The 97,021-nt window shown below is 67.5% G+C and carries 86 protein-coding genes and 1 tRNA gene (1 of these 87 running past the window's edge); 45 read left to right on the top strand and 42 right to left on the bottom strand.

What is annotated here, in order from left to right:
- Positions 1 to 351: integrase core domain-containing protein (locus ACFPOB_RS13945; protein WP_377799066.1), on the top strand; the 351-nt coding region annotated here is incomplete at its 5' end.
- 289 nt (positions 352 to 640) lie between these two features.
- Here the strand turns inward: ACFPOB_RS13945 and ACFPOB_RS13940 are convergent.
- The gene (locus ACFPOB_RS13940) at positions 641 to 1,525 is read right to left on the bottom strand and encodes a glycosyltransferase (protein ID WP_377799065.1); all 885 of its coding nucleotides are present in this window, start codon (positions 1,523 to 1,525) and stop codon (positions 641 to 643) included.
- Positions 1,526 to 1,923: 398 nt separating this feature from the next.
- Between ACFPOB_RS13940 and ACFPOB_RS13935 the strand changes: the two genes are divergently transcribed.
- From ACFPOB_RS13935 to ACFPOB_RS13925, 3 genes are all read left to right on the top strand, one after another.
- Positions 1,924 to 2,826 carry a cell wall hydrolase gene (locus ACFPOB_RS13935; RefSeq protein ID WP_377799064.1) on the top strand — a complete coding sequence of 301 codons (903 nt, stop codon included), beginning with the start codon at positions 1,924 to 1,926 and terminating at the stop codon, positions 2,824 to 2,826.
- Positions 2,827 to 2,932: 106 nt separating this feature from the next.
- Positions 2,933 to 3,109 carry a hypothetical protein gene (locus ACFPOB_RS13930; RefSeq protein ID WP_377799063.1) on the top strand — a complete coding sequence of 59 codons (177 nt, stop codon included), beginning with the start codon at positions 2,933 to 2,935 and terminating at the stop codon, positions 3,107 to 3,109.
- A 31-nt stretch (positions 3,110 to 3,140) separates the two neighbouring features.
- Positions 3,141 to 3,734, top strand: coding sequence for an SCO family protein (locus tag ACFPOB_RS13925; RefSeq protein WP_377799062.1), 594 nt, complete (start codon positions 3,141 to 3,143; stop codon positions 3,732 to 3,734).
- Here the strand turns inward: ACFPOB_RS13925 and ACFPOB_RS13920 are convergent.
- A complete protein-coding gene (locus tag ACFPOB_RS13920) occupies positions 3,679 to 5,616 on the bottom strand; it encodes a glycosyltransferase (protein WP_377799061.1) in 1,938 nt (645 codons plus the stop codon). The two genes, ACFPOB_RS13925 and ACFPOB_RS13920, sit on opposite strands and share 56 nt — an antisense overlap.
- Before the next feature lie 550 nt (positions 5,617 to 6,166).
- Between ACFPOB_RS13920 and ACFPOB_RS13915 the strand changes: the two genes are divergently transcribed.
- The 5 genes from ACFPOB_RS13915 (at position 6,167) to ACFPOB_RS13895 (ending at position 9,871) form a co-directional block, all read left to right on the top strand.
- Positions 6,167 to 7,156, top strand: coding sequence for an ABC transporter substrate-binding protein (locus ACFPOB_RS13915; RefSeq protein ID WP_377799060.1), 990 nt, complete (start codon positions 6,167 to 6,169; stop codon positions 7,154 to 7,156).
- Complete coding sequence (locus ACFPOB_RS13910) at positions 7,153 to 7,995, top strand: ABC transporter ATP-binding protein (protein WP_377799059.1); 843 nt, start codon at positions 7,153 to 7,155, stop codon at positions 7,993 to 7,995. Before ACFPOB_RS13915 ends, ACFPOB_RS13910 begins: the two co-directional genes overlap by 4 nt.
- A 3-nt stretch (positions 7,996 to 7,998) precedes the next feature.
- Complete coding sequence (locus ACFPOB_RS13905; protein ID WP_377799058.1) at positions 7,999 to 8,745, top strand: ABC transporter permease; 747 nt, start codon at positions 7,999 to 8,001, stop codon at positions 8,743 to 8,745.
- 29 nt (positions 8,746 to 8,774) lie between these two features.
- Positions 8,775 to 9,506, top strand: coding sequence for an ABC transporter permease (locus ACFPOB_RS13900; RefSeq protein WP_377799057.1), 732 nt, complete (start codon positions 8,775 to 8,777; stop codon positions 9,504 to 9,506).
- Positions 9,507 to 9,601: 95 nt separating this feature from the next.
- Complete coding sequence (locus ACFPOB_RS13895) at positions 9,602 to 9,871, top strand: hypothetical protein (protein WP_092157931.1); 270 nt, start codon at positions 9,602 to 9,604, stop codon at positions 9,869 to 9,871.
- A gap of 160 nt (positions 9,872 to 10,031) precedes the next feature.
- On the opposite strand, the gene gyrB is transcribed toward ACFPOB_RS13895, so the two are convergent.
- Positions 10,032 to 12,464, bottom strand: a complete 2,433-nt coding sequence (gene gyrB / locus ACFPOB_RS13890) for a DNA topoisomerase (ATP-hydrolyzing) subunit B (RefSeq protein WP_377799056.1) — start codon at positions 12,462 to 12,464, stop codon at positions 10,032 to 10,034.
- A 122-nt stretch (positions 12,465 to 12,586) separates the two neighbouring features.
- On the bottom strand, positions 12,587 to 14,425 hold the full coding sequence (recQ, locus tag ACFPOB_RS13885; RefSeq protein WP_377799055.1) for a DNA helicase RecQ: 1,839 nt from the start codon (positions 14,423 to 14,425) through the stop codon (positions 12,587 to 12,589).
- Between the two features lie 129 nt (positions 14,426 to 14,554).
- On the opposite strand from recQ, the gene ACFPOB_RS13880 reads away from it, so the two are divergent.
- A complete protein-coding gene (locus tag ACFPOB_RS13880) occupies positions 14,555 to 15,070 on the top strand; it encodes a hypothetical protein (protein ID WP_377799054.1) in 516 nt (171 codons plus the stop codon).
- A gap of 106 nt (positions 15,071 to 15,176) precedes the next feature.
- Here ACFPOB_RS13880 and ACFPOB_RS13875 read toward each other — a convergent pair whose 3' ends face one another.
- From ACFPOB_RS13875 to ACFPOB_RS13865, 3 genes are all read right to left on the bottom strand, one after another.
- Entirely contained in the window at positions 15,177 to 15,737 is a 561-nt protein-coding gene (locus tag ACFPOB_RS13875; protein ID WP_377799053.1) for an NADPH-dependent FMN reductase, read from the bottom strand.
- An 86-nt stretch (positions 15,738 to 15,823) separates the two neighbouring features.
- The gene (locus tag ACFPOB_RS13870; protein WP_377799052.1) at positions 15,824 to 16,624 is read right to left on the bottom strand and encodes a class I SAM-dependent methyltransferase; all 801 of its coding nucleotides are present in this window, start codon (positions 16,622 to 16,624) and stop codon (positions 15,824 to 15,826) included.
- A gap of 135 nt (positions 16,625 to 16,759) precedes the next feature.
- Entirely contained in the window at positions 16,760 to 17,521 is a 762-nt protein-coding gene (locus ACFPOB_RS13865) for a Crp/Fnr family transcriptional regulator (protein WP_377799051.1), read from the bottom strand.
- 121 nt (positions 17,522 to 17,642) lie between these two features.
- On the opposite strand from ACFPOB_RS13865, the gene ACFPOB_RS13860 reads away from it, so the two are divergent.
- The 3 genes from ACFPOB_RS13860 to ACFPOB_RS13850 all read left to right on the top strand — a co-directional run bounded on the left by ACFPOB_RS13860 (position 17,643) and on the right by ACFPOB_RS13850 (position 20,831).
- Positions 17,643 to 19,454 carry an ABC transporter ATP-binding protein/permease gene (locus ACFPOB_RS13860; protein WP_377799050.1) on the top strand — a complete coding sequence of 604 codons (1,812 nt, stop codon included), beginning with the start codon at positions 17,643 to 17,645 and terminating at the stop codon, positions 19,452 to 19,454.
- Positions 19,455 to 19,565: 111 nt separating this feature from the next.
- A complete protein-coding gene (locus tag ACFPOB_RS13855) occupies positions 19,566 to 19,841 on the top strand; it encodes a hypothetical protein (protein WP_092157945.1) in 276 nt (91 codons plus the stop codon).
- 117 nt (positions 19,842 to 19,958) lie between these two features.
- Positions 19,959 to 20,831: a transglutaminase family protein gene (locus tag ACFPOB_RS13850; protein ID WP_377799049.1), complete on the top strand. Its 873-nt coding sequence runs from the start codon at positions 19,959 to 19,961 to the stop codon at positions 20,829 to 20,831.
- Here the strand turns inward: ACFPOB_RS13850 and ACFPOB_RS13845 are convergent.
- From ACFPOB_RS13845 to ACFPOB_RS13835, 3 genes are read right to left on the bottom strand one after another with little or no spacing between them, the layout of a single operon-like run.
- The gene (locus ACFPOB_RS13845; RefSeq protein ID WP_377799048.1) at positions 20,756 to 22,486 is read right to left on the bottom strand and encodes a sensor histidine kinase; all 1,731 of its coding nucleotides are present in this window, start codon (positions 22,484 to 22,486) and stop codon (positions 20,756 to 20,758) included. The genes ACFPOB_RS13850 and ACFPOB_RS13845 overlap by 76 nt on opposite strands.
- Positions 22,486 to 23,046, bottom strand: coding sequence for a sigma-70 family RNA polymerase sigma factor (locus ACFPOB_RS13840; RefSeq protein ID WP_092157951.1), 561 nt, complete (start codon positions 23,044 to 23,046; stop codon positions 22,486 to 22,488). The genes ACFPOB_RS13845 and ACFPOB_RS13840 overlap by 1 nt, the downstream gene beginning before the upstream one ends.
- Positions 23,033 to 23,248 carry a NepR family anti-sigma factor gene (locus tag ACFPOB_RS13835; protein WP_377799047.1) on the bottom strand — a complete coding sequence of 72 codons (216 nt, stop codon included), beginning with the start codon at positions 23,246 to 23,248 and terminating at the stop codon, positions 23,033 to 23,035. The genes ACFPOB_RS13840 and ACFPOB_RS13835 overlap by 14 nt, the downstream gene beginning before the upstream one ends.
- Before the next feature lie 317 nt (positions 23,249 to 23,565).
- Here ACFPOB_RS13835 and ACFPOB_RS13830 point away from each other — a divergent pair, with 317 nt between their 5' ends.
- The 4 genes from ACFPOB_RS13830 (at position 23,566) to ACFPOB_RS13815 (ending at position 26,724) form a co-directional block, all read left to right on the top strand.
- Positions 23,566 to 24,360, top strand: a complete 795-nt coding sequence (locus tag ACFPOB_RS13830; RefSeq protein ID WP_377799046.1) for a response regulator — start codon at positions 23,566 to 23,568, stop codon at positions 24,358 to 24,360.
- Between the two features lie 154 nt (positions 24,361 to 24,514).
- Positions 24,515 to 25,300, top strand: coding sequence for an extensin-like domain-containing protein (locus tag ACFPOB_RS13825; protein WP_377799045.1), 786 nt, complete (start codon positions 24,515 to 24,517; stop codon positions 25,298 to 25,300).
- A gap of 427 nt (positions 25,301 to 25,727) precedes the next feature.
- The gene (locus ACFPOB_RS13820; protein ID WP_377799044.1) at positions 25,728 to 26,189 is read left to right on the top strand and encodes a DUF992 domain-containing protein; all 462 of its coding nucleotides are present in this window, start codon (positions 25,728 to 25,730) and stop codon (positions 26,187 to 26,189) included.
- Between the two features lie 175 nt (positions 26,190 to 26,364).
- Positions 26,365 to 26,724: a response regulator gene (locus tag ACFPOB_RS13815; protein ID WP_377799043.1), complete on the top strand. Its 360-nt coding sequence runs from the start codon at positions 26,365 to 26,367 to the stop codon at positions 26,722 to 26,724.
- Positions 26,725 to 26,732: 8 nt separating this feature from the next.
- Here ACFPOB_RS13815 and ACFPOB_RS13810 read toward each other — a convergent pair whose 3' ends face one another.
- The 4 genes from ACFPOB_RS13810 to polA all read right to left on the bottom strand — a co-directional run bounded on the left by ACFPOB_RS13810 (position 26,733) and on the right by polA (position 32,144).
- Entirely contained in the window at positions 26,733 to 28,124 is a 1,392-nt protein-coding gene (locus tag ACFPOB_RS13810; protein ID WP_377799042.1) for a sensor histidine kinase, read from the bottom strand.
- Between the two features lie 100 nt (positions 28,125 to 28,224).
- Positions 28,225 to 28,644 (bottom strand): hypothetical protein, encoded by a 420-nt coding sequence (locus tag ACFPOB_RS13805; protein WP_377799041.1) that lies wholly within the window; start codon positions 28,642 to 28,644, stop codon positions 28,225 to 28,227.
- A 3-nt stretch (positions 28,645 to 28,647) separates the two neighbouring features.
- Positions 28,648 to 29,010 carry a hypothetical protein gene (locus tag ACFPOB_RS13800; protein ID WP_377799040.1) on the bottom strand — a complete coding sequence of 121 codons (363 nt, stop codon included), beginning with the start codon at positions 29,008 to 29,010 and terminating at the stop codon, positions 28,648 to 28,650.
- Positions 29,011 to 29,105: 95 nt separating this feature from the next.
- The gene (gene polA, locus ACFPOB_RS13795) at positions 29,106 to 32,144 is read right to left on the bottom strand and encodes a DNA polymerase I (protein WP_377799039.1); all 3,039 of its coding nucleotides are present in this window, start codon (positions 32,142 to 32,144) and stop codon (positions 29,106 to 29,108) included.
- Positions 32,145 to 32,225: 81 nt separating this feature from the next.
- Between polA and ACFPOB_RS13790 the strand changes: the two genes are divergently transcribed.
- The 6 genes from ACFPOB_RS13790 (at position 32,226) to trxA (ending at position 43,901) form a co-directional block, all read left to right on the top strand.
- The gene (locus ACFPOB_RS13790) at positions 32,226 to 32,891 is read left to right on the top strand and encodes a nitroreductase family protein (RefSeq protein WP_377799038.1); all 666 of its coding nucleotides are present in this window, start codon (positions 32,226 to 32,228) and stop codon (positions 32,889 to 32,891) included.
- Between the two features lie 348 nt (positions 32,892 to 33,239).
- Positions 33,240 to 35,765 carry a methyl-accepting chemotaxis protein gene (locus ACFPOB_RS13785; protein ID WP_377799037.1) on the top strand — a complete coding sequence of 842 codons (2,526 nt, stop codon included), beginning with the start codon at positions 33,240 to 33,242 and terminating at the stop codon, positions 35,763 to 35,765.
- An 80-nt stretch (positions 35,766 to 35,845) separates the two neighbouring features.
- The gene (locus tag ACFPOB_RS13780) at positions 35,846 to 36,580 is read left to right on the top strand and encodes a nucleotidyltransferase family protein (RefSeq protein ID WP_377799036.1); all 735 of its coding nucleotides are present in this window, start codon (positions 35,846 to 35,848) and stop codon (positions 36,578 to 36,580) included.
- Positions 36,581 to 36,586: 6 nt separating this feature from the next.
- Positions 36,587 to 39,688 (top strand): double-strand break repair protein AddB, encoded by a 3,102-nt coding sequence (gene addB, locus ACFPOB_RS13775; protein ID WP_377799035.1) that lies wholly within the window; start codon positions 36,587 to 36,589, stop codon positions 39,686 to 39,688.
- A gap of 196 nt (positions 39,689 to 39,884) precedes the next feature.
- Positions 39,885 to 43,364 (top strand): double-strand break repair helicase AddA, encoded by a 3,480-nt coding sequence (gene addA / locus ACFPOB_RS13770; RefSeq protein WP_377799034.1) that lies wholly within the window; start codon positions 39,885 to 39,887, stop codon positions 43,362 to 43,364.
- Positions 43,365 to 43,580: 216 nt separating this feature from the next.
- On the top strand, positions 43,581 to 43,901 hold the full coding sequence (trxA, locus tag ACFPOB_RS13765; protein WP_377799033.1) for a thioredoxin: 321 nt from the start codon (positions 43,581 to 43,583) through the stop codon (positions 43,899 to 43,901).
- A gap of 76 nt (positions 43,902 to 43,977) precedes the next feature.
- Here the strand turns inward: trxA and ACFPOB_RS13760 are convergent, their stop codons facing one another.
- On the bottom strand, positions 43,978 to 44,373 hold the full coding sequence (locus ACFPOB_RS13760; protein WP_377799032.1) for a DoxX family protein: 396 nt from the start codon (positions 44,371 to 44,373) through the stop codon (positions 43,978 to 43,980).
- 311 nt (positions 44,374 to 44,684) lie between these two features.
- On the opposite strand from ACFPOB_RS13760, the gene ACFPOB_RS13755 reads away from it, so the two are divergent.
- Complete coding sequence (locus ACFPOB_RS13755; protein WP_377799031.1) at positions 44,685 to 46,835, top strand: transglycosylase domain-containing protein; 2,151 nt, start codon at positions 44,685 to 44,687, stop codon at positions 46,833 to 46,835.
- A 4-nt stretch (positions 46,836 to 46,839) separates the two neighbouring features.
- Here ACFPOB_RS13755 and hrpB read toward each other — a convergent pair whose 3' ends face one another.
- Both hrpB and ACFPOB_RS13745 read right to left on the bottom strand, forming a co-directional pair.
- The gene (hrpB, locus tag ACFPOB_RS13750) at positions 46,840 to 49,338 is read right to left on the bottom strand and encodes an ATP-dependent helicase HrpB (RefSeq protein ID WP_377799030.1); all 2,499 of its coding nucleotides are present in this window, start codon (positions 49,336 to 49,338) and stop codon (positions 46,840 to 46,842) included.
- 43 nt (positions 49,339 to 49,381) lie between these two features.
- Positions 49,382 to 50,170 carry a class II glutamine amidotransferase gene (locus tag ACFPOB_RS13745; RefSeq protein WP_377799029.1) on the bottom strand — a complete coding sequence of 263 codons (789 nt, stop codon included), beginning with the start codon at positions 50,168 to 50,170 and terminating at the stop codon, positions 49,382 to 49,384.
- A gap of 179 nt (positions 50,171 to 50,349) precedes the next feature.
- On the opposite strand from ACFPOB_RS13745, the gene ACFPOB_RS13740 reads away from it, so the two are divergent.
- Together ACFPOB_RS13740 and ACFPOB_RS13735 are read left to right on the top strand one after the other, a co-directional pair.
- Complete coding sequence (locus tag ACFPOB_RS13740; RefSeq protein ID WP_377799028.1) at positions 50,350 to 51,762, top strand: sodium:proton antiporter; 1,413 nt, start codon at positions 50,350 to 50,352, stop codon at positions 51,760 to 51,762.
- 154 nt (positions 51,763 to 51,916) lie between these two features.
- Entirely contained in the window at positions 51,917 to 53,113 is a 1,197-nt protein-coding gene (locus tag ACFPOB_RS13735; protein ID WP_377799027.1) for a multidrug effflux MFS transporter, read from the top strand.
- A 9-nt stretch (positions 53,114 to 53,122) separates the two neighbouring features.
- On the opposite strand, the gene ACFPOB_RS13730 is transcribed toward ACFPOB_RS13735, so the two are convergent.
- Positions 53,123 to 53,941 carry a DUF1194 domain-containing protein gene (locus ACFPOB_RS13730; protein ID WP_377799026.1) on the bottom strand — a complete coding sequence of 273 codons (819 nt, stop codon included), beginning with the start codon at positions 53,939 to 53,941 and terminating at the stop codon, positions 53,123 to 53,125.
- 181 nt (positions 53,942 to 54,122) lie between these two features.
- Entirely contained in the window at positions 54,123 to 54,749 is a 627-nt protein-coding gene (cmk, locus tag ACFPOB_RS13725) for a (d)CMP kinase (protein ID WP_377799070.1), read from the bottom strand.
- A gap of 241 nt (positions 54,750 to 54,990) precedes the next feature.
- On the opposite strand from cmk, the gene ACFPOB_RS13720 reads away from it, so the two are divergent.
- Positions 54,991 to 55,392: a TIGR02300 family protein gene (locus ACFPOB_RS13720; RefSeq protein ID WP_377799025.1), complete on the top strand. Its 402-nt coding sequence runs from the start codon at positions 54,991 to 54,993 to the stop codon at positions 55,390 to 55,392.
- Between the two features lie 190 nt (positions 55,393 to 55,582).
- Positions 55,583 to 55,658, top strand: a tRNA-Ala gene (locus ACFPOB_RS13715).
- 89 nt (positions 55,659 to 55,747) lie between these two features.
- On the opposite strand, the gene ACFPOB_RS13710 is transcribed toward ACFPOB_RS13715, so the two are convergent.
- The 5 genes from ACFPOB_RS13710 to ACFPOB_RS13690 all read right to left on the bottom strand — a co-directional run bounded on the left by ACFPOB_RS13710 (position 55,748) and on the right by ACFPOB_RS13690 (position 61,373).
- A complete protein-coding gene (locus ACFPOB_RS13710) occupies positions 55,748 to 56,896 on the bottom strand; it encodes a helix-turn-helix transcriptional regulator (RefSeq protein ID WP_377799024.1) in 1,149 nt (382 codons plus the stop codon).
- A 477-nt stretch (positions 56,897 to 57,373) separates the two neighbouring features.
- Positions 57,374 to 58,582: an ABC transporter substrate-binding protein gene (locus tag ACFPOB_RS13705; RefSeq protein ID WP_377799023.1), complete on the bottom strand. Its 1,209-nt coding sequence runs from the start codon at positions 58,580 to 58,582 to the stop codon at positions 57,374 to 57,376.
- 33 nt (positions 58,583 to 58,615) lie between these two features.
- The gene (locus ACFPOB_RS13700; protein WP_377799022.1) at positions 58,616 to 59,644 is read right to left on the bottom strand and encodes an SMP-30/gluconolactonase/LRE family protein; all 1,029 of its coding nucleotides are present in this window, start codon (positions 59,642 to 59,644) and stop codon (positions 58,616 to 58,618) included.
- Positions 59,644 to 60,570 carry a 3,5-dioxohexanoate:acetyl-CoA acetone transferase gene (kce, locus tag ACFPOB_RS13695; RefSeq protein ID WP_377799021.1) on the bottom strand — a complete coding sequence of 309 codons (927 nt, stop codon included), beginning with the start codon at positions 60,568 to 60,570 and terminating at the stop codon, positions 59,644 to 59,646. Before kce ends, ACFPOB_RS13700 begins: the two co-directional genes overlap by 1 nt.
- 23 nt (positions 60,571 to 60,593) lie before the next feature.
- Positions 60,594 to 61,373 carry a cyclase family protein gene (locus tag ACFPOB_RS13690; RefSeq protein ID WP_377799020.1) on the bottom strand — a complete coding sequence of 260 codons (780 nt, stop codon included), beginning with the start codon at positions 61,371 to 61,373 and terminating at the stop codon, positions 60,594 to 60,596.
- A gap of 120 nt (positions 61,374 to 61,493) precedes the next feature.
- On the opposite strand from ACFPOB_RS13690, the gene ACFPOB_RS13685 reads away from it, so the two are divergent.
- On the top strand, positions 61,494 to 62,138 hold the full coding sequence (locus tag ACFPOB_RS13685) for a TetR/AcrR family transcriptional regulator (RefSeq protein WP_377799019.1): 645 nt from the start codon (positions 61,494 to 61,496) through the stop codon (positions 62,136 to 62,138).
- A 41-nt stretch (positions 62,139 to 62,179) separates the two neighbouring features.
- Positions 62,180 to 62,575 carry a RidA family protein gene (locus ACFPOB_RS13680; protein ID WP_377799018.1) on the top strand — a complete coding sequence of 132 codons (396 nt, stop codon included), beginning with the start codon at positions 62,180 to 62,182 and terminating at the stop codon, positions 62,573 to 62,575.
- A gap of 3 nt (positions 62,576 to 62,578) precedes the next feature.
- On the opposite strand, the gene ACFPOB_RS13675 is transcribed toward ACFPOB_RS13680, so the two are convergent.
- Positions 62,579 to 63,823, bottom strand: coding sequence for a Zn-dependent hydrolase (locus ACFPOB_RS13675; RefSeq protein ID WP_377799017.1), 1,245 nt, complete (start codon positions 63,821 to 63,823; stop codon positions 62,579 to 62,581).
- Between the two features lie 392 nt (positions 63,824 to 64,215).
- Between ACFPOB_RS13675 and ACFPOB_RS13670 the strand changes: the two genes are divergently transcribed.
- From ACFPOB_RS13670 to ACFPOB_RS13650, 5 genes are all read left to right on the top strand, one after another.
- Complete coding sequence (locus ACFPOB_RS13670) at positions 64,216 to 65,151, top strand: sugar ABC transporter substrate-binding protein (RefSeq protein WP_377799016.1); 936 nt, start codon at positions 64,216 to 64,218, stop codon at positions 65,149 to 65,151.
- A 69-nt stretch (positions 65,152 to 65,220) separates the two neighbouring features.
- Complete coding sequence (locus ACFPOB_RS13665) at positions 65,221 to 66,369, top strand: ABC transporter permease (protein ID WP_377799015.1); 1,149 nt, start codon at positions 65,221 to 65,223, stop codon at positions 66,367 to 66,369.
- A gap of 2 nt (positions 66,370 to 66,371) precedes the next feature.
- The gene (locus tag ACFPOB_RS13660; protein WP_377799014.1) at positions 66,372 to 67,169 is read left to right on the top strand and encodes an ATP-binding cassette domain-containing protein; all 798 of its coding nucleotides are present in this window, start codon (positions 66,372 to 66,374) and stop codon (positions 67,167 to 67,169) included.
- Positions 67,170 to 67,215: 46 nt separating this feature from the next.
- Positions 67,216 to 68,328, top strand: a complete 1,113-nt coding sequence (locus tag ACFPOB_RS13655; RefSeq protein WP_377799013.1) for a Gfo/Idh/MocA family protein — start codon at positions 67,216 to 67,218, stop codon at positions 68,326 to 68,328.
- A gap of 112 nt (positions 68,329 to 68,440) precedes the next feature.
- Positions 68,441 to 68,896, top strand: a complete 456-nt coding sequence (locus tag ACFPOB_RS13650) for a MarR family winged helix-turn-helix transcriptional regulator (protein ID WP_377799012.1) — start codon at positions 68,441 to 68,443, stop codon at positions 68,894 to 68,896.
- A gap of 101 nt (positions 68,897 to 68,997) precedes the next feature.
- Here the strand turns inward: ACFPOB_RS13650 and phnN are convergent, their stop codons facing one another.
- Both phnN and nadC read right to left on the bottom strand, forming a co-directional pair.
- Positions 68,998 to 71,040, bottom strand: a complete 2,043-nt coding sequence (phnN, locus tag ACFPOB_RS13645; protein ID WP_377799011.1) for a phosphonate metabolism protein/1,5-bisphosphokinase (PRPP-forming) PhnN — start codon at positions 71,038 to 71,040, stop codon at positions 68,998 to 69,000.
- 20 nt (positions 71,041 to 71,060) lie between these two features.
- Positions 71,061 to 71,894, bottom strand: a complete 834-nt coding sequence (gene nadC / locus ACFPOB_RS13640) for a carboxylating nicotinate-nucleotide diphosphorylase (protein WP_377799010.1) — start codon at positions 71,892 to 71,894, stop codon at positions 71,061 to 71,063.
- Positions 71,895 to 72,286: 392 nt separating this feature from the next.
- On the opposite strand from nadC, the gene ACFPOB_RS13635 reads away from it, so the two are divergent.
- Genes ACFPOB_RS13635 through ACFPOB_RS13620 form a run of 4 tightly spaced genes read left to right on the top strand, consistent with a single transcriptional unit; the run spans position 72,287 to position 75,821 of the window.
- The gene (locus ACFPOB_RS13635; protein ID WP_377799009.1) at positions 72,287 to 73,771 is read left to right on the top strand and encodes a 6-hydroxynicotinate reductase; all 1,485 of its coding nucleotides are present in this window, start codon (positions 72,287 to 72,289) and stop codon (positions 73,769 to 73,771) included.
- A 4-nt stretch (positions 73,772 to 73,775) separates the two neighbouring features.
- Positions 73,776 to 74,663, top strand: a complete 888-nt coding sequence (locus ACFPOB_RS13630) for a UPF0280 family protein (protein ID WP_377799008.1) — start codon at positions 73,776 to 73,778, stop codon at positions 74,661 to 74,663.
- Positions 74,656 to 75,240, top strand: coding sequence for an amino acid synthesis family protein (locus tag ACFPOB_RS13625; RefSeq protein WP_377799007.1), 585 nt, complete (start codon positions 74,656 to 74,658; stop codon positions 75,238 to 75,240). The genes ACFPOB_RS13630 and ACFPOB_RS13625 overlap by 8 nt, the downstream gene beginning before the upstream one ends.
- Positions 75,237 to 75,821 carry an amino acid synthesis family protein gene (locus tag ACFPOB_RS13620; protein ID WP_377799006.1) on the top strand — a complete coding sequence of 195 codons (585 nt, stop codon included), beginning with the start codon at positions 75,237 to 75,239 and terminating at the stop codon, positions 75,819 to 75,821. Before ACFPOB_RS13625 ends, ACFPOB_RS13620 begins: the two co-directional genes overlap by 4 nt.
- 28 nt (positions 75,822 to 75,849) lie before the next feature.
- On the opposite strand, the gene ACFPOB_RS13615 is transcribed toward ACFPOB_RS13620, so the two are convergent.
- From ACFPOB_RS13615 to typA, 7 genes are all read right to left on the bottom strand, one after another.
- On the bottom strand, positions 75,850 to 76,629 hold the full coding sequence (locus ACFPOB_RS13615) for an ATP-binding cassette domain-containing protein (protein ID WP_377799005.1): 780 nt from the start codon (positions 76,627 to 76,629) through the stop codon (positions 75,850 to 75,852).
- An 11-nt stretch (positions 76,630 to 76,640) separates the two neighbouring features.
- Entirely contained in the window at positions 76,641 to 77,945 is a 1,305-nt protein-coding gene (locus ACFPOB_RS13610; protein ID WP_377799004.1) for a sugar ABC transporter permease, read from the bottom strand.
- Positions 77,938 to 78,987 (bottom strand): D-xylose ABC transporter substrate-binding protein, encoded by a 1,050-nt coding sequence (xylF, locus tag ACFPOB_RS13605; protein ID WP_377799003.1) that lies wholly within the window; start codon positions 78,985 to 78,987, stop codon positions 77,938 to 77,940. Before xylF ends, ACFPOB_RS13610 begins: the two co-directional genes overlap by 8 nt.
- A 221-nt stretch (positions 78,988 to 79,208) precedes the next feature.
- Complete coding sequence (locus tag ACFPOB_RS13600; protein ID WP_377799002.1) at positions 79,209 to 80,441, bottom strand: COG3904 family protein; 1,233 nt, start codon at positions 80,439 to 80,441, stop codon at positions 79,209 to 79,211.
- Positions 80,442 to 80,594: 153 nt separating this feature from the next.
- Positions 80,595 to 81,533 (bottom strand): aldo/keto reductase, encoded by a 939-nt coding sequence (locus tag ACFPOB_RS13595; protein ID WP_377799001.1) that lies wholly within the window; start codon positions 81,531 to 81,533, stop codon positions 80,595 to 80,597.
- Positions 81,534 to 81,645: 112 nt separating this feature from the next.
- Positions 81,646 to 82,212, bottom strand: a complete 567-nt coding sequence (locus tag ACFPOB_RS13590) for an ATP-binding protein (protein ID WP_377799000.1) — start codon at positions 82,210 to 82,212, stop codon at positions 81,646 to 81,648.
- A 2-nt stretch (positions 82,213 to 82,214) separates the two neighbouring features.
- Positions 82,215 to 84,038 carry a translational GTPase TypA gene (gene typA / locus ACFPOB_RS13585; RefSeq protein WP_377798999.1) on the bottom strand — a complete coding sequence of 608 codons (1,824 nt, stop codon included), beginning with the start codon at positions 84,036 to 84,038 and terminating at the stop codon, positions 82,215 to 82,217.
- A 193-nt stretch (positions 84,039 to 84,231) separates the two neighbouring features.
- Here typA and ACFPOB_RS13580 point away from each other — a divergent pair, with 193 nt between their 5' ends.
- Together ACFPOB_RS13580 and ACFPOB_RS13575 are read left to right on the top strand one after the other, a co-directional pair.
- On the top strand, positions 84,232 to 84,693 hold the full coding sequence (locus tag ACFPOB_RS13580) for an Rrf2 family transcriptional regulator (protein WP_377798998.1): 462 nt from the start codon (positions 84,232 to 84,234) through the stop codon (positions 84,691 to 84,693).
- Positions 84,668 to 85,573 (top strand): NAD(P)/FAD-dependent oxidoreductase, encoded by a 906-nt coding sequence (locus ACFPOB_RS13575; protein WP_377798997.1) that lies wholly within the window; start codon positions 84,668 to 84,670, stop codon positions 85,571 to 85,573. Before ACFPOB_RS13580 ends, ACFPOB_RS13575 begins: the two co-directional genes overlap by 26 nt.
- A gap of 144 nt (positions 85,574 to 85,717) precedes the next feature.
- Here the strand turns inward: ACFPOB_RS13575 and ACFPOB_RS13570 are convergent, their stop codons facing one another.
- The 4 genes from ACFPOB_RS13570 to ACFPOB_RS13555 form a co-directional block, all read right to left on the bottom strand.
- On the bottom strand, positions 85,718 to 86,905 hold the full coding sequence (locus ACFPOB_RS13570) for an O-antigen ligase family protein (protein WP_377798996.1): 1,188 nt from the start codon (positions 86,903 to 86,905) through the stop codon (positions 85,718 to 85,720).
- Positions 86,906 to 86,920: 15 nt separating this feature from the next.
- Positions 86,921 to 88,111 carry a glycosyltransferase family 61 protein gene (locus ACFPOB_RS13565; protein ID WP_377798995.1) on the bottom strand — a complete coding sequence of 397 codons (1,191 nt, stop codon included), beginning with the start codon at positions 88,109 to 88,111 and terminating at the stop codon, positions 86,921 to 86,923.
- A gap of 186 nt (positions 88,112 to 88,297) precedes the next feature.
- On the bottom strand, positions 88,298 to 88,660 hold the full coding sequence (locus ACFPOB_RS13560; protein WP_377798994.1) for a hypothetical protein: 363 nt from the start codon (positions 88,658 to 88,660) through the stop codon (positions 88,298 to 88,300).
- A gap of 67 nt (positions 88,661 to 88,727) precedes the next feature.
- A complete protein-coding gene (locus tag ACFPOB_RS13555) occupies positions 88,728 to 90,023 on the bottom strand; it encodes a TAXI family TRAP transporter solute-binding subunit (RefSeq protein ID WP_092158054.1) in 1,296 nt (431 codons plus the stop codon).
- Positions 90,024 to 90,279: 256 nt separating this feature from the next.
- Here ACFPOB_RS13555 and ACFPOB_RS13550 point away from each other — a divergent pair, with 256 nt between their 5' ends.
- The 3 genes from ACFPOB_RS13550 (at position 90,280) to ACFPOB_RS13540 (ending at position 93,010) form a co-directional block, all read left to right on the top strand.
- Positions 90,280 to 90,963 (top strand): phosphoribosylanthranilate isomerase, encoded by a 684-nt coding sequence (locus tag ACFPOB_RS13550; RefSeq protein ID WP_377799069.1) that lies wholly within the window; start codon positions 90,280 to 90,282, stop codon positions 90,961 to 90,963.
- Positions 90,960 to 92,177: a tryptophan synthase subunit beta gene (gene trpB / locus ACFPOB_RS13545; RefSeq protein ID WP_377798993.1), complete on the top strand. Its 1,218-nt coding sequence runs from the start codon at positions 90,960 to 90,962 to the stop codon at positions 92,175 to 92,177. The genes ACFPOB_RS13550 and trpB overlap by 4 nt, the downstream gene beginning before the upstream one ends.
- Before the next feature lie 95 nt (positions 92,178 to 92,272).
- Positions 92,273 to 93,010 carry an SIMPL domain-containing protein gene (locus ACFPOB_RS13540; protein WP_377798992.1) on the top strand — a complete coding sequence of 246 codons (738 nt, stop codon included), beginning with the start codon at positions 92,273 to 92,275 and terminating at the stop codon, positions 93,008 to 93,010.
- Positions 93,011 to 93,013: 3 nt separating this feature from the next.
- On the opposite strand, the gene ACFPOB_RS13535 is transcribed toward ACFPOB_RS13540, so the two are convergent.
- Entirely contained in the window at positions 93,014 to 93,859 is an 846-nt protein-coding gene (locus ACFPOB_RS13535; RefSeq protein WP_377798991.1) for an aldo/keto reductase, read from the bottom strand.
- Between the two features lie 108 nt (positions 93,860 to 93,967).
- Between ACFPOB_RS13535 and ACFPOB_RS13530 the strand changes: the two genes are divergently transcribed.
- On the top strand, positions 93,968 to 94,801 hold the full coding sequence (locus tag ACFPOB_RS13530; protein ID WP_377798990.1) for an alpha/beta hydrolase family protein: 834 nt from the start codon (positions 93,968 to 93,970) through the stop codon (positions 94,799 to 94,801).
- A 9-nt stretch (positions 94,802 to 94,810) separates the two neighbouring features.
- On the opposite strand, the gene ACFPOB_RS13525 is transcribed toward ACFPOB_RS13530, so the two are convergent.
- The 3 genes in view from ACFPOB_RS13525 to accD are tightly spaced (at most 34 nt apart) and all read right to left on the bottom strand, a layout consistent with a single transcriptional unit that may run on beyond the window.
- Positions 94,811 to 95,230: a hypothetical protein gene (locus ACFPOB_RS13525; protein ID WP_377798989.1), complete on the bottom strand. Its 420-nt coding sequence runs from the start codon at positions 95,228 to 95,230 to the stop codon at positions 94,811 to 94,813.
- Between the two features lie 26 nt (positions 95,231 to 95,256).
- Positions 95,257 to 96,579, bottom strand: a complete 1,323-nt coding sequence (locus ACFPOB_RS13520; protein ID WP_377798988.1) for a bifunctional folylpolyglutamate synthase/dihydrofolate synthase — start codon at positions 96,577 to 96,579, stop codon at positions 95,257 to 95,259.
- A 34-nt stretch (positions 96,580 to 96,613) separates the two neighbouring features.
- Positions 96,614 to 97,021 carry the end of an acetyl-CoA carboxylase, carboxyltransferase subunit beta gene (gene accD, locus ACFPOB_RS13515; protein ID WP_092158084.1) on the bottom strand. 489 nt of this gene lie beyond the right edge of the window, so the window shows 408 of its 897 coding nt (coding positions 490-897); its start codon lies beyond the right edge, outside the window; its stop codon occupies positions 96,614 to 96,616.

Below are 97,021 nucleotides of genomic sequence, written 5' to 3'. Positions count from 1 at the left end.
CGCTCAAGGGCCTCGTCGAAATCTACAAGGCCAATCCCGACCTGCTCTCGCGATCCGACGGTCCGACGTAGACGCACTGCGGCCTACGCCGCATGGTTACAGGAGACCGGCGTCGAGTGGCACTACATCGCCCCCGGCAAGCCGACGCAGAATGCCTTCGTCGAGAGCTTCAACGGACGCTTCCGGGACGAGTGCCTCAACGACACGCTGTTCTCGACGCTCGTCGAGGCCCGCAGCGCCATCACCTCATGGAAGGAGGACTACAACCGCCACAGACCCCACTCGGCCCTCGGCAACATCACGCCCGCCGAGTTCGCCCTCAAATCCACGCTGGAAAAACAGGCCGCATGAGGCCAGAAACGAAACCCAGGACTCTCCCTCAGACCGGAGGAGAAAAGGGTCTCAGGTCAGGTTTTTTGTGAGTTCGCGCTCCCTATATCCCTCGCCCCGCCGACCATGTGTGAGATTGAAGCCGGACGCTCAATCGGGGCAGGCCAAAAGCCGCCGCGCGGACGCCAGGGACGCAACACTCCCACGAGCTGTCCAGTGCATGCCGTCACGGCCCGCCTGAAACCGGCTTCCCTGCTTTCTTTCTGGACCCGGCCACTTCATCTGCGCGCCCACGAAAGCTCTCGGTAATTCAGTCCAAGCTCGAAGGAGCAGGGCCGAACCGGCCTCTCATGCCATCGCTTAGCCCGATGCGAACGGGCGTCAGCGCCCCCGGTGAGCCCTTCAGGGCAAGAAGGCCAATCTGGGCAGCAAGCCCGGCACATGATCTGATCCTCCAGCGCAGAGGCACGTGAGCAAGGCGCGCGGTCGCGATCACGTTGCGCACGTAATAGTAGTTTCGGATCGGCCTATGACGCAGGATCTGAGGCTTGCCCAGTTCCTCATCGCTCGCCGCTTCCCCCCATCGATGTGGCATCGCCAGATCGGTTGCAAGATAGGACGCCCAGCCCCGAGCCCAGGCCCGAAACCCCCATTCGACATCGATTCCAGCGATGAAGAAATCGTCGCGAAATGGCCCTACGGCGGCATATGCTTCGAGATTGAGAAGCGATCCCGAGGTCGGCGCGAAGTCGAGGGCGGTGAGGCCATCGCGCCGAGCCGGCCCGCGCCGCTCGTAGCGAATCGGCTTGTAGAAGCCTTCGGCGGGTGGGACGAGGAGCGGTGCCAGCACGGCGATCTTGTCTTCCTGTTCCAGCGCGACGCTGCGCGCCGTCAGTCGGTCGAGCAGGTCCGACGGAGGCTCGCTGTCCTGGTCGAGAAGCATGATGTGGCTGAAGCCGTCACGCAGAGCGGCCTTTGTCACGGCGTTCAGGCCCTGGCCCAGGCCGACATTCTCCTCGCTCCGGATCAGGCGCAGATCCGTCGGGGCAAGCGCCGCAAGCGCCTGCGCCTCGAAGGGGCCATTGGCGAAGGCGAACAGCGTCCGTCCCCGCAGCCCCTCGGCTTGCCGGGCGAGCAGCGCAGGATCGGGCTTGTACAGCACCACCCCGGCGCAGGCCTGAGCCTCTCGTCTCATCGGATTCACGGCGCTCATAAGGATGTGACTCTAACTCCATAGTGGAGGATCGTTCGACGCAGTCGCTGTCGGAGCCGTAATTGCTCGACCCGCTTCACTCAAGTCTGCGCGAAGGGAAGGGAGGAACGTAACTCGGCCAGTCCGTCGGGTGCTATGAACCGATGGGGTGGATGCCCTCTCTGAGGCCGGCGGTCATCTGTACCCGATGCTGCATCCACGCGCTCCCGCTCGCTTTCAGATTCCGCGGACGGTCTCACCAGCCGGCGACCCGTCCGCCGTCGCATCGCTTTGCCTCTTCCTTCTGAAATTAACTTTCTGGTAAGAGGTTCAGGGTTCCTTGCCGGAGACGATGGCTGCCGCCCGCGGCAACCGACATCCCGTAATCAGGAGGTCGCCGCATGAAGCGGGCCGTGATCGCTACCGATGCCGTTCGTTCTCTCGACAGGAGCCGCCACGGCCGCAAGGCGATCCCGCTTCTGATCTCCCTGGCCGCACCGGCGCTCGCCGCTTGCAGCACGGCTCCGGTCCAGACCGCATCGACGACGACCAGCCCTGCGACGACGAAGCAGACCCATGAGATTCGCAAGCGCGCCATCGAACTGGCCAAGGCCGACCCGCGCGAAAAGGAATGCCTGGTACGCGCGATGTATTTCGAATCCAACCGGTCGAGCGAGCAGGGATTGCTCGGTGTCGGTACGGTCGTGATGAACCGCGTGGGATCGCCACGCTATCCCGAGACCATCTGCGGCGTCGTCGGCGCGCCACGCCAGTTCGCTCCTGGCGTGCTGACCCGCCCGATGGTGGCGCGTGATCTGCCGAAGGCCGAGGCTGCCGCCGAAGCGATCCTCGCCGGCCGGCGCAACGAGGCCGTCGGCAACGCCAAGCATTTTCACATGGCCGGCCTGCGCTTCTCCTATGCCAACATGCATTATGTGACCGTGGCCGGCGGCAACGCTTTCTATGTCAAGGGCGAGCGCCCCGAGCGCCGCCGCATCGAGGAGCCGAGCTACCAGCTCGCGGCGGTCTCGGCACCGGCTCCGCTCGCCACCGCCGCCTCGTCCGGCTCGACCTCCTTCGCGAGCGCACCGCTGGCCTTTGCGCCGGAAACGACCGCCGCCGCGCCCGCGAACCCGGCCTCGCAGCTCGTCGCCAACATGACGCTGCCGCCGAGCCGGCCTTACGATCTCGACATGCCCAAGAAGCTCGCGAAGACTTTCATCGCGCCGCCGAAGAGCGATGCCCGCCTCGCCGTGCTGATGCCTCCCGCCCGTAATCTTCGCGGCAGTCTGCCGCTGGAGTAAGTCGCGCCTCGCCCTTCAGGATTTGTCGTCGCCGCTGAGCTTTTCAGGCACCCCTGCGGCATGAACGCCGCTTCCGGCCGGCGGCGCGCGGCGCTAGATTGGCTCCATGAGCGCGCCCTCGCAGATCGACACGCAGGATGCAGCGGCCCCGTCCCGGCTCGGTCTCGGGCTGCTCGCCGGCGGCTTCGGCTTGCTGCTTCTCGCCGGCCTGCTGCTCTGGTGGCGCGAGGGGGACCGGCTGTTCGCCGACGGGCTGATCGCTGCGCTCCTCGCCTGTTTCTGAGCGGCGCTCGTCCGCGATCGAGGATTTTTCCGTGAACCGCCGCCTGCTCCTGCCTCTGGCCGTCTTCCTGCTCGGCGCCGTTGCGCTCGCCGCCGCCGCCTTCATCACCTTCGCGCCGGCCTCGCGCTCGGGCGGGCAGAGCCTGGCGTCCAGCGTCGGCGGGCCGTTCACCCTCACCACCGCCGAAGGCAAGACCCTGACCGAAAAGGATCTGCGCGGCGCGCCCTTCCTGGTCTTCTTCGGCTTCACCCATTGCCCCGATATCTGCCCGACCAAGCTGTTCGAGATTTCCGAGGTGCTGCGCGCTGCCGGTGCCAAGGGCGACAAGCTCAAGGCGCTGTTCGTCACGGTCGATCCGGAGCGCGACACCGCCGAGACGATGAAGAGCTATCTCGGCTCCTTCGATCCGCGCATCGTCGGGCTGACCGGCGATCGCGCCGCGGTCGACGCTACAATCAAGGCCTACCGCGCCTATGCCCGCAAGGTGCCGCTCAAGGACGGCGACTACACCATGGACCACACCGCCCTGGTCTATCTGATGGACAAGAACGGCGGCTTTGTCGGCGCCTTCAATATCGAGCGCCCGGCGGCGGAGGCGGCGCAGGAGTGGCTGCGGCACCTGTAGCGGTCGGCGGCCGCCCCCGATCGCGATAGCGGGACGAGCGAGCGAGGCCGTGCGCCGTCTTGTGCCAGCCGAAGCGATCGTGGAAATAGTCGTAGAATGCCAGCCAGGCTGCTAGCGAGGTGAGCAGATGGTAGACCGGGACCAGCGGCAACCAGCGCCATAGGTCGGTCGCGCCGCGGCGCCAGGCACCGAGCGCGGGCACCAGGAAAACGGTGCAGACCCCGCTGCCGGCGAGCGCCAGCGCCAGCGAAGAGCAGAGCAGCTCCAGCGCATTGCGTGGCGCGAACAATGAGCCGTCGACGAGCGAGAGCGCGGTGGTCGCGATGAACAGCGGATAGAACAGCGTGCTGAGCAAGGTGCCCAGCACCAGCGCCAGAAAAGTTAGCGCGCCGGCCAGGCCGAGCTCGCGCAGGAGCAGGCTGGGCTGCAACAGGTGGCTGATCAGCGTCTGCAGATAGCCCTTGAGCCAGCGCCTGCGCTGCTTCAGCCAGCTCTGCAGCGTCGTCGGCGCTTCCTCGAGCGTGCTGCAAGGCAGGTCGGCCATGTAGCCGCCGGCGCGGACGAGCCGGAAGCCGATATCGGCGTCCTCGGTGACGTTCCACGGGTCCCAGCCGCCGACGCGCCGGAGTGCTTGGGTCCGAAAATGGTTCGAGGTGCCGCCGAGCATGATCGGCAGCCCTGATTGCAGCAGGCCGGGATTGAGCACGTCGAACAGCCCGGCATACTCCAGGGCGAAGCAGCCGCTGATCCAGCTATCGCCGGGGTTGTCGATGACGAGATGCGCCTGCAGGCAGACGAGCTCGGCGTCCGAGCGCAGGAAGCGCGCCGCCGCCAGGCGTAGCTGGCGCGGATCGGGAACATCCTCGGCGTCGAAGATGGTGAACAGCTCGCCGCGCGCTTCGGCCAGCGCGACGTTGAGCGCGCGCGGCTTGGTCTGTGGGGCGCCACGCGGCACGATCACGACCTGCATGAACGGCGGGAGCTCGCGTGCCGCGAGGGCTCGGCGCAGGCCTCCATCGATTTCCTCGACGAGGATGCGGATGTCGAGCTTGGCTGGCGGGTAGTCGATCGCCGACAGTGCCTCGATCAACTGATCGAGCACGGCCTCCTCGCCGAAGATCGGCACGGCGACGGTGTAGACGGGCAAACGGGCGTCGTCGACTTGCCAGCGATGCTCGCGCCAGAGATCGTGGGACGGCTTCTCGATCAGCGCCGCCAGCCGCAAGAGCACCGTCGCGAGGAAGAGGGGGCCCAGCGTCAGGGTCACTCCGATCAGTGTCGTGATCGGGGTCAGCGAGCCGATGGCCAGGAGCAGTCCGGCGAGGAGAAACATCAGGAGCTTTTGAAGCCGGCTCGTGCCGGTTCGGGCGCTGAAGCGGGCGAGCCCCGCCTCGTCCGTCCAGGCCGCCGCGCGGACGAGCGCTTCGGCATTGGTGCGTCGCAACTCGCTCGCCAGCGTCGATGGCGTCAGCACCACGATGTCGCGGCGGCCATCGGGCTTTGCCGCGAGGAAGCGGCGCAAGGCTGGTCCGGGCGGCGGTGCGACGGCAAAACGCACCCGGCTGCCGGATCGGACGATCGCGGCGGCCATGCCTTCGCGCAGGATCGCAGGGACGTCGCCGCCCGATTGCAAGGGCGGCGCATGCGACTGGAAGTGGAGGTCGAGCTCGGCCGCCAGGGCCCGGTAGAACTGCTCTTCGGTGACGAGGCCGCTGGCGATCACCTGGCGGCTCGGCGAAACACCGATCCGCTCCGACAGCCATGCAGCCTCGCATAGGCGTGCGGGCGGCACGCCGTGATCGGCCAGAAACGCGATCTCTGCCGGCAGGCCGGGCGCGTAAATGCGGCCCGCGCCGCCTTGCGGCCAAGCTTGAGCCCTCATCCCCCCGTCCCCCGGGCCGCGTCTGATGGCTCCCGTAGTCGCGGCAACTTATGGTTGCTTATCGCCGCGCCGGAGTCGAGTCGGGAGAGGTGGCCGCTGGGTGAGACCGTTTTCGAAACCCAGCTCCACGCGCCCGGAGTATGGAGGCGAAGGGCGCTCGGAAATCATTTGCATACAAATAAGGCTGCGCTGCTCTTCCCGGATGCAGCCATCGACATGTCGGCGATGCTGCATGTCGCCGATCGAATCCTCAGCGCTCGTCGTCTCGGCCCCGATGGACTGCCATCGTACACAAGCCCTTCATTTTCTAGCGAATCCGCCTCGGCTTTCGCGATTTGAGCGAGCCTTCATTTCGCGGTTGCGAACGGGTTCCGCCGCGATAGTCTCGCTTCCCTGCTGCGGTCCGCAGCTTGCAACTCGTCGATCTCAAATCGCTTGACAAGCTTGAAATCCGTTGAGATCGTTGTTTGCATACAAATGAAATTTGAACGTGAACGTCCGGCGTGCTGCAACGATAACGATCGGCGGCCTGCCTCAACGGGAGAGTGACATGACCGCTTGGCTTGGCCTGACTTCGTTCAACCGTCTCGCGGCCCTCGCCGCTGCGGCCGTCCTCACCGTGCAGGCGCCGGCGCGCGCCGAGGAGATCTCCGTCACGCAATGGGGCGCCAGCATGTATGGCGCGCCCTATGCGGTGGCGATGGAGAAGGGCCTGTTCAAGCAGGCCGGGATCGACATCACCGGCATCATCGGCTCGGGCGGCGGCGGCACCACGGTGCGCAACATCCTTGCCAGCGCGACGCCCTATGGCGAGGTCGCGGTCTCGGCGGCGCTCGCAGCCAAGGCGCAGGGCCTCGACCTGATCATCGTCAACACCGGCACGCGCAGCGTCGCCGAAGCCTCGATGGTCGTGATGCCGAACTCCGATGTGAAGAGCGTCGAGGACCTCGCCGGCAAGAAGGTGGCGATCACCTCGCCGAAATCGGTCTCCGAGATGCTGCTGCTGATGGTGCTGCGCGAGAAGGGCGTCGACCAAGGCAAGGTCCAGCGCGTTGCCGCCGGTGGCTATGTCCCGGCGCTGACCATGCTCGAGCAGAACGCCGTGGTCGGCTCGGTGCTGATCGAGCCGCTCTCGATCATCCGCAAGGACAAGTACCGCACGCTCTACAAGGCCGGCGATATCCTGAAGCCGATGACCACGTCGGTCGGCATCACCACGCGCAAGTTCGCGCAAGAGAATCCCGAGAAGCTCAAGGCGATCATCGCCGGCCGCCGCGCCGGCGTGCAGGCGATCTATAAGGATCCGGCCGAGACGGCCAAGATCATCGAGAAGCTCTACAAGCTCGACGCGCCGATCGCCAAGGAAGCGGTCGACAACATGATCCCGCCGAAGATGTGGAGCGAGGGCGAGTTCAACGTCGCCGAGCTCAACCGTATGGTCGAGGGCCTCAAGCTGATCGGCGAGATCAAGGCCGATGTCGACTGGTCGACCGTGCTCGACAAGACCTATCTGCCCGCCGACCTCCAGGCGAAGCAATGAGCGCGGCGCCGGGGGCCAAGGTCGTGCCGCTCGCGCCCCAGTCCGCAATGGCCCCGGCCCATGCCAGGCTGCGCGGCGTCACCCGGGTCTTCGATCTCCCGAAATCGACCCTGCATGCGCTCGGCCCGGTCGATCTCGATCTGGCCAAGGGCGAGTTCTTCTCGGTGGTCGGCCCGTCCGGCTGCGGCAAGTCGACCCTGCTCGACATTCTCGCCGGCCTCAGCGCCCCGCAATCCGGCACCGCCGAGTTCGAGGGCAAGCCGATCCAGGGCGTACCCGACGGCGTCGGCGTCGTCTTTCAGGAGGACGCCTCCTTCCCCTGGCTCAATGTCCGCGACAATGTCGCCTTCGGCCTGCGCCGGGCCGGGGTCGACCCGGCGGAGATCAACCGCCGCGTCGACTACGCCGTCGGCTTCATGGGCTTGAAGGACTTTGCGGCGTCATACCCGGCCCAGCTCTCCGGCGGCATGCGCCAGCGCGTCTGCATCGCCCGGACCCTGGTGATGCAGCCGCGCCTGATCCTGCTCGACGAGCCCTTCGGCGCGCTCGACCAGCAGACCCGCCTGCTGATGGGCGACGAGTTGCTGCGGCTCTGGCGCGAGACCTCGGCGACGATCCTGCTGATCACCCACGCCCTGGATGAGGCCGCGATGCTCTCGGACCGGGTCGGCGTGATGTCGACGCGGCCCGGCACCTTCATCGATTTCGTCGAGACCGGCTGGGGACGAGACCGCGACAGCCGCGTCGTGTCGACCCCGCATTTCGGCGACATCACCGCTCGTCTCTGGGAAAAACTCCGGATCGAGGCGCTGAAGATCATGTCGGCCGGGAAGGGCTGAGCCATGTCCGAGAAGCTGCTGCGGGTCATCGTCGTCGTCGCGATGATCCTGCTGGTGGAACTGCTCTGCCGCATCGGCGTCATTCCGCGGATGGTGATGATTGCCCCGTCCGACATGGTCGTCGAGCTCGGCAAAATTCTCGCCTCCGGCCAGTTCTCGGCGGATATCGCGATCACCTTCACCAATATCGCGATCTCGACCGTGCTCTCGGTCCTGCTCGGCTTCGCCGCCGGCGTGATCATCTACTCGCTGCCGAGCCTGCGCAACGCGATCGAGCCGCTGCTGGCGAGCTATTACGCCGTCCCGACCTTCGTCTTCTATCCGATCTTCATCACCCTGTTCGGCGTCGGCTCGGCTTCGATCATCGCCATCGCCGTGCTGCTAGCCATCGTCTCGATGGTCACCGCGACGCTGAACGGGCTCGACCGCATCCCGCGGGTGCTGCGCAAGACCGGCCAGATCTACCGGATGTCACGCGTCAGGACGGCGCTCCTGATCGAACTGCCGGCGGCGACGCCTTATCTCTTCACCGGGGTCAAGCTCTCGGTCGCCTATTCCTTCATCGGCGTGATCGCCTCTGAGTTCATCCTGTCGGGCGCCGGCGTCGGCTATGCCATCGCCTATGCCTACAACCTGTTCGAGAACGGGCACATGTACGCGCTGATGCTGCTCGTCCTCATCGTCGTCACCGTGGTCAACACCGTCCTCAATGTGATCGACCGGCGCCTCCAGGCGCGCAGGCAGAGGTAACGCCGATGCCAAGCCTTGCGCCTGCTCTCATGCCACGATCCGCCGGCACGCTCCTCGTCCTCTTCGCTTTGCTCGTCCTCTGGCAGGGCCTGCATTTGCTGGTCGGCGCCTCCTCGCTAGCCTCGCCGGTGCAGACGGTCACGAAGCTCGCCTCGCTGCTCGCCACCGGCGAGTTCTGGCTCAACATCTCCGAGACGATGCGGGCCTTTGTCGCCGCCTTCGCGATCTCGCTTTTCGGCGGCATCGCGCTCGGCATCGTGCTCGGCGTGCGCAAGCTCGCCGGCAATGTCGCCGAGCCGATCCTGACGACGCTGTATTCGATTCCCAAAGTCGTGCTCTATCCGCTGGTGCTGCTCTGCTTCGGCCTCGGCATCTCCGCCAAGATCGCCTTCGGCGTGATGCATGGGCTGATCCCGATCACGCTGTTCTCGATGAATGCGATCCGCCAGATGAAGCCGGTCTATCGCCGCACCTCGCAGGTGATGCGGCTCTCGCCCGCGCAGAACGCCTTCACCGTGATCATGCCGGCGATCCTGCCCGAGATCATCTCGGGCGTTCGGCTCGGTTTCTCGCTGACGCTGCTCGGCGTGCTGATCGGCGAGATGTTCGCCTCGCAGCGCGGCCTCGGCTTCCTGCTGACCAGCGCGATCAATCTCGGCCAGATCGACACGATCATGGCGATCGCCTTGCTGCTCACTGTCTTCGCCGTCACCTGCAACGCATTGATGATGCGCTTTGACCGGCGCCTGACGCACCGCTGAAGCTCGTTCGAGTGCTTGCGCGGACTGCGCCGCTCATGCAGGTTGCAGCCGACTCGCTCCGCTCGCCGCGGGTTGCGCCCTGTATTGGAAAAACCATGAACCTCTACCGTTTCGGCGTCGCCGCTGTCTTCGTCGCCCTGCTGGGCGGCTGCGTCTCGCGGGAGGAGCCGATCGTGACCTCCGAGCCTGCTCCGGTGATGCGGACCCGTGTGGTGCGGAATGCGCCGCCGCCGGATCGCGGCGATCTCGACCTCGGGCTGCCGCCGGCGCGCGAGGGCGGGCCGGCCTATGTCCGCTCCGGCGTCAGCAGCGCGCCTCGGCAAGGCGAGCTTTATGGCGGCGGCACGCTGCCGCAGGGCTTCTGAAGCCTCGCGCCAGCGGATCACCAGCATTCTCCTCGTCATGGTCGGGCTTGGCCCGACCATTCGCGTCGTCACGCCGTCGATCGAATGCGGTGTTCAAGCCGTGGATGCTCGCCACGAGGATGAGCATGACGGAGCGGGAGTGATACGCTCTCCGATCCGCTCAGGTATCGACGTTCGCGTTCAGCGCGTTGCTCTGGATGAATTCGCGGCGCGGCTCGACCACGTCGCCCATCAGCTTGACGAACAGGTCGTCGGCCTCGTCGTTCTGGTCGTTCTTGACGCGCAGCAGCGAGCGCACGTCGCGGTCGAGTGTAGTCTCCCAGAGCTGGTCCGGGTTCATCTCGCCCAGGCCCTTGTAGCGCTGCAGCGAGACGCCTTTCTTGCCGATGGTGTTGACCGCGTCGAACAGGTCGCTCGGGCCGTTGACGATGTGGTCGTCGCCCTTGCGGCTGAGCACGCCCGGCTTGGCATAGGCCTCCTGCAAAGACGAGGCGGCGGCATCGAGTTTGCGGGCCTCGGCGCTGGCGAGCAGGCCGGCATCGAGCGCCACCACCTGCTTCACGCCACGCACGAGCCGCGAGAAGGTGAAGCCGCCATCGGCGGCCTTGCCGTCCCAGCCACGCTCGATCTCGTCGGAGATCGCGTCGAGCCGGCGCGCGACATAGGCAGCCGCTTCAGCGAGCTCGGCCTCGCTGCGATCTCCCTGCGGGCGTAGCGCTCCGGCGATCGCGGTCTGCTCGACCACCCGCCGGTCATAACGCGAATGCAGTTGCGACAGCGTATGGCGGATGCTGCGGGCTTCCTCGATCAAGGCGCGCAGGTCGGTGCCGCCGCGCTCAGCTCCTTCACCCGTGCGGAAGACAGCGCCGTCGAGGGCGGAGTCGACGAGATAGTCCTCCAGCGCCCGCTCGTCCTTGAGATAGGTCTGCGACTTGCCGCGCGTCGCCTTGTAGAGCGGCGGCTGGGCGATGAAGAGATGGCCGCGTTCGAGCAGCTCCGGCATCTGCCGGTAGAAGAAGGTCAAGAGCAGGGTGCGGATATGGGCGCCGTCCACGTCCGCGTCGGTCATGATGATGATCTTGTGGTAGCGCAGCTTCTCGATGTTGAAGGCGCCGGAATCCTTCTCGTCGCGGCCGATGCCGGTGCCGAGCGCGGTGATCAGCGTGCCGACCTGGTCGGAGGACAGCATCTTGTCGAAGCGTGCCCGCTCGACATTGAGGATCTTGCCGCGCAGCGGCAGAACGGCCTGGTATTCGCGGGCGCGGCCCTGCTTGGCCGAGCCGCCGGCCGAGTCACCCTCGACGATGAAGAGCTCGGACTTGGCTGGATCCCGCTCCTGGCAGTCGGCGAGCTTGCCTGGGAGCGAAGCGATGTCGAGCGCGCCCTTGCGCCGGGTCAGGTCGCGCGCCTTGCGGGCGGCCTCGCGGGCGGCGGCGGCTTCCGCCACCTTGCCGACGATGGTCTTGGCCTCGTTCGGATGCTCTTCGAGCCAGGTCGAGAGCGCCTGGTTGACGACGTTCTCGACGACCGGGCGGACCTCCGAGGAGACCAGCTTGTCCTTGGTCTGCGAGGAGAATTTTGGATCGGGCACCTTGACTGAGACGATCGCGGTCAGGCCCTCGCGGCAATCGTCGCCGGTGAGCGAGACTTTCTCCTTCTTCGAGATTCCGGAGGTTTCGGCATAGCCGGTGACCTGCCGTGTCAGCGCGGCGCGGAAGCCGGCGAGATGGGTGCCGCCGTCGCGCTGCGGGATGTTGTTGGTGAAGCAGAGCACGTTCTCGTGGTAGCTGTCGTTCCACCACAAGGCGACGTCGACGGTGATGCCGTCCTTCTCGCTCGAGAGCATCACCGGCTGGGAGATGATCGGCGTCTTGGCGCGGTCGAGATAGCGCACGAAGGCCTCGACGCCGCCCTCGTACATCAGCTCCTCGCGCACGATCTCGGCATGGCGCGCATCGGTCAGCACGATGCGCACGCCCGAGTTCAGGAAGGCGAGCTCGCGCAGGCGATGTTCCAGCGTCTTGTAGTCGAACTCGACCATGGTGAAGGTTTCCTGCGAGGGCAGGAAGGTCACCTCGGTGCCGCGCTTGTCGCCGGCGGGGCCGACCACGGCGAGCGGAGCGACCGCGTCGCCATGGCGGAATTCCATGAAATGCTCGTTGCCACCGCGCCAGATCCGCAGCTTCAGCGAGACCGAGAGCGCATTGACGACCGAGACGCCGACGCCGTGCAGGCCGCCCGAGACCTTGTAGGAGTTCTGGTCGAACTTACCGCCGGCATGGAGCTGGGTCATGATGACCTCGGCCGCCGAGATGCCTTCCTCGCTGTGGATATCGGTCGGGATGCCGCGGCCATTGTCGGAGACGGTGACCGAGCCGTCGGCGTTGAGCGTCACCGTGACGAGGTCGGCATGGCCGGCGAGCGCCTCGTCGATGGCGTTGTCGACGACCTCGTAGACCATGTGGTGCAGGCCCGAGCCGTCATCGGTATCGCCGATATACATGCCAGGGCGCTTGCGGACCGCGTCGAGGCCCTTGAGCACCTTGATCGAGTCGGCGCCGTAGTCTTCGGCGCCGTTGCTGACGTCTGTCATGAAAGAGGGTCCTTCGGCGGGCGAGCGGGAGGCCCGCTGATCAACTTGATTCGGCTCACGAATATAAGCGCTGAGGATGGCTTTTTCACGTGCGCACGCACGCGTACGCGAGAGAACAGGATTTAGCCAGGGAATGTCGCGATCGCATCGAGGAAAATCTCGCCGTACTGGGCGAGCTTGCGCTCGCCGACACCTTCGATCGCGCGCATCTGATCGAGGCCGAGCGGGCGCTCGCGCGCCATCGCGATCAGCGTCCGGTCGGTGAAGATGATATAGGCGGCGACGCCTTCCTCGCGCGCGATGGTCAGGCGCAGCTGGCGCAGATGCTCGAACAGCGCTGCGGTGTCACCGTCGAGCCCGTCGGCTCGCGCCGCCTCGCGCTGGCCGCGGCGCGAGCGCCGCTCGGCGAGCGGATCGACCCGCAAGGCGATCGGCTCGCGGCCGAACAGGATGTCCTCGCCCTTCTCCGTCAGGCAAAAGCCGCCATGCTCGACGCTGGCCTCGGCCAGCGCACCGGCGGCGAAGAGCTTGCGGGTCAGCGCCATCCAGGCGCCCTTCGGCTTGTCGACGCCGACGCCGAAGGTCTTCAGCCCGTCATGGTTCTGGCGCCGGATCGCCTCGGTCGCCGTGCCGGTGAGGATATCCGCGAGATGGCCGGCGCCGTAGCGCTGGCCGGAGCGGATCACCGCCGAGAGCAGTTTGCGCGCATCGAGGGTGGCGTCCGAGAGTTCGGGCGCGGCGGGGCCGCAGAGATCGCAGCGGAACTGCGCCTCGCCATGCCGGCAGGGTGGCACCTGTTCGCCGAAATAGGAGAGCAGCGCCGAGCGCCGGCACAGCGCTGATTCGCAGAGATCGATCATCGCATTGAGGCGCTTGTGCTCGATCCTGCGGCGTTGGTCGTCGATCTGCTTCTCGTCGATCTGGCGGCGGCGCAGCGCCATGTCGTCGACGCCGTAGAGCGTCAGCGTGTCCGCCGGCAGCCCGTCGCGCCCGGCGCGGCCGATCTCCTGGTAGTAGGCCTCGATCGAGCCCGGCATGTCGGCATGGACGACGAAGCGGACATCCGGCTTGTTGATGCCCATGCCGAAGGCGATGGTGGCGCAGACGACGACGCCGTCCTCCTGCAGGAAGATGTCCTGATTTCGGTTGCGTTCCGTCTGCTCCAGTCCGGCATGGTAGGGATAGGCCTTCCAGCCCTTCTCGCTCAGGCCCTGCGCCAGCCTTTCGGTCCGGCCGCGCGAGGAGCAGTAGACGATGCCCGAGCCGCCACGATGGACTTTCAGGAAATCGTCGATCTGCCGGCGCGGCTGCTCCTTAGGCGCGAAGGAAAGCTTCAGGTTCGGCCTGTCGAAGGAATGGATCACCAGCTTCGGCGGCTGCGGGAAAAGCTGCTGGGCGATGTCGGCCTGGGTCTGGCGGTCGGCGGTCGCGGTCAGCGCCGTCACCGGCACGTCGCCGAGCGCCTCGCGCACCTTCGAGAGCAACCGGTATTCCGGCCGGAAGTCATGACCCCATTGCGAGACGCAATGCGCTTCGTCGATGGCGAGCCGGGTGACGCCGAGCCGGCGCAGGCGGGTGACGAGGCCCTCTCCGGCCAATCGCTCCGGCGAGACGAAGAGCAGGCGCAGCTCGCCGGAATTGAGCTTGTCCCAGGCCTGAGCCGCCTCGGCCTCGCTGTTCATCGAGTTGAGCGAGGCGGCGGAGACGCCGGCCCGCACCAGTTGGCCGACCTGGTCGCGCATCAGCGCGATCAAGGGCGAGACCACCAGTGTCAGGCCGCCGGCGACCAGCGCCGGGAGCTGGTAGCACATCGACTTGCCCGAGCCGGTCGGCATCACCGCGAAGACGTCGCGGCCGGCCAGAGCGGTCTCGATCACCTCCCATTGCCCGGGGCGGAAATCATCATAGCCGAAGACCGACTTCAGGATCGCGCGGGCTTCTGATTCGCGGGGCGACGACATCAGGCGGATGTGCCGGATTCGGTGCGCGATGGCCAGTCATCGCGCGATTCCATCCCCGGTTCGCGCAAGCCGGCTTGATCGGCCGCGGGCCGTGCCTCACGTTGCGGCAATCCGGCAAGGAGAGCCATGATGCGCCTGCCCCTGACTGCCGCCATCTGCTGCCTCGCCGCCTTTGTGCAAGCCAGGCCGCTCGAGCGCGAGCTACCGCCGGCGCGGGCCGCCTGCTGGGAGCGGACCTATGACGCCAAACATCTCGCCAGCCATCCCCGACAGCAGGTCGCACGGATTCGGCTGGTGCATCTGCCGCAGAACTGGTCCGAAACCGGGCAGGGCGGCTTCTACGTCGCGCTCTATCTGAACCTGCGCCAGCGCGTGAAGGCCGGTCAGAGCTTCGACTACCAGCTCGGCGGAATCTGCAAGGCGGCCGGTCAGAGCTTGCGCTGCGTGCCGGAATGGGAGGCCGGCAGCTGGCGGATCGAGCGCGGCCCGAACGGGGCGCTCGATATCCGCAATGGCGGCATCATCGCCAATCCCAATCCTTACGACGCCGAGGAGATCGCAGATGGCGCCGTCCGCATTCCCGCAAAGCCTGACGACGGCCTCTGGCGCCTGTCGCCGGCGAGCGGGCCGTGCGGGCTTGAATGAGTCGGCGCTTCCGTCATTGCGAGGAGCGGAGCGACGAAGCATTCCCGGGGCGCGTAGAGCGAGACCTTCTCGATTGCTTCGCTGACGCTCGCAATGACGGGTACCGTCACGGCTTCAGCCCCGCCACCTTCACCAGCCGCGCCACCATCTTGTCGCGCAGGCCCCTGAGGCGCTTGTCGGTGAAGTCGCCGTCTTCGCCATAGGCCTTGTCGGCGCCCGCGACCGCCAGCATCTCCGGAACCAGCAGCGCGCCGAAGCCGAGCTCCAGCACGGTCCGCAACTGCGTCAGGCAGCGATAGGTGCCGAGGCTGCCGGCCGAGGCGCCGCCGATCGCGACGACCTTCTCGCGCAGGCCCGGCCCACCCTTGCGGACGATGCTGATCCAGTCGAGCGCGTTCTTCAGCGCCGGCGGATAGCCGGAATTGTATTCGGGGCTGGCGATGAACAGCCCGTCATGCGCGTCGACCAGCGCCGCCAGCGCCTTGGCCTCGGCGGGGGGCTCGTTGTCATAGGCACGCGCGTCGATCAGCGGCAGCGGGTAGTCGCCGAGCGATATCTGCGTCACCTCGGCCCCCGCCGCCTGGAGATTCCCGGCGATCAGGGTCGCGAGCCTTGTGTTCATCGAGCCCGGGCGCCAGGAGCCGGCGAAGACGAGGATTTTGGGCATGGTCACTCCGACAGCGCGGCCGGCGAGCAGCCCGGCCTTCTCATATCGCGATGTCGGAGAGATGCAGGCTTGCCGTCAAGCCCGCGTCACGGCTTGGCGCGGCGATAGACCCAGACGCGGGCCGGCGGGATGTTGCGCAGCACCCAGTCGGAGACCTGCGCCTTGAGGCCGGAGCCCTTGCGTGGCACCGGTGAGATCACCGCATAGGTGAACTGGATGAAGGGCGCGCCGGGCTTGAGCACCTTGGCGAAGGCGTCCCGCACCAATTCGGTACGCTCGGCCGGAGGCTTGTTGAACAGCGGCAGCGAGGATACGACCGCGCTCGCCTTCTCCGTGAGGTGCCCGGAGAGCGTGGTCGAGAGGGCATAAGCATCGCCCTCGATGACGGTGGCGCGTGGAAAGCGGCGGCGCAGCAGCTCGCAGAATTCCGGGCTGTACTCGACCAGGATCAAGCGGCCTTCGTCGACGCCGCGCTCGATCAGCGCCTCGGTGACCGGCCCGGTGCCGGGGCCGATCTCGACCACCGGCCCTTCCGCCTGCGGATCGACATAGGAGGCCATGCGCCTGGCCAGGAACGGGCTCGACGGCGCGACCGCGCCGGTGCGCCCGGGCGAATCGATCCAGGACTTGAGGAAGCGGGCATCGTCGCCGAAGCGGGCCTTGGCTTCGTCGGCCGCCTTGCGCACATGCGATTTCAGCTTGCCGGCGGTGTTGCGGACCTCGTCCTCGACCTTGTAGCGCGCCGCCGCGACGCGAAGCCGCGCTTCCGCCACACTGTCGGCGAAGTCGGCCGCCGTCAGGCGCACCTCATGCTCCAGCCGCGCCGCGACGGAGGAGCGCCCGAAGCGAATGGCGCGCAAGCGCTGACCGGAAGCGGAATGGGCCATCCAGAACCTCGAAGCGGCCAGGCGGAAAGCCCGCACCGGAGCGACATGACAATGCCGTGACGTTACGCCGCTGTCATATGGGGTCAAGAGCGGGCCGAATCCAGCGATTTCTTGCGAGCGCGGCTGCGTTGTCGTTCAGATCAGTGGGCGCGGATGCAATTCGCTCTCGAACAGCAGCGCCATGCGTTCGGTCAGGCGCGGATTGTGGATGGTCAGGCGCCCGCGTTCCAGCGAGAACATCCCGGCCTTGCGCAGGCGGGTCCAGGTCTTGCTGGTGTGGACCAGCGAGAGGCCGAGGGCGTCGGCGAGCTGCTGCTGCGTCAGCGGGAAGGCGAAGCTGTTCCCGACAACGAGGCCGAGCGCATCGGCCCTGCGATAGAGCGAGATCAGCAGCGCCGCGATCCGCTCCTGCGCGTTGCGCTGGCCGACCGAGGTCAGGTTCTCGTCGATCAGGCTTTCCTCGCGCGAGCCGAGCCAGGCGAGCTCATAGGCCAGCGCCGGCATCCGCCCGAACAGTTCGTAGGTGCGCCGCCGCGGGAAGACGCAGAGTTCGACCTCGGTGAGCGCCTCGATGCCGTGCTGGGCCGCGCTGAGCAGCGAGGCCTGCAGGCCGACGAGATCGCCCGGCAGGAGGAAGTTGAGGATCTGGCGGCGTCCGTCGGGCAGGGACTTGTAGCGGAACGCCCAGCCGGAGAAGAGCGTGTAGAGCTCGGCATCCTCCTGGCCGGGATGGATGATGTCGCTTCCGGCCGGCAATTGCCGGTGGTCGAGCTTCATCCCCTGGATGAAACGGATCTCCTCGTCGGATTTGTCCTTGAACGCCGGCATCAGGCGCAAGGGGCAGGCAAGGCAGGACGGGCTGCGATGATTGCGGTGATTGCTCGACGAAACGATCACGCATGACTCCTTCACTCGCCCGGAACTCGCGGCGAATGCTTGCGTTTTCTCTGTGGCGCGAAACTTGCCGCTTAGCAATCTCGCTCCCTTGGCCATAGCAGTAGGCTCTGGAGGCCGCCGCATGAAATCACACGCCTCCGGGTTGCGGCGTTCGCGCCTGCGCCAGTTCTTTCGCGTGGCCCTGCGCTTCTGGACGGGCGAAAGCCGGTTGCGCGCCTGGGGGCTGACCCTTGCGGTCCTGCTCTTCGTCGCGGCCCAACTCGGCGCCGCCGTTGGTGTCAACAGCTGGAACCGGCTCTTCTTCGACGCGCTGGAGAAGCGCGATCTCGACAAGATCTGGGCGGTGGTCGGCTGGCTGCCGCTGATCGTCGCCGCATCGGCGGCGTCGTTGTCCTGCCTGGTGATCAGCCGGATGCTGCTGCAGATGCGCTGGCGGGAATGGCTGACGCATCGTCTCGCCGGCTGGTGGATCGCCGACCAGCGCTATTACCGGATGCAGTTCGTCGCGCGGGAGCAGAGCGCGCCCGAATACCGCATCGCCGAGGATGTCCGCCTCGCCATCGAGCCCTTGGTCGAGTTCGCGATCGGGCTGCTCAGCGCCTTCGTCACGGCCGTGACCTTCGCCGCGATCCTCTGGCAGGTCGCAGGAGCGGCGCGTTTTACCCTCGGCGGCACCGAGATCGTGATCCCCAGCTACATGGCGCTCGCCGCGATCGTCTATGCGGTCGTTGCCTCGCTCGCAGCCTATTTCGCCGGCCGGCCGCTCGTGCCCCGCATCGCCGCCAAAAACGAGGCCGAGGCGCAGTTCCGCGCCGAGATGACGCGGTTGCGGGAGAATGCCGAGAGCATCGCCCTGATCAAGGGCGATGCCGACGAGCGTGATTCGGTCGGCGAGAATTATGGCCGAGTCGTCGCCGCTTGGCTGAAGGTGATCCGGCAGCAGGGCGTCATCGCCATCGTGCTCAACACCAATGGCGCGCTGTTCCCGATCGTGCCGCTGCTGCTGATCGCGCCCAAATATCTCTCCGGCGAGATCACCTTGGGTGCGGTGATGCAGGTCGTCGCGGCCTTCAGCGCGGTGCAGGCGGCGCTGATCTGGTTCGTCGACAACTTCGTCCGGCTGGCAGAGTGGTTCGCCTCGGTGCGGCGCGTCGACGAGCTGGCGGAAGCGCTGGAGGCGCTCGATGTCGGGACCATCATGGAAGGAGAGACGCGCATCGAGCTCGGCAAGAGCGAGGACGACAGCATCCATATCGCCGATCTCTCGATCGCCCACCTCAATGGGCGAATCGTCATCGCTGACGCGTCGATCGTGATCTCGGCCGGCGAAAAGGTGCTGATCGCCGGCGAGAGCGGCTCGGGCAAGAGCACCCTGATCCGTGCGATCGCAGGCCTCTGGCCCTGGGGTGCGGGCTCGATCAAGCTGCCGCCGGGCAAGCGCATCGCCTTCGTGCCGCAGAAGCCCTATCTGCCGATCGGCACGCTGCGCGACGTGCTGCTCTATCCGGAAGCCGAGAGCCGCGTCGACGACGAGGCCGTCAGGGGCGCGCTGAAGCGCTGCGGCCTCGCCTCGCTCGGCGAACGGCTCGATGAGGAGGAGCGCTGGGACCAGACCCTCTCCGGCGGCGAGCGCCAGCGCGTCGCCTTCGCGCGGCTGCTCATCCAGAAGCCGGACATCATCATCATGGACGAGGCGACCTCGGCGCTGGACGAGGCCAGCCAGGACTCTCTGCTCGGGCTGATCGAGAGCGAGCTCTCCTATGCGACGATCATCAGTGTGGGTCATCGACCGGGCCTCGAGGATTTCCACGAGCGCAAGATCACCTTCGAGAAGCGCGAGGCCGGCGCGCACTTGACATCGAAGCGCCTGACTCGGTCGCTCTGGCGCCTGCTCCTCCGCCGAGAGGCCGCCAATGATCGCTCGGCTGCCTGAAAAAGATCGGGAACGCAGCGATTTCCCTGCAAACCGGAACAATCCCTGGCCAGACGGGTTGAAGAGCCGTTCCGCCTTTCAAGAGCGATCACACGAACCGGGAGAGCGAAGATGACGACCGCCAGCCTTGCCCCCTTCAAGCGCGCTGCCACCTTCTTCGGCGGCATGGCGCTTGTCGTGACCGCGCTGACCATGGGTGCTTCCTTCCAGAACGGCGTCGGCGAGAGTTCGGAAGCCGTCGCCCAGGCGAAGCTCCAGCGCGGCGCGCCGGTCGATGTCCAGTTCGCAGCGGTCAACCCGGCCGAGATGCGCCGCGATCTCGCTCACCGCGTGGTGCCGACCTCGCAGCGCGAGGCCAGCCTGAGGGGCAACACGGTCCTGCGCTGAGCTGGGCGGGGCCGGGAACCTGACCGTCTTTCGCGCGTATTACATCTGTCCGATCAGCAAGGCCGCCGCGAGGCGGCTTTTTGCCGTGACGACCGACGAGGCTGGCTTGGGACGACGATGTATCTGCGCATCCGACACGCGACGACCTATCGCTACGCCCTGCCGGTGCACTTCGGTCCGCACCGGCTGATGCTGCGCCCGCGCGATTCCTTCGATCTGCGCGTGATCAACACGGCGATCACGATCTCACCCCGGGCCAATCTGCGCTGGATGCACGATGCCTATGGCAATCCGGTCGCCATGGCGACCTTCGCCGGCACGTCGGACACGCTCGACATCGTCAGTGAACTCACTGTCCAGCGCTTCGGCTCGGCGCTGCCGCGCACGCGGGTCGAGCCCGACATCGAGAGTTCCGAGATCAGCTATACGCCGGCGGAGCGCGCCGTGCTGCAGCCCTATCTCGACCTCGCCGCGGCCGATACGGGCGGGGCGCTCGACGCCTGGCTGCAGGAGTTCAGGGCGCGGCTGAACGGCGGCCATCTCCTGCGGGCTCTGGCGCGCGAGATCAGCAACGGCCTGAGCTATGCCGTCCGCTATGACGAGGGCACCCAGCACCCGCTCGACACCTTGCAGATGGGGACAGGCTCCTGCCGCGACTACGCCTGGCTCTTCATCGAGCTGGCGCGCCGGCTCGGCTTCGCTGCGCGTTTCGTCACCGGCTACATCCACGACCGTTCCCTGGAGGCCGGTGGCATCACATCCGTCGTTGGACTGACCCATGCCTGGGCTGAGGTCTTCATTCCCAATGACGGTTGGGTCGAGTTCGATCCGACCAACAATCTTGTCGCCGACCGTCAATTGCTGCGCGTCGCGGTCGCGCGGGTGCCCGAGGACGCCTCGCCGGTCTCGGGCTCCTATATCGGCCCCGCCGGCGCATTCGTCGGGCTCGGCGTCGGCGTCGAGATCACACCGGCCGAAGGACTGGGCTGAGCCTCGGCCCCCTTGCGCGGAAGGCCATGGCTGAGGCGCCAGACGCCGAGGCTGCGGCCCTGCGGCGAGCTGACTTCGACCGCTTCGATCTGCATCAGCAATCCTGCAAACAGTCGCGGCGGTGCGAGCTGGGTGGTGGCACGATCCGCCGTGATCGCGATGTCGATGATGCCCTCGCCGGCATCCGTGACGGCGAGCTCGAGGCCGATGCCAGGAGCTGCGCGCAACGCCCGGCTGACGACATCGACGATCAGGAAGCCGAGCGGGATGATCCGGTCGATCGGCAGCTCGGCTTGTGTCTCGATGCGGCTCTCCAGGCGCTGCGTCCGGGTCAGGATCAGGCTCGAGACCATCGCCACGACATCCTCGAGGAACAGGTCGATCCGCACTGGCTGCATTTCGCCGTCGGCGAGGGTGAAGCGATAGGCGGCGGAGAGGACGTGCACGCGGCATTCGGCGTCGGACAGCGCCATACGCGCCTCGCCCTGGCGGTCGCGCTTGGCGAGGCCGATATAGCTCTGCACGACCTGCAGGCTGTTCTTGACCCGGTGGTGCAGCTCGCGAACCAGGAAACGGTTGTCGTCGAGCGCGACCCTCAGCTTGCTCTGGCGCACCTCCTGCTCGTCGACCATCGCGTTGAAGGCTTCGGCGACGCTGCGGATGTCGCGTGGCATCTCCTCGGTGAGGGGGACATGAGCGCTGGCCGAACTCGACCGTGCCCGCGCGGTTGTCTCGATGCTGCGCAGCCAACGCACGCACTGCTGATCGATCGCCTTCATATAGACGAGACCGAGCAGGGCCAGTGTCAGCAGCGGTGCGAGCAAGAGCGCATAGAACTGGGCCTTTGCGGCCTGTTCCGCGGTTCCGTCGAAGCTGACCACGACGTAGAGATCGGGTTCCGCCACCATGCGGGCGGCATAGGTCCGGCTCGGCCCGGCCCGGCTCTGGGCACTCCAGTGCGCCGTCTCCGTGGGCACGATCTCAGCCTGCGGGAGCCAAGATTGGTCTGACTGCGCGCCGCCGCGCGCAACGACCACATCGCCGCCCCTTCGGAGCAGCGCCGCCATCATGCCCTTGTCGCTGCTGCCGAGGTCGAAGGTATCGTCGAGCGGGTCCGGCTTGGTGAGCAGAAGCGCGTCTCCCTCGTCGAACTCGCTGTAGATGGCCAGATAGGAGCGGCGGGCGATCGTCACCTGATCGTAGCGGGCATTGGTGAATTCCGTGCCGACCCAGAGCTTGATCGGAGCGCGCCCCGCGAGCCGGCTAGCCACCGCGGCGAGTTCGCCGGGCGGAATGCTGGCGTCGATGCCGCCGATACAATCGGGCCGCCCGGAAACCCGCAGTTGAAACGCCTCGTAGCTCGAGACTGAAGCGAGCGCCTTCTCGGCGATCCGGCCGCAGGCATCGGGCGGCGGAGACACCGCCCGGATCGTCGCGGCGCCGATGACCAGCGAGCGCAACGCGCCGCGATACCAGACTCGGGTGCGCACGGCGAAGTCGTCGGCCGCGCGCATCTGCGCGGTCTCGATCGCCTCGAAGACGGTGCGATAGGTCGCGACCGCCGCCGCCGCCGTGAGGCAGGCGATCGGCAGTACGATCGCGATCATCAGTGCCAGGAGGCGTCCGCGGACCGTCCTGAACAGCGAGAGAGCCATCAGCTGCCGACAGTTTCGGGTCCGGCGCGCTGCACGGCCGCGGTGATCCTGCGATCGGGGCCGAGATCGTCGACGCCCCCAATGGACAGAAGCTCCGCCAGTTTGGAACGCGCCCGGTTGACGCGGCTCTTGATCGTGCCGATCGCGACGCCGCAGATTTCGGCCGTCTCCTCATAGGAGAGCCCAGTGGCGCCAACCATGATCAGCACTTCGCGCTGCTCCTCCGGGAGTTTCGCCAGGGCCTTACGGAAATCGGCGAGGTCGAGATGGCTCTCCTGGTTGCCATGGGTGGCGAGCCGGTCGGCATAGGTGCCTTCGCTGTCCTGCACCTCGCGCCCGCGCTTGCGGTAGAGCGAGTAATAGGTGTTGCGCAGGATGGTGAAGAGCCAGGCGCGCAGGCTTGTGCCGGGCTGGAACTTGTCGGCATTGCCCCAGGCCTTGAGCAGCGTGTCCTGAACCAGATCGTCGGCGAGCTGCATCGAGCCCGACAGCGACGCCGCGAAAGCGCGCAGGTTCGGGATTTCGGCGATCAGCCCGTCCTTGAAGTCAACCGCGCTCATCGGCACCGCCCTCGGCCTTCAGCCGTCGTTCGGTATCTTCGAGCTGGGCCAGCAGCACCAAGAAGCGATCGGGGACCGGCGCGTTGACGAGATCGTCGTAATGCGCCTTGAGGGACCGGCCGATTGACTCCTGCACGCGCGGGTCGAGCACCATCTCGTCGTCCGGTTCGGCTCGTGCCGCTTCGGGCGGATCGGCATTCATCAGATTCATGATCCCTCGCTCCATCGGCGCGCCGCCATTTTGCCGGTCACACCAACCACATGTCGCGCGCTCCTCGAGACGCTAACGCGCGACTGCCCGAAACGCACCTTCATTCGGCCCAATAACGAGACCGACGGCAAAAGGTTCCGTCGGGGGCAAAAAATAATTTTCTTGTCATAACAGCGACTTGGGTGCTTTTCTCCGACAACTTTGGCCAGAGTCGGATCCTGTCGATCCGTCTCTCAATTCTGGATGGAGCCCGACCCGATCAGCGTGCATCGAAAGCTGATCGGGCCCGGCTCGTGGGGGATAGCACCATGTCGATCGCCACCGAAATCGCGCCGCATTTGCCGTATCTGCGCCGTTTCGCCCGAGCATTGAGTGGCACCCAGGCTGGCGGAGACGCCTATGTCGTCGCGACGCTGGAGGCGCTGATCGCCGATCCCGGTACCTTCCCGCGTGAGCTCGGCCCGCGGGTCGGTCTATACCGCCTGTTCTTGCAGATGTGGTCGTCCGTCGGGCTCAACACCCAGGCCTCGGCGCCGGAGGCGGAACGCTCCGCCGCCGAGCGCAATCTCGATGCGCTGACGCCGCGCTCGCGCCAGGCCTTCCTGCTGCGAACGGTCGAAGGTTTCTCCATCGAGGAGGTCGCGCAGATCATGAACATCTCCAGCAGCGATGCAGCCGCCCTCGTGCAGACCGCCGGCCAGGAGATTGCCGAGCAGGTCGCCACCGACGTGCTGATCATCGAGGACGAGCCGATCATCGCCCTCGACATCGAGACAATGGTCGAGGAGCTCGGCCACAAAGTCACCGGCGTCGCCAGGACGCATCGCGAGGCGATCGCGCTGGCCGCCAAGAAGCGCCCCGGCCTGGTCCTCGCCGATATCCAGCTGGCCGATGGCAGCTCCGGCCTCGAGGCGGTCAACGAGATCCTCGAGGCGATCGAGGTCCCGGTGATCTTCATCACCGCCTACCCCGAGCGGCTGCTCACCGGCGATCGGCCGGAGCCGGCCTTCCTGATCACCAAGCCGTTCCAGCCGGAAGCGGTGAAGGCGGCGATCAGCCAGGCACTATTCTTCGACCGGCGAGCCGGGCGCAAGGCCGCCTGACGCCGCGTTGCGGTGATCGGGAACAAATCGGCCATCCCTCGCGTTGCCCCGGCCCGGGCGATGCTAAGGAGATCGGTCATGTCCATGGCTCTGCTGGCGGCGCTGATCGTCGCGGCCTCGCTGACGGTCCTGTTCACGGCTGTCGGCTGACGATATGCGGCCACGCCAGTCTCTTCAGCGAGGCTGCTGGGCAGCGGTCATCGCTGCCATCGGGCTTGCTGGCGCCGGCGAGGCCCGGGGCCGTGACTCAGGGTCGGTGGTGACGCTCTTGCCCCCGCCCCGGCCGGCCTCCTTGCAGGCTCCCGCTCTGCCGCCGGCGGCTCCGTCGTCCGCGGACAGGCCGGCGCCCGTGATAGAGGGCAGCGCTTGCCTCCGGCGTCTGGCGGGTGTGGCCGGGAACGAGATTCGCCCGGTGGCGCCTCTGGCGAAACCGGAGCCGGAAGGCTGCCAGGTGGTTGAGCCTGTGGTCGTCGCGGCGTTGGCCGTTCGCACCCCTGCAGGTCCGGGGCAGGTCAGGCTGGTGCCGCCACCAACGGTGAGTTGCGAAACGGCGCGCGCGGTCTCGCTCTGGCTGGACACGAGCCTCCAACCCCTGGCGCGCGGCGTTTTCGGTCGCGAGCTTACGGCGATGCGCGTCGGAGGCGGGCACGAGTGCCGCCGTCGCAATCGTCAGACACAAGGCTCAATGAGCGAACACGCGACGGGGCAGGCGCTCGATATCTTCGCCTTCCAACTCGGCGAGGAGAAAGAGGGTGGGCTGGCGGTGTCCGTGGAGCGGCCCAATGGCCTGGAGCAGACGCGGTTTCTGGATGCGGTGCGCCAATCAGCCTGCGGCGCGTTCATGACGGTGCTCGGTCCTGGCTCGGACGCGGCCCACGCCAATCATCTCCATGTCGATATCCAGCAGCGCCGCGCGGCATCGAGTCGCTTCTGTCAATGACGTCAGCGATGCCCTATGACGCGATCGTGAAGGCGCTGTCGGGCGGTTCCGACTGTGCCACGACCGGCGGCGGGCGCCTTCCGCTCGACCAGCTCTCGCGGCGGCGGGCAAGCTCGGCCAATGCCGAATCGTGGTCGAACCCCTCGCGCATAAGTTTTTCGAGCTCCCAGAATGGTGGAAGATCGCGCGCCAGCGTAGGGGTTGGGAAGATACGCACCGGGTCGGTCCGTCCTTGCTTTGGCATTTGCGCGTCCACTGTTCCGTTCCCGTTAACGCAAGCACCGGATTGAGGTTCCGGATTATTTGGGAACTATGGAGCGATTGCGGCGCTTTGGTGCGGTTTCGGGGCGGGGCGAGGGCTGTTCCGCGCAAGCGGTACCGCAGCCTTCGGCGGGCGGGCAGTCGAAGAACGGGGCAGGAGAAGGTGATGAAACGTTTGATCGCAATGATCGTCCTGGCGGCCGGACCCAGCCTTCATGCTGCGCCCGTCCTGGCGCAGAGCGGCGCGCCGGCCGGACGCCTGACCTGCACGATCGGCGCTGGCCTCGCCCAGTCCATCGCGACCCAGAAGCCGCTCGAATGCCGCTTCCGGCCGCGGCGCGGGCCGCTGCAGACCTATTCCGGCGTGATTCGCGGCTTTGCCCTCGACGCCAGAACGGTTGGCCGCAGCCTGCTCGCCTGGCGCGTTTACGGCCCCTATGCGCGTGCTCCGCTCGGCGTGCTCGCCGGCGCTTATGCCCGCAAGCCGGGCGAGGTCGCATTGACCGGCAGCCATGATGGCGATGTTCGGCTGGTGCCTCGGGCTCTGCCCTTGCAGCGCGGCGCCAATGTCGCGCTCGGCGTCACCGCTTTCGAGTTAAGCCTTATTCGCTCCCCACGCCGGCGCTGATCGGCGTTAGCTTACGCTTTCCTAACCATATGCGGCCAATTTGAATTGAATTCGAAAGGTTTGAGGCGGACAATCCCGCTCAGAACGGAACAAGGCCGACCAAGCGGGCGTTGACCAGTCTCACGAACGGGTAACCTTGGGGCGTGTCGTGAAGTTGGAAGGTGATCTGGGGCTCATGTCCGGTATTCGGATCCTTATCGTCGAGGACGACCCCTTCATTGCGATGGATATCGAGAGCGCCGTGAGCGAGGAGCTCGGCGACAATGCCGAGTTGATCGTGGTCGAATCGGTGTCGCAGGCGCGTCGCGCCGCCGATCAGCAGCTCGACTGCGCCCTGCTCGATATCGATGTCGTGGGCGGCAAGACTTTCGGCGTCGCTGCGAGCCTGCGTGCCAGGGGCACACCGCTGGTGTTCGTCTCAGGATCCGCGCCGAGCGAGGTACCTCCCGAATTGCGCGACGTACGCTTCGTGCGCAAGCCCTTCTCGGCCGACGAGCTCGGCCGCTTCGTCTCGAAGGTCGTCAATAAGGGCTGACGCGCGGCCTATTCCGTTGCCTCCTCTTCCGGAGGCCTTTCCCGTTTTGGGAAGGTGACGGCGACGCGGGTGCCGGGCCGCACCGAATCAGGCGACAGCGGCGTGACCTCCATCTTTGCCCGCATGCTGCGCAGCAGGGCGTTGATCACGGACTTGCCCAGCCCGACCGTCTGCTGGTCCATCGGCATGCCGATGCCGTCATCCTCGATCGCCAGGACAAGATTCTCGTCGGGCGTGCGCGCCAGACGAATGGTGATCTTGCCGGCGGCGCCATCGGGAAAGGCGTGCTTGATCGCATTGGTCACCAGCTCGTTGATCACCACGACGAAGGAGACCGCGTCGCGTCCCGGCAGGCGGATCGCATCCATCGCCAGGGCGATCTCGATTGGACGCCCTTCGGCCGCTTTGCTGATCTCGGCCAGCAGATCCTCCAGATAGGGCCGCGCCTCGATCTCGTCGGCCTCGATGTCGAGCCGTAGGCGGCGCTGGCCGGCAGCGATCGCCTGGATGCGCGATTGCGCCTGGGCTAGTGCCTGCTTGACCGCCGGCTCGCGCGTCTGCCGGCTCTGGACGTTGAGCAGGGCTGAGACCATTGCGAGATTGTTGCCGACGCGATGATTGACGTCGCGCAGCAGCGCCTCGATGCGCAAGCGCTCGTTCTCGAGCTGAAGCGTGCGCTCGGCGACTTTCCGCTCCAGCTCGGCATTGGAGCTCGACAGCGAGATCGCGCGCCGATAGCGGACCCGTAATTGCAGCCAGGCCACGAAGCACAGGCCGGCGAGCGCGATCAGGATGCCGATGCTGGCGAAGATGCGACGGCGCGCTTCCCGGCGGCTGCTGGTTGTGACGCGATGATTCTCGTCCCGCTGGATTGCGCCGACGATATCGCGCAGATCCTGGGTGAGGCGGTTGCCAGGCCCCTGCGCCATGAACTTGATCGCTTCGTTGCGCTGACCGGCACGCATCAGCGCAACGGTCTCGGCCATTTCGCCGAGCTTGCGCACCGTAATGGCACGGGCGCGCTTCACGCGCTCGACCTGCGTCGGGCTGGCTGCGACGAGACCTTCGATCAGATCGAGGCTCGGCACGAGTTCAGTGCGCCGTTCGTTGTAGGGTTCGAGATAATGTTCGTCGCCGGTCAGGAGGAAGCCGCGCTGCCCGGTTTCCGCGTCGAGCAAATTGCCGAGAAAGCGTTCGCTGCGTTCGCGGATGTCGATCGAGCGCGAGACCAGCCGCGAGGCTTCGTCGGCCTGCATGTTGATCCAGGTGGCGATCACCACCGCGACCATGACCACGCCAATCGCGATCGCCGCCGAGGAGGCGGTATAAAGGCGCGTACCGAGCAGCAAGGGCAGTCCCGGCAACAGCCAGCGTGGACGAAGCTTCAGCTGGGCATTCATTGCCGCCTTGAATAGACGGTGGAAACCGATCGCCCAAGGTAAAAAGACAAGTCGGCGCGAACCTCCCCGGAAAAAGCAGCTGGGTTAGGCGGTATTGGCCTTACGTTTCAGTGTCGTCATCGCCCTGGGAGAACTGTCGTCCAAGAATGAGGCCGAGCAGCACGACGCCACCGACGATCCCAGCGCGCCAGCCAAGCTTGCGATTTCCGACCAGCGAAGCTGCGATCGGTGCGGCGGCGACGGCCGCGGCCAAGCGTCGGTTCGGACGCGGCCGGCTCTTCACATAGAGCGCGATGCCGATCATGAGCAGCGCCGCGGCGAGCAGCCCGCCGGCGATCGACAGGCTGGCGGTGATCGGCCCGTAGTACAGCGTCAGCACCGTGTGCAGCGCATTGAGCGCGTAGCCGACAGCACCGGCCGCCAGTACGCCTGCTAGCAGGTAAAGCACGAGAACCGTCACGTTGCGGCGCACGACGCCGCCGACCTCGCGCGTGACCAGACCGGTCAGCCCCCCAAGCATGGTTCAGCGCGCCGAGAGGAAGCCGACGAACAACCCGACCGCGGCCGCCAGGCTGAGCGCCCGCAGCGGCCGCTCGCGGATCTCGCGGATGATCAGCTCTTCCAGATCGCTGGCCTGTTCGCGGGCGACCGCGGCCATGCGGTCGGTATCGACGCCGACCGATCTCAGCTTTTCGCTGACGGTCGCTGCAAGGTCCTCGGCACCGCGGGTGAGGCTGGCCTCGATCTCGTCGGCTTCGTCCTTGACGCGGCGGCCAGCGCGGCGGGCGCGCTCGGCCGTGTCGGAGGCTGCATCGGCGACTTCGTCCTTGGCGCGTTTGACCGAGGCCGCGGCCTGTCGCTTTGCGGTGGAACTGGTTGCGGCCATAAACGCCTCCTTGCTGCCGGCAATGAACGATGCCATGCGAAGCGCATGGCGGAAAGCTCAACGCCTCAGCACTCGGTCGGTTCCCGGCCGTAAGGTTAGTGCGCCTCGTCCCAGTTGTCGGCTGCGCGTGCGTCGACGACGAGCGGCACCTTGAGCGCGACCGCAGGCTGCGGCGCCTCGACCATGACCTTGCGGATCACCGGCAGCGCCGCTTCGACCTGGCTCTCCGGCACCTCGAAGACCAATTCGTCATGCACCTGCAGCAGCATGCGCGCATCGAGCTTCGCCGCGGCGAGCGCGTCCTCCATCCGGATCATCGCCCGGCGGATGATGTCGGAGGCCGAGCCCTGGATCGGCGCGTTGATCGCCTGGCGCTCGACGAAGGCGCGCTCGGACGGGTTCTTCGAGGTGACCGCTGGGAAATGGCAGACGCGGCCGAAGATCGTCTCGACCGCGCCCTTTGCGCGCACCGTCGTACGGGCCTGGTCCATATAGTCGCGGATGCCGGGGAAACGCTCGAAGTACTTGCGGATATAGGCGCTGGCTTCCTCGCGCGAGATGCCGAGCTGGTTGGCGAGGCCGAACGCCGAGATGCCGTAGATGATGCCGAAATTGATCGCCTTGGCGCGCCGGCGCACCTCGCTCGGCATGCCCGCGACCGGCACGCCGAACATCTCCGACGCGGTCATCGCATGGATGTCGACGCCATCCGCGAAGGCCTGCCTGAGCTGCGGGATATCGGCGATATGGGCGAGGATGCGCAATTCGATCTGGCTGTAGTCGGCCGAGACCAGCTTGTGGCCCTTCTCGGCGACGAAGGCGGTCCGGATCTTGCGGCCAGCCTCGGTGCGGATCGGGATGTTCTGCAGGTTCGGCTCGGAGGAGGAGAGACGGCCTGTGGTGGTCGCAGCCAAGGCGTAGGAGGTATGGACCCGGTGGGTCTGCGGGTTCACATAGGTCGGTAGCGAGTCGGTATAGGTCGATTTCAGCTTGGCGAGCTGGCGCCAGTCGAGGATGCGGGCGGGAAGTTCGTTGCCCTGCTCGGCGAGCTCCTCGAGCACGCCGGCGCCGGTCGCCCATTGCCCGGTCGCGGTCTTCTTGGCGCCGGGCAGTCCCATCTTGCCGAACAGGATGTCGCCGAGCTGCTTCGGGCTGCCGATCGTGAATTTTTCGCCGGCGAGCGTGTGGATCTCGTCCTCCAGCCGCGCCAGCGACTGGGCGAACTCGCCCGAGAGGCGCGACAGGATCTGCCGGTCGATCGCGATGCCGCGCCGCTCCATCCGCACCAGCACCGGCACGAGCGGGCGCTCCATCGTCTCGTAGACCGTGGTCTTGCGCTCCGGCACCAGCCGCGGCTTCAGCGCGAGCCAGAGCCGCAAGGTGACGTCGGCATCCTCCGCGGCATAGGCAGTCGCCTTGTCGAGCGGCACCTTGTCGAAGGTGACCTGGCTCTTGCCGGTGCCGGCGACCTCCGAATAGGCGATCGGCGTGTGGCCGAGATGAATCTCGGAAAGCCGGTCCATGCCCTGTCCGCCATTGCCGGCGTCGAGAGCATAGGAGATCAGCATGGTGTCGTCGATCGGGCCGACCTCGACGCCGTGCCGGTTGAACACGGCGATGTCGTATTTGAGGTTCTGGCCGATCTTGAGCACGCCGGCATCGGCGAGCAGCGGCTTCAACTCGGCCAGCGCCTGGTCGAGCGGGATCTGGCCCTCGAGCAGGCCGGAATCGAACAGCCCGTCGCCGGCGCGATGCTGCAGCGGGATGTAGCAGGCCTTGCCCGGCGCGACCGCGAGCGAGATGCCGATCAGATCGGCCTGCATCACGTCGAGCGAGTTGGTCTCGGTGTCGAGCGCGACGAAGCCGGCCTCGTAGGCCCAGCCGATCCAGCGCGCGAGATCGGCGAGCGTGCGGACGCACTCATAGGCGCCATGGTCGATCTTGACCGCGAGCGCCGCGTCCTTGCGCGCGGCGGCGAGATCGGCCGGCCGCAGCCAGCCATCGGCAGCGGGGGCCGTCTTGCCCTCGACCGCGGCGGCGACCGCCGTCTCGCCATCGCTCGCGACCGCGACGGCCGCGCCCACGGCTGGCAAATCCGTCTCGGCGTAGAGCGCCTTGAGCGCGGCAGCGCGAGCGCCGCCCGGAGCAAGGTCAGGGTCGGCATCGATCGCGCCGACATCGGCCTCATAGGCCTCGGCCGCGCGCTTGGTGATGGTTGTGAACTCCATCGCCTTGAGGAAGGCGATCAGCTTGGCCGGATCGGGCTGGTTCAGGGTGAGATCGCCGAGCGGCGTCTCGACCGGCACATCCTCAACCAGCGTGACAAGCTTGTGCGAGATGCGGACCTTCTCGACCACTTCGGGGTTGGTCAGCGTCTCCCGGCGCTTGGGCTGCTTGATCTCGCCGGCGCGCTTCAGCAGCGTTTCGAGATCGCCATATTCGCCGATCAGCTGCGCCGCGGTCTTGATGCCGATGCCGGGCGCGCCGGGGACATTGTCGGTCGCATCGCCGGCGAGCGCCTGGACGTCTGTGACCTTGTCCGGTGTGACGCCGAAATATTCGACCACCTCGGGCTCGCCGATCCGCCGCTCCGGCCGGAATCCGGCGCCCTTCTTGGCGTCGCCCGAGGCTGGATCGTACATCGCGACGCCCGGCCGCACGAGCTGCATCAGGTCCTTGTCGGCCGAGACGATCAGAACGTCGGCGCCGGCCTCGCGCGCCTGGCGCGCATAGGTCGCGATCAGGTCGTCGGCCTCGTAGATGTCCTGCTCGACCGGGATCAGCCCGAAGGCGCGCACGGCGTCGCGCATCAGCGGGAACTGCGGGATCAGGTCCGGCGGCGGATCGGAGCGATTGCCCTTATAGGCCGGGTAGATCTCCTTGCGGAAGGAGTTCTCGCTCTTGTCGAAGACGATCGCGAGATGGGTCGGCTTCACCCCGAGCACGCCCTCGCGCACGAACTGGAACAGCTTCGTCGCGAACAACCGGACCGCGCCCGACGGCAGCCCGTCGGAGCGGGCATTGTATTTCCGGTCCTGGTTGATCGACTGGAAATAGGCGCGGAAGATGAAATTCGAGCCATCGACCAGGAAGAGGTGGTCGCCGGGCTTGAGCTGTGAGGCCGGGTTCGTCATGGGCGGGACCATAGGGCGGCAGGCCGGGATGGTCTATTGTGCAAGCAGCAGTGCCCGCAAGAAGCTGTCAGGAGGAAACCGATGAACGCCTATGTCACCATGCCGCTCGCCTTCCAGGGCCTGCCCGAGGAGGAGATGAAGGCGCAGGCGCTCAGATTTCTGGAGACGATGAGGACGCGCCGCACGGTGCGCGACTATTCCGACAGGCCGGTCCCGCGCGAGATCATCGAGGCGGCGGTTGCGACCGCTGGCACCGCGCCGTCCGGCGCCAACCAGCAGCCCTGGACCTTCGTCTGCATCTCCGATCCGCTTATCAAGCGGAAGATCCGCGAGGGCGCCGAGGAAGAAGAGCGCGCCTTCTATGCCGGCCGCGCCGGCGAGGAATGGCTGGGCGCGCTCGCCCATCTCGGCACCGACGAGCACAAGCCCTTCCTCGACACCGCGCCCTGGCTGATCGCGATCTTCGCCCAGCGCTGGGGCTATGACGCCGAAGGCTGCAAGGTGAAGCACTACTACGTGCCTGAATCGGTCGGCATCGCCGCCGGTTTCCTGATCGCCTCGCTGCATCAGGCGGGCCTGGCGACGCTGACGCATACGCCGGCGCCGATGAACTTCCTCAACGAGCTCTGCGGCCGGCCGGACAATGAGAAGGCGCTGATCCTGCTCGTCGTCGGCTATCCCGCCGAGGGCTGCGTCGTCCCGGCGATCGGCAAGAAGCCGCTGGAGGAGATCGCGAGCTTTCTCTGAGCCTGCTGCCGGGAGCGATCGGGTCACTGCTCCGCAGCCTTCGCCCGAGCTCTCCGCTGGTGGGGCTGAGGCAACATGAAGCGTTCATCCCATCGACTTATCGATTAGCCGGCACATTTACCTTCGCAAAAATGTCTTTAAAGGCTTTCTGACAGGCATTAAATTTCGTATGTCGGTAATTTGACATGACGTAATGGTATCGATGCTGTGCAATAGGCATGCATTGGTCGCTTCCACCTGAAGCTATTGACCAAATCGAAGGGATTGCGTCGCTATGACCGATTCCGAACCTGATCCGCTGCCAGCCAGCCTTTGGCCGGCGTTGTGGCCGTTTTCGGAACCCTTATGATGACGACTAGGCTTCGCTGGCGCTTCTCCGATCTCAGGATCGGCGCCAAGCTCGGCGTGTTGATCGCCGCGGCGACCGCTCCCTTCGCCCTCATGACCTATCTGTTCCTGGCGCAGGCCAGCAAGGATATCGCCTTCGCCCGGCACGAAGTGCGCGGCGCCGACTACCTCCAGGCGCTCACGCCGACCATCACAGCTCTGACGCAGCAGACCTCCGGCGGGCTCGATGCCGGCGTCATCAACGCCGCGCGAGAGATTGGCCGGCGGTTCGATCCGCTTTTCCAGTCGGAAGCGGCGGTGACGGAATTCTTGGACGCCGCGGCGCGTCCGGATCGGCTATTGGCGCTGGAAGCCTCACGCAGCGCCATTCACAAGATCGCCGATGGCGCCGGCCTGACGCTCGATCCCCGGCTCGAAAGCAACTATCTCGTCGATGTCGTGGTGGCGCGGATTCCCGAACTTGTCGTCGCCACGGTCGGCCTGCGCCGCACGCTCGCCTATTATGTCCGCAACGGCCGGGCCGATCTGCCGGAGTTTGGCGAATTCGTCGCGGCGCAGACCCGCTTCGGACGGGCGCGCGAAGCCGTGCAGGGCGCGCTCCTCACAGCGCTCGACCGCATTCCCGACGATGCGGCCAAGGAGGAGCTCAAGGCCGCGGCGGAGCGCTTCCTCGGACTGGCGCACCGGCTGTCCTCGCAAGCTGCCAATGCCCAGACGGCGATCGAGTCGGAAATACCTGTGCGAGGCGCCGCGCAGTTCATCGAAGCGGCCGACGAATTGCTTGCCGGCGGCTTCGACATCTCGGCCAAGGTGCAGGCCAAGCTGGCCAGCCTGCTCGAGCGGCGCATCGGCGCGCTCGAGAGCGATATCCGGGTCAAGCTTGTGGTCGCAGCCGGCTTCTTCCTGCTGGCGGTGCTACTCGGCGTGTTGATCCTGCGTTCGATCAACCGGCCGGTGCGCGGTCTCGTGGCCGCTATCCGGCGCTTTCAGGCGGGCGACTACGACACCGCCATCCCGCATGCCGACAGCCGCGACGAGCTCGGCGAGATCGCGCGTGCCCTCAAAAGCTTCCAGGCGATGGGTGCGCATCAGGCCCTGACAACGGCGATCGAATCCTCGACGGCGATGCTGATGATCACCGGTCCTGATGGCAACATCGCGCTGATGAGTCGTGGCTTGCGGACGTTGCTGGAGGGGCTGGAGCCGGCCCTGCGGGCAAGCGATCGCGACTTCGCCGTCGAGGCGCTGATCGGCAGCCAGCTCGACCACCTCTTCGCCAATCCCGCCTTCCGGCGCACGGTGCTGCAGAGTGACGGAGCGGAGGAGGAGACCCGCTGCGAGATCGCCGGGCGCACAGTCGACGTCACCGCCAGCGGCATCCGCAACGCAGCCGGCGAACTGATCGGCGAAACCCTGCAATGGCACGACGTGACCGCCGAGCTCGCGGCCGAGCGTGAGATCGCCTCCGTCGTCCAGGCGGCGAGCCGCGGCGAGTTCGACCAGGAGATCGATCCAGCCGACAAGACCGGCGCCGGCGTCGAGATCGCGCAGGGACTCAACCAGATATCGGCGACGGTGCGCGGCGCGGCGCTCGATTTCGCCGATGCGCTGGGCGGCATGGCCCAGGGCGACCTCACACGCCGGGTCGAGCGAAGCTATTCTGGTCTGTTCGGCAACCTGCGCGATGCGATCAACGAGACTGGCGGCCGTCTGGCCCAGGCCATCTCGTCCATTCAGGACACGGCGGAGGATGCGCGTTCGATTGCGGAAGCCATGCGCAAGCATGCGCAGGCGCTTGCCGCAGGAGCGGAGGACCAGGCCGGTGCACTGGTCCGGACCGCCGCGACGACCGAAGAGCTCGCGGCCTCGGTCAAGACCAGCTCGCTCGTGGCGCGGAATGCAGCGTCGCGAGCCGAATCCGCCCGCGCGCTTGCGGAAAGGGGCGGCGCGATTGCTGCGGAGGCGGTCCTGGCGATCGGCCGGATCGAGGCGACTTCCGGGCGCATCACCGAGATCACCTCGGTGATCGAGGGGATTGCCTTCCAGACCAATCTCCTCGCCCTGAACGCTGCCGTCGAGGCCGCCCGCGCCGGCGATGCCGGCAAGGGCTTTGCCGTGGTCGCGAGCGAGGTGCGCACGCTCGCCCAGCGTTCCAGCCAGGCGGCGAAGGCTATCGGCGGGTTGCTCGCGACGTCGACTGCGGAAGTCGAGAGCGGCGTCAGGCTGGTCCGCTCGGCCGGCACCTCGCTGAAAGACATCCTCAACGCCTCGCAGGAGGTCGCGAGCGCCGTCGCCGAGATCGCCGCGGCGAGCCAGGAGCAGGCGAGCGGCATCGACGAGGTCAGCCGCAACGCCGAGCACCTTGACGAGACGACGCAGCGCAATGCGGCGCTCGCCGAGCAGAGCCTCGCCGAGGCGCGGGCGCTCTCCGCCCAGATGGCCGAGCTCAGCAGCGCCATGGCGAGCTTCGTCACCGTTGCGCCGAATGCGGGGCACCTGTCGGAACAGAGCCTGCGCGCCGCCTGAAACCGCCGCTGCCACACTTGAGCAATCGCGCCGGCCATGGCTGATAGACCGATATGGCCGGCAGGAGATTCGCTGAGATCATGCAGACCGGTTCGTCGCCGATCCGCCGGGCCATGGTGCTCGCCGCCGGGCTCGGCAAGCGCATGCGCCCGATCACCGACACCATGCCGAAGCCGCTGGTTGCGATCGCCGGCAAGACCATGCTCGACCATGCACTCGACCGGCTGGCCGGAGCTGGCGTTGCGGACGCCGTGGTCAATGTCCACTACCTCGCCGAGCAGATCGAGGCGCGTGTCGCCGGCCGCACCAGCCCGCGCATCACCATCTCCGACGAGCGCGACGTCCTGCTCGAAACCGGCGGCGGCGTGAAGAAGGCGCTGCCTTTGCTCGGCACCGAGCCGTTCTTCCACGTCAACTCCGACTCGCTCTGGAGCGAGCTCGGAGCGTCGAACCTTTCCGCCATGGCCGCCGCCTGGGATGCCGGGCGCATGGACATGCTGCTCCTGCTGGCAGAGCGGCAGAGCAGTGTCGGCTTCGACGGCGCCGGCGACTTCTTCCGCGACGAGGCCGGCCGGCTTGCGCGGCGCGGACAGGCTGCGAGCGCGCCTTATGTCTATGCCGGCGTCGCCATCATCAAGCCGGACCTCTTCGCCGATACGCCGGAAGGGCCGTTCTCGCTCAACCTGCTGTTCGATCGCTGCATCGCCAGGGGAACGCTGTTCGGCCATCTGCTCGACGGGCGCTGGCTGCATGTCGGCACGCCCGAGGCAATCCCGCTGGCGGAGCAGGCCTACGCCGCCCATCAGAACGGGTGAGCCGCGATGGCCGGGCTCAACCTGTTCAGCATCCCGGCCGGCGCGCCCTTCCTCTCCGTGCTCGCCGAGGCGCTGATCGCAGGCCGCTTCGGCCGGGCCTTCGACCCTGGCGATCCCGCCGCGCTCTCGCGTACCACGCTCTACCTGCCAACCCAGCGCGCGGCGCGGGCCTTCGGCACGATCCTCTCGGAAAAGCTCGGTGGCCGGCCACTGCTGCTGCCGCGCATCGTCCCGCTTGGCGATGTCGACGAGGCCGAGACGGCGCTGATCGCCGGTGCCGGCGATGCGTTGGCGCTGCAGCGCGTCGCGCCGATCGACCCCTTGCACCGTCGCTTCATCCTGACGACGCTGATCTCGGCCTGGGGCCGCACCGCCAATCGCCAGCATCTCAAGCTCGATCCGGCCGAGCCCTCGCTGATGCCGGCGACCTTGGCCGAGGCCTGGGGGCTTGCCGGCGACCTCGCCCATCTGCTTGACCAGCTCCAGACCGAAGGCGTCTCGCCGGCGCGGTTGAAGGGGCTCGACGCCGCCCGCTTCGACGAGATCTGGCAGTTCAACGCGCGTTTCCTCGACATCATCGCGCAAGCCTGGCCTGCGATTCTCGAACAGCGGGCCGAATGCGACCCGGCCGAGTTCCGCAACCGCATGCTCGCGGCCGAGCGCGAGCGCCTGCTCGCCGGCGATTTCCACGGGCCGGTGATCGCGGCCGGATCGACCGGCACGGTGCCGGCGACGGCGCGCCTGCTCGCCGCGCTCGCCCGCGCCCCGAACGGCGCCGTCGTGCTGCCCGATCTCGACGAGGCGCTCTCGGAGCAGGGCTGGCGCGCCATCGTCCAGGAACCGGCGCCGTCCCACCCGCAGGCGGCGCTGCATCGACTGCTCGACGAGATCGGTGCGAACCGGGACGAGGTCATCACCCTTGCCGAGCCCTCACCCGGGCTGGAAACGCGCCGCGACCTGCTGCGCCGTGCCCTGCTGCCGGCCTCGATCACGGATGACTGGGCCGGCGCTGCGCCCCTAGCTGCCGGGGCGCTCGACGGGCTGCGTATCGTCGAGGCGGCAGATGAACGCGAGGAGGCGCTGGTCGCGGCGCTCGCCCTGCGTGAGGCACTGGAAGAGCCAAATGCCCGTGCCGCCCTGATTACCCCCGATCGCGGCCTTGCCGAGCGCGTCGCTGTCGAGCTCCGGCGCTGGGGCATCCAGGCCGACGATTCCGCCGGCATGCCGCTCGGCCGCTGGCCGGCCGGCGCCCTGCTGCGGCTGGCGCTCGATGCGGTCGAGGGCGACCTCTCGCCGGCAAGCCTCGTCGCACTGCTGGCGCATCCGCTCTGCCGCCTGGGCCTGGCCGAGCCGCGCCTGCGGCAAGGCGCGGCGACGCTGGAGATCGGCTGCTGGCGCGGCGAGCCGGTCGGACCGGGCTTTCCGGGCCTGCGCCGCGCCTTCGAGGCGCTGCCGGAGCTGCGCGAGGCGACATACGCCCCGCGCCCGCGCCGCAAGCTCACGGACGAGGATGTCGGCGCCGCCGAACAGGTGCTCGCCGGGCTGGAAGATGCGCTCGCGCCGCTCGGGGCGGCCTTGGCGGGCCCGGCACCCGAACTGCGCGAGATCGCGGCGCAGGCCCGCCGGGCCGTCGAAACGCTGAGTGGTGACGAGAACGGCGCCATCCTTGCCTGGCGCGGGCCGGATGGCGAGGCGCTGGCCGCCCTGTTCGATGATCTCGATGCGGCCTTGCCGGAAGCCCCCGGTGAGGGCCGCGCCCGCGACTGGGTCGCGATCTTTGAGGCCCTGATCGGCGAGCGCGTCGTTCAGCGCCGTTACCCGGGCCATCCGCGCGTCAAGATCTGGGGCCTGCTTGAAGCCCGCCTTCTCGAAGCCGAGCATGTCGTGCTCGGCGGCCTGATTGAGAGCGTCTGGCCGCCGGCGACCGAGACCGATTCCTTCATCAACCGGCCGATGCGGGCGGAGCTCGGCCTTTCGCCACCGGAGCGCCGCATCGGCCAGACCGCGCATGACTTCGTCGCGGCGGCGCTCGCCGGCAAGGTGACGCTGACCCGCGCCCGCAAGGCCGGCGAGGCCGAGACGATCCCCTCGCGCTTCTGGCAGCGCCTCAAGGCGGTGGCGCCGGCTGAAGGCTGGGAAGCGGCCGAGGGACGCGGGCGCGAGCTGATCGCCTGGGCCGCGTTGCTCGGCAAGCCGGCCGACCTCCTGCCGGTGCCGCGGCCAAAACCCTTTCCGGCGGCGCATCTGCAGCCGAAGCGGCTCAGCGTCACCGAGGTCGAGACGCTCTATCGCGATCCCTATGCGGTCTATGCCCGCAAGATCCTCAGGCTCGACGCCCTGCCCGAGCTGGTCGAGGATCCCGGCGCGACCGATCGCGGCTCGCTGCTGCACGACATCGTCGGAACCTTCGCCGAGACCTACCCGGAGCAGATTCCGGCCGGCGCCCTCGGCAGCCTGATCGAGATCGGCGAGCGCTTTTTCCGCGCCTATGAGGAGACGCCGGAGGTGCGCGCCTTCTGGTGGCCGCGCTTCCTGCTGATCGCACAGAACTTCCTCGGCTGGGAGGAGAGGCGCCGGCCGGGGCTTGCCCGCGTCGCGGTCGAGCGCGATACGCAAGGCGAGTTTCCGCTGATCGATGGCTCCTCGATCCTGCTGACCGGCCGGGCCGACCGCGTCGAGATCACGCGCGAAGGCACGCTGCGCATCATCGATTTCAAGACTGGCGCGCCGCCGAGCGACGAGCAGGTCCGCCTCGGCTTCGCTCCGCAATTGACGCTGGAGGCCGAGCTCGCTTTGCGCCATGGCTTTTCGCCGGACATCCTGCCCGGCCCGGTCGAGGCGCTGCTCTATCTGCGTCTCAACCATGATCCCAAGAGCTGGGAGAAGGACAAGAGGCTGTCGTTCAAGGACGAGGCGCAGGCCGACGTCACCGCCCGCCATCTCGCGCAATTGCTCGACCATCTCTCCGTGCTGCGCGCCGGCCGCGAGCCCTGGCTCTCGCGGCGCGCCCCGGCCTACATCAAATACGCCAGCCCCTATGACCAGCTCGCCCGGGTCAAGGAATGGTCGGCGGCGCCCGATCTCGGCGATGCCGGAGACGAGGCATGAGGGTGGTATCCTGGCGAGGCGGTGGAGCCGCAACCGGCCCTCTCCCCCCTTGTGGGAGAGAGTTGGAGAGGAGGGTAGTCAGCCGTGAGGCCGATCATCCGCGAAGCCTCGACGCGGCTCACCCGGTCACCCCCCTCCCAACCCTCCCCCACAAGGGGGGAGGGCTCCCGCGCTTCATTGGTGAGGTCACCTTGCCATGACGCCCGCCGGCTGGACCATTCCCGAGCAGACGCGCCGCAACCAGGCGCTGGCGGCGCAGCCCGATCTCAGCGCCTGGGTCTCGGCCAATGCCGGCTCGGGCAAGACCCATGTGCTGGTCAACCGGGTGCTCAGGCTGCTGCTGGACGGCGTTGCGCCCGGCCGGATGCTCTGCATCACCTATACCAAGGCGGCCGCTGCCAACATGTCGAACCGGATCTTCCGGGCGCTCTCGAAATGGGCTGTCGCCAAAGACGGAGACCTGTGGAAGGCGTTGAAGGAACTGACGGGAGAATTGCCGCCCCCGAGCGACATTAGCCGGGCCCGGCGTCTCTTCGCCCAGGCGCTGGAGACGCCGGGCGGCCTGAAGATCGAGACGATCCACGCCTTCTGCACCCGCGTGCTGCAGAGCGCCCCCTTCGAGGCCAATGTCCCGCCGCGCTTCGAGGTCGCCGACGATCTCGCCCAGGACGAGTTGATGCGCGATGCCAGACGTGACCTGCTCGCCGTTGCCGAGGCCAACCCGGACGGGCCGCAGGCCAGGGCGCTGCGCTACATGGCCGAGCACGCCGCGCAGGACACCTTCGACCAGATCATGCGCGAGGCCCTGCACCAGCGCGCCGTCTTCAGCGATGCCGAGGGGCGGGCGCGCCAGCCGGAGGAGATCGTTTCGGGGCTCAGCGCCTTCCTCGGCATCGGGCCGGATCTCGCCGCCGAGACGGTGCGAGAGCGCTTCCAACGCGACCTGGCTGCTGTCCCCGATCTCGAGCGGCTCGTCGCCGCCTTCGAGACCGGCAGCGCGACGCGCGCCAAGGCGGCGGCTGCGATCAGGCTCGCGCTGTCGGATGCGCCGGGCATCGATCCGGTCTCCGCCTGCCGCGCCGGCCTGCTCACCGCCGAAGGCAATGTCGCCCAGCATGTCCGCGGCAAGGGCAACAGCGCCCTGCCGTCCGATCTCGACACTGCGCTCGACGCCGTCGCCGCCTGCCTCACCACGGCGATCGACCAGCTCAACGCCATCACCGTGCGCGAGCGCAGCGCGGCGCTCGCCGTGCTGGTGACGCATATCCTTTCCGCCTACCGCAAGCTGAAGGCGCAGCGCTCGCTGCTCGACTATGACGACCTGATCGCGAAGACCCGTTCTTTGCTCGACCGGGTCGATCCGGCCTGGGCGCTCTACAAGCTCGACGCCGGCATCGACCACATCCTGCTCGACGAAGCCCAGGACACCAGCGAGGCGCAATGGGCGATCCTGCGCCGCCTCGCCGAGGAGTTCTCTTCCGGCGAGGGCGCGCGCGAGCTGGTGCGGCCGCGCACCGTCTTCGTCGTCGGCGACGAGAAGCAGTCGATCTACGGCTTCCAGGGCGCGGCCCCCGCCCATTTCAGCGAGGAGCGGCGGCTGCTCGGCCGGCGCCTCTCAGAGGCTGGGCAGCGCTTCGAGCCGATCAGCCTCACCACCTCCTTCCGTTCGGCGCCCGACATCATGCGCGCGGTCGATGCGGTGTTCGCGCCGCCGGAGCACTGGCGCGGCCTCGTCTTCGACGGCGGCGCCGGCCCCGAGCGGCACGATACGGTCAGGCGCGCCTCGGTCGGCGCGGTCGATCTCTGGCCGGTCTCGGCCGATGACGCCAGCGAGAAGCCCGATGCCTGGACGACGCCGGTCGATGCACCCGAGCGGCGCTCGGGCCTCGTCAAGCTCGCCGCCCGCATCGCCGATGTGCTGAAGCGCTGGAGCGACGCCGGCCGCGACGATATTGGCCGGCCGTTCAAGCCGGGCGACGTGATGATCCTGCTGCGCCAGCGCGGCGCGCTGTTCGAGGCGATCGTCAAGGCGCTGAAGGATCGCGAAGTGCCGGTCGCCGGCCGCGACCGCCTGACTCTGGCCGACCATCCGGCGGTCGAGGATCTCGTCGCGCTCGGGCGGACGATCCTGCTCCCGCAGGACGATCTCTCGCTGGCGATCACGCTGAAGGCGCCGCTCTTCGGTCTCGACGACGACGATCTGATGCGCCTTGCGCCGGAGCGGAAAGGCTCGCTGCGCGACGCCTTCCGCGCGGCGGCTCAGACCGAGCCGCGTTACGCCGCGATCGAGGCGCGCTTGACCGAGCTTGCCGAGGAGGCCGGGCGCTGCGGCCCGTTCCGCTTCTACGCCGGCCTGCTCGGCCCGGGCGGCGGCCGCAATCTCGCCCTCGCCCGGCTCGGCCCGGAAGCCGGCGACGCGCTCGACGCCTTCTTGAGCGCCGCGCTCGACCATGAGCGGCGTTACGGCCCCTCGCTCGCCGGTTTCCTGCACCATATCGGCGCGGTGGCGACGCAGGTGAAGCGCGATCTCTCGGCCAGCGCCGGCGAGGTCCGGGTGATGACTGTGCACGGTTCGAAAGGGCTGGAGGCGCCCGTGGTCATTCTCGCCGATCTCGGCATCGCCCCCGGCGAGCGCCGCCTGCCGAAGCTGATGGCGGTCGCGCCGCCGCGCGGCGCGCAGGTGCCGGTCTGGCCGAGCAGGCGCGCAGACGACCCCGCCGCGATGCGGCGCGCCAAGGACGCCATAGTCGCCCAGATGGTCGAGGAACATCACCGCCTGCTCTATGTCGCGCTGACACGGGCCGAGGAGCGCTTGATCCTCTGCGGCGTGCAGGCCAAGGGCGAGGCGCCTGAGGGATCCTGGTACGCCATGGCCGAGCTCGGCCTCGCCGGTTCCGAGCCTTGGCTGCGCGACGTTCCGGCACCCGATGGCGACGGCGAGGGCCGCCGCTTCATGGTCTCGCAGCCGGGAGAGGAAGCCGCCGAGGAAGCGGTCGCTGTGCGGGCGGCGGCGATGCCGCCGGACTGGCTGACGCGCTCCGCGCCGGAAGAGGCCGAGCCGGCTCCGCCCTTGCGCCCGTCGAGCGCGCTCTCCGCTGCCGATGCGCAGGAGCGTCCGCATGACGGGCCCTTCCTCGCCAACGCAGCCGCGGCCGGCCGGCTCGCGCATCTCCTGCTGCAGGTCCTGCCGGAGGTGCCGCCCGAACGTCGCGCCAGCACGGCCCATGCGCTGGCGCTGGCGCGCGGTGGCTCACTGCCGGAGGAGCGTCGCACCAGGATCGTCGACGACGCGCTCGCGCTGATCGCCGCGCCGGAGTTCGGCGGGCTGTTCGGGCCGGGCAGCCTGGCCGAGGTACCGCTCGCCGGCGTGATCACCATGGGCGATGGCAGCAGGCGGCCGGTGCAGGGCCGGATCGACCGGCTCGCGGTCGGCGAGAGCGCGGTCCTGATCGCCGATTTCAAGACGGCTGCCCGTCCACCGCAGGATGCGTCCGCGCTACCGGCCGCGACACTGGCGCAGCTGGCGGTCTATCGCCGACTGATCAGTCAGATCTATCCCGGCCGCCGGGTTCGGACAGTTGCGATCTATACGGCGAGCCTGAAGCCGCTGGAGCCCTCTCCGGAATTGCTCGACGCCGCGCTGGCGGCTATGACCGCGCCGTCATTGCGAGCGTAAGCGAAGCAATTCCAGGAGGACTCGCTCCAGTCTCTCTGGATTGCTTCGTCGCTGCGCTCCTCGCAATGACAGGAGGCGGCGGTCTATCCTCAGTGGAAGCACATCAGCCCCGCTTCACCGGAAGGTGAGCCAGCCTTGACCCTGCGGCTGCCCGTTCATAGCTTCAGCGACGAATAGCGGCGTTGTTGCCGCATGCGAATCGAAAGGCGATGAGCCATGGCGACGACCAAAGTGACCGATGCGAGCTTCGAGTCCGACGTGCTGAAGTCGGCTGAGCCGGTGGTGGTGGATTTCTGGGCCGAGTGGTGCGGCCCCTGCCGGATGATCGGCCCGGCGCTCGAGGAGATCGCCGGCGAGCTCGACGGCAAGGTCAAGATCGTCAAGATGAACGTCGACGAGAACCAGCAGATCCCGGCGCAGTACGGCATCCGCTCGATCCCGACGCTGATGCTGTTCAAGGACGGCAAGCTGGCCTCGCAGAAGGTCGGCGCTGCCCCCAAGAGCGACCTGTCGCGCTGGATCTCGGCCGCGGTCTGATCTGGAGCCAAGCTTCAAAATAGAAGGCCCGCCCTCATCGAGGGCGGGCCTTCTTCGTTGTCGGGCTAGATGCGGGTCACTTCGAGCGGTTGTCGAGCGCCCAGGCGCCGGCGCCGGCGAAGACCAGATAGAAGAAGATGAAGCAGTAGAGGATCGCGGCGTCGCCATTGTTCAGCAGCGGATAGGCGTTCCGTGGCGCATGGAACATCCAGTAGGCATAGGCCATCTCACCCGAGAGGATGAAGGCGACGGGGCGCGTCCACAGGCCGATCAGGATCAGCAGGCCGCCGAAGGCCTCGAGGATCGCGCCGAACCAGAACAGCGTGAACGCTGCCGGCAGGCCGCTGGCCGGCGCGGCCGGGAAGCCGAACAGCTTCTGCGTGCCATGGGCGATGAAGATCAGCGCGGTTGCGATCCGCAACAGCGCGAGCGCCTGCGGCGCAAAGCGGTTCAGGGAGTTGAGAGCCTGCATGGGCGGGTTGCCTTCCGTCCTGTTTCGAATTGGAAAAAATTGCTAAGTGATTGTGTTTGCTGGCGAAGAAGTCACCTTGATCGCTCCGCGCTTGTTCCTGTGCAAGCAAGGACGATCAAGTCACGTTTTCGTTTGCAGTGCAGCAAATTGACCGAGCGGCAAATCCGCAACAGCGGCCGCCTCGTTCACCATTGCGGAAAATTCGCCGGAATCGGGCTTAACCACCCCTTAAAAGCGCCATGTTTGAATCCTGTCTGGAAAACCGCCGGGCTGTGGATCGCAGCGCGGCGGCGGGGCCTGAACGGGGCGGGATGAACGACCGGTCGAAACGAGGCGGTGAGCGGCGGGAGCCGTCATTCGAGCGTGCGCGCGACGATCACGAGCGCGACGACGGCGATCTGCGCCTGTCGGCCGAGGACCGCCCCTATCGCGGAGGAAGGAATTCGGTGGCACCGCGCCAGCAACCGCGCCGCCAGCAGAACGAGCGCAGCAAGGGTGGTCGCAAGCAGCGCCGCAAGCGCGGCTCCTTCTTCGGCCGCATCTTCTATTGGGGTTTCGTGCTCGGCCTGTGGGCGGTGCTCGCCGTCGGCGGCCTCGTCGCCTACCACGCCGCGCAATTGCCGCCGATCGACCAGCTCACCGTGCCGAAGCGGCCGCCGAACATCGCCATCCTCGCGGCGGACGGCACGCTGCTCGCCAATCGCGGCGAGACCGGCGGGCGCACCATCACCATCGGCGAAGTCCCGCCCTATCTGCCCAAGGCTTTCGTCGCGATCGAGGACAAGCGCTTCTACGAGCATTTCGGCATCGACCCGATCGGCCTGACCCGCGCCGTCGTCAACAATGTGACGAAGCGCGGCGGCGTGCAGGGCGGCTCGACCCTGACGCAGCAGCTCGCCAAGAACCTGTTCCTGACCCAGGAGCGCACCGCCGCGCGCAAGATCCAGGAGGCGATCCTCTCGCTCTGGCTGGAGCGGACCTACACCAAGGACCAGATCCTCGAACTCTATCTCAACCGCGTCTATTTCGGCTCGGGCGCCTATGGCGTCGAGGCGGCGGCGCAGCGCTATTTCAACAAGTCGGCCCGCTCGGTCACGATCGCCGAGGCGGCGATGCTCGCCGGCCTCGTCCAGGCGCCCTCGCGCCTTGCGCCGAACCGCAATCCGGAGGCCGCCGAGAAGCGCGCCCAGCTGGTGATCTCGGCGATGGCCGATCAGGGCCTTATCTCGCAATCGGCGGCCAAGACCGCGCTAGGGGCGCCGGCCGAGGTGCCGGAGCGTGTCGGGGCCGGCTCGGTCAACTACGCCGCCGACTATGTCATGGACGTGCTCGACGACTTCATCGGCGCGATCGAGGGCGACGTCACCGTGCTGACCACGATCGACACCAGGCTGCAGAGCTCGGCCGAGACGATCCTGGTCGAGGGGCTCGCGGCGCAGGGCGGCAAGCTCAACGCCTCGCAGGGCGCTGTGGTCTCGCTGGCGCCGGATGGGGCGATCCGCGCTTTGATCGGCGGGCGCGACTACACCAAGAGCCAATTCAACCGCGCCACGGCCGCGCATCGCCAGCCGGGCTCGTCCTTCAAGCCTTTCGTCTATCTCACCGCGCTCGAGAAGGGCCTGACGCCGGATACGATCCGCGACGATTCCCCGGTCTCGATCAAGGGCTGGGAGCCGGAGAACTTCTCGCGCACCTTCCGCGGCCCGGTGACGCTGCAGACCGCCTTCGCCCATTCGCTCAACACGGTCGTGGCCCGCCTGATCCAGGAGGTGACGCCGCGCGAGGTCGTGCGCACGGCCCAGCGCCTCGGCATAAACTCGTCGCTGCAGGCCAACCCGTCGCTGTCGCTCGGGACGTCGGAGGTGACGCCGCTCGAGATGACCGCCGCCTATGCGACCTTCGCCAATGGCGGCCAGTCGGTGCTCCCTTATGTCATCCGCGAGGTCAAATCGACCAATGGCAAGCTCGTCTACGCCCGCAAGGCCAATAATTTCGGCCCGGTGATCCAGCCGCAGACGCTGTCGATGATGAATGCGATGTTCCACGCGGTGATGACCGGCGGAACCGGCAGCAAGGTGAACATCCCCGGCTGGGAGGTCGGCGGAAAATCGGGCACGACGCAGGACTACCGCGACGCCTGGTTCGTCGGTTTCACCGGGCGCCTCGTCACCGCCGTCTGGGTCGGCAATGACGACAATTCGACGATGAAGCGCGTCACCGGCGCCGGCCTGCCGGCCGAGATCTGGGGCAAGTACATGAAGGCGGCCCATGCCGGCCAGCAGCCGGTGCAACTGCCTGGCGGGCTCTGGCAGTCGGCGCCGAGGTCGATCTTCGACGGCGGCGAGCCGGTCGCCGGCATCGCGCCGCCGGCGCGGACGCAGCAGGCCGCCTCGGGCGACCGCGCCTGGACGCCGCCGGCGCCGCAGGAGAAGAACTTCTTCGAGCGCTTGTTCGGCGGCTGATTCCTTACGTCCCGCGCGGCTTGGCGCGGGTCGTCGGCGCTGCCGCGGCCGGATCGTCCGGCCAGGGATGGCGCGGATAGCGCCCCTTCATCTCGCTCTTCACAGCAGCCCAGGAGCCGCACCAGAAGCCCGGCAGGTCGCGCGTCACCTGGATCGGCCGATGCGCCGGCGAGAGCAGCTCCAGCACGAGTGGCACCCGTCCGCCAGCGAGAGAAGGGTGTTTCGCCAGCCCGTAGAGCTCCTGCACGCGGACCGAGATGGTCGGTCCCGCCTCTGCGCCATAGTCGACCGCGAGCTGCGAGCCTGTCGGCGCCGTAAAATGCGTCGGCGCCTCGACGTCGAGCCGCCGCTTCAGCTCCCAGGGCAGCAGGGCCGAGAGGGCTGTGTCGAGGTCGCCCGCGGCGATCGCCGCGAGTGAGTTTCGCCCGGCGATGTGCGGCGCCAGCCAGTCCACGACGGTCTCGGCGAGGCCGCCATCCGAGAGATCGGGCCAGCCGGCATCCTCGCCTTCGGCCGCACGCAGGAAGGCGACGCGCTGGCGCAGCTGCGCCTGCGCCTTGCTCCACGGCAACATCTCGATACCGAGCGCCGCGATGCCCTTGGCCAGCACCGCGGCATTCTCAGCCGAGGCCTCGACCGGCAGGGGCCGCTCGGCCAGCACCAGCGCGCCGTATTTGCGCACCGCGCGGGCCCGGAGCGCTCGTGCCGGCCGGTCGAACACGGTCTCGTTGCGCTCGGACAGCCCGATCCGGATCAGGCCGGAGGCGGCGAGCGCAGCGATCTCGGCCTCGGTTATCGCGGCGGCGCTGAGGATGCGGGCCTGCTGGGCGCTTCCGGTCATCTCGCCGACGACGAGATAGGGCTCGCGCGCCAGCCTCTGACCAGGCTCGAGCGCGGCGCCGCGGCCATTGGCGAGGAGGTACTGTCCGGAGCCGGGCTGGCGCGCTTTGGCGACGCGGTCGGGGAAGGCGAGGCCGAGCAGGAAGCCGGGCGAGAGCGGTTGCTCCGTGCCCGCCGCCACCTTGCTGGCCGCCTGCCTGGCCCAGCCTTCGGCGAGGCGGCGCATGTCGGCGGCGCGGCCGCCGCGCTCGCGCCCGAAGCGCTCCAGCCGCTCGGAAAGGTCGATCGCATCGCCGCCGAGCCCGCGCTCGACCAGCAGCGCCGCCAGCAAGGCGGCCGGCTCGGCCTGGCGATGATGCGCTGCGCCGACGACCATATGCGCCAGCCGCGGAGGTAATGGCAGCACCTGCAGCGCCTTGCCGTCCTCGGTAATGCGCCCGTCCGGATCGAGGGCGTCGAGGTCGCCGAGCAGCGTCCCTGCCTCTTTCAGCGCCGGCGCAGGCGGTGGATCGAGGAAGGCGAGTGTCGTCGGGTCGCTGACGCCCCAGGCGGCGCAGTCGAGCAAGAGCGGGGCGAGGTCGGCCGAGAGGATTTCCGGCCGGGCGAAGGCTTCGAGCGCGCCATTGCCCGCCTCCTCCCAGAGCCGGTAGCAGATGCCGGGCTCGGTGCGGCCGGCGCGGCCGCGGCGTTGGTCGCAGGCGGCCCGGCTGGCGCGCTGGGTGACGAGGCGGGTGACGCCGATATCGGGCTCGTAGAGCGGCACGCGGGCGAGGCCGGAATCGATGACGACGCGCACGCCCTCGATCGTCAGCGAGGTCTCGGCGATCGAGGTCGCGAGCACGACCTTGCGTCTGCCTTTCGGCGCCGGCAGCACGGCGCGGTCCTGCTCGGATTGATCGAGCGCACCATAGAGCGGCGCGATCTCGATGGCGGGATCACGGATCTTCTCGCGCAGCCGCTCCTCGACCCGGCGAATCTCGCCCTGGCCAGGCAGGAAGACCAGCAGCGAGCCGGCCTGCTCGTTCAGCGCCTGCAGCACCGCCTCGGTGACCTGGTCCTCGATCCGCTTCAACGGATCGCGGCCGAGATAGCGCGTCTCGACCGGATAGGCGCGGCCCTCGCTCTCGATCACCTCGGCATCGCCGAGCAGCTTCGCGACGCGCGCGCCGTCCAGCGTCGCCGACATCACCAGGATGCGGAGGTCCTCGCGCAGGCCGGCCTGGGCATCGAGCGCGAGCGCCAGCCCGAAATCGGCGTCGAGCGAACGCTCGTGGAACTCGTCGAACAGCACGGCGGCGACGCCGTCGAGCGTGGGATCATCGAGGATCATCCGGGCGAAGACGCCTTCGGTAACGACCTCGATCCGCGTCTTCGGCCCGATCTTGGAGCCAAGCCGGACGCGCAGGCCGACCGTCTCGCCCACGCGCTCGCCGAGCGTCTGCGCCATGCGATTGGCCGCGCCGCGCGCCGCCAGGCGCCGCGGCTCCAGCACGATCAGCTTGCCGCCTTCAGCCCAGGGCTGGTCGAGCAGCGCGAGCGGCACGCGTGTCGTCTTGCCGGCGCCGGGTGGGGCGACGAGCACGGCGTTCGGCGTCTCGCGCAACGAGCTGGCGAGAGCGTCGAGAACCGCGTCGATCGGAAGGGCAGTGTCAAAGGCGCGCATGCACCTGCGATGTGGCGCAGGCGGCGGCGCGGTGCAAGCCGGCTCAGGCCGCCTGCCGCAATCCGACCTCGAAGGGCGTCATGCTGACCGCGCCGGCCTTGACGCAGACCAGCGTGTTGCAGGGCAGGGCCTGCCAGCAGTCCCGTGCGGCATCGACCGGTTCGGAGGCGATCACCACCGCATCGCCGCGATCGCAGACATACAGCGTCGGCGGCTTCGGATCGGACGACCAGCGTATTGCGTGGATCGTCTCGCCATCGGCAAGGGCGGCGGCGCAGCGCAGGGGTTCCCTGACGCCGGCCTCCTGCATCAGCGCGAGCGCGTCGCCGAGCGCCCCCGCCAATGCGTCGCCCGGCGCGGCGCCCTCCGCGATGCGCGCCAGCGCCAGCAGGAACAGGGCCTCCGAATCGGTGGTGCCGACGCGGGCGTCATAGAGCGCATCGGGAATCAGGCTTTCGAGCCGGCGCTTGATCACGGCGTAGCCGCCGATCTGGCCGTTATGCATGAACAGATGGCGGCCATGAACGAAGGGATGGCAGTTCGCCCGGGTCGAGGCGGTGCCGGTCGCGGCACGCACATGCGCGAAGAACAGATGCGAGCGCACCAGGCGCGCGATCGAGAGCAGGTTCTCATCCGACCAGGCCGGCCTGATCTCGCGATACTGGCCGGGCTCGGCCCGCTCGCCATACCAGCCGACGCCGAAGCCGTCGCCATTGGTGCCGGTCTTGGCTTCCTCGGCATGCAGCGACTGGTGGATCAGCGAATGGCAGGGCGAGGCGATGAAGTCCTCGAGGAAAACCGGGGCGCCTGCATAGGCGAGGAAACGGCACATGACGGTCCCGAATCAGCTGCGGGCGGGACGCCGCAGGAGAAGATTATTCCATGAGAATGAATGCCGGCATAATGGTGGCGGTCGCCCGGTTGTCGCTCCCATGGCCTTGCTATAACCGTCGCTGGAATGGGGTGAGGACGATGTCCCGCGGCAAGCGGGCGGGCAAAGGGGCCGATTTGATGCTGATGAAGCTTGCTGGCGTGGCGGTCCTGTTCGCTCTTGTCCCCCAGGCCGCCTTCGCCGCTGGCGACATTGGCGGCGCGACCATGGGCGTCGCCTGGGCCCTGCCCTTCGCCGGGATGCTGCTCTCGATCGCGCTCGGCCCGGTGCTGTTCCCGCATTTCTGGGAGCTGAACTACGGCAAGTTCGCCGCCTTCTGGGCCGTGCTGGTCATCGTGCCGCTCGTCCTGTTCCGTGGCCTCGATCCGGCGCTCGGCGCCTTGCTGCACACCGGGCTGCTCGAATACATCCCCTTCATCATCCTGCTCTTCGCGCTGTTCACCATCGCCGGCGGCATCCTGATCACCGGCAATCTGCACGGTACGCCGGCGACCAACACGGCGCTGCTCGCGATCGGCACGCTGATGGCGAGCTTCGTCGGCACCACCGGCGCCTCGATCATCATGATCCGCCCCGTGCTGCGGGCCAATGACGACCGGCGCTTCAACGTCCACGTCGTCGTCCTCTTCATCTTCCTGGTCTCGAATATCGGGGGATCGCTGACCCCACTCGGCGACCCGCCGCTCTTCCTCGGCTTCCTACGCGGCGTCTCCTTCTTCTGGACGACGACGCATCTGCTGCCGGAGACGGTGTTCGCCGTCGCCGTCCTGCTCGCCTTGTTCTACGCGCTCGACAGCTGGTTCTTCCGCAAGGAGGAGAATTTCCCGCCGCTGCGCGACCCGACGCCGGATCGCGCCATCAAGCTGTTCGGCAAGGTCAACATCCTTCTGCTTGCCGGCGTCATCCTCGCTATCCTGATGTCGGCGAGCTGGAAGCCGGGCGTCGCCTTCACCGTCCATGGCGTTGCCGTCGAATGGCAGAACCTGGCGCGCGACTTCGTCCTGCTGGCGCTGGCCGGCCTCTCGCTCGTCCTGACGCCGAAGCCGGTGCGGGCCGGCAACGAATTCAGCTGGGGGCCGATCAAGGAGGTCGCCAAGCTCTTCGCCGGCATCTTCGCCTGCATCATTCCGGTGCTGGCGATGCTGCAGGCCGGCCGCAACGGCGCGTTTGCGCCGCTCGTCGCCCTCGTCAGCAATGCCGATGGCAGCGCGAATAATGTCGCCTATTTTTGGCTGACCGGCGGCCTGTCGTCCTTCCTCGACAATGCGCCGACCTACCTGGTCTTCTTCGAGCTCGCCGGTGGCAATGCGCAGGCTTTGATGACGACGGGTGCTCTGACGCTGACCGCGATCTCGGCCGGCGCCGTCTTCATGGGCGCCAACACCTATATCGGCAACGCGCCGAACTTCATGGTCTATGCTATCGCCAAGGACCGGAAGGTCGCGATGCCGAGCTTCTTCGGCTACATGCTCTGGTCGGGCGCGATCCTGGTCCCGCTCTTCCTGCTGCAGACCCTGATCTTCTTCCGCTGAGCATTCACCCGGCTTTGCGAGCGTAAGCGAAGCAATCCAGGGGCAGCAGAGCCCTACCTCCCCTAGATCGTTTCGTCGCTTCGCTCCTCGCAATGACGGTCTGGTTCCGTCGCGCATCGACTTGGTCTAAACGCGGCGTCCGAAGGAAGCCCCGATGCCACTGCGCCCCGACACCTTGGCGATGACCGCCGTCCTCGCCATGCTGACGGCGCTCGGCCCGCTCTCGACCGATTTCTATTTGCCCTCGCTGCCAGAGATCGCGCGGGTGATGGGCACGGATTTCGCCGGCGCGCAGGCGACGCTCTCGGCGTTCCTGTTCGGCTATGCCGCCGGCCAGATCATCTGGGGCCCGCTCTCGGACCGGCTCGGCCGCCGGCCGGTGCTGATGATCGGCCTCGGCCTCTTCATAGTCACCACCCTCGCCTGCGCCTTCGCACCCTCGATCGAGGCGCTGATCGGCGCCCGTTTCGCCCAGGCGCTTGGTGCGTCCGGGCCGATCGTCCTCGGCCGCGCCATGGTGCGCGATCTCTACGAAGGCCCGCGCGCCGGCCGCGAGCTCGCCCGCATGGGCATGATCATGGGGCTGGTGCCGGCGATCGCGCCCGTCCTCGGCGGCCTGCTGCAAAATGCCTTCGGCTGGCGCTCGACCTTCCTGGCGTCGCTGGTCTTCGCGCTCGCCATGCTCGCCATCATCGCGGCGATCATGCCGGAAACGCTGCGCCAGCGCTCGCCGGACGGCCTGTCGCTGCCGGCGATCCTGCGCGGTTACCGGCTGCTGCTCCGGAACCGACCCTATCGGGTCTATGTCGCCCTGACCTCGCTCGCCTATGCCGGGCTCTTCGCCTTCATCTCAGGCTCCTCCTTCGTGCTGATGGGCGTCTACGGCCTGTCGGCGCCGGCCTATGGCCTGTCCTTCGGCTGCGCCGTGCTGGGCTTCATCCTCGGCACGATCATCGCGCAGCGCCTTGTCGGTCGCCGCGGCCTCGACGGTGTGATCGGGCTCGGCGTGATCTGCCTTGCCGCTGGCGGCCTCGCCATGCTCGTCGCCATCGCCATCGGTTTTGGCGGAGCGGCCGGCGTCGTCGCGCCGATGGCGCTCTATGCCTGCGGCGTCGGCCTCGTCATGCCACAGGCGCAGGCGTCGGCGATGATGCCCTTCCCGGACCGGGCCGGCGCAGCCTCGTCCCTGACCGGCCTGTGCCAGATGCTGCTCGCGGCCTGCGTCGGTTTGCTGGTCGGCCATCTGCTCAAGGGCAGCGCGCTGCCGCTTCCGATCGTGATGTCGCTGATCGGCGTGACGACGCTGATCCTCTTCCATGCCAGCCGGGCAATTCGCGCCGGCAAGACCTGACTGCGCCGGTCAGTTCCCCATCCGGTCGCGCCATTGCCGCTCGCCCTGCATGCAGGAGACGCGCGGCGCCTTCGCCTGTGCCTTCTGGATCAAGGTATCGGGGCCGGAGGCCGGCATCTCGGCGATCTCGCGCACCAGCTTGGTCCTGGTCGCGTCGACGAATTGATGGCGCTCGCGGATCGGAATGACGAAGGCGCCGACGCCGGTGACGACGCAGTCCTCGTAATAGACGTCGAGATTGTCGATGTCGAAATAGCTCGCCTGCTTCAGCATCACCGGCAGGCCATTGATGGCGATGCCCTTGTCGCGGGCGGCGTCGCGGGCGGCCGTCACCGGGCGCCCGTCATTGTTGGCGCCGTCGCCGGAGATGTCGATGACGCGGCGCATCGGCGTGACATTGCTTGCCTCGAGCAGCGAGACGGCGAGGTCGATCGCTCCGGAGATCGAGGTGCGCCGGCCGCGCCGGGTCGGAGCCTCGCCAAGCTCCTCGGCGAAGGCGATCGCCGATTGCGGGGTCTCGATGATCGTCCAGGGGCGGACGATGTGCTGGAAGTCGCCGCCCGCCCATTCGAAATAGGTGACGGCGATCTTGCCGATCGCGCCTTTTGCGATGGCTTCGTGCAACTGCTTCGAGCGGAAGGCCTCGATATAGCCGTTGCGCTGCAGAGCGAGCTCGTCGACGTCCATCGAATAGGAGACGTCGACCGCCAGGACGAGGGCGACGTCGACCTCCTCGGGCGGCGGCGCCGCCTGCTGGGCATCAGGCGCCGAGGCGGGCCAAGCGCCAGCGGCAGCGAGACAAAAGAGACCGAACAGCCAGCGCCGCATCGAAACCTCCGTCATCTGTCGTCGAAGCGTGACGCCGAAAGAAGGCGGTTTCGGGCGAAGGCAGGCTTCAAACGAATGTCATTGAAGTCTGCGCCCGGTTTCGATTCGCGCAAAGCACGAAAACGCAAGTTCAGGTCGGAAAATGAGCATCGGCTTGCACAAATCGATGCCTTTGAAAGGATTATCCGCGCCGGCGATCCTCGACGATGGCGAGCGCGGCCTGGAAGGCTTCCTCGACGCCGAGCGCTGAGGTGTCGAGCTGCACCGCATCCTCCGCCGCCTTCAGCGGCGCGTCGCCGCGGCCCGCATCCCTGGCGTCGCGGCGGCGGATATCGGCCAGGATGCCGTCGAAGGTGGCGGTCTCGCCCCGCCCCGCCAGCTCCTTGTGCCGTCGCGCGGCGCGGACCTCCGGAGTTGCTGTGACGAAGAGCTTCACGGTCGCGTCCGGGCAGATCACCGTGCCGATGTCGCGCCCGTCGAGTACTGCGCCGCCATCGGCCGCCGCAAAGCGGCGCTGTCGATCGATCAAAGCGCGCCGGACCGCGGGGATCGCCGCCACCACCGAGGCGGCCTCGCCGATCTCCCGGCCACGCAGCCGCGATTCGTCGATTGCAGCATCGTCGAAGCCGGCCGCGCTCGCGGCTGCGGCTTGCGCATCGTCGAGCGGCTCGCCGGCGTCGAGCAGAGTGCGGGCGACCATGCGGTAGAGCAAGCCGGTGTCAAGATAGGGCAGGCCGTAATGCGCGGCGAGCCGGCGCGCCAGCGTGCCCTTGCCGGAGGCGGCCGGCCCATCGACGGCGATGACCAGCCGGTCTGCCTGCTGGATCGGAGCGGCTGTCGGCTGGCTTGCTGGCACGATTCCCGTCTTTCGTCAGTGCTATCGAGAGGGCAGAGTTCTAAAGCACGGGACGCGCCGATGCGAAGCGGTTTTACAGCCGATGCCGCAGGCTCGCGCCGCGGCCAAATCAATATTTGACAGGGACGCTTTGCCCGACTAACGGACGCCCCTGCTTTTTATGAACTCTGTCCGAACTTGAAGGTCCGACGCCGTGGCGAAACCGGAACTTGGTACCAAGCGCGTTTGCCCGGTCACGGGCCGCAAATTCTACGATCTCGACAAGGATCCGATTGTCTCGCCCTATACCGGTCAGTCCTATCCGCGCTCGCTGTTCGAGCCGCAGGCCAAGGCTGCCGCTCCGGCGCCGAAGCCGGCGGATGACGAGGACGAGACGGAGGTCGCCGACGGCGCGGTCGAGCTCGTCTCGCTCGACGACGCTGATGCTGAGGCTGCCGAGAAGGAGCCGGTGGTCACCACCGACGACGACATCGAGATCGAGGATGACGGCGTCGCCGGCGATGACGATGACACCTTCCTGGAAGAGGACGAGGAAGGCGACGACGACGTCTCCGACCTGATCGATGGCGACATCGAGGGCGACGAAGACGTCTGAGCGGTGCCGAAATCGGGTCGGATCGCGCTCCTGAAAAAAGCGCGACGATAACGTGACATCAGTGCTTGTGTCTTGCCGCAAGCTTGCCTATAGAGCGCTTCGTCGCTGCGGCGACGAGCGCGGACCGGCTCCAAGGAGCCTTAAGGATCGCGATGATTTCCCGGCCTTTCCCCAAGAAGGTCGGCAGAGTGGGGCCATAGCTCAGTTGGGAGAGCGCTTGAATGGCATTCAAGAGGTCGGCGGTTCGATTCCGCCTGGCTCCACCAAATCTCTCCGGCAAGATCGCAAGCTCTTTTGACCTTCGGCATCAAGGCAGCGGCGCTGCCCGGGTTGTGGTTTGCCAAGCGATCGCCCGCTAGCCCGCCCTGGCCAAAAGCAGCATCAGCTCGGCCTGCCGCGAGGTGCCGGTCTTCTGGAAGATCATCTTCAGTCTCGTCCTGACGGTTTCCTGGGTGATGCCGAGCTGCTCGGCGGCATCGCCGACCGATGCGCCCGATAGGAGTCGCCGGCAGAGCGCGATCTCCGATGGCGTGAGACCAAAGGCAGGGGCGAGAGGCGCAAGGTCGCCACCATCCAATCCTTTCGAGCCGAGCTCGACGATCTGCACCAGGATCAGCCGCTCGGGTGGAAGCAGAATGAGCCGGCCCCTGACCGGCTGGGCGATCGGCAGCGCGGCGACCGATACTTGCCAGGCGCCGGAGGCCGTGCGGAAACCGATGCGCGAGGCGGATGTGGGCCTGCCCTGAGAAAGCAGGGCCAGCGCTGCTGCGAAGCGGGCATCGGCGCCTGCATCCGCCAGATGGCAGCGGCCGTGTCGTATGGTCGCGCATTGTCCCGAGACGAAGAGGCGCTCGGCCAGGGCATTGGTGTCGCGTAGGCGCCGATCGCCGGCGACGACGAAAGCCGCATAGCGGCTGCGCTCCACCAAGGCGGCTTTGGCGACCGCCGTTTCCACATCCGAGCGCAGCAGGCGGGCGAGATTGATCGAACGCTCGAAGTTGCCGCGGACGTTGCTCAGAACAGCCACGGCCGCCCGGTCGTAACGGCCGGATTTCGAGAGCGGGTAGTGCAGAAGCAGATTCGCGACCTCGTCGCTCTCGCCAACGATCTTCATGCCGGAGGCGGCGATGGCACCGCCCTGAGGCAGCAGCCAATCATTGTAGAATTCCGTGTTGGTGAACGCCCTCGCCGGGCAGACCTCTTCCGAGGCGCCAATAGTCGTTCCCTTCAGGCTCCGCCAATAGGCGTTCCAGGGATTGATATAGGCGAAATGCTCCGCATAGGCGGTCACGAAGGCCGGCTCCATGTTCTGGAGCGATAGAAAGTTGAGGCGGCTTTCGGGGAAATTCATGTTGGCGAGCCCTCCCCAGGAGCCAGGGAAAGCCTCGCTCAGGATCGCCGGCACCCGGTCCCAGGAGCCCTCGCCGAACGTTGCGGCATCGATGGCCGCCGCCACGTTCCGGCTGATCACCGACACGCGGTCCTCGTCGTAGACGTCGAGCAATCCTCGCCTCACGGCCACTTGCGTCCCAAGCCGATGACGATGGCCGAGCCGCCATCATCCGATGATCTTCATTGCCTCTACGTTAGCCGATCGGCTGGGGCGGAAAAGAGCACCTAATCTAACGGGTGTAAGGCGATCATCGAATGGCGTTATCGAAAAAGCCGGATCGTTGCGGTCGAGCTCTCGTGAATTCTTCGCGGGACGGCCGCCGACCTGGCCCTGATCCTAGGACGGGATCCCGGGCATCGACGGTTTGACGGACGCGGTCCTGCCAAGGTCGAGCAACCGGACCGGCAGGTATGCGGCTGCTGATCGGAGAAGACGCGCTGAGAGCTCGTCACCGATGACGTCGACGAAGCGATCCATCTCGCCCAGCGCGTGCTGGTGCTCGATCAGGGCCGCTTCGTCATCGACCTCAAGGTCGGCCTGCCGTCCGAGGCCGGGCCGCGGCAGCGCCGCTTCGCCTGAAGCGCGCGGCTACTTCTTGATCGCCGGGCAGGCGCTCTGGGCGAGCGGGCGGAAGGCCTGGTCGCCGGGGATGGTGGCGACGAGGTCGTAGAGGTCCCATTCGCCCTTCGATTCCGCCGGCTTCTTGACCTGGAAGACGTAGAAGTCGTGGACCATGCGCCCGTCCTCGCGCAATTTGGCGTTGCGAACGACCTCGTCCTCGATCGGAACCTCCCGCATCTTGGCGATCACGGTCTTGGCCTCGTCCGACTTCGCCGCGACGACCGCCTTGAGATAATGCCGGACCGAGGAATAGACGCCGGCCTGGATCGCCGAGGGCACCGCGCCATGCGCCGTCTTGAAGCGCTCCGAGAAAGCGCGGGTGCGCTCGTCGATGTTCCAGTAGAAGCCCTCGGTCAGGATCGTGCCTTGCGCCGAGGCAAGGCCGACGCTCTTCACGTCCATCGCGGTCAGGAAGAAGGCGACCAGCTTCTGCTTGTCCTGGCCGATGCCGAAATCGCGGGCGGTCTTGATCCCGGCGACGGTATCGCCGCCGGCATTGGCGAGCGCGATCAGGTCGGCGCCCGAGCCCTGCGCCGTCAGCAGCTGCGAGGAGAGATCGACCGCAGGGAAAGCATGTCGGACAGAGCCGACATAGGTGCCGCCCTTGGCGGTGACGAGCGTCTTGGCATCGGCCTCGAGCTGGTGGCCGAGCGCGTAGTCGGCGGTGACCAGATACCATTTGGTGCCGGGCTTGGTCAGGTGATTGGCGATCCCGGCGACCTGGACATAGGTGTCCCACATCCACTGGACGATATGGTCGGGCTGGCAGGCGTCGCCGGTCAGGCGCGCCGTGCCGCCGGGGAAGAGGCCGACGCGGTTCTTGTCCTTCAGCAACGGCGGGATGGCGAGCTGCAGCGACGCGTTGGACATGTCGGCGAGGACGTCGACGCCCTGCCGGTCGATCCATTCGCGGGCGATCGCCGAGCCGATATCGGCCTTGTTCTGGTGGTCGGCCGAGACGACCTCGATCTTCATGCCCTGGCATTCGGCCTTCAGGCAGTCCTCGACCGCCATGCGGGCGGCCGTGATCGAGCCCTTGCCGGTGATGTCGGAATAGACGCCGGACATGTCGGTCAGCACACCGATCTTGACGGCGCCGTCCGAGAATTCGGCCGCGGCGGGCAGGGCGCCGAGCAATGCGGTGGTCAGAGTGAGCGCCGAAACCAGACCCTTCATGTGAATTCCTCCCGTGCTTGTCGTTTGTCGTTGCTAGCGGTCGTGCCAGTGCGCCATCGGCAGGCCGGCGACCGGTGATCTGAAACTGGGAATGCGGCTGCCGCGCAGGCTGCCGATATAGGCGGTGCTGAGATCGGCACCGCCGAAGGTGATGCTGGCGAACCAGGGCGCGATCGTGCCGCCGCAGGCGAGCATCAGTTCGGGCGTCGCTTCGTCGCGGGCGAAGGCTTCCATCAGCGCCTTGCCGGCAGTGCTGCCGCGATCGTCGTCGAGCAGGATGCGCAGCTCGCCCTCGGGCGTGATCGCGAAGACCCGGTCGAGCATCACATGCGTGCCCCAGAGATTGCCATGGGCGTCGAAAGCGATGCCGTCGATGAAGGCGCCATGATCGCTCGGGCCGAAGATCTCGCGGTCGCTCAGGCTGCCATCGTCCCCGACCCGCAATCGCGTCACCCGGCAGGCGCAGGTCTCGGCGACGTAGAGCCACTCCTCGCTGGCATCGAGCCTGATCTCGTTGGTGAAGGCGAAGCCATCGGCGACAATGCGCAGGCGTCCGCCATTATAGAGCGCGATAGAACCGTCGCGGACATTGGGGCTCATCGCCCGCATCCAGTTCCTCGTCCGCGTCGAGATCGTCAGCCAGATCCGGTCCTTGCTGTCGCGCAGCACGAAATTGACCTTGCCGATCGCCTGCCCATCGATGCTGTCGACGAGCACGCGCGTCTCGCCCGAGCGCGTCATCAGCTCCAGCCGGTCGGTGCCGAAATTCGAGATGAGGACATCGCCATTGCGGGCGAAGGCAAGGCCATTCGGCAAGGTGCCGGAGACGAAGCGTGCCTCCTCGTCGGCTGCCTCGGCGAAGCCGCGGCTCGCCCTCTGCGTGATCAGCTGCTGCGTGCCGTCCGGCCGGATATGGACGACGCCGCCGCGCGCATCGGCGCTCCAGAGCGAGCCGTCGCGCTCGGCCAGGATGCATTCCGGCCGCTGCAGGCCCTCGCCGACATAGGTGATCGCGGCGGGATCGATGACAAAGCCGTCAAGCGGGTTGGGTGGGGGTGACATCAGAAGTTCACGCGGTCGCCGCCCTTGAGGCCGAGCGTGGCGCGGGCCTCATCGGGGGTGGCGATCTCGTAGCCGAGCTCCTCGACGATGCGGCGGATCTTGGCGACCTGCTCGGCATTGGAGGTGGCGAGCTTGCCCCTGCCGATGAACAGGCTGTCCTCGAGCCCGACGCGGACATTGCCGCCCAGCATCGCCGCCTGCGTGCAGAAGGCCATCTGATGGCGCCCGGCAGCGAGAACCGACCAGTGGTAGTCCCGACCGAAGAGCTTGTCGGCGGTACGCTTCATGAACATCAGGTTGTCGAGATCGGCGCCGATGCCGCCGAGAATCCCGAAGATCAACTGCAGGAAGACCGGCGGCCGGAACCAGCCGCGATCGAGGCAATGGGCGAGATTGTAGAGGTGCCCGACATCGTAGCATTCGTGCTCGAACTTGGTGCCGTGGCCCTCGCCGAGCAGCTTGTAGATGCGTTCGATATCGCCGAAGGTGTTGCGGAAGATGAAGTCCTTGGTGTTGGCGAGGTAAGGCTGCTCCCAGGGGTGCTTCCAGTCGCTGTACTTCTCCGCCAGCGGATGCAGCGCAAAATTCATCGAGCCCATGTTGAGCGAGCACATCTCCGGCGCGGCCTTGAGCGGCGCGGCGAGGCGCTCCTCGACGGTCATGGTCAGGCCACCACCAGTGGTAATGTTCACGACGGCATCGGTCGCCTGCTTGATCCGCGGCAGGAACTCCATGAACACGGCAGGGTCCGGCGTTGGGCGGCCGTCCCGGGGATCGCGAGCGTGCAGATGCAGGATCGCCGCGCCGGCTTCCGCCGCCGCGATCGCCTGGCTGGCGATCTCGTCCGGGGTGATCGGCAGGTGATCCGACATGGTCGGCGTATGGATGCCGCCGGTGACGGCGCAGGTGATGATGACCTTGCTCATGAGGCTTTCCTTCGTCCCTGCGCTCAGACCGGTAGAATGGCGACTGCCCGCGTCCAGCCGGCCGAGCCGTTGCGGACCTTCACCGGCAGGCAGCTGATGGTGAAGCCGGTCGCCGGCAGCGCTTCGAGATTGTGCAGCTTCTCGATCTGGCAGTAGCCGGCCTCGCGCCCGGCCTTGTGGCCTTCCCAGATCAGCGAGGCGTCGCCGGTCTGCGCAAAGCGGCGGGCGGTATGGCTGAACGGCGCGTCCCAGCTCCAGCCATCGGTGCCGACGACCTTGATGCCCTGCCGGACCAGATGCAGCGTCGCCTCGCGGCCGAAACCGCAACCGGAATCGACATAGTCGGCCTGGCCATAGCGGGCGCCGGCCCGTGTGTTGGCGATGACGATCTCCAACGGGCTCAAGACATGGCCGATGCGCTTAAGCTCGGCGTCGATCTCGGCAGGGGTGACGACGTGTCCGTCGGGCAGATGGCGGAAATCCAGTTTCACGCCCGGCTGCAAGAACCAGTCGAGCGGGCATTCGTCGATCCGGAGCGCCGGAGCGCCGCCATCCTGCGTCGGATGGTAGTGCCAGGGCGCGTCGATATGGGTGCCGTTATGGGTCGAGATCGTCGCGAGCTCGACTGCCCAGCCCATGCCGTCCGGGAGCTGCTCGGGCTTCAGGCCGGGAAAGGCCGCAGCGATGTCCTTTGCCGTCGCCTGATGCGTGCGATAGTCGATTCTGACCTTCTGGAAGGGCGGATCGGCAGGAACGTCGTTCTCGAGCGGAATCGACAGATCGACGAGGCGGCCTGGCAGCATGCCGGTATGTCCTCCCTTGAGGATGTATTCTCTGTCGTTCGAATTTGGACGAACGTCCGACCTATAGCAGGGCGCCCTGTTTCTGGTAAGAGGGGAATCGCTGGATTCTGGAGGGGCCCGATGTCCGCGATGCCGACGCGCGACCGCATTCTCGACGCCGCCGAACGGCTCTTCGCCGAGCGCGGCGGCGCCGATGGCGCCTCGATGCGCGATCTTGCGGCCGCGGCCGGCGTGCGACTCTCGCAGCTCAGCTATCATTTCGGCTCGAAGGAGGCGCTCTACCGCGCCGTCTTTGCCCGCCGGGCGCATGCTCTGGCGCTGGCGCGCGCGCAGGCCCTGGGCGAGGCCATGGCCCGGCCGGTGCTCGATGTCGGCGAGATCGTCGCCGCCCTGATCGGCCCGTCCGTGCGCCAGCGTTTCAGCGAAGGCGTGCAGGGCGCAGCCTTCGCCATGATGACCGCCCGCGAGGCCGTCGACCCGCGCGAGGCGGCGCGCGGCGTCGTCGCCGAGCATTTCGATCCGACCGCACGGCAGTTCGTCGCGGCGCTGGGCAAGCTCTATCCGCAGGCACCGGAGGGCGCGCTCGTCGATGCCTATCTCTTCATGGTCGGCGCGCTCGTCACGACTATGGCTGCCGGCGACCGCGCCATGCGGCTCGACCAGGAGCGCGGGGCGGTACCGGTGGTCGAGAACGCCGAGCAGCTCCTGCAGCGCCTGACCAGCTTCTGCGCCGCCGGCATCGACGGCCTGCTGCGGCGCCGTTAAGCCGGCTTATCCGTCTGCAACAAGGGGAAGCGGGGACCACCATGCGCCGCGAGATCATCGAAGTCCCCGTCATCTCCGAGGCGATCCGCCGGCTCGGCGCGCCGACCTCGGCACTAGCTCGCGCCGGCGACCTGCTCTTCACCTGTGGCATGCCGCCGATCGACGTGACGACCGGCGAGATCGTCAGCGGCGATATCGAAATGCAGACCCGCGCCGCGATGGAGGCGCTCGCCGTGACTCTGCGCCATGGCGGCGCTTCGCTCGACGCCGTCGTCAAGGCGACGATTTTCGTCACCGATCCCGCGCTAATGGCTGGCGTTAACGCGGTCTACCGGACTTATTTCACGGACGGCTTCCCGGCCCGGACCAGCGCCGCGATCCGGCCGTGGCCATTGCCTTTCGACATCGAGATCGAATGCGTCGCCGCGATTGGCTGACGCTTAACGATCCGCCCGCGCCACCACGGTGTGCAGCAGCACGTTGAGACCCGGTTCCAGGTCATCGGGCGTGCAGAGCTCCTGGTTGTTGTGGGTGATGCCGCCCTTGCAGGGCGCGAAGATCATCGTCGCCGGCGCATGGCGGGCGACGAAATAGGCGTCGTGCCCGGCCTGGCTCAGGATATCGCGCGTGCGATAGCCGAGTCCTAGCGAGGTCGAGCGGACCTGCTCGATCAGCTCCTCGGCAAAGATCTTGCCGCCCCAGCTCCAGATGTCGAGGATCTCGGCGGTGCAATCGGCCCGCGCCGCCGCCTCATGCACGGCACGGCGCACGCGCTCGGCCATCACCTTGGCGGTTTCCGGATCGGCATGGCGGACGTCGCAGGTCGCCTGGGCCCAGTCGGAGAGGATGCCGGGCTTGTTCGGCCAGGCGACCAAACGCGAGGCCGTCGCCTTGCCGCCGCTGCCGGCATGCTCCCAGCCGAGATCATCGACCGCCACCAGCAGGCGCGCCCCGGCGATCAGCGCGTTCTTGCGCCGCTCCATCGGCCAGGGGCCGGTATGGGCGGTCTCCCCCTTGAACTCGACCAGCATGCCGGTGCTGGCATAGCCGCCGGTGACGACGCCGACCTGCATGCCCTCGCGGTCGAGGATAGGGCCCTGCTCGATATGGAATTCGACATAGGCGTCGAATGGATGGGGCGTCGCCTCCATCTGCCCGCGATAGCCGATCCGGTCGAGCTCCTCGCCGATCGTCCTGCCGTCATCGTCGCGCCGACCCAGCGCCCAGTCGAGCGTATAGGCGCCGGTGAAGCAGCCCGATCCGACCATCGGCGGCGAGAAACGCCCACCCTCCTCATTGGTCCAGTTGACCACTTCGATCGGCCGTTTCGTGCGGTGGCCGAGCCGGTCGAGCGTGCGGCAGACCTCCAGCCCGCCGAGCACGCCGGCAATGCCGTCGAAGCGCCCGCCATTCACCTGCGTGTCGAGATGGCTGCCCATCACCACCGGCGGCAGGCTGTCGTCCTGCCCGGCCCGCCGCGCGAAGATGTTGCCGATGCCGTCGATCCGGACGCTCAACCCCGCCTCCCGGCACCAGGCGATGAAGGCGTCGCGGACCTCCCGGTCGGCATCACCGAGCGCCAGCCGTGACAGCCCGCCCGGCCGGCCGACCCCGATCTCGCCGGAACGCTCGATCGTCGTCCAGAAGCGCCCGATATCGATGCGCGCGGTCGCTGGCAGGCCCATGGATTCCCCCTGTTTCCGGACGCTGAGCGCGCCGCCTCGAGCAACGACAATCGAGGCCTCGGCCCGCTGCTGGCAAATCGATATTGGTGATGGGTTTCGTCGGTCTTCGTGGCACGGGTCGCCACACGCCCGGGTATGTCGGCGGCGCAGAAGGCGCTTGACAGCTGCGCATGCACGATGGAATGATTGTTCCATTGAGTATTAAAAACGGTTTTTTTGTTTCGTTTTGACTGAAGCGCAGTGTCGGCGGTCGCGCCTGGCGCGTCCTCCCTCCTACGCCATCCCAGGCAGTCCGCGACGCTTCGCGGCCGGCCAAATCGCCGGACAACCGGCCGATCGAGCCCGATCGGACCGATAACGACAGCGGGGACATCCCCGCAAGGGAGGATGAGATGAAGCGTTTTCTCGCAGGGATGATTGCTGCCGCCGCCATCGCGGTTGCAGGGACGACGCCGAGCGTCGCGCAGCAGACCAGGATCATCGTCGTCAGCCATGGCCAGGCCGCGGATCCGTTCTGGTCGGTGGTCAAGAACGGCGTCGCCAAGGCGGCGGCCGATCTGAAGGTCGCCGTCGACTACCGCGCGCCCGAGACCTTCGACATGGTCGCGATGAGCCAATTGATCGATGCCGCGGTGAACCAGAAGCCGGCCGGCCTGGTCGTCTCGATCCCCGACGCCTCGGCGCTCGGCCCGTCCATCCAGAAGGCCGTCGCCGCCGGCATCCCGGTGATCTCGATGAACTCGGGCTCCGACGTCTCGAAGAAGCTCGGCGCGCTCCTGCATGTCGGCCAGGACGAGTTCGATGCCGGCAAGGCCGCCGGCGAGAAGCTCGCCAGCATGGGCGGCAAGGTCGGCGTCTGCGTCAACCACGAGGTCGGCAATGTCGCGCTCGATTTGCGCTGCAAGGGTTTTGCCGAAGGCTTCAAGGGCAAGGTCACCGTGCTGCCGGTCTCGAACGACCCGTCCGAGATCCGCTCCAAGGTCAAGGCGGCGCTCTCCGACGCCAGCGTCGACACGGTGATGGCGCTGAGCGCCTCGCTCGGCGGCGAGCCGACCCTTGCGGGCGTCAAGGAGGCCGGCAAGATCACCAGCGTCCGCGTCGCCACCTTCGATCTTTCGGCCAATTTCCTCAAGGCGATCGTGGCGGGCGAAGCGGCCTTCGGCATCGACCAGCAGCAGTTCCTGCAGGGCTATCTGCCGGTCGCTTTCCTGGCGCTCAATGCCGAGTACGGCCTCGTCCCCGGCGGCAACGTCCCCTCCGGCCCGAACCTCGTCACCAAGGAGAAGGCGGCCCAGGTCGTCGACCTCTCGGCCAAGGGCATCCGCTGAGCTTTTGCGGCGGCGCGTCCAGCGCCGCCGCTCCCTCCCCGGACGGTTCAGAAGCTGAAGGTGTGCGCCATGACGACGTCGACCGCCGATCTTGCCGCGGGTGCGTCCCGTTCCCCTGATCCGGCCGCTGCCGCTCGCGACGAACGCTTGCGCCGCGTCTCGCTGATCGCCCGATTGATGCGCCGGCCTGAATTGGGCGCGGTTGCCGGCCTCGTCCTGGTCACCGTCTTCTTCGGCCTCACCGCCAATCCGGCGATGTTCACCCTCGCCGGCCTGATGACCGTGCTGTCGCCGGCGGCCCAGCTCGGCATCCTCGCCATCGCGGCGGCGCTCTTGATGATCGGCGGCGAGTTCGACCTTTCGATCGGCTCGATGATCGCCTTCGCCGGCCTCGTCTTCGGCGCACTGATCGTCGTCGGCGATATGCCGCTTTTGGCGGCGATCGTCGCGACCTTTGTCTTCGCCGGGCTGATGGGCGCGGTGAACGGGCAGATCGTCATCCGGACGCGCCTGCCCTCCTTCATCGTCACCCTCGCCTTCCTGTTCATCCTGCGCGGGCTTTCGCTGGTCGGGCTGAAATGGGCGACCGGCGGCTCGACGCAATTGCGCGGCATCGGCGACAAGGCCGGCACAGGCGTCGTCCGCGAGCTTTTTTCCGGCCAGGCGCTGGAAGGGCTGTTCGCCTGGCTGGCGCAGGCCAACCTGATCGCCAAGTTTCCGAACGGGACGCCGACCGTCACCGGCGTTCCCGTCGGGGTCCTCTGGTTCCTCGCCATCGCAGCGCTCGCGACCTATGTCCTCTTGCGCACCCGCTTCGGCAACTGGATCTTCGCCGCCGGCGGCGATCCCAATGCGGCCCGCAATTCCGGCGTGCCGGTCAACATGGTCAAGACGACTTTGTTCGTGCTAACCGCCTGCGCCGCCACTCTCGTCGCCATCCTGACCGTGCTCGATGCCGGCTCGACCGACGCCCGGCGCGGCTTCCAGAAGGAGTTCGAGGCGATCATCGCCGCGGTGATCGGCGGTTGCCTCCTGACCGGCGGCTACGGCTCGGCGATCGGCGCCTTCTTCGGCGCGATCATCTTCGGCATGGTTTCGATTGGCCTGACCTACACCAGCTTCGACAGCGACTGGTTCCAGGTCTTCCTCGGCGGCATGCTGCTGCTCGCCGTGCTGTTCAACAACTTCATCCGCCGCAAGGCGACAGGGGAGCGCTGAACATGACAACCGCAGCTCCAGAACAGACGCCCCTCATCGAGGTCCGCGACATCGTCAAGCATTTCGGCTCGGTGATCGCGCTCTCGGGCGTCTCGCTCAAGGTCTCCGCCGGCGAGGTGCTCTGCCTGCTCGGCGACAACGGCGCCGGCAAGTCGACGCTGATCAAGACGCTCTCGGGCTGCCATCGCCCGAGCTCGGGCGAGTTCCTGGTCGAGGGCCGGCCGGTCACCTTCTCGAGCCCGCGCGACGCGCTCGATGCCGGCATCGCCACCGTCTACCAGGATCTGGCGATGATCCCGCTGATGTCGATCACGCGGAATTTCTTCATGGGCCGCGAGCCGATCCGCGGCTTCGGCCCGCTGAAATGGATCGATTTCGACCTCGCCCATGCGGTGACCCGCGACGAGATGCACAGGATCGGCATCGACATCCGCGATCCGCATCAGGCGGTCGGCACGCTCTCCGGCGGCGAGCGCCAATGCGTCGCCATCGCCCGCGCCGTCTATTTCGGCGCCAAGGTGCTGATCCTGGACGAGCCCACTTCCGCACTCGGCGTCGCGCAGACCTCGATGGTGCTGAAATACATCAACCTCGTCCGCGCCAAGGGCCTCGGCGTGATCTTCATCACCCACAATGTCCGTCACGCCTATGCCGTCGGCGACCGCTTCACCGTGCTCAACCGCGGCAAGACGCTCGGCACCTACGCCAAGTCCGAAATCGCGATGGACGAGCTGCAGAACCTGATGGCCGGCGGCAAGGAATTGCAGGCGGTCTCCGAGGAGCTCGGCGGCACAGTCTGACGTCCCTGGCACGTCCACTCCTTCCTCTTCGCTATGGAGATTGCTCATGCGCGCGCTCGGCGTCGGCCTGATCGGCACCGGCTATATGGGCAAGTGCCACGCCCTCGCCTGGAACGCCGTCGCCCCGGTTTTCGGCGACGTGCGTCGTCCGAAGCTCGCCATACTCTGCGAGGTCGACGAGGCCCTGGCGGCGCAGCGGGCCGGCGAGTTCGGTTTCGCCCAGTCGACCGCCGACTGGCAGGCGCTCATCGCTCATCCCGATGTCGACGTCGTCTCGATCACCACGCCGAACGCCTTCCATGCCGAGATGGCGATCGCGGCCTTGAGCGCCGGCAAGCATGTCTGGTGCGAGAAGCCGATGGCGACCAGCCTTGGCGATGCGCAAGCGATGCTGGCGGCGGCCAAAGCGGCCGGGACGGTCGCTGCGCTCGGCTACAACTACATCCAGAACCCGGCGATCCGGCTGGCGCAGCGGCTGATCACCGAGGGCACGATCGGGCCGGTCAACCATGTCCGCGTCGAGATGGACGAGGACTTCATGGCCGATGCCGGCGCGCTCTTCTCCTGGAAGAGCGAAGCCGCCTCCGGCCATGGCGCGCTCGACGATTTTGGCGTCCACGCCTTCTCGCTGATCAAGGTGCTGATCGGCGAGGTCGAAGCCGTGATGGCTGACATGGCCAAACCCTACGCCGAACGCCCGCTCCGGGCTGGCGGCACTCGCGCGGTCGAGACCCACGACATCGCCACCCTGCTCTTGCGCCTGTCGTCCGGCGCTTCCGGGCTCGTCGCGCTCAACCGCTCGTCCTGGGGCCGCAAGGGCCGCATCGCTCTGCAGGTTTTTGGTGCCAGGGGGACGATCGCCTACGACCAGGAGCGGATGAACGAGATCGAACTGTACACCGCAGAAGGAGCGGCTGACGTTCAGGGCTTCCGCCGCATCCTGACCGCGCCGGCACATGAGCCCTATGGCCGGTTCATCCCGGCGCCGGGCCACGGCCTCGGCTTCAACGAGCTCAAGATCATCGAATGTCGCGAGCTGCTCCGCGCCATCGCCGGCGAGCCTGCGCATCTCCTCGATTTCGAGGCCGGCCTGCGCATCGAGCGTACGGTCGACGCCGCTGCCCGGAGTTTCCGCGAGGGGCGCTGGACGACGATCTAAGGACCTGCTTCGCTGACATCGTGGACGAAGCGTGATTCTCGGCGATGCAGCCGGTTTCGGTCGACTGGAAACCGCGCTAGGAATATCGTTCGTATACGAACGAGGATCAGCGATGGCGCGATCGAGCACTGCGGCCGAGACGCCCGAACCCGCCGACGAGAGCTATGATCTCGCCGAGCAGGTCGGCTTCATCATGCGCCAGGCGGCGCAGCGCCATGTCTCGATCTTCAACGAGATCATGGGCGCCGACCTGACGCCGACGCAATGGGCGGTGCTGGCGCGGCTCTATCAGGATGGCGGCTCCTCGCAGAACCTTCTGGGACGCCAGACCGCGATGGACGCCGCCACGATCAAGGGCGTGGTCGACCGTCTGCTCAAGCGCAAGCTGGTGCAGACCAAGCCGGATCCGGAGGATGGCCGCCGGCTCATCGTCGAGCTCAGCCCGGCCGGCGTCGCTTACACCCGTGAATTGCTGCCCAAGGCGGAGACGGTGACCAAGGTGACGCTGGCGCCGCTCGCGACCAACCAGCGGGCGACGCTGATCGCGCTGCTGAAGCAGCTGCGCTGAGGTTCTTCGTCATTGCGAGCGCAGCGAAGCAATCCAGGAGACGTAGAGCGAGCCCTTCTGGATTGCTTCGTCGCTGACGCTCCTCGCAATGACGGATGTGCCTACCCGATCACATAGCAGTCGCAGCTCTCGGCGATGGCCTTGGCCTCGTCGAGATCGCTCGAGGCGCTGGCGTGGATGGCGAAGAGCGGATCGCCGACTGCAACGGCGTCGCCGACATGGCGGCGCAGGTCGATGCCGGCCGCCTTGTCGAACGGCGCACCCGCACGCCGCGCGATTCCCGCGACCGCCCAACCGTCGATCTCGGTGATGACCCCGGCCCTGGGGGAGCGCACCGTATGCACGAGCAGTCCGGGCGCGACCGGCGGCTCGCGCCGCCCCTGCGCATCGATGATCCGCTCAAAGGCGGCGCGCGCCGCGCCGGAGCGCAGCAGCTCCTCCGCGCGTGCCCGCCCGGCCGCGACCGAGCCAAGCGCAGGGTCCCAGGCGAGGATGCGGCTGGCGAAGAACAGCGCCTTCTCGACCAGGTCGGCCGGTGCCTGCGGGTCGTTATCGAGCACCCAGCCGACATCGCGGCATTCCAGCGCGGGGCCGATGCCGCGCCCGATCGGCCGGCTGCCATCGGTCGGGAAGGCGTTGACGACGAGGCCGAGCCCGGCACCGACCGTCTCGAACAAATCAGCCAATTCGGCGGCTTCCGCTTCGCTTCTCAGCTTGGCGCGCGGGCCATAGGGCAGGTCGACGATGACATGGGTCGAGCCCGCGGTGAGCTTCTTCGACAGGATCGAGGCGACCGACCAGCGATTGGAATCGATGCCGAGCGGCCGCGTGATCGCGTTCATCACGTCGTCGACGACGGAATGGTTGAGCCGTCCGTTCCAGGCGATCGAGCCGCGCGCCTTTTCCACGCAGGCGCGCAATTCGGCCGGGTTGAGCTCGACGCGGGCAAGCGTCTCCATCGCATCGGCCGTGCCAGCCGCCGAGGTGATGGCGCGCGACGAGGTTTTGGGCATCAGGAAGGCGCCATGGGCCGCGACGATCGGCACGACGATCAGCGTGATCCGGCTGCCGGGAATGCCGCCCATCGAATGCTTGTCGACGACGATCTGGTCGGGCCAGGCGATTGTCTGCGCGAAGCGGGTGCGCACCCGCGCCAGCGAAACGACCTCGTCATCGGAGAGCGTCTGCGTCGCCGCGACCAGGAAGGCCGCGACCTCGCCATCGGGATAGCGGGCCTCGACGATGTCGCGGATCAGCGTGTGGTACTGCTCCTCAGTGAGCTCGCCGCCCTGGATCTTGCGGGTCAGCGCCGCCCGGCTCTCCGGCGAAGGCGTGCGCCTTAGCGTGACCTCGCTGCCCTCGGGCAGACCGAGCTCGTCGAAGGCCTCGGCCGAGAGGCCGATCTCGTCGCCGCCAAGCAGCGCGGGTGAATCGACCACCTGCACGTCGGAGCGAATGCTGGCGGTCGCGCCTGAGATCTCGATCCGGCCCGGCCCGAGATAATCGAAGCCGTTGACGATCTCGCCCTTGGCCGGGAGATAGGCGCAATGCGCCCGTCCCGCGAAAAGTGGCAGGCGGCGCAGGCGCATCGTATTGGCGGCGGCCTCGACCGCAGCGACGAAGCGCTCGATGCCGATCTCGACGCTTTGGTCGTTGCAGATCGTCGTCGCCCGGATCCCTTCCGGGCGGGGCTCGACCGTGCGCGACAGGCGCTTCTCGATGGCTTCGCCGCTCTCGCGCCCGCGGCCGGCGATGCGGGCGGCGAGCACCTCGGGCGGCGCGGTGACCTCGACCACGACGAAGCGCGGCAGACGGGCGGCGAGCGCCGCGATCGTGGCGCGCGAGCCGTTGGCGATGACGTTGCGGCCGGATTCAACCAGCCGCTTGAGTTCGGCCGGCAGGCCGTAGCGCAGGCCATGGGCGCCCCAGGTGATCAGGAAATCGCCCTTGGCCTCGCGCGCGTCGAAGGCCTCGTCCGTCGCCGCCTCATGGTCCTCGCCCGGCGAGCCCGCGGGGCGGGTGACGACGCGGCGCGCGAAGACATAACGGCCGGTCGGCTCCAGCAGAGCGCGGGCGCCGTCGATCAGCGAGTCCTTGCCGGCCCCGCTCGGGCCGACGACGAGGAAGAAGGTGCCTTGCCGCATTCCCTGGCCGCAGTCCCTGCTCAGGCTTCGTCGAGGCCGATATCCACCGCCGGCGCCGACTGGGTGATCTTGCTGGTCGAGATATAGTCGACACCGGTCCTGGAGATCGGGCCGATCGTGTCGATATTGATGCCGCCGGAGGCCTCGACCTTGGCGCGGCCGGCGATCAGCTCGACCGCCCGTGTCATGTCGGCGACCGACATGTTGTCGAGCATGATCACGTCGGCGCCGGCCCTGGCGGCCTCTTCGACCTGCTCGAGCCGGTCGCACTCGACCTCGAGCTTGGTCAGCACCGGCAGCTTCTTGCGGGCGCGTTCGACGGCGGCGGTGATGCTGCCGCAGACGGCGATGTGGTTGTCCTTGATCATCACGCCATTGTCGAGGCCGAGCCGATGGTTGAGGCCGCCGCCGCAGGTCACGGCGTGCTTCTCCATCATGCGCAGGCCGGGCGTGGTCTTGCGGGTGTCGATCAGGCGCGCCTTGCTGCCGGCGATGGCGGCGGCGTAGCGGGCGGTCTCGTTGGCGATGCCGGAGAGGCGCTGGGCGATGTTGAGCGCGGTGCGCTCGGCGGTGAGCACGCTGCGGGCCGAGCCTTCGATCTCGACCAGGATCGCGCCCTTCTCGACCTTGTCGCCGTCCTTGACGCGCAGCGTCACCTTGAGATCGGGGTCGTAGCGCTTGAACACGCGGGCGGCGACCTCGACGCCGGCGACGATCATCGGCTCGCGGGCGTTCATGTGGAACTTGCCGGTCTCGTTCGGCTCGATCATCACCTGGACGGTGAGGTCGCAGGCGCCGATATCCTCGACGAGCCAGTGGTCGATCAGGCGATCCGTGGCGAAGACGTCATACATGGAAGGGCCCTCTCTCCCGCGGCAATGCCGCTCCAAACATGTTTGTATGCAAACAATAGCAGCGGGAAAATTTGGCTGTCAATGCGCCATCGAAGCCGTGCTTGCAACCGAGAATCGCGTCATGCGGAGGTCATCTCCGCCGGCTACGAACCTCGCTCGGCAGCGTCGCAAATAATCTTGTATGCAAGATTAGGCGGCTGCATCTCCTCCTTACCGACGAATCAGCGCGAGTCCCGCCGTGCCGGCCGAGGCTGTGTGCCAATCCCGATATCGAGCGTAGAGTGGCCCGCCATCCTGCCCCGCGCCGCTGTCTTGACTTGATCCAAGAGGCGCGCCAGTATCGTTTGTACACAAACAAAATCCTCAAGGCCCGCTCTGCGGGAGGATCAAGCATGGCGCTGGACGAAGCGAGCCCGGTCGCGGACGACAAGATCCGCTGCGATGCCTGCCCGGTGATGTGCTTCATCAAGCCGGGCGCCGTCGGCGCCTGCGACCGCTACGGCAATGTCGACGGTGAGCTGGTGCGGATGGAGCCGCATATCGTGCTCGAGCGCACGCTGGAGCATGGCGGCGAGGTCGTTCCCTTCGCCGGATCGCGCGAATGGGACGGCGAGATCGTCCACCAGCAGGGCACCTTCATCACCGCGATCGGCGCCGGCACCACCTATCCCGACTACAAGCCGGCCCCGTTCATCGTCTCCTCCGAGGTCGACGGCGTCGACATGGTCACCGTCGTGACCGAGGGCATTTTCAGCTATTGCGGCGTCAAGGTGAAGATCGACACCGACCGCTTCCTCGGCCCCGAGCAGGCGACGGTGCGCGTCGAGGGCGAGGCGATCGGCCACGTCACCACCGGCGAGTACGGCTCGCAGATGCTCTCGCTCGGCGGCGTCCACCATCTCACCGGCGGCTCGAAGAAGGAGGGCCGCGTCACCTGCGACGCCCTGCTCCAGCTCAGCAACGGCAAGGCGGTCGAGCTGACCATCGACGAGGGCGAGACGGTGATCGTCCAGGCCGGCAAGCCGCCGATCGTCAACGGCATCCAGGAGAGCCGGATGCGCGTCGGCTGCGGCTCGGCGACGATCGGCATCTTCGCCAAGCAGTGGCATGGCAAGGTCGACGAGGTCGTCGTCGTCGACGATCACATCACCGGCGTGCTCTCCGAGCACCAGGCCGGTAAATTGCTCGGCATGGCCGGCACCGGCATCAAGCTGAAGGGCCGCCGCTCGACGCCAGGCCGCTATTTCCAGGTGGCGCAGCCCGGCACCGGCTGGGGCGGCACCAATATCAGCGACCCTCTGACCATTCTCGGGCCCTTCGATCCCAAGGTCGCCTATCCCGGCCTGCGCCTTTTGATGGTCTCGACCACCGGCGAGCACGCCGCCTATTACGAGCTCGACGAGAACCTCGTGCCGGTCGAGATGCAGATGCCGCAGCCGCTGGTCGAGCCGGTCGAGCGCATCGCCGAGAATTGCGAACCGGCGCTCTCCACGGTGCTGTTCATCGGCGGCGCCGGCGGCTCGCTGCGCGCCGGCGTCACCGAGAACCCGGTCCGCCTGACGCGCTCGGTCAAGGATGCGCTGACCTATGTCACTTGCGGTGGCGCTCCGGTCTATATCTGGCCGGGCGGCGGCATCACCTTCATGGTCGACGTCACCCGCCTGCCCGAGAACGCCTTCGGCTATGTGCCGACCCCGGCCTTGGTCGCGCCGCTGGAGTTCACCATGAGCCTGACCGACTACGAGGCGCTCGGCGGCCATATGGACGCGATCCAGCCGCTGGTTTCGCTGAAGGGCGGCAGCCGCCTGCGCCTGCCGCAGCGCCCGGACAATCCCTGGCCGCTGGCGCCGGAGCAGCCGCGCCGCTCGCTCGGCTAGGGCGATGTGGGAGAAGCCTTCCGCGCGCATTCTCCCGGATGGCCGGCGCCTGCTGCTGCAGCAGGGCCCGATCGATCTCGTCATCGAGGCCGTCGGCGAGCAAGCCGCGGTCAGGGCCGCGCACGAGGCGGCGATTCTCCGCTTCGACGGTCTGCTTGCCGAACTCTGTGACGAGCTGCAGCTGCTGCGCACGGCCGTGAGCCGGACGAGTCCGCTGCCGCTTGGCTCCGTCGCCCGGCGCATGCATGCGGCCGTCAGCCCCTTCGCCATCGGCGGCTTCATCACTCCGATGGCCGCCGTCGCCGGCTCGGTGGCGCAGGAAATCCTCGGCGTGATGTGCGAGGCCGCGCCGCTGCACCGCGCCTATGTCAACAATGGCGGCGACATCGCCCTGCATCTCGCAGCCGGCGAGCAGTTCCGCATCGGCCTGGTGAAGCGCCCCGACCGGCCGGAGTTCTTCGCGACCGCGACGATTCGGCCTGAACACGGCGTCGCCGGCATCGCGACATCAGGCTATCCCGGCCGCAGCTTCTCGCTGGGGATCGCCGAGGCAGTGACGGTGCTGGCCCCGACCGCCGCCATGGCCGATGCAGCGGCCACCGTGATCGCCAACGCGATCGACCTGCCCGGCCATCCCGCGATCGAGCGTCTGCCGGCCAACGCCATCCAGAGCGACAGCGATCTCGGCGAGCGGCTGGTGACCCGTGACGTCGGCCAGCTGGCCACGGACGAGATCGAAACCGCGCTCGCCGCCGGCCTCGCCGAGGGGGAGCGCCTGCGTTCGGCAGGCTTGATCGTCTCGGCCGCCATGCATCTTCAGGGCGTGAGCCGCATGCTCGCCACGCCTATGATCGTTCAAGAAAAGCCTGAGAGGAGACTGGCCCGTGCCTGAGATCGCCGTCCGCAAATACGCAGTGACCGTCGAGGAGATTTTTCACGAGGGCGGTCCGGCCGCCGCGGTGCCGCTGAAGCGCGGTGCGGCTCTGGCCGTGATCGCCAACCCCTATGCCGGCCGCTATGTCGAGGACATCCAGGGCTTCATGGACGATCTCAAACCCTTCGGCTTGGCCATGGCGCAGCGCCTGCTCGCCGCGATGGGCGGCGACGCCAAGACGATCCAGGGCTATGGCAAGGGCGCCATCGTCGGCGCCGCCGGCGAGCTCGAGCATGGCGCGCTCTGGCATGTGCCGGGCGGCTACGCCATGCGCGAATTATTGGGCGACGCCAAGGCGATCGTGCCCTCGACCAAGAAGGTCGGCGGCCCCGGCACGCGGCTCGACATCCCGGTCACCCACGTCAACGCCTCCTATGTCCGCAGCCATTTCGATTCCTTCGAGATCGGCATCACCGACGCGCCCAAGGCCGACGAATTGCTGTTCGCGCTGGTGATGACCACCGGCTCGCGCATCCATGCCCGCGTCGGCGGCCTCAAGGCGAGCGAGATCAAGGGCGAGGACGGTCTGAGATGAAAGCCAGCATCCGCAAGATCGTCACCGTCCTCGACGAGACCCATAGCGAGCTCGGCCGGATCGTCTCGCCGCCGGTCAAGCGCGCCGCCGCCGTTGCCGTGATCGCCAATCCTTTCGCCGGCAAATATCAGGACGACCTCTCCGAACTGATCGACATCGGCGAGGAGCTCGGTGACCTGCTCGGCCGCCATGCGCTCGCCGCGCTCGGCATCGAGGGCGAGGCGGTCCAGGGCTATGGCAAGGCGGCAGCCGTCGGCGAAGATGGCGAATTGGAGCACGCCGCGGCGATCCTGCATCCCAAGCTCGGCGCCCCCCTGCGCAAGCTGCTGGGCAAGGCGCCGGCGCTGATCCCGTCCTCGAAGAAGCGCGGCTCGCTCGGCGTCGTTCTCGACGTGCCGCTCGGCCACAAGGCGGCAGCCTATGTCCGCAGCCATTTCGACGGCATGGAGGTCCGCATTTCCGATGCGCCGCGCGCTGGCGAGATCGTCGTCGCGGTCGCCCTGACCAGCGGCGGCCGGCCCTTGCCGCGCGTCGGAGGGCTCACCCATGCCGAGGCGAAGGGCGAGGACGGCTTGCGCTGAGGCGCGTCCCGTCGGTTCGCCAGCGCTGCTAGCTCCGCAGCGCGCCCGGCCCGGCCACTGCGCCGGGCGGGCATTTGCCGGAGATGATCATCCCCAGCACCTCGTCCTGCGTGACGTCGTGGACATGGGCGCTGCCGACCACCTTGCCATTCTTCATCACGCTGACGCGGTCGGCGAGGTCGAAGACATCGTGCAGGTCATGGCTGATCAGGAAGATGCCGATGCCCTGCTTCTTCAGCTCCAGGATAAGGTCGGCGACCTGCTTGGTCTCGGCCGGGCCGAGCGCCGCCGTCGGCTCGTCCATGATCAGCACGCGGGCGTTGAAATAGATCGCGCGGGCGATCGCGACCGACTGGCGCTGGCCGCCGGAGAGCGCCTTCACCGGCTCCTTGAAGCGGCGGAAATGCGGGTTGAGCCGGCCCATCACCTGGCGGGTCTCGGCTTCCATCGCGCTGTCGTCGAGCGTGCCCCAGGAGGTCAAAAGCTCGCGGCCGAGGAAGATGTTGGCGGCGGCGTCGACATTGTCGGCCAGTGCCAGCGTCTGATAGATCGTCTCGATGCCGTGGCGCTTGGCGTCGCGCGGCGAGGAGATCGACACCGGCTCGCCGGCGATCCTGATCTCGCCGGCATCGGCGCGATAGGCCCCCGACAGGATCTTGATCAGCGTCGACTTGCCGGCGCCGTTATGGCCGAGCAGGCCGACGACCTCGCCGGCATGGAGGTCCACGCTGGCATGGTCGACCGCCTTGATGCCGCCGAAGGCGATCGAGATCTCGCGCATCTCGACCAGGGGCGTAGTTGCGTCCATGGCGCTCTCCGTCATCCAAGCCGCTTGCGATAGAGCCCGTCGAGCCAGACGGCGAGGACGAGCACGATGCCGACGACGATGTTCTGCAAGGGCGTGTCGACGCCGATCAGCACCATGCCCGACTGCAGCGACTGCATCACCAGCGCGCCCAGCATCGCGCCGGCGATGGTGCCGACGCCACCGGCGAGCGAGGTGCCGCCGATCACCGCCGCGGCGATGACATAGAGCTCGTCGAGCTGGCCGGCGGAGTTGGTGGCGGCGTTGAGGCGGGCGGTCGAGATGCAGGCGGCGATGCCGACCAGCATGCCCATCAGCCCGTAGACCAGCATCAGCACTTTGCGGGTGTTGACGCCGGAGAGCTGGGCCGCCTCGGGATTGCCGCCGATCGAGAAGACATAGCGCCCGAAGCGCAGGCGCCGCGCCAGGAAGCTCATGGCGATGCCGACTGCGAGCGCGAGCAGCACCGGTACGGCGAGGCCATGGCCGGTCACGAGCCCGCCCTCGGGCCAGGTCCCGCCCTTGGCCTCGACCAGCCGGCGGGCGACACCGGCTGGTAGTGCATAGGCGTTGGCGATCATGACCGCGCCGATCACCGTGCCGCAGGCGAGCGCGGCGAGCACGATCTCGGCCCAGAGCGCGCGCAGGGCGAAACCGTAGCGCTTGCGCCGGCGTCGCGCGAAGGCGATTCCCGCGAGGATCAGGGCGCAGATGACGAGGCCGATCGCCCAAGAGGCGGTGGTGCCGATCGCGCCCTCGATGCCGCCGCCGAGCGGGCGGAAACGCGAATCCATCGGCGCGATTGTCTGGCCTTGCGTCACCCACCACGCTGCGCCGCGCCAGACCAGCAGGCCGCCGAGCGTAACGATGAAGGAGGGGATGGCGAGATAGGCGATCAGCGCGCCCTGGAACAGGCCGATCAGCCCACCAAGCGCGATCGCTGCGAGGATCGCGAGCAGCCAGGTCGCCGGATGCTCGAAGCCGAGCAGCTCCGGCAGCAACCGCGCCTGGACGAGGCCGGTCACCATGCCGACGAAGCCGAGCATGGAGCCGACCGATAGGTCGATGTTGCGGGTGACGATGACCAGCACCATGCCGCAGGCCATCACCGCGATCGAGGCGGTCTGGACCGAGAGGTTCCAGACATTGCGCGGCGTCAGGAAGGCGCCGCCCGAGAGCCAGTTGAAGCCGAGCCAGATCGCCGCCAGGGCGGCGATCATGCCGATCATCCGCGCATCGAACTCGATGGCGCGCAGATGATCGGCGAAGCTCTTCGCATCCTGCGACGGCGTTGCCGGTGCTGGTACGCTTTCAGTCACAGGCCTTTACCTTGCCGGCGGCGACGCCCTGGCAGACGGCGGCCTTCGGCGCCCAGCCGGCCTCGATCACCACGCCGAGATTGTCCTTGGTCACCGGCACCGGCTTCAGGAAGAGGGCGGTCATCTTGGCTCTGCTCGGGCCCTGGTCCCAGGCGGTGGCGCCTGCGACCTCGGTCAGCTTGGCGCCGCCGGCGAGCTTGATCGCGATCTCGGCGGCATTGCGCCCGAGCTCGCGCGCATCCTTCCAGATCGTCACCGTCTGGGTGCCGAGCGCGACACGGTTGAGCGCGGCGCGGTCGGCGTCCTGGCCGGAGACCGGCACGGAGCCGGCGAGACCTTGCGCGGCAAGCGCGGCGATGGCGCCGCCGCCGGTGCCGTCGTTGGCGGCGATCACGGCATCGACCTTGTTGGCGTTGCGCGTCAGGAACTGCTCCATGTTGCGCTGGGCGTTGGCCGGCAGCCAGCCATCGGTATAGGCCTCGCCGACATTCTTGATCTTGCCGGCGTCGATCGCCGGTTTCAGCACCTCGATCGAGCCCTGAAACAGGAAGTTGGCGTTCGGGTCCGAGCTTGAGCCCTTGATGAAGACGTAGTTGCCTTCCGGCTTCGCCTTCTGGATCTCGCGTGCCATCATTCGGCCGACCTCGACATTGTCGAAGGTCAGGTAGAAGGCCTGCGGGATCTCGATCAGCCGGTCATAGCCGACGATGGCGATACCCTCGTCGACCGCCTTCTGCACGGCCGGGCGGATCGCCTGCGCGTCCTGAGCCAGCACGATGATCGCCTTGGCGCCGCGCGCGATCAGGCTCTCGACATCGGTGAGCTGCTTGGCCGGCGAGGATTGCGCATCGGCAGAGAGATAGGTGCCGCCGACCTTCTCGATCGCGGCCTTGATCGCTGCCTCGTCGGTCTTCCAGCGTTCCTCCTGGAAGTTCGACCAGCTGACCCCGATCACCGGGCCCTTGCTTTGGGCGAAAGCGGGGAATGCGCTGCCGAAGGCTGCGAGCGCGAGGCCCGCGACGAGAATATGGCGTCTCAACACGGCGTTTCTCCCTCATCTGCGGCCGCGCGCTTTCGTGCAGCGCGTCGGATTGGAGGGAAGGTGAGCGTATCGGCTCCGGCCCGTCAAGCTCACATTGAAGGCAGTGCCGATTGCACGCACTGCGTGCATGTAATCGATTGCGCCTGCCGGGAAGCGATTGGTTCCGGATGGAATCGTGCGACGGCTGTCACAATCGGGCACGAAGGCCCGCTGAACAGCAGCTAGCGGCAGAGCGCGGCACGCAGGGCTGGGAGACGCAGCACCTCGGCTGCCGTCCCGGTGCGCTGCCAGCTGGCGGGGCTGCTGTCCTCGGCCGGTGGGTCGACGCGCAGGAAGATCGAGCTGCGATCCGTCAGCCGGCACACGATTTCACGCTGGATCTCGACGGTCATCGGACCGTCCGGCGCGGAGCCGTCCTCGTTCGAGGCGACAATCAGTGGGCTTCCGGGCAGAGTGATCGTGACGGTGCGCAGCCGCGTCGGAAGCGGCGCCTGGCCGATAAAGAGCTGGAACTGCAGCGCCGCCGTCTGCTGGTAGCGGCCTTCTCCGACGGACAGCGCCAGCCGCAAGGTACTACCGCGATGCGGGCCGAGCTCAACCGAGCCGATCGGCGTCGCCGGCGCGATCAGCGTCGCAGGAAGCACCGGGGCTGCGTTGATGTTCGCCGGCTGTCCCGGCGCCTGGGAGGACCGCAGCCCCGAGAAGGCGAGCGTCGCCGAGCCGATCTCCGTCGCGATCGTCGTCGCCAGCATCTCGTCGGGTTTGAGATAGCGCATCGTGTCGGCCGGGGTCGACACCGTCACTTCGATGAAGGAGCGGTCGAGCCCCATGGCATCGAGATAGCGCCGCATCTTGGCGTCGATCTCGCCGGTCGCCTGCTCTTGCTTGACCGTTCGCGTCTCGGTTCTCTCGTCGACCAGCTCCTTGCGCCCGCGCACGATCTTGTAGTCGCGCACCGTCGTCGTCTCGGTCTCGACGATGGTCTGCTGGTGCACGCCGATGCGCGATTGCGGCGGGATGATCCGGCGTTGACCCCCGGCGAGGAAGAGCGTGCAGGCCGAGGCGCAGAGCGGGCTGCGCTCGTCGATGGTGCCGAGCGCCGGCTCGCGCTGGCTGAAGACGGTGCGGGCGACGGCAATGTCGAGGCCGCTCCTGCGGGCGAGCTCGCCCATGGCGATCGCGGCCTCCACTGTGCCGCCGGTCGAATAGACAAGTAGCGGTAGCTTGCGCCCGTTCAATTCGGCGAGCGCGCGACGCAATTCAGCCGGCGTATCCTTAGTGATGGCGCCCTGGGCGGCGAGCCATTCGCGGCAGTCGGGCTCGCAGGGCTCGGCGCTGCGCGTCAGCACGATGCGCATCGGCTCCGGCTGTGGCGCGGCCGGCGGCTTGTCCTGCGCCATCGCGGGCAAGGCAAAGAGCGAAAAAGCCAAGGCCGGGAGAGGAACGATACGCATCACCAAATCAGCGAGCTCCGCCGGGGGTGCGCAAGGGAACCCCAGGCGCAGGGATTTGACAACAGACTCCTCGGCCCGTTGCAAGGGCAGGGAGGCAGGGTTGCCGCTTTCGCTGTGCCATTGGCCGTCTTTGAGGCGCTCTCGCGGCCGATTTCAGCGCGTGATCGTGTCGATCTCAGCGAGTTCCTCAGGGGTTAACGCCCAGTCTGCCGCCTTGACGTTGGCAGCGACCTGCTCTGGCTTCGTCGCGCCGGCGATGACGCTGGAGACGACCGGCTGAGCGGCGAGCCAGGAGAAGGCGAGTTCCAGCAGCGTCTTGCCACGCGCTGCGCAGAAGGCGGCGAGCGTCTCGGTCTTCACCCAGTTCGCCTCGGTCAGCACTTCGCCGGCGCGCTGGGCCTCGCGGGTCATGCGCGCGCCCTCCGGCATCGGGGCATTGCGCTGGTATTTGCCGGTGAGGAGGCCATTGGCGAGCGGGAAATAGGGCAGGAGGCCCATGCCGAAATGGCTGAGGGCCGGGATCAGCTCCTTCTCGGCGCCGCGCACCAGCAGGCTGTACTCGTCCTGCGCCGAGGCGAACCCCTCAATGCCCAGCGTCCTGGCCGTCCAATAGGCGTCGGCGACCTGCCAGGACGGCAGGTTCGAGCAGCCGATATAGCGGACCTTGCCCTGGCGGATCAGGTCTTCGAGCGCGCGCAGCGTCTCGGCGATCGGGGTCAGCGGATCGGGCCGGTGGATCTGGTAGAGGTCGATCCAGTCGGTCTTCATCCGCTTCAGCGAGGCCTCGACCGCCTCGATGATATAGCGCCGCGAGCCGCCCTTCTTCACGCCCTCCTCGTCCATGTTCATGCCGAACTTGCTGGCGAGCACGATGTCCTTGCGGCGGGCGCCGAGCAGTTCGCCGAGCGCCAGCTCCGAGCCGCCGCGATTGCCATAGATGTCGGCGGTGTCGAACAGGGTGATGCCATGCTCGATCGCGGCGTCGACGACCTTGCGCGCCGCCTCCAGATCGATCCGGCCGCCGAAATTGTTGCAGCCGAGGCCGACGAGCGAGACGCGCAGGCCGGAGCGGCCGAGATTGCGGAACTGCATGGTGACATCCTTCCCCTTAGTCGCGGAGCGCACGGGAGCAGAGCTGAAAGCGCGCGACAATGGCGCCTGCTGCAGGGCGGGTCCGCGATGATCGAACGGCCTAAGCTATTGGTCAGGAGACCGGGAGCCAGCCGGCCTTGCCGAGCACGAAACCAGCCAGTTCGGTGGGCGAGCGACCGTCGGTCTCGACAACGATGAAACCCGTTCCGTTTTCGTCAGCCATGCGTTTCGCCTGGCGCAAGGAGCGCTCGACCTGGGTGTCGCGGCCCGCCCCCGCCTCGCGCCGGTCGAGCCTTGCGAGCAGCGCCGCGTCGCCGGCACGCAGACGCACCACGGTGATGCGGGCCTCCGGGATCGCGGCGAGGATCCAGCTTTTGTCGAAACCGACATGAAGCATCACACCGGACATGATCAGGCGGTTGTGGCCGAGGGCGCGATAGGTGCCCCAGAGCGCCGGGAGGTTGAGCTGGCTGACGTCGCGGGCGCCGGGCGCAAGCGGTGCCAATTCCTCTGCGCCGGGCTTGGGGAAGACGCGGTCGAGCTCGTCGCTCTCGATCGCGACATGGGCGATGCCGGCCTCGGCCAGCACCGCGCCCATTTCCCAGCACAGGGTCGATTTGCCGACTCCGGCCGGGCCGGTGATCAGCAGGATTTCGACCGGGGCGCCGACAGGGGCCAAATTCAGGCCACTTCCGCCTTTTGCTTCTGCGAGCGCTTGCGGTCGTTCGGGTCGAGGATCGCCTTGCGCAGGCGGATCGACTTCGGCGTGACCTCGACGAGCTCGTCATCGTCGATCCAGGCGAGCGAACGCTCCAGCGTCATCCGGATCGGCGGCGTCAGGCGGACCGCCTCGTCCTTCGAGGTCGTGCGGATATTGGTGAGCTTCTTGCCCTTGAGCACGTTCACCTCGAGATCGTTCTCGCGGGTGTGCTCGCCGACAATCATGCCCTGATAGACCTTCCAGCCCGGCTCGATCATCATCGGGCCGCGATCTTCCAGGTTCCACAGCGCATACGCAACGGCCTCGCCGGTCTCCATCGCGATCAGCACGCCGTTGCGGCGGCCGGCGATCTCGCCCTTATAGGGCAGATAGGCGTGGAAGAGCCGGTTCATGATCGCGGTGCCGCGCGTATCGGTCAGCAATTCGCCCTGATAGCCGATCAGGCCGCGGGTCGGGGCGTGGAAGACGAGACGCAGGCGATTGCCGCCGGACGGGCGCATCTCCAGCATGTCGGCCTTGCGCTCGGACATCTTCTGCACGACGACGCCGGAATGCTCCTCGTCGACGTCGATGACGACCTCCTCGACGGGCTCCAGCAACTGGCCGGCCTCGTCACGGGTGAAGACGACCCGCGGACGCGAGACCCCGAGCTCGAAGCCCTCGCGGCGCATGGTCTCGATCAGGATCGCGAGCTGCAATTCGCCGCGGCCGGCGACGACGAACGAGTCCTTGTCGGAGGATTCCTCGATCTTCAAGGCGACATTGCCCTCGGCCTCCTTGAGCAGGCGGTCGCGGATGACGCGGCTGGTCACCTTGTCGCCCTCGGTGCCGGCGAGCGGGGAATCGTTGACCATGAAGGTCATCGACACCGTCGGCGGGTCGATCGGCTGAGCCGTGATCGGGGTCTCGACCGACGGATCGCAGAAGGTATCGGCGACGGTGCCCTTCACCAGGCCCGCGATCGAGACGATGTCACCGGCGACCGCTTCCTCGATCGGCTGGCGCTCGAGGCCGCGGAAGGCGAGGATCTTGGTGATGCGGCCGGTCTCGACGGTGAAGCCGTCGCCGGACAGCACCTTGATCGTCTGGTTCGGCTTGGCCGAGCCGGAGGTGACGCGGCCCGTGATGATGCGGCCGAGATAGGGGTTGGCTTCCAGCAGCGTGCCGATCATGCGGAACGGGCCGTCCTCGACCTTGGGCTCGGGCACGTGCTTCAGAATAAGGTCGTACATCGGCGCCAGGCCCTGGTCCTGCGGGCCTTCCGGCGACGGGGCCATCCAGCCCTGCTTGCCCGAACCGTAGAGGATCGGGAAGTCGAGCTGCTCATCGGTGGCGTCGAGCGCGGCGAAGAGGTCGAAGACCTCGTTGATCACCTCGGTGACGCGGGCGTCGGGCTTGTCGACCTTGTTGATCGCGACGATCGGGCGAAGGCCGAGCTTGAGCGCCTTGGAGACCACGAACTTGGTCTGCGGCATCGGGCCCTCGGCGGCGTCGACCAGCACGATGGCCGAGTCGACCATATTGAGGATGCGCTCGACCTCGCCGCCGAAATCTGCGTGGCCGGGGGTGTCGACGATGTTGATGCGCGTGTCCTTCCAGACCACCGAGGTCGCCTTGGCCAGGATGGTGATGCCGCGCTCCTTTTCGAGGTCGTTGGAATCCATCACCCGCTCGGCGACGCGCTGGTTCTCGCGGAAGGCGCCGGACTGCTGCAGCAGCTTGTCGACCAGCGTGGTCTTGCCGTGGTCGACGTGTGCGATGATGGCGATGTTGCGCATGGACATGCGGAAAGGGCCTTGTGTCATGACCGGAAGCCGGCAGGGAAACCCCGGCCGGCTCAGCCTGTGCCTTGAGTGAATCTGGAATTCGTTGCGCTGCACATAGACGCTTGATGGCGTTTGGGCAACCGGAACCGGGCGATGCCAGTCCTTCGCGCAGCGCTTGACAGGCTCTCCGTCATGTAACATAAAAAGTTACATGAAACAGGACAGCCGCCTCTCAGCCACCCTGCACGTGCTGCTGCACATGGCTGATCGCGGCACGCCGATGACCTCGGAGGAGCTCGCCGCCTGCCTCGGCACCAATCCGGTCGTGATCCGCCGCACCATGGCGGGCCTCAGGGAAACCGGGCTGGTTCGTTCCGAGAAGGGCCATGGCGGCGGCTGGACGCTGGCGCGCGCGCTCGACGCGATCACGCTCGGCGACGTCCACCGCGCGCTCGGCGAGCCCGCGCTGATCGCACTCGGCCATCGCAGCGAGAACCCGCAATGCCTGGTCGAGCAGGCGGTGAATGCGGCGCTGGGCAAGGCCTTCGCCGAGGCAGAGGTGCTGCTCGCCGGCCATTTCGACCGGGTGCGGCTGTCCGATCTCGCGGCGGATTTCAGCCGCCGCTTCGACGATCGGAGACAGGCCCATGCCAAGCACGACAAAGCCCTATGACGCCATCATCGTCGGCGGCAGTTTCGCCGGGCTCTCGGCCGGATTGCAGCTGGCGCGGGCGCGCCGCAGCATCCTGGTGATCGACGAAGGCCAAAGGCGCAACCGCTTCTCCAGCCATTCGCATGGCTTCCTCGGCCAGGACGGGCGAGAGCCGGCGGCGATCGTCGCCGAGGCGAAGGCGCAGTTGCTCGCCTATCCGACTGTCGCCTGGCACGATGCCAGGGCGGCCGAGGCGAGAGCCGAAGAGGATGGATTCAGCGTCGTCGATGCCAATGGCGAAGAACACCAGGCAAAACGCCTGCTGCTGGCGACCGGGGTGCGCGACGAGCTGCCTGCGATCCCCGGCCTCAAAGAACGCTGGGGCAAGACCGTGCTGCATTGCCCCTATTGCGACGGCTACGAACTTGGCGGCGGCAAGCTCGGCGTGCTGGCGAGCGGTCCTTTCTCGGCGCTGAAGGCGGCGCTCGTCGCCGATTGGGGCGAGGTCACGCTGTTCCTCAACGGCGAGGCCGAGCCGGATGCCGAGGCGGCCGCCCTGCTGGCGCGGCGCGGCGTGTCAGTCGAGCGCGTGCCCATCGTCGCTGCCGAGGGCGAAGGTACGGCGATGGCTGGCCTGCGTCTCACTGACGGCCGGCTAGTACCGGTCAAGGCGCTGTTCGTCGCCGCTGGCATCTGCCCGGCGAGTCCGCTGGCGGAGGAGCTTGGCTGCGCCTTCGACGATGGCCCCTTCGGCCCGCTGCTGCGGGTCGACGGCATGAAACAGACCAGCGTTTCCGGAGTCTATGCGGCGGGCGATGCCGCGACCGCCCGGCACAGTGTCGCGCTCGCGGTCGCCGACGGCGTCCTCGCCGGCACCGGCCTGCACATATCCCTGCTTTAGAGCATTGCCGCAATTCTTCGAATCGCGAAATTGCTCTAGGTCCTTGTTTTATCGCATTTCCTTCACGCGAACCGGTGTCCACTTCGCTCGAAAATGCTCTAGGATCGGCTCACGACGTCGTGGCGCGGTCGTCTGCCTGGCTGCTCAGCCGCGTGGTGCGGGCGCGGGCGCCTCGGCCTCGAAGGAGAGGCCGAAGGCGACCGGCAGCCACAGGAACAGGTAATGCATGTTGGCGAACGCGAAGATGTTCGGCAGGTCCGTGCCCATATAGGCGAAGCTGAAGACCAGCGCCGCCGAGCAGAAATAGTTGAGCTGCCCGCCCGCCTGCGTCAGGCGCAGGCAATATGCGTAGGCAAGGGCGATGAAGGCCGCGAGCGCCGGCAGACCGAAGAACATCGCCATGCCGAGGAAGCTGTTATGCGGGTGGTTCAGCACGATGCTGTCGAAGCGGAAAGTCGGGCCGAGGCCGAAGAGCGGGTGCTCGGCGAGATTGGCGATGGCCCAGGACCAGATCTCCAGCCGGGCGGAGGGGCGGCAGAAGCTCTGGTCGTCGGCGCAGAACTGCGCTCGCAGATAGGGCTCGACGAGGATCAGGCTGGTGGTCAGCGCCCAGGCCAGGAGTGCGGTGCCGAACAGGCGTCCGGGCTGCGTCCGCAATGGGGTCTGCGCCGCCGCGAGCGCGATCAGGAGCGCGATCAGGGGCCCCCGGCTCTGGGTCAGCACGAGCGTGACCACGATCGGTGCCGCCGCGATGGCAAGCATGGCGAGGGGGCGCCCGCTGCGCCATAGGGTCATTGCCGCGATCAGCGCGATGGATAGGCCGCCGGCACCGAGGATGGCGTTGCCGGGCCGGCCGAGCGGCACCAGCCGCTCGCTCCAGGGCAGGCCGGAGGCCGTGTGCAGGACGAGCGATGCCGTCGCGCTTACGCTGGCCACCACGAGCAGGCTGCGGCAGATGAAGGCGAGGCTGCAGCAGGCGAGCAGTCGCCTGCCCGCCAGCAGCACCAGACCGATGAGCACGAAGCTCGTGAGGCTTTCGGCGGCAGGTCCCGCAGCGACGCGGTTGACGGCGAGGCTCGCGGCCGTCCATGCGCAAAAGCCCGCGACGCTGGCGAGCGCCCAGGCCAGCGGGCGCGGCAGCGGCGCACGCAGCAGGTTGCGGTCCGAGAGCACGATGAGCGCCAGCGAGGCGATCATCAGCTTCGCCGAGAGATTCTTGGGAATGAAATAGGCCGAGAGCAGGAAGGCATGGAAGCCGGCGATGCACAGCATGTCCGGTTCGAGCAGTCGCCGGCCACGCCAGCTCTCGATCGGCTTCGGCAGGGAGGCCATCGCGCGTCCAGCCTGTCACACGGTCGCGGCGTCGGCGACGCGGATGATCGCATCCGCCATCTGCCGCGGCTCGATCGCGAAGCTCTGCTTGGCGCCTTCCGGCCCGCCGAGCAGCGGGACGACCTTTGCGCCGGCCTCGCCGGCCCAGTGCAGCACCGTGGTCTTGCGTGCGTTTTCGGCCATGATCTCGACGACGGTGGCGCCCGGCTTGCAGAATAGGGAGTTCGCCAGCGCCGCGCCATGCATCGCCGCAATCACGTCGGCGCCGGCGCAGGCCGCGATCTGCTCGGCATGGTTGCCCCAATTCGGCTCCATGACGCGGAAGCCGGCCTTCTCGAGATAGCCGATCATCTCCTCTTCCCCGGCGACGACGCGCAGCCGGTGGTTGCGCCGGCGCAGATACAGCCGCGCCGCCGGCGGGGGCGGCGGGACGTCGCGATAGGCGGCGCCGAAGATCGCATGCGCCGTCGGCAGCGCCTCCGGCACGCCGAAGATGCGCTCGATATTGGGGCAGTGGCTGCGGGCGTAGAGATAGCGCTCTGCCAGCACATGCTGCGTCGGCTCGAGCTTGAGATGCCTGACGGGGATGCCCAGCAGCCTGATCCCCTCGATGAAGGCGTCCAGCATCGGCGGGTTCGTGCGCGAGACGATCACGATGCCCTCGCGCTCGTTGATCGCGCCGACGCGGACGGCTTCGCAGATCGGCATCAGCACGTCGGTGAGGAGATGGGTGTAGTGCCACAGGGGTGGAATCGCGAGGCAGGGCTCGCTGATCCTGATGCGCTTGAGCGCCACCGGAGCCGGATAGGCGAAGGCCCAGCGCGCCTTGCCGCGCTGGCCGAGTGAGATCTGCTTGCCTGAGGAGGCGCTGGCCGGCGTCAGCGTGTGGCCGGGAATCACGACGTCGGCGATCTCGGCGACCATGGTGCGCGACATGTCGGGCGCCCCGGCCGTCTCCATCGGGTTCGGTACGTCGACGTTGAATTGCGTCACGATGGCCCGGGCTTCGTCATGGCGCGGCTCGAAGAGCCGATGCTTCCATTGCAGGTCGTGGATGACCCTTGCATCGCCCGGCCATTCGAAATCGGGAAAAAAGCCGGTCGCGAGCCGCGAGAACCGGCTTCGGCCGAGCGTCGCGTCACAGAGCGAGAAGGCCAGCGGTTTGAGGTCGAGGAGCCGGTCGAGAAAGGTGTGATGTCGGGCCATTCCGGTCTCCGGTCGAATTCCAGTCGCTGCGCCCGAGCAAGTATCCACTTCAGGCAGCCCAGTGACGTGCCGCCCACGCTCATCCAGCAGCAGCGGGTAAGCAGATATCGCCGTCGAATCAAGGCCGCGCGGCGGGATCGGGCCCGGATGGGCCGCAGTGTCAGGCGACCAGCATCTGTCGCCTGCTTACGATTTCCGGCAGGCATAGGGCATGAAGGTCGAGGCGAGCCCGGCATTCATGCCCGCCATCACCATGACATTGGCGAAGTTAAGCTCCTCGGCGCTGCGCGGGCAGACATCTGACCGGCTCTGGCAGCCGGAGGCGATGAAGGCTTCGTTGCCGGTGATGAACTCCTGCCCGAGCCCCTTCCGGCCGAAACGCTTGAGCGCCTCATCATAGGCGCTGCGCCAGCGCTGGCATTTCACCTCTGGCCAGGCTCCCGTGATCTGTGAGGGCGGCGCCGGCTCGGTCTGGGCCGATGCCGGCGAGACGGGAAGAAGGACGAGCGCCCCGAGGATGAGGGCGGTGCTTGCGGAGGTCGTAGCCATTCGGGAGGTCACCGGGACAAAGAACGCGCGAACGGATGGCCCGGCTTTGCGGCGGGAATAAAGCTGATCACTCAGCCGCGCCTTCCAGCAGTGCGATGCGCCTTTCGGTTGCGGCGCGGCCGAGCTGGTCCATGGCGAAGCGATAGGCGCCGATCCCGCCGGAATCGATGTCGCCGCGCGCATAACTCGCCAGCACGCCCGCGAGGATGGCATCGGCTTCGCGCTCCATCGCCGAAAGCTCCGGCTCGTCCGCCGCGGTCCGCATCGCGCCGAGCAGGACGACGAGACGGCTGAGGTCCGCCATCGCCCGCTTGCGGCGTGCCGAGCTGTCATAGCCGAGCAGGCCGGCCGCGCCGGAGCCGAGCAGAGAAAGCGCCATCACGCCGAGATAGAACCAGTCGCCATAGCGCTCGAAGAAGGTTTCCTGCTCGCCGTCGATGAAGGCCGCGGCGCCGCTATGCACCGCAAGCGGGGCGTCCTTGTCGGTCTCGGGCGTCTCCAGCCCCTGGATCGCCGGCAAATCGGTAGCGAGCGTGACGCGCAGGGACAGGATGGCGCCAACGAGCTCGCCGACCCTGGCATCGTCGAGCGATTGCGCCGCCATCAGGCGTGAGGTGATCGAGATGCTCGGCAGGTTCTCGGCCGGCAGCGGCGGGTCGCCGCCGAGCGCGCCGCGGACGATCTCGCCGCTCTCGATCGCGCGATTTCTGGCGGCGAGCGCATCGGCTTCACGAATCGGGATGATGGTCGGCTCGTCTCCGAAGGCCCGGTGCAGGCGCGTGCTGGTCTCGGTGACGACGCGGGCGTTCAGCACATTGACGGCAAAGAGCGCGTCGATGTGACCATCCGTGATCGCCGCCGCGACATCCTCCGGACCGAGCGGGACGATCGTCACTGCCTCCGGCGAAACGTCGTATTGCGACAGCACGAGCTTCAGCAGGTCGAGATTGCCCGATGGCGCGCGTACCACGCCGATGCGCTTGCCGCGCAGGCCGGAGATGCGGTCGGTGCCCAGATCCTTGGAGCCGATGAAGAAGGGGAAGGAACGGCGGGTGATCAGCGCCGTGTCGGCCTTGGCCGGCAGGGCGATGTCGGGCCGGACGATCGCGAGATCGACCTTGCCCTCATCGATCCGCTTCGCGCTCTCGGCCGAGCCCTCGGTCAGGACGAGCCGCAGGCGCACCGGCTTTTTCTCGCGGCTCAGCCCCTGGACGAGGGCTGCGGCTAGTCTGGCGTCGTCCGAGCCGAGCGGGCCGACCGCGAGCTTCAGCGTCCGGGGCTGGGTCCACATGTAGACGGCGAGCGCGACGAGGCCGGCCATCAGCAGGAGCGCCGCCAGACCTGCAAAGAAACGCCGCCCCATGCCCCGCCCGCTTTTGCCCCAATATGTCAGCCTCTTCCCGCGCATCATGTCACAAGTGCGGCGGGAAGGGTTATCGGTCATGCCAATGGCTCAGAATGGAGACATGCGCACGTGTGCCGGACAAGGCAAAGCGCAGATCCGGGATCTGTGCCGCAGCGTATCCGCCGAAGGCTCGGACACAGCGCGCGATTCTTCCGCCGGTCGTCCCGGACGACCGGGAGTTTTCGTGGAAGGCTCATTGCTCTACAGGAACGGCATGACACATGGCGACGCCTTCCCGATCAAGATCTGCGGCCTCTCCACTCCCGAGACGCTGGATGCGGCGCTGGTCGCCGGTGCCAGCATGATCGGCCTCAACTTCCATCCGAAGAGTCCGCGCTACGTCACGCCGCAGCGCGCTGTAGAGCTGGCTGCGCAGGCGCGCGGCCGGACCGGGATCGTCGCGCTGGTCGTCGACTATGCGCCGGAGCAGGCCGCCGAGCTCGCCCGGATCGTGCGGCCGGACTGGATGCAGTTGCACGGCAAGGAGACGCCGGAGCAGGTCGCCGCGATCAAGGCCGCGACCGGCCTGCCGGTGATGAAGGCGCTCGGCGTCGCCAGCGCCGCCGATCTCGACCCGGTCGCGCGCTATCACGGCATCGCCGACCGTATCCTGCTCGACGCCAAGCCGCCAAAGGACGCAGCCTATCCCGGCGGGCACGGCAGGCCGTTCGACTGGCGCTTGTTGAGCAGGCTCGACCCGGCTTTCCGCTTCATGCTATCGGGCGGGCTCGATCCGGCGAATGTCGCGGAGGCCATCCGTATCGCGAGGCCGGACGGCGTCGACGTCTCTTCCGGGGTCGAAAGCGCGCCCGGCGTCAAGGATGCCGGAAAGATCGCGGAATTCGTCAGGGCCGCCCGTTCGGCGGCCGCACAGTTGAAGAAGGCAGGCCAGGCATGAACGCGCCGCACGCACGCAACAGCTTCCGGAACGGCCCGGACGAGAACGGCCGCTTCGGCCAGTTCGGCGGCCGCTTCGTCGCCGAGACGCTGATGCCGCTGATTCTCGAGCTGGAACAGGCCTACAACGCCGCCAAGGCCGATCCGGCCTATCACGCCGAGATGACGAGCGGCCTGAAGCACTATGTCGGCCGGCCCTCGCCGCTCTATCTCGCCGAGCGTCTCACCGAGTATTTCGGCGGCGCCAAGGTTTATCTGAAGCGCGAGGAACTGAACCACACCGGCTCGCACAAGGTGAACAATGTGCTCGGCCAGATCCTGCTCGCCCGGCGCATGGGCAAGAAAAGGATCATCGCCGAAACCGGCGCCGGCCAGCATGGCGTCGCCACCGCGACGCTCTGCGCCCGCTACGGCCTCGAATGCATCGTCTATATGGGCGCGGTCGACGTCGCCCGGCAGGCCCCGAACGTCTTCCGCATGCAGATGCTGGGCGCGACGGTGGTGCCGGTCGAATCCGGCACCAAGACGCTGAAGGACGCGATGAACGAGGCGCTGCGCGACTGGGTGACCAATGTCGGCACGACCTTCTACTGCATCGGCACGGTCGCCGGCCCCCATCCCTATCCGGCGATGGTGCGCGACTTCCAGTCGATCATCGGCAAGGAGACGCGCGAGCAGATACTGGAAGCGGAAGGCCGCCTGCCGGATTCGCTCGTCGCCTGCATCGGCGGCGGCTCGAATGCGATGGGGCTGTTCCATCCCTTCCTCGACGACACGAGCGTCGAGATCTACGGCGTCGAGGCGGCCGGCCACGGCATTCCGTCGGGCCTGCATGCGGCCTCGCTGACCGGCGGGCGCCCCGGCGTGCTGCACGGCAACCGCACCTATCTGCTGATGAACGAGGATGGGCAGATCAACGACGCCCATTCGATCTCGGCCGGGCTCGATTATCCCGGCATCGGCCCGGAGCATTCCTGGCTGCACGATATCGGCCGCGCCACCTATCTCTCGGCGACGGACGAGGAGGCGCTCGAGGCCTTCCAGCTGATCTCCAAGCTCGAAGGCATCATCCCGGCGCTGGAATCGGCGCATGCGCTGGCGCGGGTCGCCGAGCTCGCTCCGAAGAAGCCCAAGGACCATCTGATGGTCGTCAACCTCTCCGGCCGCGGCGACAAGGACATCCCGCAGGTCGCGGAAATTCTGGCGGCGCGCTGAGCGTGTCGTCCTGATGCTGCCCCAATAGGTTGCGCATGGTCGCCCGGCAGGAGCGGTCTCCGCTTCTGCGGACTATTCCTCAGCGAAGGACGACCATGTCGAAGACCAAGAAGGCCCTGCTCATCGCCGCGCTCGCGGCGTTTTCCGCTCCCGTGCACGCCCAGACTGCTGGGCCGCTCGCGCCGGCGGAAGGCATCGTGATCCAGACCACCGGCGAAGTCAGGGTGAAGCCCGATCTCGCCACCGTCCATGCCGGCGTGGTCAGCGAGGGCAAGACCGCGGCGGAGGCGCTGTCGAAGAACACGCCGGCGCTGGCCAAGCTGATCGAGGCGGTGAAGGCCGCCGGCGTCGCCCAGGGCGATCTTTCGACCTCGCAGATCGCGCTATCGCCGCGGATGACGCAGCCTTCGGCCTCGTCCTCGCCGCAGGCGCGCGCGGCGAAGATCGACGGCTACGAGGCGCGCACCGGCATCACCGTGATCGTCCGCGATCTCGCCAAGGCCGGCCCGCTGATCGATGCGCTGGTTGCCGCCGGCGCCAATGACATGTCCGGCATCAGCTTCGGCCTCGCCGACGAGGACAAGGCCAAGGACCAGGCCCGCGACAAGGCGGCGGAAGCGGCGCGCACCCGGGCCGAGATCTATGCCAAGCGCCTTGGCGTGAAAGTGGGCGAGCTCGTCTCGATCGTGGAGGCGGAAGCCGAGCCGCCGGTACGGCCGATGGGCGATACACGCGCCTATCGCATGGCCGCCGGTGCCGCGCCTGTGTCGATCGAGCCGGGCGAGGTCACTGTCAGCGCCGCCCTGCGCACGGTCTGGCGCATCGAGAAGTAGCGGCTACAACATCGGCAGTCCGCGCGGTTTCGGACCGCGCGGGAAGGCCGCGTCGAGCTTGGCGATGTCCGCATTGCCCAGTTCAAGCTTCAGTGCGCCGGCATTGTCCTGCGTATGGCCTGCTTTCGCGGCCTTCGAGATCGCGAAGACAGAAGGGTTTCGCGTCAGGAAGGCGAGCGCGACCTGACGCGGGCTCGCTCCATGGGCCGCGGCGATTTCGGCGAGCACCTTGCCTTGCGCCGAGCCCACTTGCGGAAAATCATCCTGCCCGAACGGGCTGTAGGCGGTGACGGCGACGCCGTTGCGCTCGCACCAGGGGATCACCGCATGCTCGATGGCCCGTTCGCGCAGATGGTAGAGCACCTGGTTGCAGGCGATCCTGCCGGGGCCGGCGACCCGCAGGGCCTCGTCGAGATCGGCGATGTCGAAATTGCTGACGCCCCAGGACAGGATCTTGCCTTCGGCCTTGAGCTCCTCGAAGGCCGCGAAGGTCTCCGCCAGGGGATATGAGCCGCGCCAGTGCAGCAGATAGCAGTCGAGCCGGTCGGTCCCGAGCCGGCGCAATGATTGCTCGCAGGCCTTGCGCGTTCCGGCCTTCGAGGCGTTGTGGGGCAGCACCTTCGAGACCAGGAAGACCTCGTCGCGCCGGCCGGCGAGCGCTTCGCCGGCGATCTCCTCGGCAAGGCCATCGCCATACATCTCGGCCGTGTCGATATGGGAAAGGCCGAGATCGAGCCCGCGCCGCAGTGCTGCGATCGCCTCCGTGCGGGGCGCGCGCTCGATGTTCCAGGTGCCCTGGCCGATCCGCGAGACCGCCGGGCCGCCCTTGCCGAAAGCTGGTGTCGTCATGGGCATGATCCTAGCGATGCTGGCCGGAAAGGCCATGGCGGAGAGTATCCTTGTCGTCCCCGGCGGAAGCTGCGATCCATGGAAGATGTCGCGGTTGGGGCGTTGGTCATGCACAGGATCGTTGCAGCGCTGGCTTCGGCGAGCTTGGCCCTCCAGCTCACGATCGCCGCTGCGGCGGCCGAAACGATCGAGGCCCTGCAGGCGCGCATCGAGGATCGGCAGATCGCCGTCTACCTCCACAAACCGTCGGGAACCGGGCCCTTTCCCGTCCTCGTGCTGTCCCATGGCAGCCCGCGCGATGCGGCGGGGCGGGCGGAGTTCGGCAAAGGCACGCTCGCCGCGGTCGCGCGCCACTTCGCCGCGCGCGGCGTCATGGTCGCGGTGCCGATCCGGCGCGGCTATGGCGCGGAGGGCGGTGCCTGGGCCGAAGGTTACGGCGCCTGCGACCGGGCTGACTACCATCGCGCCGGTTTGACCAGCGCACGCGACATCCGCGCGGCGCTCGATGCAGTGCTGTCCCGGCCGGATGCCGATCAGCGCCGCATCGTGCTGATGGGGGTGTCGGCCGGTGGCTGGGGCTCGCTCGCGGCTGCCTCGCAATCCGTCCCCGGCCTGCTCGGCGTCGTCAATTTCGCAGGGGGACGCGGCTCACTGAAGGCCGGCGAGGTCTGCTCGCCGGATGCGCTGGTCGCGGCTGCTGGCCGCTATGGCAGCGGCTCGCGCGTGCCGCAGCTCTGGCTCTACAGCAGCAATGACCGCTTCTTCGGACCGGAGATCGCTGGCCGATTGCACCGCGCCTTCCAGCAAGCCGGCGGCCGGGCCGAGTTCGTCGCGGCGCCGCCCTTCGGGGAGGACGGGCATCGCTATGTCCGCGCGATCGACCAATGGCAGGGCAGGGTCGAGGGCTTCCTGGCGACGATCGGCTTCACCGGCCGCCGCTGACGGCGAGCTTCAACGAACATCAACCTCATAGCGGCCATGGCGGATCTCGCCATCGGAATAGCGCACGCGGACTTCGAAACTGTCGCGGCCACGATAATCGGGGGCGGACGTGTATTCGAAGGCGAGCGCGTTGCCGACCTTGCCGTCGCAATGTTCATAGGGGCCGGGGCCGTAGACCGCCTTGGCCTTGCGCGTCAACATGCGGACGCTGCCATGCTGCGGCTTCCGGGTCAGCACCGCGGTCGGCCGCTTCACCTGCCGGCAACGCTTGTCCATGGTCATGTAGGTCTGCTGCATGAAGGTCGGCTCGCCGGCGATAGCGCGGTCGATGCCATCAGCGGCGGTATCGCTGCCGCCAGAAGTCACGCAGCCGCCCAACGCGCCGCAAAGTAGGATCAGGCCGAGCGTCGTCAGTTCGGAGATCGGCATGGTGCTCCTCGCTGCGGGGCGGCTGATCACACCGGCGGCGTGCCATTGGCTGCCAGGACCTCGCCGGCGAGGTAGAGCGAGCCGCAGATCAGGATGCGCGGCGGGCCCTTCCAGTCGCGCCGGGCGATCTCCATCAACGCTTGCTCGACCGAGCCCGCGACTTCGGCCTTCAAACCCGCTTCGCGTGCCAGCGTCGCGACCTCCTCGGCCGTGCGCGCCGCGAGCTGGTTCTGGATCGAGACCGCGAACAGGCCCTGCGCCAGCCCCTTGAAATGACCGAGGGTGGCGCGCGCGTCCTTGGTCGCGAGCAGGCCGGCGATCATCACCAGCGGAGCCGGGTTCTTCTCCTCGAGATCGGCCATAGCTTGAGCGAGCACGCGCCCGCCATCGGGATTGTGACCGCCGTCGAGCCAGAGTTCGGCGCCAGCCGGGGCGAGTTCGGCGAGCTTGCCGCGCGCCAGCCTCTGCAGGCGGGCCGGCCATTCGGCCTCGGTCATGCCGCGCTCGAAAGCCGAACCCGGCAGGCCGCCATAGCCGGCGGCGCGCAGGGCGGCGATCGCCGTGCCGGCATTGACGTGCTGATGGCGCCCGGCGAGGCGTGGCAGCGGGAGGTCGAGCAGGCCGTCGGCATCTTCATAGACCAGCCGGCCGCCATCCTCGTGGACGTTGAAGTCCTGCAGGCCGACCAGCAGCTTCGAGGCGCCGACGCGCTCGGCCGCCGCTTCAAGCACGGCGGTCGGCTCCGGCTCCTGCGGTGCGATAACCGCCGGCGAGCCGCGCTTGAAGATGCCGGCCTTCTCGCCGGCGATCTTGGTGACGGTGTCGCCGAGATATTCGGAATGGTCGAGCGAGACCGGCGTCACCACCGTGCAGGCCGGGTGATCGATCACATTGGTCGCATCGAAGCGACCGCCGAGCCCGACCTCGAGCAGCACGACATCGGCCTTGTGCTCGGAGAAGAGCAGGAAGGCGGCGGCGTTGGTGATCTCGAAGAAGGTGATGGGATCGCCGGCATTAGCCTTCTCGCAGCGCTCCAGCGCATCGACCAGGAGCGCCTCGTCGACGAAACGCCCTCCGCCGGGGCGGCCGAGCCGGATGCGCTCATGGAAACGCACCAGATGCGGCGAGGTGTAGACATGGACCGAAAGGCCGGCCGCTTCGAGGATCGCCCGCATGAAGGCGATGGTCGAGCCCTTGCCGTTGGTGCCGGCGACATGGATCACCGGCGGCAGCGTCTTCTGCGGGTCGCCCAGTCGCTCCAGCAGACGCAGGATGCGCCCGAGCGAGAGGTCGATCAGCTTGGGATGCAGCGCGAGAAAGCGCGCCAGCAGGAGGTCGGATGTGCTCATGCGGACACCGGCCTCCCGGCCGGGGTGGAAGCGATCAAGCGGCGGCCGGCTGCGGCTCGGGTTCAGGGACGTTGACAGCCGGGAGCGGCTGCTTGGTCAAAAGCCGGCCGAGTCGTGCCAAAGTCGCCGGGATTTGGTGACGGTGCACGACCATGTCGACCATGCCGTGCTCCTTAAGATACTCGGCGCGCTGGAAGCCATCAGGCAGCTTTTCGCGGATCGTCTGCTCGATAACCCGCGGCCCGGCGAAACCGATGAGGGCGCCGGGTTCGGCGATGTGGACGTCACCCAACATGGCATAGGAGGCCGTGATGCCGCCGGTCGTCGGATCGGTCAGCACCACCAGATACGGCAGTTTCGCCGCCTTCAAACGCCGCACCGCGACGGTCGTGCGCGGCATCTGCATCAACGACAGCATACCCTCTTGCATGCGCATCCCGCC

The organism is Allobosea eneae (assembly GCF_042657265.1).
In the GTDB taxonomy this organism is placed as follows: Bacteria; Pseudomonadota; Alphaproteobacteria; order Rhizobiales; family Beijerinckiaceae; genus Allobosea; species Allobosea eneae.
The sequence above is the reverse complement of the archived record's forward strand: the minus strand, read 5'-3'. Positions and strand labels throughout refer to the sequence as shown.

Bases quoted from the DNA above. Each gene is read 5' to 3' on its own strand.
- ACFPOB_RS13705 (WP_377799023.1), bottom strand. From the start codon at position 58,582: ATGAAGGGTCTGGTTTCGGCGCTCACTCTGACCACCGCATTGCTCGGC.
- ACFPOB_RS13575 (WP_377798997.1), top strand. From the start codon at position 84,668: ATGCCAAGCACGACAAAGCCCTATGACGCCATCATCGTCGGCGGCAGT.
- ACFPOB_RS13650 (WP_377799012.1), top strand. From the start codon at position 68,441: ATGGCGCGATCGAGCACTGCGGCCGAGACGCCCGAACCCGCCGACGAG.
- ACFPOB_RS13900 (WP_377799057.1), top strand. From the start codon at position 8,775: ATGCCACGATCCGCCGGCACGCTCCTCGTCCTCTTCGCTTTGCTCGTC.
- ACFPOB_RS13880 (WP_377799054.1), top strand. From the start codon at position 14,555: ATGCGCCTGCCCCTGACTGCCGCCATCTGCTGCCTCGCCGCCTTTGTG.
- ACFPOB_RS13655 (WP_377799013.1), top strand. From the start codon at position 67,216: ATGCGCGCGCTCGGCGTCGGCCTGATCGGCACCGGCTATATGGGCAAG.
- ACFPOB_RS13600 (WP_377799002.1), bottom strand. From the start codon at position 80,441: ATGCGTATCGTTCCTCTCCCGGCCTTGGCTTTTTCGCTCTTTGCCTTG.
- ACFPOB_RS13730 (WP_377799026.1), bottom strand. From the start codon at position 53,941: ATGCGGCGCTGGCTGTTCGGTCTCTTTTGTCTCGCTGCCGCTGGCGCT.
- ACFPOB_RS13815 (WP_377799043.1), top strand. From the start codon at position 26,365: ATGTCCGGTATTCGGATCCTTATCGTCGAGGACGACCCCTTCATTGCG.
- polA (WP_377799039.1), bottom strand. From the start codon at position 32,144: ATGACGAACCCGGCCTCACAGCTCAAGCCCGGCGACCACCTCTTCCTG.
- hrpB (WP_377799030.1), bottom strand. From the start codon at position 49,338: ATGCGCGCCTTTGACACTGCCCTTCCGATCGACGCGGTTCTCGACGCT.
- ACFPOB_RS13630 (WP_377799008.1), top strand. From the start codon at position 73,776: ATGTGGGAGAAGCCTTCCGCGCGCATTCTCCCGGATGGCCGGCGCCTG.
- ACFPOB_RS13555 (WP_092158054.1), bottom strand. From the start codon at position 90,023: ATGGGGCGGCGTTTCTTTGCAGGTCTGGCGGCGCTCCTGCTGATGGCC.
- trpB (WP_377798993.1), top strand. From the start codon at position 90,960: ATGAACGCGCCGCACGCACGCAACAGCTTCCGGAACGGCCCGGACGAG.
- ACFPOB_RS13920 (WP_377799061.1), bottom strand. From the start codon at position 5,616: ATGAGGGCTCAAGCTTGGCCGCAAGGCGGCGCGGGCCGCATTTACGCG.
- gyrB (WP_377799056.1), bottom strand. From the start codon at position 12,464: ATGACAGACGTCAGCAACGGCGCCGAAGACTACGGCGCCGACTCGATC.
- ACFPOB_RS13870 (WP_377799052.1), bottom strand. From the start codon at position 16,624: ATGGCCCATTCCGCTTCCGGTCAGCGCTTGCGCGCCATTCGCTTCGGG.
- ACFPOB_RS13820 (WP_377799044.1), top strand. From the start codon at position 25,728: ATGAAACGTTTGATCGCAATGATCGTCCTGGCGGCCGGACCCAGCCTT.
- addB (WP_377799035.1), top strand. From the start codon at position 36,587: ATGGCCGGGCTCAACCTGTTCAGCATCCCGGCCGGCGCGCCCTTCCTC.
- ACFPOB_RS13685 (WP_377799019.1), top strand. From the start codon at position 61,494: ATGTCCGCGATGCCGACGCGCGACCGCATTCTCGACGCCGCCGAACGG.
- ACFPOB_RS13825 (WP_377799045.1), top strand. From the start codon at position 24,515: ATGCGGCCACGCCAGTCTCTTCAGCGAGGCTGCTGGGCAGCGGTCATC.
- ACFPOB_RS13905 (WP_377799058.1), top strand. From the start codon at position 7,999: ATGTCCGAGAAGCTGCTGCGGGTCATCGTCGTCGTCGCGATGATCCTG.
- ACFPOB_RS13760 (WP_377799032.1), bottom strand. From the start codon at position 44,373: ATGCAGGCTCTCAACTCCCTGAACCGCTTTGCGCCGCAGGCGCTCGCG.
- ACFPOB_RS13830 (WP_377799046.1), top strand. From the start codon at position 23,566: ATGTCGATCGCCACCGAAATCGCGCCGCATTTGCCGTATCTGCGCCGT.
- ACFPOB_RS13530 (WP_377798990.1), top strand. From the start codon at position 93,968: ATGCACAGGATCGTTGCAGCGCTGGCTTCGGCGAGCTTGGCCCTCCAG.
- ACFPOB_RS13935 (WP_377799064.1), top strand. From the start codon at position 1,924: ATGAAGCGGGCCGTGATCGCTACCGATGCCGTTCGTTCTCTCGACAGG.
- ACFPOB_RS13670 (WP_377799016.1), top strand. From the start codon at position 64,216: ATGAAGCGTTTTCTCGCAGGGATGATTGCTGCCGCCGCCATCGCGGTT.
- ACFPOB_RS13785 (WP_377799037.1), top strand. From the start codon at position 33,240: ATGACGACTAGGCTTCGCTGGCGCTTCTCCGATCTCAGGATCGGCGCC.
- ACFPOB_RS13615 (WP_377799005.1), bottom strand. From the start codon at position 76,629: ATGGACGCAACTACGCCCCTGGTCGAGATGCGCGAGATCTCGATCGCC.
- ACFPOB_RS13570 (WP_377798996.1), bottom strand. From the start codon at position 86,905: ATGGCCTCCCTGCCGAAGCCGATCGAGAGCTGGCGTGGCCGGCGACTG.
- ACFPOB_RS13810 (WP_377799042.1), bottom strand. From the start codon at position 28,124: ATGAATGCCCAGCTGAAGCTTCGTCCACGCTGGCTGTTGCCGGGACTG.
- ACFPOB_RS13550 (WP_377799069.1), top strand. From the start codon at position 90,280: ATGACACATGGCGACGCCTTCCCGATCAAGATCTGCGGCCTCTCCACT.
- ACFPOB_RS13735 (WP_377799027.1), top strand. From the start codon at position 51,917: ATGCCACTGCGCCCCGACACCTTGGCGATGACCGCCGTCCTCGCCATG.
- ACFPOB_RS13895 (WP_092157931.1), top strand. From the start codon at position 9,602: ATGAACCTCTACCGTTTCGGCGTCGCCGCTGTCTTCGTCGCCCTGCTG.
- ACFPOB_RS13755 (WP_377799031.1), top strand. From the start codon at position 44,685: ATGAACGACCGGTCGAAACGAGGCGGTGAGCGGCGGGAGCCGTCATTC.
- ACFPOB_RS13525 (WP_377798989.1), bottom strand. From the start codon at position 95,230: ATGCCGATCTCCGAACTGACGACGCTCGGCCTGATCCTACTTTGCGGC.
- ACFPOB_RS13835 (WP_377799047.1), bottom strand. From the start codon at position 23,248: ATGAATGCCGATCCGCCCGAAGCGGCACGAGCCGAACCGGACGACGAG.
- ACFPOB_RS13740 (WP_377799028.1), top strand. From the start codon at position 50,350: ATGCTGATGAAGCTTGCTGGCGTGGCGGTCCTGTTCGCTCTTGTCCCC.
- addA (WP_377799034.1), top strand. From the start codon at position 39,885: ATGACGCCCGCCGGCTGGACCATTCCCGAGCAGACGCGCCGCAACCAG.
- nadC (WP_377799010.1), bottom strand. From the start codon at position 71,894: ATGTATGACGTCTTCGCCACGGATCGCCTGATCGACCACTGGCTCGTC.
- ACFPOB_RS13915 (WP_377799060.1), top strand. From the start codon at position 6,167: ATGACCGCTTGGCTTGGCCTGACTTCGTTCAACCGTCTCGCGGCCCTC.
- ACFPOB_RS13855 (WP_092157945.1), top strand. From the start codon at position 19,566: ATGACGACCGCCAGCCTTGCCCCCTTCAAGCGCGCTGCCACCTTCTTC.
- phnN (WP_377799011.1), bottom strand. From the start codon at position 71,040: ATGCGGCAAGGCACCTTCTTCCTCGTCGTCGGCCCGAGCGGGGCCGGC.
- ACFPOB_RS13680 (WP_377799018.1), top strand. From the start codon at position 62,180: ATGCGCCGCGAGATCATCGAAGTCCCCGTCATCTCCGAGGCGATCCGC.
- ACFPOB_RS13620 (WP_377799006.1), top strand. From the start codon at position 75,237: ATGAAAGCCAGCATCCGCAAGATCGTCACCGTCCTCGACGAGACCCAT.
- ACFPOB_RS13565 (WP_377798995.1), bottom strand. From the start codon at position 88,111: ATGGCCCGACATCACACCTTTCTCGACCGGCTCCTCGACCTCAAACCG.
- ACFPOB_RS13910 (WP_377799059.1), top strand. From the start codon at position 7,153: ATGAGCGCGGCGCCGGGGGCCAAGGTCGTGCCGCTCGCGCCCCAGTCC.
- ACFPOB_RS13690 (WP_377799020.1), bottom strand. From the start codon at position 61,373: ATGCTGCCAGGCCGCCTCGTCGATCTGTCGATTCCGCTCGAGAACGAC.
- ACFPOB_RS13560 (WP_377798994.1), bottom strand. From the start codon at position 88,660: ATGGCTACGACCTCCGCAAGCACCGCCCTCATCCTCGGGGCGCTCGTC.
- ACFPOB_RS13805 (WP_377799041.1), bottom strand. From the start codon at position 28,644: ATGCTTGGGGGGCTGACCGGTCTGGTCACGCGCGAGGTCGGCGGCGTC.
- ACFPOB_RS13800 (WP_377799040.1), bottom strand. From the start codon at position 29,010: ATGGCCGCAACCAGTTCCACCGCAAAGCGACAGGCCGCGGCCTCGGTC.
- ACFPOB_RS13860 (WP_377799050.1), top strand. From the start codon at position 17,643: ATGAAATCACACGCCTCCGGGTTGCGGCGTTCGCGCCTGCGCCAGTTC.
- ACFPOB_RS13850 (WP_377799049.1), top strand. From the start codon at position 19,959: ATGTATCTGCGCATCCGACACGCGACGACCTATCGCTACGCCCTGCCG.
- ACFPOB_RS13660 (WP_377799014.1), top strand. From the start codon at position 66,372: ATGACAACCGCAGCTCCAGAACAGACGCCCCTCATCGAGGTCCGCGAC.
- trxA (WP_377799033.1), top strand. From the start codon at position 43,581: ATGGCGACGACCAAAGTGACCGATGCGAGCTTCGAGTCCGACGTGCTG.
- ACFPOB_RS13790 (WP_377799038.1), top strand. From the start codon at position 32,226: ATGAACGCCTATGTCACCATGCCGCTCGCCTTCCAGGGCCTGCCCGAG.
- recQ (WP_377799055.1), bottom strand. From the start codon at position 14,425: ATGTCGTCGCCCCGCGAATCAGAAGCCCGCGCGATCCTGAAGTCGGTC.
- ACFPOB_RS13745 (WP_377799029.1), bottom strand. From the start codon at position 50,170: ATGTGCCGTTTCCTCGCCTATGCAGGCGCCCCGGTTTTCCTCGAGGAC.
- ACFPOB_RS13700 (WP_377799022.1), bottom strand. From the start codon at position 59,644: ATGTCACCCCCACCCAACCCGCTTGACGGCTTTGTCATCGATCCCGCC.
- ACFPOB_RS13780 (WP_377799036.1), top strand. From the start codon at position 35,846: ATGCAGACCGGTTCGTCGCCGATCCGCCGGGCCATGGTGCTCGCCGCC.
- kce (WP_377799021.1), bottom strand. From the start codon at position 60,570: ATGAGCAAGGTCATCATCACCTGCGCCGTCACCGGCGGCATCCATACG.
- ACFPOB_RS13875 (WP_377799053.1), bottom strand. From the start codon at position 15,737: ATGCCCAAAATCCTCGTCTTCGCCGGCTCCTGGCGCCCGGGCTCGATG.
- ACFPOB_RS13845 (WP_377799048.1), bottom strand. From the start codon at position 22,486: ATGGCTCTCTCGCTGTTCAGGACGGTCCGCGGACGCCTCCTGGCACTG.
- ACFPOB_RS13940 (WP_377799065.1), bottom strand. From the start codon at position 1,525: ATGAGACGAGAGGCTCAGGCCTGCGCCGGGGTGGTGCTGTACAAGCCC.
- ACFPOB_RS13540 (WP_377798992.1), top strand. From the start codon at position 92,273: ATGTCGAAGACCAAGAAGGCCCTGCTCATCGCCGCGCTCGCGGCGTTT.
- ACFPOB_RS13520 (WP_377798988.1), bottom strand. From the start codon at position 96,579: ATGAGCACATCCGACCTCCTGCTGGCGCGCTTTCTCGCGCTGCATCCC.
- ACFPOB_RS13580 (WP_377798998.1), top strand. From the start codon at position 84,232: ATGAAACAGGACAGCCGCCTCTCAGCCACCCTGCACGTGCTGCTGCAC.
- ACFPOB_RS13840 (WP_092157951.1), bottom strand. From the start codon at position 23,046: ATGAGCGCGGTTGACTTCAAGGACGGGCTGATCGCCGAAATCCCGAAC.
- ACFPOB_RS13675 (WP_377799017.1), bottom strand. From the start codon at position 63,823: ATGGGCCTGCCAGCGACCGCGCGCATCGATATCGGGCGCTTCTGGACG.
- typA (WP_377798999.1), bottom strand. From the start codon at position 84,038: ATGTCCATGCGCAACATCGCCATCATCGCACACGTCGACCACGGCAAG.
- ACFPOB_RS13535 (WP_377798991.1), bottom strand. From the start codon at position 93,859: ATGACGACACCAGCTTTCGGCAAGGGCGGCCCGGCGGTCTCGCGGATC.
- ACFPOB_RS13665 (WP_377799015.1), top strand. From the start codon at position 65,221: ATGACGACGTCGACCGCCGATCTTGCCGCGGGTGCGTCCCGTTCCCCT.
- ACFPOB_RS13930 (WP_377799063.1), top strand. From the start codon at position 2,933: ATGAGCGCGCCCTCGCAGATCGACACGCAGGATGCAGCGGCCCCGTCC.
- ACFPOB_RS13595 (WP_377799001.1), bottom strand. From the start codon at position 81,533: ATGCAGTTCCGCAATCTCGGCCGCTCCGGCCTGCGCGTCTCGCTCGTC.
- ACFPOB_RS13635 (WP_377799009.1), top strand. From the start codon at position 72,287: ATGGCGCTGGACGAAGCGAGCCCGGTCGCGGACGACAAGATCCGCTGC.